This is a genomic window from Streptomyces sp. NPDC018045 (assembly GCF_044327445.1).
In the GTDB taxonomy this organism is placed as follows: Bacteria; Actinomycetota; Actinomycetes; order Streptomycetales; family Streptomycetaceae; genus Streptomyces.
In genome coordinates, this window is record NZ_JBIRFL010000004.1 from 1 (window position 1) to 110,044 (window position 110,044).

Here is a 110,044-nt window from a genome sequence, read left to right on the forward strand (position 1 = left end):
AGTTCGACCAGGACGACGACAAGCAGCGGCACGCGGTCGAGTGCGGGAGCAACCGCCTCAAGCGCCACCGGGCTGTAGCCACGAGGTGGGACAAGGTCGCGGTCCGCTACGAGGCGAGCGTGCTGGTCGCAGTCCGCAACGAGTGGCTGCGACCAGCACTTACACAACAGACCCTAGCGGCTGGCGGACTGCGGACTGCGGACTGCGGACTGCGGACGAGCAAACCAGTCACGGGGGGGGCGACGTGTCCTCCCCCGGGGATGACCGGATGTCGGTCGACGACGCCCGCCGGCACTGCGGCACGGCACCCTGGACAGCGCCGGCAACTACCAGGTAGGGCCGGACCGAATCGGCATCCGTGTTCGTCACCTGACCGGGACGGGGGAAGCGGGGGCACGTTCGGGTTAGGCGCGTTCTCTGCGGCCGAGGTTTCTCGTACGAGAAGCAGAGCTGACCCGAGGAGAGCGCATGAACCGCCCCCGACTCCGCCGCCTTGCAGCCCTCACCCTGACCAGCGCCCTGATGTCCGCCGTCGGCGCCGGAACCGCGCTGGCCGGTCCGGCGGTACCCGCCGGCGGCACGGAGCCTGCGCCACGTGCCGCGACCGTGACCACGCACCAGGCCGCGCTCGAATTCACCAGCGACGGCACCTTCGAGGGAACCGTCACCTGCCCGAACCGGCGCGCCCAGACCACCGGGGGCGGGTACGCCCTCAGGGAAGACGGGCACGCCTTCGAGTCACGGCCGGACGGTAACCGCAGTTGGCACGTCAAGGCGAGCGCGCCCGGTGTTGTCTACGTGCGCTGCCTGCTGGTCACATAAGGCCCTCCGCCACGACAGCAGCAACGCCGACACTGACACGGCTGCGCGGGACGCGACCGGGTAGCGCCCGCCCCTGGGGCGTTCGCTGCGGAGATTCGACTGCGTTCCGCACGAGGGCGGCGGTTCGATCCACCGCCAAGTACGGACTGCCGCTCAGCAACGGCCGGGAGTAGGCCCTGAATTCCGAGAGGCAACTTCCGAACCGACGCTTCGTTCCACGATCCGGATGACCAACGGGTGAAACCACCCGCCACCCTGGCGCATACAGGCCTGCCGACCCGATGGCTCGACCCGCCGGGCACGCCCACCGCCCTCCGCGACGAGCGGAAGATGGCTGACCGTGCCCGGGACGACTACGACGCGTAAGCCACCTGCCTATGACGGAAGCCGGGGGCGCGCCGTGGCAGCGCGTCGAGTTGGGCACGCGGGTGCGCGGAGCTGACCGCTACCCCAGGAGTACGATTCGGGCGTGCGCGAGGGTGTCCTCGGGGCCCCCTCCATGAGGGCCTCCTACCGGCCTGCCCGGCCGGGACGGGGCCGGGCAACGCATGCAGAGCCCACACCCTGCGTGAGCGGAGCAGCCCGTCAACGCCATCACATGTGCCCGTTTTGCCGGAACCCGCGAAAGTAAGCAAAACCCGCCACCTCGCCTGACGAACCCGCTGGCCACGACCTGTCGTCCCCGCGCGTGCGGGGTTGGTCCCTGTACGGTGATTGCAGAGCCTGCAATCACCGTGTCGTCCCCGCGCGTGCGGGGTTGGTCCCGGGCAAGGCGTGTTCCAAGGCGCCGCTGCGTAGAGGGCTCGTGCCCTCTACCCTCCAGGCCTTGTGTCACCTCCGGCGCCTCTGCATATCCTGAGGGCGTCACGCTGAGTAACTTACACAGTAAGTGACGCGCCGTCAGTAGAGTCGGCATTGGGTCAGCATCAGCACTGACGGAGGCCGCCATGCGCAACTAGGCCTTCCACCACCTCTGACCTGCCAAATTGCGGGTTATCGCCGAATTCTTCGAGCAGCCGAGGAGCCCACATGAAGATGCTCATCAACGTTCCCGAAACCGTTGTCGCCGACGCGCTGCGCGGTATGGCGGCTGCGCATCGGGAGTTGGTTGTGGATGTCGAGAACCGGGTGGTGGTGCGGCGGGACGCGCCGGTGGCTGGGAAGGTGGCGTTGGTTTCGGGTGGGGGGAGTGGGCACGAGCCGTTGCACGGGGGGTTCGTGGGGCCGGGGATGCTGGATGCCGCGTGTCCCGGGGAGGTGTTCACCTCGCCCGTGCCCGACCAGATGGTGCGGGCCGCCGCGGCGGTGGACAGCGGTGAGGGTGTGCTGTTCCTCGTGAAGAATTACACCGGTGACGTGCTCAACTTCCAGATGGCCGCCGAGCTGGCGGAGGACGAGGGGGTACGGGTCGCCAGCGTGCTGGTGAACGACGATGTGGCGGTGGCGGACTCGACGCACACGGCCGGGCGCCGGGGCACCGGGGCGACGCTGTTCGTCGAGAAGATCGCGGGGGCGGCGGCCGAGGAGGGCGCGTCGTTGGATCGGGTGGCGGAGCTGGCGCGCCAGGTTGTGGAGTCCTCGCGCAGCTTCGGCGTGGCGCTCAGCGCGTGCGCCACGCCGGCCAAGGGCGGGCCGATGTTCGACCTGCCGACCGGTGAGCTGGAGTTGGGTGTGGGCATTCACGGCGAGCCTGGGCGCGAGCGGCGGCCGATGATGACGGCACGCGAGATCGCGGACTACGCGGTGGACGCGGTGCTGGCCGACCTCGGCCCCCGGCAGCCGGTGCTGGCGCTGGTCAACGGCATGGGCGGCACACCGCTGCTGGAGCTGTACGGGTTCGGCGCCGAGGTGCACCGGGTGCTCGGTGAGCGGGGTGTGCCGGTCGCTCGTACGCTGGTCGGGAACTACGTCACCTCGCTCGACATGGCCGGCTGCTCGGTGACGCTGTGCCAGGCCGACGAGGAACTGCTGCGGCTGTGGGACGCACCGGTGCAGACGCCCGGACTGCGGTGGGGGCGCTGAGGCGTAGGGGTGGACGGGCTCCGCTGGGTGGGGGTGGGGTGGGGAGGCGGGTGACCGCGCCCGTCGGGCTACCGGTCGGGCTACCGGTCGGGCTGGGCGAATCCTCGGTCCGAAGGGGCGGAACTCCGGTCCGGGGGGACGGGCCTCCGGCCAGGGGCGGAACTCCGGTCAGGCGACGGGTCTCCGGTCCAGATGGACGGGCCTCCGTCCGGGCGGGCGGGCCACCGGTCATGCGTCGGGCCTCCCGTCCGGGCGGGCGAACCTCCGGTCCAGACGGGCGGGCCTCCGGTCGGGCGTCGGGCTCCCATTTTGATGTGGTGGGGTGTGCGGAGGCGTTCGGGGATGGGCTCGCGGGCGGCGCGTATGCGCGTGGAGACCGGTGACGGCGTACACACTGGTGGGGACGTTCACCCGCACAGGTGAAGGCTGTGCCGTGACGTCGCACGCGCACGTACGACCAGAGGAGCAGTTCGTGTCCGAAACGGCACTGGATGCCGGGTTCTTTCTGCGCTGGATGGCGGCGGCCGCCGCCTCCGTCGACCGGGAAGCCACCCGTCTCACCGACCTGGATTCCGCCATCGGCGACGCCGATCACGGCAGCAACCTCCAGCGCGGCTTCGCCGCCGTCGTCAAGACTCTCGAAGCCGAGCCGCCACAGACGCCCGGTGCCGTGCTGACGACGGCGGGACGGCAGTTGATCTCCACGGTGGGCGGTGCGTCGGGGCCGCTGTACGGGACGCTGTTGCGGCGTACGGGCAAGGCGCTCGGTGACGCCGACGACGTCACCGCCGACGAGCTGCGCGCGGCGCTGCGCACCGGGGTGGACGCCGTCGCCCAGTTGGGCGGGTCCGCGCCCGGTGACGCGACGATGCTCGACGCGCTGGACCCCGCCGTCGAGGCGCTGGCCACGTCCTTCGCGGCTGCCGCCGAGGCTGCCGGGCGGGGCGCGGAGGCCACCGTGCCGCTCCAGGCCCGCAAGGGCAGGGCGAGCTACCTCGGGGAACGCAGCATCGGCCACCAGGACCCGGGGGCGACCTCGTCGGCCCTGCTGTTCGCGGCGCTGGCGCAGACGGCGGATCAGGAGGCGACGAAGTGAGCGGCGCGGAGACCTCTGGCGCGGACGCCTCCGGCACGGAGACCTCGGGCACGGCCACCTCTTACGTGGGCATCGTGCTGGTGTCGCACAGCGGGCCGGTGGCCGAATCGGTGGCGCAACTGGCCGTGGGCCTGGCGGGCGGCAGCGCCGAGGCGCCGGTGGCGCCGGCCGGCGGCACCCCGGACGGCGGCCTCGGGACCAGTGCGGAGCTGATCACGGAAGCGGCGCGGGAGGTCGACCGGGGCGCGGGTGTCGCGGTCCTGGTGGACCTCGGGAGCGCCGTACTGACCGTCAAGTCGCTGCTGGCCGAGGGTGACGAACTGCCCGAGGGCACACGGCTGGTGGACGCGCCGTTCGTCGAGGGCGCGGTGGCCGCCGTGGTGACCGCTTCGACGGGCGCGGACCTGGACGCGGTCGCGGCGGCTGCCGGAGAGGCGTACTCGTATCGGAAGGATTGAGCGGCAGCGGCAGCGACAGCCGTGGCGGTAGCGACAGCCGTGGCGGTACGCGGGCTGGGGGCGGTGACGAGGCGGGGTAGCGGATTCGTTTCTGCCCCGTCTCCGAGTCGGCCCCGCCCCCGAACCGGCCCCGCCCGTGCCCCGCCCCTCCCGCGCCCCATGCGCCCGCATCACCCGCCCCGCCCGCGTCTCCCACACCACCCCCGCTCCCTCAGGGGAGTGTCGGCAGGAGCAGGGCCGCTACGAGGACGATTCCGGCCAGTACGAAGGCGACGTAATCGCCGATGTGTCCGGAGTGCAGGCGGCGTACGGGGGCTGCCCAGCGGGAGGGCTGGGCAGGGTCCCGCGGGCGGCGCACGGCCCACCAGGCAAGGCCGCAGGCCAGGGCGGCGGACAGCAGGCCGAGCCCCACGCCCGCCACGGACCAGTGCGGGCCGGGCGTCGGTACGGACGCGGCCGGGGGCGTGTGCAGGACGGCGGCCGCGTAACCCGCCCGGTCGAGGAAGGCGTCCGCGGCCCGGCCGACCGCCTCGTGCAGCGCCGGTACGAGGCCCACCGCCAGCGCGCCCGCCAGCAGCGCCACCGGGACCGCCAGCATGGTGTCCGGGATGCGGCTCAGCGGGCCCGCGGTCTCCGGTTCCTCGTCCTTGCCGCTGGTCTCGTCCGCGCGGGCCTCCGCCTGGCCGGCGGTGTCGGACCGGGCGCCCAGCCCCAGGAAGACCCGGGCGACGGCGCGCAGCACCGCTCCCCCGGTGACCGCCGACACCACCACGAACAGGGCCGCCTGCCAGCCCCCGGCCGCTTCCTCGGTGACCGCCTTGCCCAGTGCCGTACCGAAGGGCGGCAGTCCGGCCAGGGCCAGCCCGCCGACGGCGCAGACCACTCCCACCAGGGGCAGTTCCCGGCCACGGCCGTGGAGTTCGCGTTCGTCGACGCTGCGGAAACGGTCGAGCAGGATGCCCATGGCGGCGAACAGCGCGGCTTTGACGCCCGCGTGCCCGAGGACGTACAGCGCCGTACCGCTCGTGCCCGCGGGGGTCATGACGGCGAGGCCGATCAGGAACAGGCCGGTGTGCGCGACGGTGGAGAAGGCCAGCAGCCGCTTGAGGTGGCGCTGCTGCCAGCACATGAGCGCGCCGACGACGGCGGTGAGCGTGCCGAGGGTGAGCAGCACGCGGTGCGCGTCTGCCGTGGGGATGCCGCCGGGGCCCGCGAAGACCGTCCAGTAGACACGTGCCGTCCCGTAGACGCCCAGTTCGACCATGACGCCGGACAGCAGCATGCACACCGGGGTGGGCGCCACCGCGTGCGCGTCCGGGAGCCAGAAGTGGAAGGGGACCGCCGCGGCCTTGACGAGCAGGCCGGTCAGGACGAGGACGAAGGCGGTCAGGACGAGGAAGTCCGGCCCGTCGGAGGAGCCGCCGGAAGGGGTGCCGGAGGGACCGCCGGCGGTCCCGTCCGCGTGGGCCGCGAGCCGGCTGCCGATCTGGGCGAGGCCGAGTTCGCCGGTACGTCCGTACAGGAGGCCGACGCCGAGCAGCGTCGCGTAACCGCCGAGGGAGTTGACGACGCCGAAGGTGAGCGCGCCCTGGACGGCGCGTTTCTCCTCGACGCGGTAGCCGGTGAGCGCGTACGCGACGACGCCCATCAGCTCGAAGAAGACGAACGCGTTGAAGAGGTCGCCGGTGAGCGCGAAGCCGCACATGCCCGCCTGGAAGATCAGCACGAGGGCGGGGAAGGTGCCTGCCTGGCGGTGCGGCGGCTCGTCGAAATACCGCCAGGAGTACGCGAGGACGGCGACGACGAGCAGCGAGGTGACGGTGGCCAGGCCGACGCCGATCCGGTCTCCTACCAGGACGATGCCGACGCCCGCGCCGCCGTGCGGGCGTCGGCCGCCGAGCCATTCGACGGCTCGTCCGCCCGGTTCGTCCGCGGGTGTGCCACGCAGCAGGACGGACAGGGCGAGTACGGCCGTACCCGCCGCGAAGGCGGTGCCCGTGATCTCGGTGGCCCGGCGCGGCATCCAGCGGCCGGCCGCCACCAGGAACGCGGCGCCGAGCAGCGGGGTGGCCACGATCAGCGGGAGGGTGGCGGCGGGGCCGAGGGTCGCGGCCGCGGAGGGCAGGAGCGCGCCGGTCGGTGTCACCCGCGCAGCTCCGACAGTTCGTCCGGGTTCACGGTGCCGTGCCGTTTGCCCACCTGGACGACGAGGGCCAGCAGCAGCGCGGTGACCGTCGCGCCCACCACCACGTCGGTGAGCGTCAGGGCCTGGACGACCGGGTCGACGACCGGGCGCGTGCCGGGCTCCAGGTCGGAGAAGACCGGCGCGGTGCCGCCGTCCCGGTAGCCGATGGCGAGCAGCAGGACGTACGTGGACGCCTGGCAGACGGCGAGGCAGCCGACGGCGTGGATGAGGTTGCGGCTGGTGGTCAGCCCGTAACAGCCGATCAGGAAGATCCAGCCGGCGACGAGATACGGCAGCACGCTCATGTCGGCTCCTCTTCGGGTGAGGGTGGGGACGGGGCCGGGGGCGGAGGGGTGTCGTGGCGGGCGGTCCCGTGGGTTTCACGGCGGGCGCCTTCAGGGCGGGCGTCTTCAGGGCGGGCGTCTTCGGAGCGGATACCTTCGCAGCGGGCGTCCTCCGTGCCGGCGCCCCCGGAGCGGCCGTCCCCAGAGCGGCCACCCCCGCTGTCGGCACGCTCGTCCGCGTCCACGATCTCCACCGCCTGGTCGAGGAAGGAAGCCAGCAGCACCACGACCCCGCCGGCCACCTCCACCCCGATGGCCGCGTTGAGCAGCGGGACCGTGCCGCCCGAGGCGAGCGTGCCGAAGGTGCCGTACGGGAGGAAGTTGGTCAGGTAGGCGGTCCCGGCGACCAGGCCGGCGGCGCCCAGCAGGAGGTAGGCGGCCTCCCCCGCCGCGTCCGCCATCGCGTACAGGCCGACCGGTCTGATCCGTTCCAGCGCGCGGTAGTCGACGGCGATGTAGAGCAGGTGCAGGGCGGTGGCGACGACCACCCCGCCCTGGAAGCCGCCGCCGGGGCTGAGCTGGCCGTGTGCGACGACGTACAGGCCGATGAGCAGGGTGACGGGGAGCGCGATGAGCGCGTACCGGCGGACGGGCGGGGCGACGCGCGCCGGTTCGGGGCGTACCCGGTGCTCGTCGCGCGTCTGGCGGAGCAGGACGACGGTGCCGAGCGCCGCGCAGAAGAGGATCGATTCCTCGCCCAGGGTGTCGAACGCCCGCTGGTCGAAGTTGACCGCCGCGACGACGTTGGAGGTGTTCCGGGCGAGGGCCGCCGCGACGGCCCGTGCGCCGTACGGATGCCGGTCGCCGCCGAACTCCGGCAGCCCCAGGCTCGCGGCGAACAGCAGGGCAGCCAGCCCCAGACCGCCGACCACCAGCACCCCCATCCGCACCCGCCTGCTCACCGCCGCTCCCCCCGTCCCGAGCCATCGGCCTGGCCCTGCCCCGAACCACCGGACCCACCCTGCCCCGAACCACCAGCCGCGCCACGTCCCGCACCACCGGAGCCACCCGCGCCCACACCCCCGGCGTCCCGGCACCCCCCGCCCTCCTCCCCCTTGCGCCGTACCTTCCGTACGGAGAGCAGCAGCATCAGCGGGGTGAGGGCGGAGCCGACGGCGAGCTGGGACAGGGCGACGTCCGGTGCCTGGAGGATGGCGAAGAGGAGGGCGAGGCCGATGCCGAGGAGGGCCAGTACGGTCGACTGCCGGACCGGGTCGCGGGCCAGTACGGCGGCGGTCGCGGCCGCCGCCACCAGCGCGAGGGCCAGCACGATCAGCACGTCAGTCACCGGCCGCGCCGCCCTTCTCCCCGGTGGCGGGCCGGGCGGACAGCGCGCGCGTGGACACGATGTTGCCGCCGACCAACAGCGCTCCGATCGCCAGGAGCTTGACCATCGCCCGGCCCGGCCCCGTCGCGACGCACAGCGGCAGCACCACGAGGGGTACGGAGAGCGCGGCGAGCGGCGTCATGGCGCGGTCGAGGGCGCGGGCGATCCGGTCGCGCCCCGGCGGCTCGGCCAGTTCGTCGGCGAGCAGCCGGGCGTAGACGAGTGTTCCGGCGGGGCCGAGGACGGCGAGGACCAGGGCGAGGTCGACGTACGAGGGCCGCGCGAAGCCCTGCGCGAGGAGCAGCATGACCAGGCAGCCGGCCAGGGTCGCGAGGTTCTGCGCCATGACCCGGCGCCGTACGGGGCCGCTCGCCGCGCCCCACACGGTGGGCGCGAAGCCGACGGCGAGCAGGAGCGCGGCGGCGAGCAGCCAGCCGTTCACCGCGTCCGGCCTTCCTTCAGGTGCGTGCGGGCGGCGCCGTCGGCCGCGGCTCTGCGGGCCGCGCGGGCGGCGCACGCGCCGAGCAGGGCGGCGGCCGCGCCGACGAGGCACTCCAGCAGGTCCGGGCCGCTGATCAGTACCAGCCACAGTGCGGCCAGCCCGGCCCACCAGGCGGCCAGTTCGATGACCGCCGTCGCCCCGGAGGGCCTTCCCGCACCGGACATGCGCCCACCTCCGGCCTCGCCGGTACCCGGCCGTCAGGCTCTCATGCGGCACACCCTCGGCGGACAAACCGCGCCGAACGGACCATCCGGACGGTGCACCGCCCGTACGGAGCGCCCGCCTGCCGGGCCCGGGGCAGCGCGGCCGGACGCGTCAGGAGGGCAGCGCCCCGGCCGCCTCCGCCCCCTCGGCCACCGCCACCTCGGGGTCGCCCCCGGCGGCGGCCAGCACCACGTCCAGCAGCCCGGGGAAGCGCGCCTCCAGATCCTCGCGCCGCAGGTGCATCACCAGGCGACGGCCCTCCCGCCGCTGATGGAGCACGCCGCTCTCGCGCAATACGCGCCAGTGGTGACTGGCGGTCGACTTGGACACCTCGGGCAGCAGCTCGCCGCAGGAACGCTCGGCTCCATGGGCGAGCCGGTGCACGATGCGCAGCCGGATCGGGTGCGCGAACGCCTCCAGGACGTCCGCGATGCGCAGTTCGGCGCGGGCGGGGTGACTCAGTACGGCCATACCCCGAGCGTACGCGGACGGACCGACACGCGGCCCGGCTCCCCGCCCCCTCCCCGCCACCACCTCCCCCATTGCTACATTGCTACAGTTCTAGAACATACGAACTGACGCCTCGGCAGGTCGTACGGAACGACCTGCCCGTGCCCGTCTTCCGCAACCTCACGCATCCCGCGCATTCCCTGAAGGAGCACTCACATGACGGTCTACGAGGACAACTACTCCCTCGGCAAGCAGTTCCACGCCGCGCTCGCCACCGGCGACTGGGACGCGATCCGCTCGCTGCTGCACGAGGACGCGGTCTGGGAGCTGCCCGGCGACAACACCATCTCCGGCGCGGCACGCGGCGCGGACGCCGTCGTCGAGCGGGCCCGCAAGATCGCCGGGTACGGCCTGAACTTCGCCCTGCTGCACATCCTCGTCAGCCCCCGCAACATGGCGCTGTCCCTGCACAACACCGCGCAGCGCGGCGACCTGGTCCTGGACGAGCACCTGTCCACGGTGTGCACCGTGCGCGACGGGAAGATCGCCGCCATCGAGACCTACCTGTCCGACGTGGACGGCATGAACGCCTTCTTCGTCTGAGTCCCGGCCTCCGCCTCCGCTTCCGCCCGCGGCAGGACCAGCGCCGACGGATGGTGCAGGGTGATCTCGACGGGCACCAGCCGGGTGGCCGTCGCCAGCGGCTCGCCCGTCCCCGTGTTGCGGGCGAAACGCGGGTGGGCGCCGCCGCTGATCTGGAGGCGGATCCGGTGCCCGGCGGCGAAGGTGTGGGCGGTGGGGCTCATCGCCACCGCCACCTCCGCCGTCCCGGGCACGCCGGGATCCAGCCGCCGTATCCCGTCGCAGACGTTGACCGACCGCCCCCGTTCGTCGACGTCGCAGAGCCGGGCGAAGACATCGGCGTACCCGGTGTCCGTGGCGGCCCGCAGTTCCACTGTGACCGTGCCGAGGACGTCGACCGGCCCGGTGAGCGGCGGGGTGGTGAAGGTCAGGACGTCCTCGCGGGCCTCCAGAGAGGCGTTGTCCCGGGGGCCGGCCGCCCGGCCGAGCAGCGGCCCGCCGACGGAAGGCGTCGGATCGGCCGGGTCGTACCAAAAGGACAGCGGCGGTGCGGCCTTGGGCGCGCGGGGGCTCAGCGCACCGTCGCCGTCGAGGAACCAGCGGTGGTCCGGCGCCGCCGGAGGCCAGTCGGGCAGGTCGCGCCACTCCTGGCGGCCGCCCACGTGTACGCGCACCCTCGTCCCGCGCAGGCCGGACGGGTCGTCGCACAGGTGGGCCCGCAGCCAGGCGAGGGTTTCGGCGAAGACCTCCGGCCAGCCCCGCTGCATCGCGGAGTTGTGGGTCCAGGGGCCGACGAGCAGGGCGGTGTCGCACCCGGCGCGGCGCAGCCGGTCGTACTGCTGGAGCGTCTGGTCGAGGCACACGTCGTGCCAGCCGGTGATCAGGCTGGTCGGTACGGTCGCGCGCGCGGCCGCCGCGCCGACGTCCGCGCCCTGCCAGTGGGCGTCGTCCGGGTCGGGTCGGGCCATCGCCTCGTCCAGGAACGGCACCCGGCCGCCGAGGCCGGGCACGTACGTCTCGCCGAGCGGCAGCGTCCGGGTGGCCTTCCGGAGGTGGCGTCGCAGGCGCAGCGCGGCCCGCGCGAGGGACCGGGCGCCCCGGTCGCTGTACATCCGGCCGACGGCGGAGACCAGGGCGTTCTCCAGGGCGAACGGGCCGGAGGGGTAGAAGAATCCGTGCAGGTCGTGCACGCCGACCTGGACCACCATGGCGCGCAGTTCCGGCGGCGGGTCGGCCGCGAGGGCCCACTGGGCGTAGCCGAGGGCGCTGGGTCCCGTCGTGCCGAGGACACCGGTGAACCAGGGCTGCCGGCGCAGCCACTCGACGGTCGCCCGGCCGTCGGCGGCCTCGTGCTGCCACAGGGTGTAGTCACCACCGGATCCTCCGGTGCCGCGGCTGCTCTGCAGGATGACATGGAAGCCCTGTTCGGCGAAGAGGACGCCGAACATCGGCGCCCACGGGATGCCGCGGCCGTACGGCGAGCGGACCAGCAGGGTGGGGAAGTCGCCGTCGGCGCGGGGGAAGTAGTGGTCGGTGAGCAGGGGGCTGCCGTCGGCGGCGGGCACCACGAGTCCGGGTTCGTGGCCGACGTCGTGGCGCTTGGCGGGCATGCCGCGCAGGGTGCGCCGCACCGCCCGGGCCGAAAGGGGTGGCTTCTTCGCGGTGGGGTGGTGCGTCGCCGTCGTCACGGTGCCTCGATTCCTGTGCGGACCCGCTCTACTTTCCGTACGTTGTACGAGAATAGCGGATGATTGGATGGCGGCGGACAGCAGAGAGAGGTTGCCGTGACCCGTACAGGCACATCCGGCCGTACCGCCGGGGTCGATCCGGAGGCGCTCTGGACACCGGCCGAGCGCCCCCGGCGCGGCCGCCCCCCGGCACACAGCCGCGCCGAGATCACCGCCGCGGCCGTCGCCCTCGCCGACGCCGAAGGGCTCGGCGCCGTCACCATGCGCGCGGTCGCGGCCCGGATCGGGGCCGGCACGATGTCCCTCTACAGCTATGTCCCCGACAAGGAGACGCTGCTGGAGCTGATGATCGACCAGGCGAGCGGCGGCCACCGGCTGCCGGCCGGGCCGTCCGGCGACTGGCGCGCGGACCTGCGAGATTTCTTCCGCGAACAGCGCGCCCTCATGCGGCGCCACCCCTGGCTGCCCGCGGCGCTGCCCGCGCGGCGGACCTTCGGCCCGAACACCCTCGCCGCCCTGGAGTACGCGCTCGCCGTCCTCACGCCCACGGGGCTCGACGCCCGGGCGGCACTGGAGGTCTTCAGCCTGCTCTCCGGCTTCGTGGCGAGCCATGTCACCCACGAACTCGCCCAGGAGGACACGGCCGGCGCGACCGGCCGCGCCTTCCACGACGCGCAGGTCCGCTATCTGCGCTCCGCCGCCGTCACGGCCGGCCACCCGAAGATTTCCGAGGCCCTCACCGCCCCGGGTGCCGTCTCCTCCCCCGACGCGACCTTCGACCGGCTCCTCAACCGCATGATCGACGGGCTGACGGCCACCGGGTGACACCACCCGGCGACGGGGGGCGGCCCCCCGGCCCCCGGCCCGCGGCCCTGGCGGTGACGGCTCCGGCGGCCCTGGCAGCCCCCGGCGGCCCGGCGTCCCCGGCGGTGACGGCCCGGCGGCGAGGCTGCTCGGACGCGGCCGGACGCCGCCGCGAAAGCGCACTGCCCGGATAGGCCGCACCCCACCGGCACCGGACCTGATCGGCACGGCGCTACGATGCCCCCGCGAAGCGGCTCGCAGCGCTCCGCAGCCGGCCGAAACCCTCCGCGCGGAAAGGCAGTCGACCCCATGACGGCACACTCCACCTCCAGCGCGTCCGCCACGCCCCAGGGGCCGTGGCTCGGCCCCGGGGTCGTGGTCCTGACGGGCATTCAGGCGGCCGGGAAGTCCACCGTGGCGCAGGCGCTCGCCGAGCGGCTGACGCGGTCGGTGCACCTGCGCGGGGACACCTTCCGGCGCATGGTCGTCCGGGGGCGGGCGGAGATGACACCGGACGCCGGCGAGACGGCCCTCGCCCAACTGCGGCTGCGGCACCGGCTCACCGCCACCTGCGCCGACCAGTACGCCCAGGCCGGGTTCACCGTGATCGCCCAGGACATCCTGCTCGGCGAGCACCTGACCGAGATGGCCGAGCACATCAGGACCCGCCCGCTGGCGGTGGTCGTGCTGGCCCCGGACCCGTCGGCGGTCGAGCAGCGGGAGGCGGCCCGGCCCAAGTCGGCGTACGGGCCCGACTGGAGCGTGCGCGACCTGGACTCGGCGCTGCGCGAGCACACCCCGCCGATCGGGCTGTGGCTGGACACCACACACCAGACCGTCGGGCAGACCGTGGACGAGATCCTCGCCCGCGCCTGGACGGAAGGCGCCATCGCCTGAGCCGCCCCCGGCGCGGGGCGCCCGGCGCGGTGTCAGTACCCCTTCGGCGGCCGGGTCGGGTCGGCCTGCTGCACCCGCTCCGCGAAGTTCGAGCCGGACGCGTCGACGCCGTACCGGTCGCGGACGTAGCCGATCGTCGCGCTCATGCAGGCCACCACGTCGTACGGCGTCCGGGCGGTGCCGCACAGGTGGTACGCGGCGAAGGTCGGCGGGACGCACTGGGTGGCGCCGCGTGAGCAGTTGCGCGGGTGCCCGTCGGACATGACCGGGCCCCAGGCGTTGCCGTCGGTGGTGTTCACCCGCCAGCGCGGGTGGTTGTACGAGGACTCCCGCCGCGCGATGGTGACCAGCGCCGGTACGCCGTACCGGGGGTCCATGCCGGTCAGCTCGCAGGCCAGCCGGGCGTAGTCGGCCATGGCTTCCGCGCCCGCGGCGTCGTCGGGGTCGTGGTACTCCACCTCGGAAAGGTCCATCGGCCCCACTCCCCTCCGGCACCGCCGGCCCCCGGGAACACCGCGTCCCGTGCCGCTGCCGGGCCTGCCGTCATGGTGCCCGCACGCCGGAGGCGCGAACCGGCGGCGGGGCCCGGCCGCCGCCGTTCCCGTGGCGTACGGAGCCACCGGGGTCCCCGGTACGGGTGACCGTTCGGGACCCGTTCGGCTGGGATGCCGACGAGGCTCCGCCAACCGGGTGAAGTGCGCGAACGACGGCGCTCCGAGGTCACTAAGGTGCCCGCCATGACCACATCCCAGGCCACCACCGGCACCCCCCCGTACAGCAAGCTGGGCACGCTCATGATGATCGGCTGGAGCGGCGCGCACCCCGAGGACGGTCACGACGTACCCTTCCTGCTCACCTACTCCCTCGGAGACGGCAAGGACGGCCCGGAGGCCGGGTCGGAGGTCATGGGCACCATGCTCAGCCAGGCCGGGCTGCTGGTCGGCGGCGAACTCCAGGACGCCTCCCGCACCCCCTCCCTCCCGCTGACGCTGATCGTCGAGGCCGGGCGGGCGGTGCTGACGATGCCGATCTTCAGCGCGCAGTGCCCGGTGCCGCCGGAGTGGCTGGCGGCGGCGGACCACCGGGGCCAGGTGTACGGCATGTTCGCCACCCGTCCGTGGCCGGAGGCGAAGCCGGGCGGCCCGGTCAGCGAGGACATGCTGCGGGCCTTCGCGGGCGACGAGAGCGTGATCAAGAGTTCCGCGCACTGCCTCATCCCCGTACGCAGTCTCCAGGGCCGTTCTTCGTAGCGGCGCTCTCCGCGCCGGTCCCGCCGGGTACGGGCGCGCGGCATCCCGGATGCGGATCCGGCCGGACCCGGTGACCCTGGAAGGGTGGGGGCGTCAGTGGCGAGGAGGACGACTCATGTCCATGATGGACAAGCTCAAGCAGATGCTGAAGGGCCACGAGGACCAGGCCAACAAGGGCATCGACAAGGGCGGCGACATGCTCGACGAGAAGACCCAGGGCAAGTACAGCGGCCAGGTCGACACGGCCCAGGAGAAGCTCAGAGGCCAGTTCGGCAAGGATCAGGGCCAGGACCAGCCGCCACAGTCCTGATCGAGTGCCGTCCCGGGCCGGGCCCCGCCTGTCAGGGCACCGGCCCGGGACGTGTGTCACCCCCGGCGTTCGTCAAGATCTAGCGCAAGGCTTCACCCGTTCGAGGGATACGACCTTGCCTGATCGATTCTCCTCGTCCGCGTCCCGCTACGGTTTTTCCGCACCCCGGCCCCCGGTGCGATCAGCCAGAAGCCGCTCAGCGGCCCGCGCATCCGACGGGGGACGCCATGACCGAACGTACCGCCGACAGGGCCTTGCTCACGTACGCGGTCGGGGACCAGTTCGTCATCGCCCTCAGGGGTGAGCTCGACCTCGCGCTGGCGCTGGCCCTCCAGCCCACCCTCGGTGAGGCGCTGCCGCCCCGGCCCGGCACCGTCATCGTGAATCTGTGCCAGGTCACCTTCATGGACTGCAGCGGCCTGGCCCTGCTGTGCCGGCTCCGCGAGCGGGTGACCGGCCGCGGGGGCCGCCTGCTGCTGCTCCGGCCGCGCCCCGTGGTCCGCCGCCTGCTGCGCCTCGCGCCGCTCGACGAACGTTTCGTCGTGATCGAACGGCTGCTGCCCGCCCGCGCCCTCAACTGAGCGCCGGCGGGCGCCCGTCGGCGCCTCTAGAGGAAGCTGACGCCCTGCGCGAGCGGCAGGTCCGCCGAGTAGTTGACGGTCGTGGTGACCCGGCGCATGTACGAGCGCCAGGCGTCGGAGCCGGACTCCCGGCCGCCGCCGGTCTCCTTCTCCCCGCCGAACGCGCCGCCGATCTCCGCGCCCGACGTACCGATGTTGACGTTCGCGATGCCGCAGTCGGAGCCGTCGGCGGCGAGGAAACGCTCGGCCTCGCGCTGGTCCCCGGTGAAGATGCTGGACGACAGGCCCTGGGGCACACCGTTGTGCAGGGCGACGGCCTCCTCGAAGGTGCGGTAGGTCAGCACGTACAGGATGGGCGCGAAGGTCTCCGTGCGGACGACGGCGGTCTGCGCCGGCATCCGTACGACCGCCGGGCTCACATACGCGGCGTCCGGCGCCTGGCCGGCGAGGTGCGGCTCACCTCCGGTGAGCACGGTGCCGCCGTCGTCCCGCGCGGCGTCCAGCGCCTTGGCCATGGCCGCGTGAGCGGCCGGGCTGATCAGCGGTCCGACGAGGGTGGCGTCGTCGAGCGGGTTGCCGACCGGCAACTGGCGGTAGGCGTGCACGATCTTCTCCGTCAGGCGGTCCGCGACGTCCTCGTGCACGATCAGCCGGCGCAGGGTCGTACAGCGCTGGCCCGCCGTGCCCGCGGCGGAGAAGACGATGCCGCGCACCGCGAGGTCGAGGTCGGCGGAGGGGGTGACCACGGCCGCGTTGTTGCCGCCGAGTTCGAGCAGGCAGCGGCCGAAGCGGGCGGCCACCCGCGGGGCCACCTCGCGCCCCATCCGGACCGAGCCGGTCGCGCTGAGCAGCGCGATCCGCGGGTCGTCGACGAGCAGCGAGCCGGTCTCCCGGTCGCCGAGGAGCAGCCGGTGCAGCGCGGCCGGCGCCCCCGTGTCGGCGATCGCGCGGGCCAGCAGGGCGTCGCAGGCCAGGGCGGTCAGCGGGGTCCGTTCGGACGGCTTCCACACGACCGGGTCGCCGCAGACCAGCGCCACGGCGGTGTTCCAGGCCCAGACGGCGACGGGAAAGTTGAAGGCGGAGAGCACGCCGGTCACGCCGAGCGGGTGCCAGGTCTCCGCGAGGCGGTGGCCGGGGCGTTCGCAGGCCATGGTGCGCCCGTAGAGCTGCCGGGACAGCCCCACGGCGAAGTCGCAGACGTCGGTCATCTCCCGTACCTCGCCGAGCGCTTCGGAACGGATCTTGCCGGCTTCGACGGTGACCAGGTCGGCGAGCGCGTCCTGGTGCTCGGTGAGCAGCTCGCCGAATCGCTTGACCACCGCGCCCCGCCGCGGTGCGGGAACGGTACGCCACTCGCGGAACGCCGCCTCGGCCGCAGCCACGGCCTCGTCGGTCTCCTTCGCGGTGGCGGCGGGCAGCCGGTACAGGACACCGCCGGTGAGCGGCGTACGGGCGGTGATCCCGGTGCCCTCCGGGACGGTGGCGACGCCGCAGCGGCGCAGCCGGTCGGCGGCCAGGTCGCGGAGTTCGGCGGTGCTGGGGAGCTGGGTACGGGTGCTCACGGCGGGTGGCTCCTTCGGCGGGGGGGGCGAGGACGGTGGGAACGACGGGGACGGAGTGGAGCGGGACGTGGCGGTCAGGAGGGGCACAGGTTGCGGCGGGCGTCGTCCGCGCCCAGTGCGTCCAGCGCCCGCCGCAGCGAGGCGTCCTGCTGTGCGGCGTAGATCTGGAAGGGGTCGAGCACGGGGCGGCCGATGGCTTCGGCGAGCCGGTGTCCGTCGTAGTGCGTGCCGCTGCGGGCGGTGTCCCGGGTGCCGTGTCCGGTCAGGTTGGAGGTGAAGATCCCGGCGGCCGAGCGGGGCAGGAAGTCCTCGTAGACGATCGGGCGGGCGGTCAGCCAGCCGTGTTCCAGCAGACCGGCCAGGTCGGCGGGCGGGCGCCGGCCGTCGCGCGGGCGGGCGGCCGCCGGGGCGTACGTGAAGTAGCCCAGCCCTCCGGCGGCGAGGGCCCGTTCCGAGCGCGGGAAACCGGCCTCCCAGAGGGGGCGGGCCACGTCCTGCCGGGTGGCCGCGCCGTCTTCGGCGGCGAGCCGCCGGTCCGTCTCCGCGGTGAGCGCGTCGTAGCGGGCGCGGCCCGTACGGCTCAGTGCGATACCCCGTGCCTCGACCTCACCGAACCGCACCCGCAGCGCGCCGGTGGTCAGGCTGCCGTCCGGTTCGCGGAAGGTGCGGGGTTCGTCCAGCGCGCGGAAGGAGGTCTGCCGCAGCAGGACGCCGGGGCCGTCCCAGCGGGGTGGCCCCTGGATCTCGTCGATCATGGTGATGCCACGGTCCGCCATCCGCCGGTACAGCACGTCGATGTCCAGCACGCGGGGTGTGAGGTGGTTGATGTGGGTGCTGGTGACGCCGCCGATGTCGGCGGCGACGGCGGAGATCCGGGCGAGTTCGCGGTACCAGGCGCGGTCCACCGGTTCGGGGGACAGTTCGAAGGCGGCGACCGCCAGCGTGAGGAACCGTTCGGCCTGGTCCGGTACGAGGCCGTGCTCGCGTTCGGCGCGTTCGGCGAGCGCGAGCAGTTCGGGCGGGAAGAGGGTGCGGCCGGCCAGGAAGGTCTCCAGCCGGGCCTGGAGCCCGGCGTCGAAGAACCGGCGGTCGGCGGTGGTGAGCATCGAGGTGAAGACGCGGAAGGGGTTGCGGTCCAGCTCGTCCGGCTCGACGGGCCGGAAGGCGGTGGAGACCACCGGCACCGCGCTCGTGGCGGCGTCCCGCAGGTCGTAGAAGCCCACCGGGCGCATCCCCAGCGCGGCGAACACCTGGGCGGCCTGGCGCAGTTCTCCGGGGGTGCCGACGCGGATGGCGCCGTGCCGCTCCGCGGCGACCCGCCGAGCGTCCCGGCGGACGTCCGGGTCGCGGCGCGCGACCTCGTCGTTCACCTCGCCCGTCACCTCCAGGAGGGTGGTGTACGCGGGGACTTCGGCGCCGTACATGGCGGACAGCCGACGGGCGAAGGCGGCGCGCAGCCGCCAGGTGGGGATCATGCGGTCCTCCGAAGCGTTGCCGGGCGTCAGATGATGTGTGCCTCCGGGCGGGCACCGTCGTGCCGTGCGCTCCCCTCCTCCCCCGCACCGGCGGACGGTGCGTCGAACCGGGTGGCGGCCAGCGGGGCGACGTCGAGGAACGGCTCGCGGCGCAGGTAGAGATCGCGGACCAGTTCCCCCACGGCGGGCGCCTGGAGGAAGCCGTGGCCGGAGAAGCCGGTGGCGTACAGGAAGCGGGGGACGTCCGCGGCCTCGCCGATGAGAGCGTTGTTGTCGGGAGTGGTCTCGTAGAGGCCGGCCCAGCCGTGGCTGACCGGCATCGCCGCCAGGGCGGGCGCCCGGCGGCCGACGGCCGCGCGGAAGGGCTCCAGCCACTCCCGGCTGAACTCCCGGCCGAAGCCCGGCTCCTGGCGCGGATCCGACAGGCCCATCAGCAGTCCGCCCGCGCCGTCGTCGTGGAAGTAGGCGGTGGACGCGAAATCGAGGGTGAAGGGGATGCGGGGCGGCGGGGCGGCCAGCGGTCCGGTGAAGGCGATCTGGCGGCGCAGCGGGGTCACCGGCAGCCGTACCCCGGCCATCGCGCCGACCTCCGCCGACCAGGCGCCCGCGCAGCAGATGACCGCGCCGGTGTGTACGGTCCCGCGCGGGGTCCGTACCGCGTCGAGGGCGCCGCCGCGGGTGTCGATCGCGGTGACGGGGCAGTGCGTACGGATGACCGCGCCGTGCCGGGCGGCCGCGCGCAGGTAGCCGGCCACCGCCGCCCGCGGGCGCGCGTACCCGTCGGTCGGGCAGTGCGCGGCGGCGACGATGCCGTCCGGATCGAGGTACGGGCACAGCGCGGCGGCCGCGGCCGGGCCGATGATCCGGCTGGGCACCCCGAGCGCGTTCTGCGCCGCCACTCCTTCCTCGAACAGGGCGCGTTCGGTGGCGTCTCCGAGCAGGAAGAGGTAGCCCACGCTCGCGAAGCCGATGTCGGCGCCGGGCCGCTCGCCGAACGCGCGCCACGCCTCCAGGCTGCGCCGGCCGATGCGGATGTTGAGCGGGTCGGAGAACTGGGCGCGGACGCCGCCGATGGGTTTGCCCGAGGACCCGGCGGCGGGCCGGTCGCGCTCCAGCAGCAGTACGCCGCGCACCCCGGCCTCCGCCAGGTGGAACGCGATGCTCGCCCCGAGGACGCCACCGCCGACGATGACGACGTCGGCGCGTTCGGGGAGGGGGCCGGCCGCCGTGCCGCCGTGCGTGGCCGTACCGCGGTCCGTGGCCGTACGTCGCTCCATGCGGACGCCTTTCCGTCGGCTCGCTCGGTGCGCTGCGGGTGCCGCCCCGGGGCGGCGGACCCGCTGCCGGGTTCCGGTGCGGGTGGTGCCGTCGGTTCTGATGGTGACGGCCAGGGTCCGCCGCGTCCATGCGGCGTCCGCCCGGCGGGTCACTGGCTCAAGTCGTCCACGAGCGTCGGCGACGGGCGGGGGATCTCGCCGAAGTCCTCGTCGTCGCCCACGACGGTGAGGCGGTTGATGACGTTCTCCAGGGCCGCGGGAAGCGTGGGCGCGAGACCGCTGTGCCACTGGACGAGCAGCGCGTGCCGGGCGGCGTCCGGCAGCAGTCGCCCGGCGTCGAAGGCGACCGGAGCCGGCGGTTCCTCGTCCGGGTCGTGGGCGGCCTGCGTGCGCCAGTGGGCCGCGTCGCGGAACTCGCCGTGCCGGCGGTGGGAGAGGTACAGGCAGTAGGCGGCGGTACGGCTGCCGCCGCCGGCGCCGAACCGCCACCAGAAGTCGGCGGCCTCGGCGCGTCCCGTGATGTGCAGCAGGCAGCCGAAGACCAGGGCGCCTTCGGGGTCGAGCCGGTGGTCGTCGACCAGCCGGGCCAGGCTGTCCGCCGCCGCGGCGGCGTTGACCACCAGGGCGCAGGCCAGGTCGAGTTCGTGGGTGGCCTCGTCGTGGGCGCTCGGGTAGACGGTGGGCGCCGGGGCGTCCGGACGCGGCCCGGACGGGTACGCGGTCCCGGTGTCCTCGTAGGTGTCGCCGGCGAGCCGGTCGCGGGCCGCCACGGTGTCGTAGGAGCCGTAGGACTCGGCGAGCACGTCGGCGGCGGCTGCCAGCAGGGACTCGATGGTGTCCCGGCCGGCCTGGTGGGTGTGCGGCATGGGTCACTTACCCTTCGTGGGGCCCGGTTCGATGCCCAGTGCGGCGGCGATCCTGCGCTTGCCCCGGCTCGCGTGGGAGCGGACGGTGGCCTCGTCGACGCCGAGCAGGGCGGCTATCTGGCTGTCGGAGTACCCGACGACATGGCGCAGCACGATCACGTCGCACTGCCGCTCGGGCAGCCGCGCGATCGCCTCGTACAGGCCCAACTGGCTCTCCAGCAGGGCGAACTGTTGCCGGCACTCACGCAGCAGCGCGCGGGTGACGACGGCGAAGGCGGCGCTCTGGGTCAGGGCCGTGGCGCGCCGGTGCCGGCTGAGCCAGTCGACCACGGACTCCTTGAGGACGGCCCAGGCGTAGGAGTCCACCGAGGACTGTTTGAGCGCGTACGGCCAGCACAGCCGTAATCGCTGGTAGGCGGAGCCGGTCACCTCCAGGGCGGCGTCCTCGCTGCCGGTGTGCAGATAGGCGTAGGCCAGCCATTTGCGGTAGTGCGTCTCGTGGAACGCCTCGAAGGCGATGGCCAGCCGGCGGCCGGCCTGGCGCAGCGGATCACCGGCCGGGCTTCGCGGCCGGTCACGGGTCACGGCCGCCCCCGCCGGCCGGCGCCGGGCCCGCGGGCGGGGACGCACGGCGGCAGGGGGCTGTCCCGGTACGTGCTCACGTGGAGTCCTCGTTCCGTTCGCCGCGGTCCGGGCGGCCGGCAGGCCCCGGCATCAGCGGGAGGGCGGAGCCCTTGCTTCCAATGAACCGGAAAACCCGCCCCGTTGTGGCACCGTCCCCGAAGAAATCTCACCGGAAGCGATGATGTGATGATTTGAGGAGGGGCGCTCGGCCCCGGTACGCGCCGGTGGGTGACCGTGGACGCGGGGGTGGCGCTCCGGGGCCGGCCGGACCGGCAGCCGTACAGGGAAGGCGGACCGCGTGAGCGAACAGCACGGCGAACCGGTGGTGGACCTGCAACTCGACCGGGCCCACTCGGCGCGCATCTACGACTACTTCCTCGGCGGCAGGACCAACTTCCTCGCCGATCGCACGGCCGCCGCGCGGGTGCTCTCCGTCTTCCCGTCGGCGGCGGTCGCCGCGCGGGTCAACCGGGAGTTCATGCACCGCGCGACCCGCGCCCTGACGCGGGCGGGCCTGCGCCAGTTCCTGGACATCGGCACCGGCATCCCCACCTCGCCCAACCTGCACGAGATCGCCCAGGGCCTCGCCCCGGATGCCCGTGTGGTCTACACCGACAACGACCCGATCGTGCTGGCCCACGCCGCCGCGCTGCTGCGCAGCACCCCGCAGGGGCGCACCGCCTACCTCCAGGCGGACGTCACCGACCCGGCCGGCATCGTCACGGCGCCGCAGGTACGGGAGACCCTCGACCTCGGCCGCCCGGTCGCGCTGAGCCTGAACGCGCTGATGCACTTCGTGCCGGACGGCGGGCAGGACCGGGCGCACCGGGTCGTCGAGCACCTCAAGGCGGCCCTGCCCAGCGGCAGCACGCTGGCCATGACCCACGCCACCGCCGACTTCGCCCCCGCGGCGATGGCCCGCATCTCGGACATCTACGCGGCGGCGGGCACCTCCGTGGCCTTTCGGACGGAGGCGGAGTTCGCCCGCTTCTTCGACGGCTGGGAACTGCTGGAGCCCGGCATCACCCTGGCACACCACTGGCGGCCGGACGATCCGGGCGAGGCGGCACAGGTCTCGGACGCCGTGGCCGCCTCGTACGCCGCCGTGGCACGCCGGCCCTGACCGCCCGCGCGGGGGCGACGAGCGCACCGACACCGTGCCCCTGGAAGGACGGGACCGACCCCGCACGCACCCCCGTCCCGCCTACCTGCCGCCCCCCTGCTGGACCCGGAACGCGGGCGGTGGCTGCAGATCGTGGACGTGCGGCAGTTGGGAGAGCAGTTCCACCGTCAGGGCGGTGGTCGCGCCGAGGGCTTCGGGGATTTCCACGGCCTGCGCGGGGGGCTGTGCCGTGGCGGCGGCCGAGCCGGCCAGCAGGGCCGCGGCGGCAATTTTCTTGATCATGCCGTGCACAACGAGCGCCCCGGCGCACGGGTCACCCCGCCGCCCGCACCGGTGTGCGGACGGCGGGGCGCGGGCGGGGCCCGGCGGGCCACCGCCACGGGGTCAGGTGCTGCGGTCGCCCTTGTTCTTGAGCGAGTCCCGCATCCCCTGGACGTTGCTCTTGGCCTCGTCCATCGCGCCCTTGGCCTTGCCCTTGGCCTGGTCGGTGCGGCCCTCGGCCTTCGTCCGGTCGTCACCGGTGACCGCGCCCTTCATCTCCTTGGCCTTGCCCTTGACCTTGTCCACGGCGCTCTTGTCGCCCATGCCCTGCTCCCTCGGTCGGGTTGGTGGGACAGCACCACGCTGCCGCAGCCGGGCACCGGCCGCATCCGGAGGCGGCTACCGGTAGGGCGGGTCCCGCGCGGAGGGACGGGGCGGCCGGGGGCGCCGTTCACCCGTTCGCCCGTTCCGGATCGCAGCCCGCGCACGCGCCTCTTAGCGTCCGTACGGCGGAGCGTCCCGCCTGCGTCACCCGCGGCCGAAGGAGTTCGACATGCGCCGGCTCATCGCCGTACCGACCGCCCTGCTGGCCCTCGCCGTCGCCGCGTGCGGCGGCAGCGGACCGGGTGACACCGCGGCGTCGCCCGCCGCCTCCGGCTCCGCCCCGGGCGCGAGCCCCACGAAGAGCCTGAAGGGCGGCCCGTCCGGCGGCCCGGAGGGCGGCGGCAGCGCGAGTCCGTCGGAGCCGGACGGTACCGGCTCCGCCGTTCCCGGCCAGCCGCTGGACTGCGGGGCGCTGCCCGACGCCATGGGCGAGGGCCTGACCGCCCGGCTCTTCTCCGGGCCCGGCGCCGGACCGACCGCGGGCTGCGCCGAGGCCCGGAGCGTGATGGCGGAGTTCTTCCGCGAGGCGGACGCGAACCGGCCGGCGCTGACGGTACGGGGCTGGGAGTGCCAGTACGAGAACGGGCCCACCGGCACCTGGCTGAGCAGTTGCCGCAAGGACGGCGGCCGGCAGCAGATGCACACCGAGGAGGCGGACCGTTCCGCGCCGCCGGACGGCCCCGGCGGGCCCGAGATGCCGGAGGGGCCGGAGCTGCCCGGCGGGGGCGAGGAGTCGCAGACCTCGATCCGCCTCCCCCGGGCCCACGTGTGACGGCAGCCGCCGGGTCCGTACGGCCGTGCCCGTTACCGCGCCTGCTCGATGCCGGCGAACCAGGCGGGCCCGTCGTCCATGGCCATCTTGATCCGCGCCACCGCGAACTCCTCCAGCTCCGGCAGCGCGTCCAGCGCGAACCAGCCCACCTCCAGCGACTCGTCGTCGTTGACGACGGCCGCACCGCCGGCGGCGCGGCAGCGCAGCGAGATGTCCATGAACTGGCACAGGTCACCGTTGGGGTAGCGGACCCGCTGGAGCGCCTCGACGAGGATCACCCGCTCGGGGACCACGTGCACCGCCGTCTCCTCGTAGACCTCGCGGACCGCGGTCTCGGCGGGCTGCTCCCCCGGCTCCGGGATGCCGCCGATGATCGACCACATGCCGTTGTCCGCCCTGCGGCCGAGCAGGACCCGGCCGCGGTCGTCGAAGACCACGGCGCTCACGCCGGGGAGCCACAGGAGCTGGTGGCCGATACCGGCCCGGATGTCACGGATGAAGTCGGGTGTCGCCATACCGCGCACCCTAACGAGGACCGGGAGGCGGAAGCGCCAGCCACAGGGCACCGAACACCCTTGCGAACAGGAGTACGCGCCTCAGGTCCCGGCGGCCCGGCCCTTGTCGATCCCGCACCGGCCACGGATGCAGCGCACGGCGTTCTCGGCGTCGTCCACCGTGACCGTGAAGCTGCGGCCGTCGCCCAGCCGGAGCACCACGGCCTCACCGCGCCGCACCACGACGGCCGTGCCCTGCTCGGGGCGCCAGCGGTAGCCCCAGCCGCCCCAGTGGCGCGGGGTGACGCGCGGCGCGAAGTCCGCGCCGACGACATGGTCGAGGGGGATGCGGCGGCGGGGCAGGCCCATGTGGCCGCACCGCACCTCCAGGCAGTCCTTGTCGACCCGTACGGCCACGTGCACGAAGGCGAGGGTGCCGAAGAGCACCAGCAGACCGGCCAGGACGCAGCCGACCACCGACATCACCAGCGGCGCCGGGCCGGACGACCAGGCGCCGTCCACGGCCAGCTCGATACCCAAAGCGAGACAGGCCGCGCCGATGCCCGCCAGGAGCCACTGCGCACGGTTGGTGGCGCGCCCGTGCCACACCTCGGGGACGTCCGGGGCGTCGCGGTGACTGCCGGAGCCGCTGTGCTCGCCGGGGGCGGGTGCCCCCTCGTGGGGGTGGTCCCTCATGAGACGCAGCGTACGCGCCTTTGCCCGTCCTGGCAGCGTGTCGCGCAGGGGGCGAGGGCCCCGGAGCCGGTGCCGCCGGTGGCTAGACCCCGGCCTGCGCCGCGCCGGACAGGAGGCGTCCCTCGTCATAGGCGAGAGCGGCTTCGGGAAGGCGCCCGGGCCGGCCGCTGAGAAGGACGGTGACGGTTCCCGAGGGGTCCGCGGCGGGGGCCGGGTCCGCCCCGACGCGGCGCAGCGCCTGGGCGGCGACCGCTTCGGCGGAGCCGAGCAGGACGAGCGCGGGGGCGCCGGGCCGCTGGAGGGCGGCGCGGATGCGCTCGGCGACCAGCTCGTAGTGGGTGCAGCCGAGGACGACGGTCCGCACGTCACGCGGGGTGTTCGCGGCGGCGGCCGCCACGGCGGCGTCGATCGCGGCCTCGTCGGCGCTCTCCACCGCGTCGGCGAGGCCGGGGCAGGGCACGCCGGTGACCTCGACACCGGCCGCGAACTGCTCGATCAGGCCGCGCTGGTACGGGCTGCCGGTGGTGGCCGGGGTGGCCCAGATGGCGACCGGGCCGCCGGTGGCCGCGGCGGGCTTGATGGCCGGGACGGTGCCGATGACCGGCAGTCCGGGCTCCAGCTCGGCCCGCAGGACGGGCAGGGCGTGCACGGAGGCGGTGTTGCAGGCGACGATCAGGGCGTCCGGGCGGTGCGCCGCGGCGGCCCGCGCGGTGGCGAGCGCGTGCGCCGCGATGTCGTGCGGCGGGCGCGGGCCCCAGGGCATGCCGTCCGGGTCACAGGAGAGCACCAGGTCGGCGTCGGGCCGCAGCCGCCGTACCGCGGCGGCCGCCGCGAGCAGGCCGGTACCGGAGTCCATGAGCGCGATCTTCACCCGGACACTTTACGCCGGGCCGCCCGGTACTTGTCATACCGGCGACCGCCGGCCGCCGCGCCCGCGGTGCCGCCCGGCGGGTTCCGGCCACGGCGGGCGCCGGTGCGGCAGACTGCGGGCGTGGGAGCGATGGAGTGGATCGGCGCCGGGTCGCTCGCGGCCTGGGCATGGCTGGCGCTGGCGCAGGGCTTCTTCTGGCGTACGGACGTACGGCTGCCCGCCCGGAGCGACCCGGAGCGCTGGCCGCCGGTCACCGTCGTGGTCCCGGCGCGCGACGAGGCCGCGGTGCTGCCGGTGAGCCTGCCGTCCCTGCTGGCGCAGAGGTACCCGGGCCGGGCCGAGGTGGTCCTCGTCGACGACGGCAGTACGGACGGGACGGGCGGGCTGGCCCGGGAGCTGGCCGCCGGACAGGGCGGGCTGCCGCTGACGGTCACCGCGCCCGGCGTGCCGGAGCCGGGCTGGACGGGCAAGCTGTGGGCCCTGCGGCACGGCCTGGCACTCGTGCGGGAGCGCGGCGACGCGGAGTACGTGCTACTGACGGACGCGGACATCGCGCACGCCCCGGACAGCCTGCGCGAGCTGGTGGCCGCGGCGCGCTCGGCGGACCTGGACCTGGTGTCGCAGATGGCGCGGCTGCGGGTGGTGTCGTTCTGGGAGCGGATGGTCGTCCCGGCCTTCGTGTACTTCTTCGCGCAGCTCTATCCCTTCCGGTGGGTCAACCGGCCGGCGGCACGGACCGCCGCCGCGGCCGGCGGCTGTGTGCTGCTGCGGTGTGCGGTGGCCGAGCGCGCCGGGGTGCCCGACAGCATCCGGCACGCGGTGATCGACGACGTGACGCTGGGCAGGGCCGTGCAACGGGCCGGCGGCCGGATCTGGCTGGGGCTGGGCGACCGGGTGGAGAGCGTGCGCCCGTACGCGGGGCTGGGCCCGCTGTGGCGGATGGTCTCGCGCAGCGCGTACGCGCAGCTCCGGCACAGCCCGCTGCTGCTGGCGGGGACGGTGGCAGGGCTCGCGCTGGTCTATCTGGCGCCGCCCGCCGTGCTGGCGGTCGGTCTCGCGGGCGGCGGGGCGACGGCCGTGGTGCTGGGCGGCGCCGCGTGGGCGGTGATGGCCGGGACGTACCTGCCCATGCTGCGCCACTACCGCCAGCCGCTGCTGCTCGCCCCGCTGCTGCCGGGCACCGCGCTGCTCTACCTTCTGATGACGCTCGACTCCGCCGTCCAGCACCACCGGGGGCGGGGGGCCGCCTGGAAGGGCCGGACGTACGGAGCGCCCGGAGCGTCCTGAGCGGTGCTCATTTGCGGGCCGGGGTCCAGTTCAGGCCCCAGCCGTAGGCCTCGTCGACGGTGCGCTGCGGGCTGACGCCGGGCGCGGGCACCAGGTAGCGGGCCTCGCGCCGTACGACCAGTTCGCCGCCGGTGTTGGTGATCAGGGCGAGGGCGCAGACGTTCGACGCAACGGTGCACTCGTCGAGCGCGAAGTCGACGGGGGCGCCGTGCTGCGGCTGGAGGGTGACCGTCGCGTGCAGTCCGGCGAAGCTCGTGGCGCCCGCGTAGACGGTCACGAAGACCAGGATGCGCCGGATGCGGGCCTGGTGGTCCAGGTCGACCGTCAGGTTCTCACCCGCCGTGACGGCGCCGGTGCGGTCGTCCCGGTCGAGCTGGATGTACGGCGGCGTGTGCAGGGCGCCGAAGCTGCCGCCGATGGGGTGGACCACGCCCGCGCTGCCGTCGGTGAGTTCGTACAGCGCGCACAGGTCGAGGTCCAGGTCGCCGGACCGCGGCGGCAGCGCGCCGAGCGCCTTCATGGCCCTGCGGCCGAGTTTCCTGCCCGGGCGGGCGGCGGGTTCGCCGGCCTGCCGCCAGTTCAGGTTGACCCGTAGCGTGCCCGAGGTGCCGCCCTGCTTCGTCAGGGAGACGGCGGGCGCCTCCTTCGTGAGGGTGACCTTCGACCGGCTCACGGGAGGGGCGGGGGCCCCGGCGGGCGGAGCCGGCTGCGCGGCGGCCGGGGCCGGGGGCTCCTCCGCCACGCTGATGCCGAAGTCCGTGGCCAGTCCGGCCAGCCCGGTGGCGTACCCCTGCCCGACCGCCCGGAACTTCCAGGCGCCCTGACGCCGGTACAGCTCCCCGAGGACGAAGGCGGTCTCGTCGGTGGCGTCCTGGCTGTCGAAGCGGGCCAGTTCGGCGCCGCCGTCCGCGTCCAGCACCCGGATGCGCAGCCCGTCCACCCGGCCGAAGGCGCCCGCGTCGGCCGAGGCGGCGAGCACCACCTTCGCCACGGCGGGCTCCAGCCGGTCCAGGTCGACGGACAGGCTGTCGGTCACCGTGTCCCCGGCGGGCCGCTTGCCCTCGTGGCGGACGGCGCCCGAGGCGTGCGCGGGCTGGTTATAGAAGACGAAGTCGGCGTCGTCACGGACCTTCCCGGCCGCGGTCAGCAGCAGCGCCGACGCGTCCACGTCCGGGGTGCCGGGCCCGGTGCGCCATTCCAGTTCCAGCCGTACCGATGTGGCCGGTACCGCGACGTTGCTCCCCTTGGGCATCGGCATCGTGGCGCCCCTTCCTTGCTTCGCTTGCTTCGCTCGCTTCGCTCGCCGGGCTCCGGTGCGGCGCCCCTTCTGCACGGTGGCAGGTTCCAACCTACTTGCCGAAAAATGTCCGCCGTTCATCTGATGTGGACACGGCCTTTACACGATTCCTACGGGCGATCGCGACCGTTTTTGCCAAGTTCGCGCACATTGGAGATCAGGAGCTGCACGCGACACGTGAAACAACCCTCTTTTCAGGCTCCCCAACCGGCACATCGTGGGCTTAACTTAAGAGGTATGACCTCCCCCCGCTCTACCTACGGCGGCGGCTACTACGCTTCGCCGTCCTTCCCGGACACCCCGATCTACGACTCCCTCGTCGCCGAGCGCGGCACCCCGCAGATTGCCCCGATCCGCGTCGAGTTGCCCTATGACTCGGGCTCGTCGTACATGCCGGCCCTGCCGTCGGCGCTGCCCGCGCTCCCCGCCGCGCCCTCCCCGCCGCATCCCGGCCAGGGGTATCAGAGCGCCGCGGCCCAGCCGGTCGCCCCGCTGCAGAGCGCCCCGGCGCCGTACATCCCCCAGCAGACGGGACCGCGCGGCTACCCCGCCCAGCAGCAACAGCCCCAGCGCCCCGCCGGGAACGGCGGCACGGGATACGACGCGATGCGCCCGGCCGGACCGGTCGCCCCGCGCCCCGCGCCGTCCCCGTACGACGATCCGTACGGCGGCCGCCAGCAGTACCCCCGCGGGTACTGACCGGCTGATCCGTACGCGGGCGGAGGACCGGTCCCGCACGACCGGGCGGCACCGGTGACCGGGCCGCTGCGGGAGCCTGGCAGGATGAGGGCGTGCTGAACCCTTTCCTCCAGTCCATACACCGGTATCCGGTCAAATCCGTGGCGGGGTCGGACCCCGGCGAGGCGGTCGTGGAACCGTGGGGGCTCGCCGGGGACCGCCGCTGGATGCTCGTCGACGGCGAGCGCCGGTTCGTCACCCAGCGCGCCCGGCCCCGGCTGGCCGCCGTGACCGCCACGGAACTCCCGGGCGGCGCCCTGCGGCTGACGGCGCCGGACCTGCCGCCGCTGACCGTCGAGGTACCGGAGCCAGGGGCCACGGTCCCGGTCGAGGTGTGGCGGGACAAGGTCGAGGCGGTGCCCGTGTCCGGCACCGCCGCCGAGTGGTTCAGCACCTACCTGGGCGTAGCCGTGGAGCTGGTCCACCTGGACGAGCCGGCCCGGCGGCGCCCCACCGACCCGGCCTACGCGCGGCCGGGCGAGACCGTCAGCTTCGCCGACGGCTTCCCGCTGCTCCTCACCACCACCTCCTCGCTCAGCGCCCTCAACGCGCTCGTCGCCCAAGGGGCCCATGCCGACGAGGGCCCCCTGCCGATGGCCCGCTTCCGGCCGAACGTCGTGGTGGACGGCACCGCGCCCTGGGACGAGGACACCTGGCAGCGGATACGTATCGGCGAGGTCGTCTTCCGCGTGGTGAAGCCGTGCGGCCGGTGCGTGATCACCACCACCGGCCAGCGCACCGGGCGGCGCGGCAAGGAGCCGCTGCGCACCCTGGCCCGCCACCGCCGCATCGGTGACCAGCTCGTCTTCGGCCAGAACCTGATCCCGGAGAGCACCGGCACCCTCCGCGTCGGCGACCCCTTCGAGGTGCTCGCCCGCCGCCCGCCCGCCTGAGTCCCGCCCGCCCGCACGCCCGGGCCCCGCACGGCGGGCGCCTGACGCGCCGTCGGCACCGGCGCACACCTCCGGACGCGGAGCGCCCGGCCGCATTGCGGGCGCGTGTCCGGCTGCCTACAGTGAGCGCACGGCGATACCGACAGCGGGAGCCGTGGGGAGTGTCTAGGTGCCGATGCCGACCTGGGAACCGCCCGGAGACCATCTCATTCCGGTGCAGCACATGCGTCCCGGGGACCACGCCTTTGTGAGCTACGACGACGACGAGGTGCGCTGGGAGGTCATGACCGCCTTCGTACGGCTCGGACTCGCCCAGGGGGAGAAGGTCATGCTCTTCCCCGATCCGTGGCTCCCGGAGGCCGAGGTGCTGGCCCGGCTCGACTTCACCGGCCGCAGCACCGTCACGGCCCGCGAACGGGGCCAGTTGGTGCTGAGCAGCATGCGCGGACTGATCCGCCCGGACCTGCGGTTCACGCCCGAGCGGCAGCTCGGACGGCTGCACTCGGAGACGGCCCGGGCCGCCGCCGAGGGCTTCACCGGCCTGCGGGCCTTCATCGACATGCGGTGGGTGCCCGATCTGAACGCCGACGTACGGGTGATGATGCACCGTGAGACGCACGCGGACGCGCTGTTCGACGGCCGTCCGTACAGCGAGATCTGTGCCTACGACCGCCGCTGGTTCAGCCCCGAGGTGCTGCACGCGATGGACCGGGCGCACCCGCGCAGCCTGCTGGAACGGCTCGGCAGCCTGCGGTCGGTACGCGGCGGGGACGGCAGTGTGCACTTCGTCGGCGACGCGGACGCCACCGCCCGCCGCCCCTTCACCACCGCGCTGGAGCTGGCGCTGTCCGGCAGCGCCGGCGCCCGCCGGCTCACCGTCGACCTGACGCGGCTGCACCTGCTGTCGGTGAGCTGCGCCACCGCGCTGATCGTGCTGGCCGACCGGGCCAGCGGTCACGAGCTCGTCGAGGTCCGCTGCGACCGCGTACACGCCCGCACGCTGCACCGCCTCGGCGCGGGCGCGGTGCAGCGGCTGGCCATGACGGAGGTGATACGGCCGTGCTGACCCCGGAGCCGGCCACGTCCGAGGACGGGCCGGCCGACACACAGAACGCCACCTGTCTGCTGCGGCGCCGCTTCACCGCGCGGGTGCTGCCGCAGCTTCGGCTGCTGGTGGAGGAGTGCGCCCTGCGCGAGGGCCTGGCGGAACCACGGCGCGGGGAGTTCGTCCTGGCCGTGGACGAGATCGCGGGCAACGCCGTGGAGCACGCGGGCGGCTCGGGCCGGCTGCTGCTGCGCCGCATCGGTGACGAACTGGAGTGCCGTATCAGCGACTCGGGCCCCGGCTTCAGCGAAACGGTGATCCCCGAACTGCTGCCGGGGCTCGACGGAGCACACCACGGGCGCGGGCTGTGGCTCGCACGCCTGGTGGCGGACCGGTTCGCGGTCCGGCCGGGCGAGGCGGGGGCGGCCGGGGCCCGGGGGACCGAGGTCACCCTGGCGGTACGGGTGCAGTGACGCGCGTGGGCGCGTCGAAGGACGGAGGGGCGCGGCGGTGGATGCCCGGGCGCGGCGGCGCGCGTCGTACGGACGGGCGCCTCCGGCCGACCCGGGCGCCCGGGTCCGCCCCGTCAGCGCGGCCGGTCCTCCGGGGCCCGCAGCCACTCCTGCGCCCGGTCGCGGACGATCTGCTCGCCGTGCTGTTCGGCCGCGTCGTCGTGCTCGTACTCCAACTGGCCCACCACAGCGACCACCCCGTCGATACGCCCCGCCAGCCGCAGCGCCACCGGCACCTCGCTGCTGCGCCCCAGCCGCCCCGACAGCGTGACCACGCCCGCCCGTACGGACACGCCGAGCGCGCCGGGCTTGAGGCCGAGGGTGCGCACGAGGACCTCGGTGATCAGCTCCTCGCGGATCTCCTCGTCCGGGCGCAGGAAGACCTTCAGCAGATCGCTGCGGGTCACCAGCCCGCACAGCCGGCCCTCCGCGTCGACGACCGGCAGCCGGTCCAGCTTCCCGGTCACCATCAGCCGGGCGGCCTCGGTGACGGTCTGGTGGGGGCCGATCGTCACCGGCGGCGAGGTCATGAGCTGCCCGGCCCGCAGGCCGCGCTTCCTGGCCCGCGCCGCGCGGGCGCTGCCGGTCAGCCGGCGGCGGTTGTACCAGCGGTTCTGCAGCATGTCCTGGGCGGCCTGGCGGAACATCAGGTCCGTCTCGGAGATGACGCCCACGACCTTGCCGTCACCGTCGACGACGAGCAGCCCCGTCTTGCGGTGCCGGCTCAGCAGATGGACCACTTCCCGGAACGACGTGGTGTGCCGGGCCTTGACGACCTCGGTGTTCATGAGCCGGCCGACCTGTCGGTGCTCCATCGCGGGCCCTCCCTCACACGGGGATACACAGTGCCGGCCGCCGCCAGGGGTGGCTGAAGTCCGCGCACGCGGCGATACGGTGCGCGCCCCGCAGGTGCGGGAGCGCCGGGCGGCCCCGCGCCGTACGCGGCCCGGCCCCCGCGTCCACGTGGCGGCGCCGGGACCTTCGTCCTCCGTTCGCCCCGTCCGTGCATGACGCGCGCCGGACGAGGTACCTGCGGATACGAGAGGGGGCACGACGTGGTACGAGTCATCGCGGGACTGTGGCGCTGGCGGCGCAACCCGCTGCGCCGGACGACCGACCTCCTGGAGGCGTGGCTGGCGCTGGCCGCCGCCCTGCTGATCGTGCTGGGCGGCGGCTTCGCGGGCCTCGCCGCGGGCAGCGCCGCCCACGACGCGCTGCGGCGGTCCGTGCGGACGCAGGCACAGGAGCGGCACCAGGTGTGGGCGACGTCGGACCGGTCCGTCGCGCGGCCCTCCCCGGGCTCCGACCCGGAGGCCGCCGCCGGCCGTGCGACGCACCACCGGGTGAACGCCCGCTGGACCGCCCCGGACGGCAGCGAGCACAGCGGCCCGGTCGCCGCGCCGGGTGCCGTGAAGCCGGGTGAGCGGTTCCGGATCTGGACCGACGCGCGGGGCCGGGTGATGGCGCGGCCACTGGACGCGGGCACGGCCCGGGCCCACGCGGTGCTCGCCGGGCTCGGCGCGGCGGCCCTGACGGCAGCGGTGACCATGGGCGGGCGGCAGTTCGTGACGCGCCGGATGCTGGAGCGCCGGTACGCGCGCTGGGAGCGGGAGTGGGAGCGGGTGGACCAGGACTGGGGACGGGCCGGGGCGGGAAGCTGAACGGCGGACGCGGGCTGCGCGACGGTCCGCGGCACGGCCTCCGGGGAGGCCACCGGATTCTCGTACGGCGGGGCCGCCGGTGCCGTCCGCGAACTCCCGCACATACAGGCTGACCATGTCATCCGGCGCCCGCCGGGCGCGCTACGGTGGAGCGGCCAGCCTCCCGGCTGGGGTCCCGGGCGCACGTACGCGGACATACGCGGACGTACAACTGCCGGGCCGGTAACAGCCGCACGAGGTGGGGACACGACAGCGCCATGGCACAGGGCTCGGTCCAGGTGACGCACACGGGCACGTCGCGGTGGCGGCGCCGCACGGGCGAGTACGGCTCGCTGGCCGCGGCCCTGGAAGCCGCCGGGGACGGCGACGTGCTGACCGTCGGCGCCGGTACGTACCGCGAGAACCTCGTGCTGCTGCGCGCGGTGACGCTGCGGGGCCCCGAAGGCGCGCGCGGGTCGGTGCGGATCGCGCCCGCCGACGGTGTCGCGCTGACCGTGCGGGCCTCGGCGACGGTGCAGGACCTCCAGGTGGAGGGGCAGGACTCCACGGTGCCCGCGGTGCTGGTGGAGGACGGGGCCCCGGAGCTGGACGGGCTGCGGGTGGTGACGCGTTCGGCGTCCGGCATCGAGGTGCGCGGCGGCGCGCGCCCGACCGTACGCCGCTGCACGGTCGACAACCCGGGCGGTGTGGGCATCAGCGTGCTGGACGGCGCCGGCGGCATCTTCGAGGAGTGCGAGGTGGTGGCCGCCGGGCGGTCCGGGATCGCGGTGCGCGGCGGCGCGCACCCGCGGCTGGAGAACTGCCGGGTGCGCCACGCCTCCGGCGCCGGCCTGTCGGTCGAGGGCGAGGGCAGCGGCGTGGAGGCGGTCGGCTGCGAGCTGTACGAGATCAAGGGCACAGGGGTGCAGGTGGCCTCGCGGGCCGGCGGCCAGCTCACCGACTGCTCCGTGCACCGGACTTCCGCCGACGGCATCACCCTGGACACCGACGCGGTGCTCACCCTCGCCGACTGCGACATCCACGACATCCCGGAGAACGCCGTGGACCTGCGGTCCCGGTCGGTGCTGACGCTGACCCGCAGCACGGTGCGGCGCTTCGGCCGCAACGGGCTGTCCGTATGGGACCCGGGCACCCGGGTGGACGCCAACCAGTGCGAGATCCACGACAGTACGGGCGACTACCCGGCGGTGTGGGTCAGCGACGGCGCCACCGCCGTCCTGGACGCGACGCGGGTGCACGACGTGCCGGACGCGCTGTTCGTGCTGGACCGGGGCTCGCGCGCGGACGTGGTCGACTCCGACCTGTCCCAGGTGCGCAACACGGCGGTGTCGGTGAGCGACGGCGCGACCGTACAGCTCGACGACTGCCGCATCCGGGAGGCCGCGACCGGCGCCTGGTTCCGGGACCACGGCAGCGGCGGCACGCTCGCCAACTGCACCATCGACGCGGCCCAGACCGGTGTGATCGTGACCAAGGGCGCCGATCCCACCGTCGAGCGCTGTGTGGTCGCCTCCCCGGCCGAGGCGGGATTCTACGTCTCGGCGGAGGGGCGCGGCACGTTCACCGGCTGCCGGGTGACCGGCAGTTCGGGCTACGGCTTCCACATCATCGACGGCTGCCGTACGACGCTGACGCGCTGCCGCACCGAGCGGTGCGCCCGCGGCGGATACGAGTTCGCGGACAGCGGCGCGGCGCAGGGCGAGGGGTACCCGGGCGGGCCGACCGTACAGGACTGCACCAGCGACGAGAGCCGGGCGGCCGGGGAGCCGGCGGCACCGGCCCCGGCGGTGCGGGCGCCGGTGGGCGTACCGGCGACGCGGACGGCCGGGCTGCTCGGGGCCGTACCGACGCAGCCGGTCCAGCCGCCGCCCGCCCCGGAACCCGCGCAGGCTCCCGCGGTGAGCCGGCCCTCCGAGGAAGTGCTCGGCGAGCTGGACAAGCTGGTCGGCCTGGAGAGCGTCAAGCGCGAGGTCCGCAGTCTGATCAACATGATCGAGGTGGGGCGGCGACGGCAGGAGGCCGGGCTCAAGGCCGCCTCCGTCCGCCGGCACCTGGTCTTCACCGGCTCCCCCGGCACCGGCAAGACCACCGTCGCGCGGCTTTACGGCGAGATCCTGGCCGCGCTGGACGTGCTGGAGCGCGGGCATCTGGTGGAGGTGTCCCGGGTGGACCTGGTCGGCGAGCACATCGGCTCCACGGCGATCCGTACGCAGGAGGCGTTCGACCGGGCGCGCGGCGGGGTGCTGTTCATCGACGAGGCGTACGCGCTCTCGCCGGAGGACTCCGGGCGGGACTTCGGGCGCGAGGCGATCGACACGCTGGTGAAGCTGATGGAGGACCACCGTGAGGCGGTGGTGGTGATCGTGGCCGGGTACACCGCCGAGATGGAGCGCTTCCTCGCCGTCAACCCGGGTGTGGCGTCCCGGTTCTCCCGCACCATCACCTTCGGTGACTACGCGCCGGAGGACCTGCTGCGGATCGTCGAGCAGCAGGGTGAGGAGCATGAGTACCGGCTGGCCGAGGGGGCGGGCGAGGCGCTGCTGAAGTACTTCACTGCGCTCCCCAAGGGCCCTTCGTTCGGCAACGGGCGGACGGCCCGGCAGACGTTCGAGGCGATGGTCGAGCGGCACGCGGGCCGGGTCGCCCTGCTGGCCGACCCGGACACCGACGACCTCACACTGCTGTACGCGGAGGATCTGCCCGACCTGCCCTGACCCACCGTCAACTGCCTTCCGGGGGCTCCGCCGTATCGCGCTGGTGCGGCACGCAGGCCCCGAGCCGGGCGATCAGTGTGGCGCGGGCCTCCTCGAACACCGGGTCGGACTGGTAGTCGCCGTGCCCCAGGATCTGGGCGGGCAGCGGATGCTGGAGGGTCCGCCCGAAGGCGAGCGGGTCGCGCAGCGGGCCGAGGTCGATGTCGGGGCCGTCCTCGCAGGTGAGCCGCACGGGCCCGCCGATGGGGTCGGTCAGCCGCCACAGGTTGCGCCAGTCGTCCATCTCCCGGTGCAGGCCGGTCAGCGCCGCCGGCCCGAAGCAGGCCGGGAACCACCGCCCGTACAGCCGCTCCAGGGGCGAGCCGTAGGTGAGCAGGGCGACCCGGCTGCGGGTGACCAGGTCGAGCTGCCAGACGGCGGCCGCCGCCAGCACACTGCCCTGCGAGTGGCCGGAGAGGACCAGACGGCCGTCGTTGTTCTCCGTCCAGGTGGCCATCCGCCACGTCAGGTCGGGGACGGCGCGCTCGGCGTAGCAGGGCGGCGCGAACGGGTGCGCGGCGCGCGGCCAGAACGTACCGACGTCCCACAGGATGCCGATGGTCCGGCGGGTGGAGCGGTCGCGGTAGGCGCGCCAGCCCATGACGGCGAGCAGCAGGACACCGGCGCCCATCAGCCAGGAGCCGAGCGACTCCGCCGTCGCGGCGGCCGTGTGCACCAGCAGGGGCGCCCGCTCCGTGGCGCGGCCGGGCGCGCGGTCGGTGAGCCAGGCGCCGGCCACGGCGCCGGCGCCCAGCACGAGGGTGACCAGGCAGACGGCGCCGACCAGGACCGGGGCGGAGTCGGTGAGCCCGGCCCGGGCGATGGTGCCGGCGATGCGGCGCGTCCGCTGCTCGTCGGGCCGCTCCTGCTTGTCGTACAGGCCGGGGATGTCCGGTTCCACCTTGCGGCGCACCAGCAGCATCCGGACACCGGCCAGGACGGCGAAGGCCGCGACGACCACCAGGAGCACCGGGAGCACCGACGCCTGCCAGGACAGCAGGACGGGCGGTCCGGCGATCGGCGCGCCCGGCCGGCCGGGGGCCGAGCCGCCGTCCAGCCAGTCGCCCAGCCGCTGGGCCGCTCCCCCGGTGAGCACGCCGCCCAGCGCGCACCCCAGCAGGGCGACGGCCGCGCCGTGGAATCCGTTGAGCGCGGCGCGGCCGTCGCCGTGCCCGTGCCCGTGCCGTCGGGCGGCGTTCTGGAGGAAGCCCGCGGTGACGAGGAGGCCGAGGACCAGCAGGCCCTGGAAGACGGCGATGCCGCCGAAGGCGCCGCTGCCGGGCAGCCGGTCGCCGCTGACCCAGTCGGGCCGGGCCCAGGCCGTGTGGACGGCGGCCAGGACGAGCGCGCAGAGCGCGCCGAACGGCAGTGCCCTGACCAGGAAGCGGTCGCGGTGTTCATCCGGTTCGGCTTCGCAGCGCGCGGTGCGGCAGACGATCCATACGGTGAGCGCGGCCAGCAGCACGACCAGCGTGAGCAGGACCCGGCCGAGGACGGACAGCAGGCCGCCGCCGCCCGTACGCCGGTCGAAGTCCGCCCCGGCGACGAGCAGCGCGACGGCGATGGTCAGGAGCCCGGCCGCGGTGTGCGCGGCGCGCAGCCGGGCCACCACCCGGCGGCCGTACCAGAAGCCGCGGCGGGTCAGCGCGGGACGCTGGGCGGACGGGACGTCACGGGAGGTGCCGGGGCGCCGCGGCGGCGGCGAGGCGGACTCGTACGCGCTCCACGTACGGCGGGAGAGCCACCACAGGAAGCCGACGAGCAGCAGCGGCATCAGGGCGGCCAGCACGATACGGCGGCCGGGACCGCTCCAGGTGCCGCCCTGCTCGGGGCTCATGAAGCCCATCCAGGACTTGCCCGCGGCGCACGCGGCGCTGCCGGCGCACTGCCAGGCCGTCAGGTCCAGGGCCACTTCGCAGGCGGCGGCGACCAGCAGGACGGTGAGACTGAGGGCGAGGAGGCGGACGAGGATGTCGTACACGTAGTGGCCCCTGTGGTGGGAGGGGGCGGCGGGACGCATCCAGTGGGCGAGGTTGGCGACCATGAAGGGGAGCAGGATCAGCCACAGGGCGCGGGCTCCGTTGCCGGAGGTGAGGTTGCACCAGCAGTACGCCTCGCGGATCGGTTCGGCGCGGTAGTCGTCGGGGCGCTGCTCGGCGTCGGCGTCGACGGCCCTGCGGTACACGGCGGCGGTGTCGTCGCCGGTGACCAGGACGGTGCGCGGGTCGCCGAGCATCCTCTCCGGGGTCGTGCCGCCGACGCCGTGCACGAGGAGTTCCAGGGCGAGTTGCCGCTCGCCGGGTGGCGCGTCGCCGTCCGGGGTGGTGTCCGGCCCGTCCGGAGTGTCGCGGTGCGTACTGCTTGCGGTGTCCACTGGTCTTTCCCCCGATGCCGTACGTGCCGGTCGGCGCCGCACGGTACCCGGCCGCGCCCTCCGCTGTCATGTCATGCTCAACCGAACGCCCGCCGCTCCGGGCGCGCGCCTCGCGCCTGCCTTCTTCCCGGTTCCACGGACGCACACCCCACCCCGGCGGGGCGGATGCGCCCGGTGCCGCGTGCGAGGATGTGGACGCAACGGCAGCCGGGTGGAAGGGACAGGCCGGGGTGAGCGACAACCAGAACCTGCTCGCGGAGCAGCGGCGCGCTCTGATCCTCGACGAGGTCAGACGGCGCGGCGGCGTCCGCGTGAACGAGCTGACCCGCAGGCTCAACGTCTCGGACATGACGGTCCGGCGCGACCTGGACGCCCTCGCCCGGCAGGGCATGGTCGAGAAGGTGCACGGCGGCGCCGTGCCGGTCAGCGAGCCGAGCAGCCACGAGCCGGGCTTCGAGGCCAAGTCGGGGCTGGAGCTGAGCGCCAAGGAGGACATCGCCAAGACGGCGGCCCGGATGGCGGCGCCGGGCGGCGCCATCGCCCTGGCGGGCGGCACGACCGCGTTCGCGCTGGCCCAGCAGTTGCTGGAGGTGCCGGACCTGACGGTCGTCACCAACTCGGTACGGGTGGCCGACGTGTTCTACAACGCGCAGCGGGCGGCGGCCGGCGGCAGCCAGGCGCCCCGGGCGGGCGCGGCGACGGTGGTACTGACCGGCGGGGTCCGCACCCCCTCGGACACCCTGGTGGGTCCGGTGGCGGACGCCGCGATCCGCTCCCTCCACTTCGACGTGCTCTTCCTCGGCGTGCACGGCATATCGGTGGAGGCCGGGCTGTCCACGCCCAACCTCGCCGAGGCGGAGACCAACCGCCACTTCGTCCGCTCCGCCCGCCGGGTCGTGGTGGTGGCCGACCACACCAAGTGGGGCACGGTGGGTCTCAGTTCCTTCGCCTCCCTGGAGGACGTGGACGTCCTGGTGACCGACCGCGGACTGCCGGCGCGGGCGCGCGAGGAGATCGCGGAACTGCCCCCGGAACTGGTCGTCGCGGGCGAACCGGGCGACGGCGCCGACATCTGAGGGGCGGGCGGCCGGGGTGACGCCCCGGCTTCAGGGATGCCGCCCCTGCGGCCCCGGCGAGGGCCAGTGGCTCAGCCCGGCCAGGTGCCGGTCTCCAGGAAGCTCTCGATCGTCGCCGCGTACGGCGCGATGTCCAGGCCCTGCTCCGCCAGCCACCTGTCCGAGTAGTACTTGTCGAGGTAGCGGTCGCCCGGATCGCAGAGCAGGGTGACGACGGAGCCGGTGCGCCCCTCGGCGACCATCTCCGCGACGATCTTCAGCGCGCTCCACAGGCCGGTCCCCGTCGAGCCGCCCGCCTTGCGTCCGATGGCCCGCTCCAGGGCCCGTACGGCCGCCACGCTCGCCGCGTCCGGGACCTTCATCATCCGGTCGATGGCGCCGGGCACGAAGCTGGGCTCCATGCGCGGCCGCCCGATACCCTCGATGCGCGAGGCGGTGGCGCAGTCCGACTTCGCGTCGCCGGTCCGCCAGCCGTCGAAGAAGCAGGAGTTCTCCGGGTCGGGCACACAGATGCGGGTGTCGTACTGCATGTAGTGCACGTAACGGGCGATGGTCGCCGAGGTGCCGCCGGTGCCGGCCGTGGCGACGATCCAGGCCGGTTCGGGATACCGCTCCAGCCGTAGCTGCTGGTAGATCGACTCGGCGATGTTGTTGTTGCCCCGCCAGTCCGTCGCCCGTTCGGCGTAGGTGAACTGGTCCATGTAGTGCCCGCCGGACTCGGCGGCCAGCCGGGCGGAGACCGCGTAGACGGTCCGCGGGTCGTCGACGAGGTGGCAGGTGCCGCCGTGGAACTCGATCAGCCGGGTCTTCTCACGGCTGGTCGTGGCCGGCATCACCGCGATGAACGGGACCCCGATCAGCCCCGCGAAGTACGCCTCGGAGACCGCGGTGGAGCCGCTGGAGGACTCGATGACGGGCTTGCCCGGCCGGATCCAGCCGTTGCACAGCCCGTAGAGGAACAGCGAACGGGCCAGCCGGTGCTTGAGGCTGCCGGTGGGATGGGTCGACTCGTCCTTCAGGTACAGGTCGATGCCCCACTCCTCCGGCAGCGGGAAGCGCAGCACATGGGTGTCCGCCGTCCGGTTGGCGTCCGCCTGCACCTTGCGGACGGCTTCTTTGAGCCAGCTCCGGTAGTCCGGATCACTGCGGTCGATGTCCATGGTCGGCATCGGGCAGCCGCTCCCGGGCACCCGGTCCGCGGGGTCGTACGGTGACTGTGCGGTGCTCATCGGCGCGCTCCCCGACGTGGGTCCAGACCCGTGCGGAACGCCGGGCCGGTTCCGACTATAACCACCTGCCACACGCTTCTCACCTGCATAAACAACCCTTTGAGCAACCCCAAGCACCACCTGGGACCGGACCGGGGGCGAGCTTTGGCCAAGGGGTACTGGTGCACGCGGCACGACGCGGGCAGACTGCGCACCGAGGGGGCGGGTGGAGGCCGCACGCCCGACGTGTCGAGGAGGTGATCGCCATGGCGGAGCCCGAGTTCAACGCCACCGGGGTACGCATAGAGAGATGGCTGCTCCGGTCGCTCACCCGGGCGGGCCAAGTCGTGATACAGGACGGCAGACTGGCCCTGCTGACGAGTTACGGCACCGAGATCGACAGCGCGCCGGTGCAGGCCGTACAGGCGCACAAACCGCTGTTCGCGGCCCGTGACCGGGCGCTCGCGACCCTGAACGGACACCGTTACTCGCTGACGCTGGGCACCCCGGACCGCTTCCTGGATGCCGTACGCGCGGCGCGCTCCACTCGCGCTTGACAGGGTCTTTCGGGGGACGGTGCGGTTGCGGGAGCGCACTGGTGGGACGACCCTGGACTCGTATCACTGAGGGTTCACCAGCGGTGACACTGTGGTGGAAGGCGGCATCGCTGGATCCGATCTTCGCCCCCGTCGTACGAGGGCGCCCGACCTCATCAGGGAGTCGCGGTCGTGATCAGGCAGCCCAGCAGACACTGCACGGTGGAGCTCCAGGCCCTTCCGGCCCGGATCGGCCAGGTGCGCAGAATCGTATCGGCACAGCTCCGGTACTGGCGTCTCGACGCCTTGATAGACCCGGCGGCACTCGGCGTGACCGAGCTGCTGGCCAACGTGCACCAGCACGCCGTGCCCAGCAAGCAGTGCACCGTGGAACTGCTCGTCCTCCTGGACCAGCTCACGGTGTCGGTACGCGACCTGGATCCTCGGCTGCCCCGGGTGCGGACGGCCGCGACCCTCGACACCGAAGGCCGCGGACTGTCGCTGATCGCGGCCCTGAGCGAGAGCTGGGGGGTGCGCCCCGACGGCGGCGGCAAGATCGTCTGGTTCACGCTCCCCGCCCTCTCCCTCGCACCGGAGGAGTCGGTATGCCGCACGTCGGCGGGGCGCACGTCGTGCGCCCGTGGCCTGACAGCGCGCGAACCGGCGCTCACAGCGGCCGAACCACCCTTGCGCACACCGGTGGACAGCCGCCCACGGGTACGGGGCGCCGGGGTCGGCTGAAGGGACGTGCGGGCGTACGCCGAGCGGGCGCGCGGCCTTGAGCGTCCGCGCGCCCTTTTTCACACCGTTGCGCTCTTGCCTTCCGTACCGAACCGCTCGTCCAGCACGGAGAGCCGGCGCCAGTACTCCTCCTCGTCGATCTCCCCGGTCGCGAAGCGCCGGGCCAGCAGGTCGATGGGCGACGGACCGGCAGGCGCCGCCTGCGCGGCCCCGGCACCACGGAGGCCGCCGACCGGCCGCCGGCGGCCGCGCCGGACGGTACGCCGCAGCAAGGTGACCACGCCGAACACGACGGCCGCCCAGAACAGCGGGAAAAGAACGACCCAGGGCCCGGGGCCGCCACCGGCCCACGGGTGCGCCAGCTCGTACATGACAGATCAGCTCCTCGTCGACGGTTGCCGCGCGGGCCGGGGCCCGGAGGTGGACACCGGCTCGGCGCGGCCGCGAAGTTCGCCCTTCCGAGCCTGGCCCGCCGGGGTCCGCGGGTCGTCGTACGGCCGACGGCATCGTGGGTACTGCCGGGGTGGTACGGCGCGGGGGGCGGTAGGGCGCGTGGGGCAAGTAGGGCATGTGGGGCCGATCGGCCGGAGAGGGGCGGGCAGGGCCGGGTAAGGCCGGGGAGAGCCGGACGGAGCCGCGCCAGGCCGGGCATGACCTGGTTGATCTGCGGGATTTGCGGACCTGCGGATTCTGCGGGGCTGCGGGTTCCGCGCATCCACGGTTGATCTCTGTAACTACTGGTATGTACAGTCGCCCCATGACCACCTCCGAACGGCTCATCGAGAGCACCCGGCAGCTCCTCTGGGAGCGCGGCTTCACCGGCACCAGCCCGAAGGCGATCCTGCAGCACGCCGGCGTCGGCCAGGGCAGCATGTACCACCACTTCGCGGGCAAGTCCGACCTGGCACTCGCCGCCATCCGCCGCACCTCGGAGGCCATGCGGGCCACTGCCGACACCGCCCTCTCCGGGGAAGGCGGCGCGTACGACCGGGTGCGGGCCTACCTGCTGCGCGAGCGTGACGTGCTGCGCGGCTGTCCCGTGGGCCGGCTGACCATGGACCCGGACGTCATCGCCGATCCGGCGCTGCGGGCCCCCGTGTTCGAGACGCTCGACTGGCTGCGCGGCCGGATCGCCGGGATTCTCCGCGAGGGGCGGGAGCGCGGCGAGTTCGACGCGGAGCTGGACCCGGAAGGCACCGCCGCCGCTGTCGTCGCCACCGTGCAGGGCGGCTACGTGCTGGCCCGCGCCGCCGCATCAACCGCCCCCTTCGACACCGCCGTACGCGGAGTGCTGGCCCTGCTCGCGGCCCGCGCCACCGGCCCCACCCCCACCGCCTGACAGGCCGTCAGCACGCTCACCGGAAAGACCCCACCACCATGGAGATCACCCGTAGCCGCGCGGACAGTCAGGCCGGCCCGGCCGAGCGCTTCACCGGCACCGTGTGGCTCGACGAACTCGCGGCGCCGCCCGCACCGTCCCGGCTGCGCATGTTCAGCGTCCACTTCGCGCCCGGCGCCCGTACCGCTTGGCACCGCCACCCGCACGGCCAGGTCCTGCACGTCACCGAGGGCGCCGGCCTGGTGCAGCGCAGGGGCGGCCCGGTCGAGGAGATCAGGGCCGGGGACACGGTGTGGACCGGTCCGGACGAGTGGCACTGGCACGGCGCCGCGCCCGGCACGTTCATGACCCACCTCGCCGTGGTCGAGGCGGCGGACGACGGCACGACCGCCGACTGGGGCCGCCTCGTCGACGGAGCCACCCGGCCCGCGTGAACCAGCACCCCACCGTTTCCCACCCACTTGGAGCACCCGTGCACGCCCTGCAGTACGCCGTCACCCTCCCCGCCGACTACGACATGGAGATCATCCGCGACCGGGTCCGGACCCGGGGCCACCTCCTCGACGCCTACGAAGGGCTCGGGATGAAGGCGTACGGCATACGGGAGCGCGGGGTCGACGGTTCGCCCGTCAATCAATACGCGCCGTTCTACCTCTGGGCCGACGCCCTGGCGATGAACCGTTTCCTGCTCGGCGCCGGCTTCCGCGGCGTGATCCGGGACTTCGGCCGCCCCGAGGTGCGCCACTGGATGGGCGTCCACCACGAGCGGGGGCCGTCCGCCGGGGCGGTGCCGGGTTCTTTCGTCCGGCGTACGCAGACGCTTGCCGAGGGGACGGATCCGGCCACCGCCGTCGAGGAGGCGCTGGCCGGTCAGCGGCGGCTGGCCCGTACGGACGGAGTGCACACCACCGCGCTCGCGCTCGACCCCCGGCACTGGGAGCTGGTGCACTTCACCCTCTGGGAAGGCGCCGCGCCGGAGACGGACGGGGAGCGCTTCCAGGTGCTGCACCTGTCCGCGCCGCAGGCGGACCTGCTGCCGACCGGGGCGCAGTGGTGACCAGGCGCGCGGAACCCACCGTCCGTACGGTCTCGGGAGACGTCTCCCCCGCCGTACTGGGCCTCTGCGACGCCCACGACCACCTGTTCCTGCGCAGCCCGCGATTGCCCGGCCAGGAACTCGCCGACGCCGGCGCGGCAGCGGCCGAGCTACGGGCCTTCCGGGAGGCGGGCGGCGGCACGGTGGTCCAGTGGACGCCGTACGGGATGGGGCGGCACGCGGGCGAACTGCCGCGACTCGCCGAGGAGTCGGGCGTGCGGATCGTCGCGGCGACGGGTCTGCATCAGGCGGTCCATTACGCGCCGGAGGTGCTGGAGCGGGTGATGGGGAATCGCGGCGCTTCGGGCGGTGTGGGCAGCTCGGGTGGCGGTGCGGCAAGGGGCGCGGGGCTGCGGGACTTGGCGGAACTGCGGGATCTGGCGGGGCTGTTCGTGGCGGAGCTGACGGTAGGGATCGGCAGTTGGACCGGGAGCTGCGGGGAATTCGGTACGGGTGTGACCACCGGGAAGGGGGAGGTGAGCGACACGGGCACGACCGATGGGACGGGAGCTGCTGTCGAGGCCGCTGAGGTCACCGGGGCCGTGAAGACCGCCGGGACCGGCAAAGCCGCCGAGGCCGTCAAGGCCGCCGGGGCCATCAAGGCTCCCGAGACCGTTGAGGCCGTCAGGGCCGCCGGCGGTGCCGCCGGGTGCCCCCGGGCCGGGATGATCAAAGTCGCGGGCGGCTTCCACGGTCTGGACGCGCACGCCCGGTACACCATGGCCGCCGCGGCCGAGGCCCACCACGCCACCGGCGCCCCCATCGGCGTCCACCTGGAGCTGGGCACCGGCGCGCCGGACGTACTCGACCTGCTGTGCGGGACGTTGGAGGTGCCGCCGCAGCGGGTGATCCTGGGGCACCTCAACCGCTCCCCCGACCCGGTCACCCACCGGTCGGCCGCCGCTGCCGGGGCCTACCTGGCCTTCGACGGGCCGTCCCGCGCCCACCACGCCACCGACTGGCGGCTGCCGGAGGCGCTGGCCGCGCTCGCCGACGCCGGGTACGGGGACCGGCTGCTGCTCGGCGGGGACACCACGACGGCGGCCGCCCGGTCGGTCGACGGCGGACCCGGCATGCCCCACCTGCTGCGCCACCTGCGTCCGCGGCTCGAAGTCACTCTCGGCGAGACGCTGGTGCGCGACATCTTCACGGCGAACCCGGCCCGGGCGTTCGCGGTCGCATGGGAGCCGGAGCCGGTGCCGGTGCCGGTGCCGGGCGTCTGACGCCGATCGCGGACGGTCGTTGTCAGTGGGGCGGGTGACAATGGCGGCAGCGTGACCGTCGGCCACCGGAGGCACCATGCGACACCTGGGCATCCTCGCGCACAGCACCGAAGGGGCGGCGCTCTGCTTCCGGGCCTTCTGCCAGGAGGCGTCCGCCGAGCTGGGGGCGTACGACCACCCGGACGTGACCCTGGACTGCATCAGCATGGCGCGGAGCATGCCCGCCTGGGATGCCGGTGAGCACCACACGATCCGGGCGACGCTCGCCGGGAGCGTGGCGCGCCTCGCCCGCGCCGGGGCGGATTACTTCGTCTGCCCGGACAACACCGCCCATATGGCACTCGAACTCCCCGGCGCGGAGCTGCCGCTGCCCGGCCTGCACATCGCCGAGGTCGTCGCCGAACGCGCCGCCCGGGACGGGTACGGCCGCGTCGGCGTCCTGGGGACCGCGTACACGATGGACGGCCCGCTCTACAGGAACGCGCTGGGCTCCCGCGGTATCGCGGCCGGCGTGCCGGACGAGGACGACCGCCGTACCGTCCACCGGATCATCTTCGACGAGTTGGTGAACGGCGTGTTCACCGAGCCCTCGCGCCGGGAGTACATACGCGTCATCGAGCGGCTGGCGGCCCGCGGCTGTGCCGCGGTCGCCCTCGTGTGCACGGAGATTCCGCTCCTGGTGTCCCCGGAGGTATCGCCGCTGCCGACGCTGGACTCGACACGGCTGCTGGCACACGCGGCCTTCGAGACCGCCGTCGGCCGACGGGCCGCGCCGCGGTGGCGCGGGGGCCCGGTCGGGAGCTGACGCTGCGCCACGCCGGGCTGGCCGGGGACCTGTTCGGGGCCGAACTGGCGTGCGGGGCGGCTCGGCGGGCCGGGGGCGGCCGGGTCGCGGGGCGGCACTGCGCGTCACGGAGCGGCACGTGGCCGGGCGCAGGGTGGCAAAGCGACCGGGCGGCGGCCGGAACGCCGGGCGGCGCCGCGGCCGGGGCGGCGGCCCCTCACGGAGCGGCACGTGGCCGGTTCGCGGGTCGGCACGCGGTCCGGTCGCGTGCCGACGTGGCCGTTCAGCCAGCTCCGGGTGCCTGCTCCGCTGCCTCCAGGATCACCAGCGGGTCGTCCAGCACCGGCTGCCACGCCAGCTCGGCCGCGCCGACCAGGCTGTTGTGGTCGAGCGTGCACGGCAGTATCGGTACGCCGCCGCTGCGTCCCCACAGGCTGCGCTCGGCGACCACGGACCGCAGCCGTTCCGGGTCCGCGCCCAGGAGTTCGCGGTGCAGGCCGCCGAGGATGATGCGGTCGGGGTTGAGGATGTTGACGAGCCCGGCGATCCCGAGGCCCAGCCGGTCGATCAGCAGGTCGGCGGCGGCCCGTACGGACGGGTCCTGGTACTCCTCGCGGAGCAGGTCGGTGGCCTGCCGCAGCAGCGAGCCCTCGGGGCCCGGTTCGCGGCCCGCGGCGCCGAGGAAGGCGAGCGGGTCCGCCTCGACGTCCAGGCAGCCGCGGCTGCCGCAGTGGCAGGACGCGCCCTCCGGGTGGACGGTCAGGTGGCCGACCTCCAGGGCCAGGCCCGAACTGCCGCTGTGCAACCGGCCGTCCAGGACCAGCGCGCCGCCGACGCCCCGGTGCCCGGAGGCGATGCACAGCAGGTCGCGAGCGCCGCGCCCGGCGCCGTGCCGGTGTTCGGCCAGCGCGGCGAGGTTGACATCGTTGCCCGTGAAGCCGACCGCGGCGGTGACCCCGGGGATGCCGGCCTCGGCGAGGGCGCGCCGGAAGAGGCGGCGTACGGGGGCGCCCGTGGGCCAGGCCAGGTGCAGCGGGTTGAGCGCCTCGCCGTCGGGTTCGGCGACGGCGGACGGGATGGCGAGCGCCGCGCCGAGGCAGCGCCGCCCGGTCCGTTCGAGCAGCCCGGAGCCGGCCGCCACCGCTTCGGCCAGCACATGCGCCGGGTCGGCGGGGATCGTGCCGCAGCCGCTCACGGTGGCCACGATCCGCCCGCCGAGGCCGACCAGCGCGACACGGAAGCCGTCGGCGTGGATCTGCCCGGCGAGCACGACGGGACCGTTCTCGTCGATGAACAGCCGGTGCGACGGGCGGCCTTGGGACCCCGCCGAGGAGGTCGGGCGGGAGTCGACGATGATCAGCCCGAGCGCTTCCAGCTCCGCCGCCACCGCGCCCGCGGTCGCCCGGGTCACGCCGAGTTCCGAGGTCAGGACGGCGCGGGTGGGTGCGCGCCCGGTGTGTACGAGCTCCAGTGCGGGTCCGAGAGCGCTGCGGCCCCGTTCCAGCCTGGTTGTCCGAGTGTGGGTCACGCCCCCATTCTTGCTTTGTGCCGACGGTAAACAAAATACGGGCCTCCCTTCCGGGAAACACGCGGCGCCCGGGCCCCGCACACTCGCGGCGGACGCGGCACGCGTCCCGTGACGCACCCCGGGACGCATCCCCTACGGCGGGCGGGGCGGCGCGTAACCGTGGCGTCGCGGTACGGGTACCGCACGGCGCGTACCGGACCGTACGCGGGAGTCGATACGCGGATGGCGGGTACCCGACCTGCCGGAAGGGCCCGTATGCGGACCATGATTGACTACTTGGTCACGGATTCGGCCAGGGCATCCGGCCGGAGAGCGCCGGCGCGCGGGACGCGCACGCCGGCACCACCCGGCCACCCCGACACCTGGGGGCCGCATGAACGTCACGGCTCGGCTGCGCGGGCTCGCGCGGCTGATGTTCGGCAATCCGGTATCGCTCGTCTACCTGGCGCTGGTGGTCGCGGCGGTGCTCTTCGCCGTGGTCGACCTGGCCTTCGTGCAGCATGAGGACGCCTCCTTCTCCGGCGTCTGGGCGGCGCTGCTCACCGCTCCCACGGTCTTCCCGCTGTGGCTCGCCGGTGACGCGCTGTGGGGCGACGCCGGGTCGCCCCAGTGGTACCTGATCCTGACTTTGGCCATTGCCGCGCTGGTCAACGCGCTGCTGCTCGGGCTGATCCACCGCGCGCTGCGCGGGCGGCCGGGTGCGCGAAGGGCCGTTGTCAGTGGCAACTGGCACACTCAGCGGCATGGAGACCACTGACTTCATCGATACGCTGGCGCGGGACGGCCAACTGCTCGCCGATGCCGCCGAGAAGGCCGGGGCGGACGCCCCGGTCCCCACCTGTCCGGAGTGGCGGGTGCGCGACCTGCTCGTCCACACGGGCCAGGTGCACCGCTGGGCCGCGAAGTTCGTGGCAACGGCCGCCCAGGAGAAGGTGGCGCCGCCCGAGGGCCCGCAGCCACCCGACGAGGCGCTGGCCGACTGGCTGCGCGAGGGCTGCCGGGAGCTGGTGGCGACGCTGCGCGCGGCGCCGGCGGACCTGTCCTGCTGGACCTTCCTGCCCGCACCCTCCGCGCTGGGCTTCTGGGCGCGGCGCCAGGCCCACGAGACGGCGATCCACCGCGCCGACGCCGAGGCCGCCCTCGGCACGGGCATCACCCCCTCAGCGCCCGCCTTCGCCGTGGACGGCATCGACGAGCTGCTCATCGGCCTGGTCCCGCGCGGGCTCGAAGCGCTGCGGACGGACACGCCGCGCACGCTGCACATACGGACCACCGGCGAGGCCATCGGGGCCTGGACGGTGCATCTGTCGGACGCGCCACTGCGCGTGGAACGCACGGAGGGCGTCCCGGCCACGGAGGTTCCCGCGTCGGACTGCCTGATCGAGGGACCGGCGCCCGAGCTGTATCTGGCCCTGTGGAACCGCCGCCCGCTGGACGACCTCACGGTGGCCGGCGACACCGCGACGGCCCGGCTGTGGCGGGAACGGTTCATCATCTGACGCGTCAGGAGGCATCACCCGAACGGCGAACCAGCCGAAGAACCGGGCAACCGGAAAACCGGGCAACCGGAAAACCGGGCGACCGGGCGACCGGGCGACCGGGCGACCGGGCGACCGGGACCACCCAACCGGCCATCCGGCCATCCGGCCATCCAGCCATCCGCCAAACCCAGGCCACCGCATGACAGGCTGTCACCATGTCTCCGAGCCGCCCTCAGGCCGAACGTGACGCGATGACCGTCGAGATCGGCTTCGCCCTGCTGACCGGAGCGTTCGTGGCCGCTCTCGCCTTCGGCGTGGTCATGAGCCCCTTGCTGTTCCTCCACCCGGACCGGAACGGTACGGGGATGGTCCTGACGGCGGCCGGTTGCGCTGCGGGGGTCGCGTTCGTCTGGCGAGTGGTGCGGGTCCTGCGCCGCTTCACCGGTCGGCGCTCCGGATGAGCTCACGCCCGCCGGGGAGCGCTCCCCGGCGGGCGGCTACCCGAGCCAACCCGGGCGTACGAGCCCGGACTCGTACGCCAGCACCACCAGTTGGGCCCGGTCGCGCGCGCCCAGCTTGACCATCGTGCGGCTGACGTGCGTCTTGGCGGTCAGCGGGCTGACGACCAGCCGGCGGGCGATCTCCTCGTTCGACATCCCGATGCCGACGAGCGCCATCACCTCCCGCTCGCGCTCGGTGAGCGCGGCCAGGGTGCCGTTCGCGGCCGGTTCCTTGGAGCGGGCGGCGAACTCGGCGATCAATCGGCGGGTGACACCCGGCGAGAGCAGCGCGTCGCCCTCGACCACGGCGCGTACGGCCCGCACGAGTTCCTCCGGCTCGGTGTCCTTGACCAGGAAGCCGGAGGCGCCGCAGCGGATCGCCTCGAAGACGTACTCGTCCAGCTCGAAGGTGGTGAGCATGACGACCTTCACGGCGGACAGCCGGGGATCCTCGGTGATCTGGCGGGTGGCGGCGAGCCCGTCCAGCACCGGCATCCGGATGTCCATCAGGACGGCGTCGGGGCGCCGGTCACGGATGGCGACCAGTGCTTCCTCGCCGTCCGACGCCTCCCCGACCACCTCGATGTCGGGCTGCGCGTCCAGCAGGGCCCGGAAGCCGGCGCGGACCAGAAGCTGGTCGTCGGCGAGCAGTACCCGGATCACGGCTCCTCCTCGTTGGCATGGGGAATCACCGTATCCGCAGCGTGCGCGCCGCCGGGCTGTTGCGGCTCCGGTGGCCCGACGGGTGTCGCGGGGCGCAGCGGGAGGCGGGCACGCACCCGGAAGCCACCGTCCGGGCGCGGTCCCGCCTCGGTGGTGCCGCCCAGTGCGGCGGCGCGTTCGCGCATACCGGCCAGGCCGTTGCCGCCCCCGGTGACGTCCCCGGCGCGCCCGGCGGCGGTCGCCGGGCCGTCGTCGTCCACCGTGATCTCCAGCGCGTCGGGCTGATGGCCGAACCGGACCCGGGCGGTGCGGGACCCGGAGTGCCGTATGACGTTGGTCAGCGCCTCCTGGACGATCCGGAAGGCGGCGAGGTCGGCGCCCGGGGCCAGGCGGGCCGGTGTGCCGCGTACGGTGACCTCGACCGTCAGGCCGGCGCCCTTGGCCTGCTCGCACAGTTCGGACAGCCGGTCCAGGCCGGGCGCCGGGGTGCGCGGGGCGTCACCCGGTGTCCGCAGCGTGTCCAGGACCTGCCGGACCTCACCGAGTGCCTCCTTGCTGGCGGCCTTGATGGTGGTCAGGGCGGTGCGGGCCTGTTCGGGGTCGTCGTCCAGGAGGGTGAGGCCGACACCCGCCTGGACGTTGATGACGGAGATGCTGTGCGCGAGCACATCGTGCAGTTCACGGGCGATCCGCAGCCGTTCCTCGTCGGCCCGCCGCCGCTCGGCGGCCATCCGTTCGGCACGTACCCGCGCGAACTGCTCACGGCGTACCCGCGCCAGCTCGGAGACCGCCACGACCGCCACGACGAGAACCGTGATGAAGAGCTGCTCCCCCCAGGGCGCGGGCCCGTCGCCCGGCGGCGGCAGCCGGCGGTGGAGCCAGTGGCCGACCAGGAGGTGGCTCACCCAGACCAGACCGACGGCGGACCAGGCGGCGGTACGGTGCCCGGCGACGACGGCCGCGAAGCAGCCGACGGCGATGACGAGCAGGACCGGGCCGTACGGGTAGCCGGCGGCGAGGTAGGCGGCGGACGTGACCGCCGTACCGAGGGCGACGGTACGCGGGTGGCGGTGCCGCAGGAGCAGCAGGGCCACGCCCGCGGACATCAGCAGGTAGGCGAGCGGGTCGAGGTCGGCGCGGCCGGGCTGCCCCCTCGCGGCGAACCGGGTGCCGACGAACACGAACACGGCGAACCCGGCCGTCGAGATCCAGGGCAGCCGCCCGCCGGAGCGGCCCACGGGGCCGCCGCCGTCCACCGGCAGCCGCCCGTCCGGGCGCGGGCCGTGGCAGAGCCGCGCCCACCGCGGCCGTCCTTGGTCCATGCCGCCACGCTAGACCGGCACACCGTGCGGGGCGTCGGCCCGGCGTGGTGATCAGCCGTACTCCCTGGGGAGTAGCTGCCGAGCGACGGATTCACCCACACCGCTACGCCCACACCGCTCGCCACCGGGGCACCACTCCCCGCCGGGCACCGCTCGTCCCACCAGGGCGCCACCCCGCCGAGGCATCGCCGCCCGCCAAGGCACCGCCGCACGCCGGAACTGTGGAACCAGAGCCCCCAAGCCCGAAACGCACCGGAACCGCCGCGAACCCCCGGCCCTTAGCCCCAGCAGCTCGGCCCCAGCCCCGCCCCAGAGGCCCGCTACCGCCCTGCCCCCTACTCCCTATCCCTACTCCCGGTCCAACGCCCCCACCGCCCGCCGCGCCATCGGATGCGTACGGACGATCTCCGCCAGGGTCGTCGTGCCCCGGACGATCTTCGCGAAGGCGTGCCAGGCCGGGCGGAAGCCGGTCAGGGCCGCGTGGACCAGACCGGGGCGGCGGGAGAAGAGGGTGAGCATACGGCGGCCGACGCCCATCTCCACGCCGAGCCCGGCCTTGATCGCGAAGGCGTAGTTCAGGGCCTGGCGGCGGGCGTCCACCGCGTCGTGCGCCTCCGAGACGCGGACCGCCCACTCCCCCGCGAGCCGCCCGGAGCGCAGGGCGAAGGAGATGCCCTCCCGGGTCCACGGCTCCAGCAGTCCGGCGGCGTCGCCGCACACCAGGACGCGGCCACGGGAGAGCGGGGAGTCCTCGGCACGGCAGCGGGTCAGGTGGCCGGAGGAGATGCTCGGCTCGAAGCCCGCGAGGCCGAGGCGGCCGATGAAGTCGTCCAGATAGCGCTTGGTCGCGCCGCCCTCGCCGCGCGCGGAGATCACGCCGACGGTGAGGGTGTCGCCCTTGGGGAAGACCCAGCCGTAGCTGCCCGGGATGGGGCCCCAGTCCACGAGCACCCGCCCGGCCCAGTCCTCGGCGACCGTCGGCGGTACCGGGATCTCGGCCTCCAGGCCCAGGTCGACCTGGTCCATCTTCACGCCGACATGCGCGCCTATCCGGCTGGCGCTGCCGTCCGCGCCGACCACCGCGCGGGCCAGCACCACCTCGCCGTCGCCCAGCACCACGGCGACGGTCCGCCGGTCCGGCACCGCGGAGCCGTGCTGCTCGACCCGGGAGACCGTGACGCCCGTACGCAGCTCGGCGCCGGCGTCCTGGGCCGTCTTGACCAGTCCGGCGTCGAACTCGGGGCGGTTGATGAGCCCGAACAGCATGTTCTTGGAGCGGCGGGTGCGGGTCAGCTTCCCGTTGAGCGAGAAGGTGACCGCGTGCACCCGGTCGCGCAGCGGCAGCTCGAAGCCGGGTGGCAGCGCGTCGCGGGACGGTCCGATGATGCCGCCGCCGCAGGTCTTGTACCGGGGGAGTTCGGCCTTCTCCAGGAGCAGCACCCGGCGTCCCGTACACGCCGCGGCGTAGGCGGCCGAGGCTCCGGCGGGCCCCGCGCCCACCACCACGACGTCCCACACCTGCTGGTTTCCCTCGGCTGCGCTGTCGCTGCTCACCTGTGCTTCTGCTCCCGTTCGATGCCTTGCTGCGCGTACCGCCCGCATCCTACGGCGCGCCCTCGGACGCCCTTCCTGTGGGAAGATCGGCCCCAGAATCGCCCGTACGTACGGTTGGTCCGGTGCGGTAGACCGGACGGACCCGCACTGACCCACGTGTACAACGCCGCGCCCACAAGGAGCGTTCCATGCCTGACAGCCCGCTCGCGCAAACCGTCGCCTCGCTGCAGTCCCGGGCCAGGACCGAGCTGGCCGAGCTGGTGGCCTTCAAGTCGGTCGCCGATCCGGCGCAGTTCCCCAGGAGTGAGTGCGAGGCCGCCGCCGAGTGGGTGGCGGGCGCGCTGCGGTCCGAGGGCTTCACGGACGTCGCGCTGCTGGACACCCCGGACGGCACCCAGTCGGTGTACGGCTTCCTGCCGGGGCCGGCCGGCGCGCCGACCGTGCTGCTGTACGCGCACTACGACGTGCAGCCGCCGCTGGACGAGGCCGCCTGGATATCGCCGCCGTTCGAGCTGACCGAGCGGGACGGCCGGTGGTACGGGCGCGGCGCCGCCGACTGCAAGGGCGGTCTGATCATGCACCTGACGGCGCTGCGGGCGCTCAAGGAGCACGGCGGTGTCCCGGTCAACGTCAAGGTGATCGTGGAGGGCTCGGAGGAGCAGGGCACCGGCGGCCTGGAGCAGTACGCCGAGGCCCACCCCGAGCTGCTGACCGCCGACACCATCGTCATCGGTGACACGGGAAACTTCCGCGTCGGCCTGCCGACCGTCACGGCGACCCTGCGCGGGATGACTCTGGTCCGGGTCCAGGTGGACACCCTGGAGGGCAATCTGCACTCCGGTCAGTTCGGCGGGGCGGCGCCGGACGCGCTGGCGGCGCTGATCCGCATCCTGGACTCGCTGCGCGCGGAGGACGGCTCGACGGTCGTCGACGGCCTGGAGCCGGACGCGCGCTGGGAGGGCCTGCAGTACCCGGAGGAGGAGTTCCGCAAGGACGCCAAGGTGCTGGACGGCGTCGGCCTGACCGGCGGCGGTACGGTCGCCGACCGCATCTGGGCCCGCCCGGCCGTCACCGTCCTCGGCATCGACTGCCCGCCGGTGGTCGGCGCCACGCCGTCCGTGCAGGCGGGCGCCCGGGCGCTGGTGAGCCTGCGGATCCCGCCGGGCACGGACGCCGTCAAGGCGTCCGAGCTGCTCGCCGCGCACCTGGAGAAGGCCGCCCCGTGGGGCGCGCGGGTCACCGTCGAGCAGATCGGGCAGGGCCAGCCGTTCCGCGCGGACACCGGCAGCCCGGCGTACGCGTCGATGGCGGAGGCGATGCGCGAGGCGTATGACGGCACCGAGATGCAGACGTCCGGTATGGGTGGGTCGATCCCCCTGTGCAACACGCTGGCCGGGCTCTACCCGCAGGCCGAGATCCTGCTCATCGGCCTCAGCGAGCCCGAGGCGCAGATCCACGCGGTCAACGAGAGCGTCTCGCCGGAGGAGCTGGAGCGCCTCTCGCTGGCCGAGGCACTCTTCCTCCAGCGGTACGCCCGCCAGTACGAGGCCGCCGGGAGCTGAGTCCGCGGAGGACCGGTGACGGCCGGCGTTCTCCAGCGGTACGCCCGCGCGTACGGGGCCACCGGAGCTGAGCCGCGCGGAGGACCGGTGACGGCCGCTCCGGAGGCTCTCCCGCCGCTTCCGGACCCACCGGACCCACCGGACCCGCCGCCCCGTCTCCGGGCCCCCGCCTCCGGACCCGCCGCCCCGTCTCCGGACTCGCCGCCCCGGCCCGCCGGGACCGGCTGCTCATCCCACAGGGACGCCCGCCTCCAGATTGAGCGGGCGTCCCTGTTCGCGTGCGCGCAGGGCCCAGCGCAGCCGGTTCCAGCGCACCGGGGGCAGCATGTCCGCCGCCTCGTCCTCGGTGGCGAACCGCCAGTCCCGCAGTTCGGGCCCGGGCAACAGCAGGTCGCGGATCTGCTCGCCCGCCAGTTTCCCGCCGTCGAAGAGCATCCGCAGCCCGCCGAAGCCGGGCGGCTCGGGCGGTTCCCAGTCCAGCACCAGCAGCCGTGGCGCGCTGTGCAGCCGGATGCCCAGTTCCTCGGTCACCTCGCGCAGCCCCGCACGGGCCGGCGGCTCGCCCGGCTCGACGACACCGCCGGGGAACTCCCACCCCGGCTTGTACGTCGGGTCCACCAGCAGTACCCGGTCGGCGTCGTCGAAGAGCAGCACACCGGCCGCCAGGGTCTCCGCCGTGGGCTCCGGGGTCTGCACGATGTCGCAGGCCCCGGCGCCGGTGCGGACCGCTTCCGCGACCCGCTCGGCGGTCTCCCGGGGCGTCAGCCGGGCCGTGTCGATGACGTGCGCGTCCTGCTTGAGCCAGCCGAGCGCGTCGTCGTACGACTCCAGGTGCGCCAGGCTCCGCTGCCGTGCGGCCACGTCGCGGTCCGGGCGCCCGGTACGGCCGGTGAGGCCGGCACGCTCGCGGAGGATCGTTTCCTCCGCGTGCAGCAGGATGTGGCGTACGGGCACCCGGCGCGAGGCGAGGCCGCCGAATATCTCGTCGCGGTACTCCTGGCGCAGCAGTGGCATGGGTGTGATGAGCGGCCCCGGCACCTCGTTGAGCAGGGCGGCGGCCGTGTCCACCACGAGCCGGCGCCAGGACGGCAGGTCCTGGTAGTCACCGATCTGCTCCAGCCGCGCGGCGGGCAGCATCAGCCGCAGCTCGCCGCCGACCAGTTCGGGGTCGTAGAGCGTGCTTCCGGGAAGCAGGTCCAGCAGGTGCCGGGCCGCGGTGGACTTTCCCGCACCGGACGCGCCGTTCAGCCAGACGATCACATTGCCCCCTTGTCCCTAGACCCCTGTGAGTTGCCCGTAACACCCTGCCACGGAAACTTTTGCGGGGCCGGGGCTATCCGCGTGCTGCCATGGACGTGGCCTTTTCCACCTTCGGCGCGATACCGGAAGGTTTGAAGACCCCCTTGTACGCGCTGATCGCGGCCACCGCGGCGACGAGGATGCCGGTCACCACGTCCTTTCCGGCGAAGTCCCCGGCGAAGTACGCGCTCCCCAGTCCCACCAGCACCGAGAACACCACCTGTACCAGAGTTCTGGTGGCGTGGGACCATTGCGGCTGATTCACGACGGAGATGAGTACCGGCGACACGAATCCGATGATCAGCGCCCACATCTGAGCATTCGTCATGACGCTCCCCTTCCCGCTCGGGATGTAGCCGGAGCGTCGCTTCCCCGGCCACACCCGGCAAGGGGCCGCGCGCTGGATTTCCCGCGCGCACGGGGGCGCGGCCCGGCCGTCACCCCTTGTTGGCGCCCAGGGTCAGGCCCGCGATGAAGTGCCGTTGCAGGAGCAGGAAGACGACGATCGTGGGCAGCGCTACGAGTACCGAACCCGCCGCCAGCAGGTTGTAGTCCGTGAAGAACTGGCCGCGCAGGTTGTTCAGGGCCGAGGTGACCGGGAGTTTGTCGCCGTCGGAGAGGAAGACCAGGCCCCACAGGAAGTCGTTGTACATCCAGGTGAATTGCAGGGTGCCCAGAGCGGCGAGGGCGGGCCGGCACAGCGGCAGGGTCACCTGCCGGTAACGCGTCCACACCCCGGCTCCGTCGACGACCGCGGCCTCCAGGATTTCCCGCGGCAGGGTCCGCATGAAATTCGCCAGCACGAAGACGCAGAAGCCGAGCTGGAAGGCGATCTGCACGGCGAGCACCGCCCAGAGCGAGTCATAGAGCGTCAGGGAGTCGGACATCCAGTACGGCAGCGGCACCTTGGTGAAGAGCGCGTAGAGCGGTGTGACGATGACCTGTTGCGGCAGCAGGTTGCCGGCCGTGAAGAACATCAGCACGAGCAGCGAGCCGCGCAGCCGCAGCCGTGCCACGGCGAAGGCGGTGAAGGACGCGAGGAAGAGCGTGATCAGGACACCCGGCACCGCGATCAGGAGCGTGTTCAGGAAATACCGGGCCATGCCGGAATCGGTGAACGCCTGCCGGTAATAGTCGAAGGAGAGCCGGCTCGGCAGGGAGAAGTACCCGTCCCTGGCAGTCTCCTCGTACGGGCGCAGCGACGCGTAGAGGGCCAGCAGCAGGGGCGCGAGAAAGGCGAGCGAGACGGCGAGCAGGAAGGCGTGCACCCCCCAGCGGCCACGGCGGCGGCCGGGTGCGCCGCCCGCCGGGCCGGCAGGGCGCACCGGGCGCGCGGTCCGTACGGCGGGCACGGTCATCGGCGCTGTTCCCCCCTCAGTTCCTGGACGAGGTAGGTGATGATGAAGCCGAGGGAGACCAGCAGCAGGACGACGGCGATGGCCGAGCCGAAGCCGATCCGGCTCGCCTCGCCGATGATGTTGTCGGTCACCAGGACGGAGAGCAGTTCCAGCCCGTTGCGGCCCTTGTTGACGGCGTAGACGATGTCGAAGGCGCGCAGGGCCTCGATGACGGTGATGACGCCGACGATGACGTTCACCGGGCGCAGGGCCGGCAGCACGACCCGGAAGAACGCCTGCCGTCCGGTGGCCCCGTCGATGGCCGCGGCCTCCTTGAGCGTGGGGTCGACGGACTTCAGCCCGGCGAGGTAGAGGATCATCACGTATCCGGTGTGCCGCCAGCAGGCGGCGAGCAGGATCATCCAGATGTTGAGGTCCGGGTCGCCGAGCCAGTCGACCGGGTCCTGCCCGGCGCCCAGCACGGCGTTCAGGGCGCCCTGGTCCCGGGAGAGGATCAGTTGGGCGATGAAGCCGACGACGGCGAGCGAGAGCACCACCGGCATGTACAGGGTGGACTGGTAGAACCGGCTGAACCGCACCCCGCGGTCGATGAGCGCGGCGAGCAGCAGGCCGAACGGCGTGGCGAGCAGGCCGAGGGCGGCCAGCCACAGGAGGTTGTTGCGGACCGCCGGCCAGAACTGCGGGTAGTCGGCGAAGAGGTGCTCGTAGTTGCCCAGACCGGCCCATTCGATGGCGCCGACGCCGTCCCAGTCGGTGAAGGACAGTCCGATGGAGGCCAGCGTCGGGCCCCACACCAGGACGAGGTCGAGCAGGATCGGCAGGCCCAGCAGGGCGCACAGGACGGCGATGTCCCGGCGGGTGTGGCGCCGTGGGCCCCGGCGCCGGACGCGGCGCACCACGGTCTCGGGCATGCTCACCGGCCCCCCAGTCGGTCGTGCGGTCTCACGGTCGGTGGTGGTCACGGCGTCAGTCCGCGGCGAATATCTGTTTCTTCTGCCGTTCGATGCCGTTCACCAGACCGTCGATGTCACCGGGGTCGCCGATGAACTGCTGGATCGCCTGGATCAGTACCGTCGAGGCGAAATCGGGGCGGGTGTCGCGGTCCATGAACTGTGATATCTGCCGGGCGCCGGACACCAGCCGGACGGCCTTCTTCTGCAGGGCGTCGTACGTCCGGGTGCCGGCCCCGCTGTTGACCGCGACGTTGTTCGGGTCGCGCTTCAGATAGATCAGCTCGGCCTCGGGCGTGGCGAGGAATGTCAGCAGGTCCCGGGCGGCCTCCCGGTTCCGTGCCTTCTTCGCCATCAGGAAGCCGTCCACCGGCGCCTCGACCGCTTCCTTCCCGAATGCCGGATCGATCTCGGGGAACGGAAAGAAGTCCAGGTCCGCGCGGTTCTCGGCGCTGAACTGCTGGCCGGGGTGCGGCAGCCCGAGCACCGTCATACCGGACTCCGCGCGCTGGAGGGACTGCGCGGCCTCCTGCCACGTCCGGCCGTTCGCGCCCTTCTGGTGGTACGGCAGCAGGCTCCGCCACAGGTCGAAGACCTGTCGTACCTGCGGGCTGGTCCAGGATTTCTCCCCGCGCAGCAGGGCGATGTGGAAGTCGTAACCGTTGGCCCGCATGTCGAGGTAGTCGAAGGTGCCCATGGCGGGCCAGCCTTCCTTGTCACCGAAGGCGAATGGGGTGAGGCCGTCCTTCTGCATCTGCCGGGCGAGAGCACGGTATTGATCGAAGTTCTCCGGGATCTCGTAACCCCGCGTCCGGAAAACGCTCTTCCGGTGGAAGACCGCCCACGGGTAGTAGTAGTACGGCACGAAGTACTGCTTGCCGTCCTCGCCCGTTGACTGTTTCTTCACCGCGTCGGAGAACCCGTCGAACTTCCTCCAGAGATCACTGATGTCGGCGAGCAGGCCCTTTCGTGCGAAGTACTGCATCCGGTAACCGGCGAACCATGTGAAGACGTCATCGGGCGTGCCCTGGAGGTAACGGTTGATGTTCTCCTGGAAGTTCTCGTGGTTGACGGTGTTGACCTTCACCGTCTTCCTCGACTTCTTCTCGTACGCCGCGACGGCGTCGGCGTACGCGCGTTTCGGCACCGCGTCGGAGGCGTTGGAGCCCAGGGAGACGCCGTCGCCGGGCCCGTCGCCGCAGGCGGTGAGCAGCGACGGCAGCGCGACCGCCCCCGCACCGGCGGCCATGCCCCGCAGCAGGGACCGCCGGGGCACCCCGCGTGCCGTCCGGTGCGTACCCCCGCCTGGGCCGTCACCCCGTATCTGGACCATGTCTGCTCCCCCTCCTCGGCGATGGAACCGAACAGAACCGAACGCGAGTGCTGGGATCTCACTCCCAATGAGGGCCTCAGTCAAGGCTTTTGGCGGCCCGTTCCCCGGTCTTCACCGTTTACCTTCCAACACAGTCCAACAAGCCTTACCGTAAACACTCGCAATTGACTGGTACATGACTCACTGCACTCTCCGAGAACGGAGGACGCGAATCATGCGCCCGCACACCCCCCTCACCACCCGGCGTGCCCGGCGAAGAGTCGTCGCGGCACTGTCCGCGGCGTTCCTGTGCGCGGCAGGGATGACGGCCCTGCCCGCCACGGCCCGTACGGGCGACGCCACCGACACCCCACCGGACGCCCCGCCCGCCGCGAAGACCTCCGCCGGAGCAGCCGCGTCCGCCACCCCGCGACTGCCCGACGGCCTGGCCAGGACGCCTCCGATGGGCTTCAACAACTGGAACTCCACCCACTGCGGAGCCGACTTCAACGAGGCGATGATCAAGGGAATCGCCGACATCTTCGTCGCGAAGGGCCTCAAGGCCGCCGGTTACGAGTACGTGAACCTCGACGACTGCTGGGCCCAGAAGGAGCGCGACGCGAACGGCAAACTGGTCCCGGACACCACCCGCTTCCCCAACGGCATCAAGGCCCTGGCCGACTACGTCCACTCCAAGGGGCTGAAGTTCGGCATCTACACCAGCGCCGGCACCAGGACGTGTGCCCAGGCGATGCCCGGCGCGCTGGGCCATGAGTACTCCGACGCCCAGCAGTTCGCCGACTGGGGAGTGGACTACCTGAAATACGACAACTGCAACAACCAGGGAGTGGACGCCAAGAAGCGCTACATCACCATGCGCGACGCCCTGAAGGCGACGGGCCGCCCCATCGTCTACAGCATTTGCGAGTGGGGCGAGAACAAGCCGTGGGAGTGGGCGGCGGACGTCGGGCACCTGTGGCGCACCACCGGTGACATCAGCGACGTGTGGGACAGCATGGTCTCGATCTTCAAGGTGAACGCGCCGCTGGCCCCGTACGCCGGTCCCGGCCACTGGAACGACCCGGACATGCTGGAGGTCGGCAACGGCGGCATGACGGACACCGAGTACCGCAGCCACTTCTCCCTGTGGTCGATGATGGCCGCGCCGCTGCTGATCGGCACCGACCTGCGCAAGGCCTCCCAGGCGACGTTCGACATCCTCGACAACAAGGAGGTCATCGCGCTCGACCAGGACCCGCTGGGCAAGCAGGCCCAGGTGCTGAAGTCCGAGGGCGGCCGCTGGGTGCTGAGCAAGCCGCTGGCCAACGGCGACCGGGCGGTGGCCCTGTTCAACGAGACCGACCGGCCGCAGCGCATCGGTACGACGGCCAAGGAGGCGGGCCTTCCGCAGGCGAGCGGCTACCGGCTGCGCGACCTGTGGAAGCACGAGGACACCCACACCGCCGGGGAGATCGCCGGGACCGTACCGGCGCACGGCACGCTGGTCTACCGCGTCTCCGCCGACCGCCAGTGGCCGCAGTACCCGCCGGCCCTCGACAGCGGCGCGGACGGCGTCGACCCGGTCGAGGTCGGCTCGGAGGCCCGGATCGCCACCCTCACCCGCAACCTGGGCCGGACGCCCGCCCGGGACGTCGAGGTCGAACTCAAGGGCCCGCAGGGCTGGCGCGTCGAGCCTGTTACACCCACCGGGACGCACGTGCTGCCCCCGGGCAAGGAACTGGCCACCGCGTGGAAGATCTCACCCCTCGCGGGGACCAAACCCGGCCCGTACGAACTGACCTTCACCACCGACTACCGCTCGCCGCGCGGGCAGCGGGTCACCCAGACGCTGGCGGTCCCGGTCCACGCCGTCCAGGCGCCGCCCGCCGGCACCTCGTACGCCAGCGACCTGACGTGGGTCACCGCCACCAACGGGTACGGACCGGTGGAACGGGACCGCAGCGTGGGCGGTCCCCAGGCGGGTGACGGGACGCCGATCAGCATCGGCGGCGTGCCGTTCGCCAAGGGGCTGGGCGCCCACGCGCCCAGCGAGATCACGTACTACACGGGCGGACAGTGCGCGTCGTTCGCCGCGCAGGTCGGCGTCGACGACGAGACGGCCGACCAGGGGACGGTCACCTTCGAGGTGTGGGCCGACGGTCAGCGGGTGGCCGAGAGCGGCAAGCTGACCGGCAAGGACCCGGCGAAGGCCGTCAGCGCCGCGGTCTCCGGGGCGAACACCGTACGACTGGTCGTACAGGACGCCGGTGACGGCTTCTTCTACGACCACGCCGACTGGGCCGACGCCAAGTTCACCTGCTGACGCGGCCGGTCACCGCACGGCACACCGCCGGGCGGGCCGCACGGCTCGCCCGGCTCCCGGCGTCCGGACGGGTCCGGTTCCGGACCCGGTCAGCAGGTCGGCAGACCGGGGACCGGCGCGTCGTTCCGGCCGCCCTTGACGTAGACGACGCTGACGTACACACCGCTGTTGCCGCTGTCGTCGTCCGTCTTCGCCCACCAGGTGTTCGTCCACCTGCCGTACGTCTCCCGGCGGCCCAGGTTCGCCTGGCAGTAGAAGTAGTTGGTGCCCGCGTTCAGGGTGCCCACGTGCTGGAAGGAACCGGTGTACGAGGCGGCGGCGCGCCACACCCGGCAGTTGACCTTGCCGCCGCCGATCGGCGCGCACGAGCTGGGCTCCGGGGCGCCGCCGGTACCACCGGGGGCGCCGCCACCGCCCGAGGCGGCGGACCCGCCGCCGGACGCGGAACCGCCGGTGCCGCCCTGCCCGCCGTCGCCCCCGCCACCCGTGCCGCCGGTCGCCGCGCTCCCGGCACCGTTCTTGCCGGTGTCACCGCCGCCACCGGGCCCGGGCTTCCCGGACGCGGCGCCCTTCGACGGCTCGCCCGGGGTGGCGGGCGCCGCGCCGCGCTCCCCGCCGTCCTTCCCCGTCGCCTTGCCCCCTGGCCCGGCTCCCCCGGCCCTCTCGGGGGCCTTCTCGGGCGTGCCCGACGCGCCCGCCCGCGCGGCCTGTTCCTCCGAGGGCGCGGCGGGCGGCCGGCCCGCGACCGTGCTGCCGGAGTCCCGGTCCACCAGCGCGTACGTCACCCCGCCGCCCGCCAGCAGGACGGCGGCCACCGCGGCGGCGGCGAGCACGGTGGTACGGCGGCGGCCCGCCGGAGGCGTGGTGCCCGCGGGCGCCACGGTGCCGGTCTCCCGGCCCCCGAGTCCCTCCGCGGGCACCGGGCCGGTGGGGGCTTGGCCACTGACCGGGCCGGTGGGGGCCTGACCGCTGACCGGGCCCGTGGGTGCCTGGCCGCCCATCGGCCCGGTGGGGGCCTGCCCGGAGGCCGGTCCCGTGCCCGCGGGTGCCACTGCCCCGCCGGTCTCCGGGCCGTAGGGGGCGGGCGGGGGCGCCCAGACATCCGCAGCGGTCGGCGTCCGCGGCGTACCCGTACCCGGGCCCGTGTCCACACCCGGGCCCGTAGCCGTACCGGCGCCCGCGCCCGGGCCCCTGCCGGTACCCGTGATCAACCGCACCGTGTCGCGCCCGTCGGCCACCGCCGTCAGCAGGGCCCGCGCCTCGGCGGCGCTCGGCCGGGCGGCCGGGTCCTTGGCCATCAGCGCGTGCAGCACGGGCGTCAGCGGACCGGCCCGGCGCGGTTCGGGCAGCGGTTCGGAGACGATCGCCGTCAGGGTCGACCACACCGACGTACGGCGGAACGGCACGCCGCCGCCCTCCACGGCCGCGTACAGCGTCATGCCCAGCGACCAGATGTCCGAGGCGGGCGACGGCGGCTGCCCCTGGGCGCGCTCGGGCGGCAGATAGTCGAGCGAGCCGACGAGTTCGCCGCTGCGGGTGAGGTGGGTGGTCGCCCCGTCGTCGGGCGCCTCGATGCTGGCGATGCCGAAGTCGGTGAGCACCACGCGGCCCACCCCGGCGTCCGGGCGGCCCGCACGCTGCTCCCAGCGCTCCAGCAGGACGTTGCCGGGTTTGACGTCCCGGTGCAGCACGCCCACCTGGTGGGCGGCGTCCAGCGCGTCCATCACCTTGGCCCCGATGGCGGCGATCTCGCGCGGGTCCATGGCACCGCCCCGGCCGAGCGCGTCGTCCAGCGACGGGCCGTCGACCAGCTCCATGACGATGACCGGGCGCCCGCCCTCGTCGAGCACGTCGTGCACGGTGACCACGCCGGAGTGCCGGATGCGGGCCGCGGCCCGTGCTTCGCGCTGCATCCGGGTCCGCAGGTCGGCCAGTTCGGGCGCGGACGCGTCGGTATAGGCACGCAGCACCTTCACGGCGACTTCCCGGCCCAGCACCTCGTCCACCGCCCGGCAGACGACGCCCATGCCGCCGCGCCCGATCTGCCCGGTGACCCGGTACCGCCCGCCGAGCAGCCGCCCGGTCAACTCCCCTGCGGCGCCACCCCCTTCACGCGCCCCGCCGCCACCCTCGCCGCTGCCCTCATCCCCCGGTCCACCCACACCATTCATGCCGCTCGCCCCGTTCGCCCCACTCGTCCCCTGTCATGGTCGGCACCAGCCTAGAGGGACCTGAGGCGTCGTACGTCCTCTCAGGCCGTGGGGGCGAAAGCATCGAGACGGGACTGTTGCGCGGCGGCGGCCGCGGCGCCCACCACGCCGGCATCCGTCCCCATCTGCGCCGGTACGACCGTGATGTCACGGACGAAGGAGAGCGTGGCGTAGTCGCCCAGGGCGCGACGCAGGGGGACGAAGAGGAGGTCGCCGGCGCCCGCCACGCCGCCGCCGATCACCACGATCTCGATCTCGACGAGGGCGGCGGTGGCCGCGATACCGGCGGCCAGGGCCTGGGCGGCCCGCTCGAACGAGTGACGGGCCACCGGGTCACCCGCGCGGGCCGCGGCGGCCACGGCGGCGGCGCTGGTGTCGCCGTCGGGTCCCGGGCGCCAGCCGTTATCGAGGGCGCGGCGGGCGATGTTGGGGCCGCTGGCGATGCGTTCGACGCAGCCGCGGGCACCGCACGGGCAGGGGTCGCCGTCGAGGTCCACGCTGATGTGGCCGATGTGGCCGGCGTTTCCGGTGGGGCCGGGGTGCACCTTGCCCCCCAGGACGAGGCCGCCGCCGACGCCCGTGGAGACCACCATGCACAGGGCGTTCGCGTAACCGCGGGCGGCACCCTGCCAGTGTTCGGCGGCGGTCATGGCCACGCCGTCACCCACCAGCACGACGGGGTGCGCGCCGACCAGGTCCCGCACCTCGGCGACGACCGGGAAGTCCCGCCAGCCGGGGATGTTGACCGGGCTGACCGTGCCGCGCCGGGCGTCCACCGGGCCCGCGCTGCCGATGCCGACGGCGGCCACCCTGGCCCACTCGGGGCGTGCGGTCAGCTCGCCCACCACCTCGGCCAGCGCGCGCAGCACGGTGGCGCCGTCCCGGTCGGCGGGCGTGGGCCGGGTGGTGCGGACGAGCAGCCTGCCGTGCTCGTCCACCAGCGCGCCGGCGATCTTGGTGCCGCCGATGTCCAGCGCTGCGCTCAGGTCCGTCTGCATCGGTGTCGAATCTCCTGGTGGGCGCCTGGGCCGGGGGGCGTGGGCCCGGCACGGGAACGCCAGTCTCGTGCTAATTGACAACGTTGTCCAGAGGTTATGCTCGACGCCGGACCGCGCGCCGTCGCGCGGTACCGCCGGACGGTCCCGCCCGGCCGGCCCCACACACCGGCCACCGGACACCGCCACAGCCATCATCGGCGTGCCGGAGGGGGAACCGCCACACCCGTCCCGTCCGTCTCTCCAGCAACAGCCGGAGCGAGCAGTGGAGCCACGGCCCCACCCGGGCCGCCCGGCCACCGCGCCCCGCCGGCCCCACCGCCGCCGACAGAATCAGGACCACGCACCGTGACCGACACCGCCCGGGGCACATCCCGCCGCTACGGCAGCCGGCCCACGATGAAGGACGTCGCGGCCCGGGCCGGCGTCGGCCTGAAGACGGTCTCCCGGGTGGTCAACGGCGAACCGGGCGTCACACCCGAGACCGAGCGCCGCGTCCAGGACGCCATCACCGCGCTCGGCTTCCGCCGCAACGACTCCGCCCGCATCCTGCGCAAGGGCCGCACCGCCAGCATCGGCCTGGTCCTGGAGGACCTCGCCGACCCCTTCTACGGGCCGCTCAGCCGCGCCGTCGAGGAGGTCGCCCGGGACCACGGCGCACTGCTGATCAACGGGTCCAGCGCGGAGGACCCGGCGCGCGAGCAGGAGCTGGTGCTCGCCCTGTGCGCGCGCCGGGTGGACGGCCTGGTGATCATTCCGGCCGCCGACGATCACCGCTATCTGGAGCCGGAGATCGCGGCGGGCGTGGCCACCGTCTTCGTGGACCGCCCGGCGGGCCGGATCGAGGCGGACACGGTGCTCTCCGACAGCTTCGGCGGTGCCCGCGACGCGGTGGCGCACCTGATCGCGCACGGCCACCGCCGGATCGGCTTCATCGGCGACCAGCCGCGCATCCACACCGCCGGGGAGCGGCTGCGCGGCTACCGCGCGGCGATGGCCGGGGCCGGGCTGGCCGTCGACGAATCGTGGGTCTCCCTCGGATCGACCGCACCCGACCGGGTACGGTTCGCGGCCACCGCCATGCTGGACGGGCCGCGGCCGGTCACGGCGCTGTTCGCGGGCAACAACCGGGTGACGGTCACGGCGGTGCGGGTGCTCGCCGAACGCCCGCGCCCGGTCGCCCTGGTGGGCTTCGACGACTTCGAGCTGGCCGACCTGGTGTCCCCCGCGATCACGGTCGTGGCGCAGGACGCCGCGCGGCTCGGCCGCACCGCCGCCACGATGCTCTTCCGCCGCCTCGACGGCGCCGGGATCCCGCCGCAGCGCCAGGAGATCCCCACCCGCCTCATCCCCCGCGGCTCGGGCGAACTGCCGCCGCCGGCGGACGGCTGAGCGCCCGCGTCCACCCCCGCGCCGCGGCCCCGAAGCGGCGCACGAACACGTCGTACGTGCCGTTGGTGTCCCCCGGCACCGAATCCGGCAGTTCCCAGCCGAAGACCACGCTCCGGCCGTCCCGGCTCAGCGCGTGCGGGGCGGCGTGGTTCAGCCGGCCGTGACCGTGTACCGCTCGCCGGTGCGCAGGCCGTGCAGGTTGAGCAGGGCGAGCAGGGCGAGCAGGGCGAGCAGGGCGAGCAGGGCGAGCAGGGCGAGCCTGCCGTCGTGGTGGTCCAGCACGCGCCGCCCGTCGTCGCCGGCCGCCGTGGGGAAGCCGCGTTCCCGGCCCACCTGTCGCGTGCGCCGGATGCGCAGGTCATGCACGGAGCCGTACGGGCCGGGCATGTCGGAACCGGGCGCCCGGTATCCGCTCGACCCGTCCGGTGCGCAGGTCCTTGACGGCCGCCACATGGGTGCCGTCGCCCCCCGCCGCCCAGCTCGGGGCGCCCGTCCAGAAGGCGACGTAGCGGCCGCCCGCGCTGATCGGGGCGAGGTGCGACGGGCCGTCCAGCTCGCCGCCGTCCGCCGCCGTGCTCTCCCGGGTGCCGTGGGCGCGGCCCCGTCACCGGCCCACGCCACCTCCCCCGATGACAGCGTCCCCACCGCGACGGCCGCCCCCGGCCCCGCACGCACCCGCTTCGCCGTCTCCCCCCTCCGCCACCCCGCCCGTACGGGGTACGCGCATACGAACGCGCCCGGAGGGACGGCGGCGATCAGCCGTTGTGCGTACGGCGTCCGACGGGCGCGAGGCGTCCGCGCCCCGCCGGCCGGCCCGGCTACCGGCCGGTCTGACGGCTCGTCAGGACCACGAGTCGCTGGGTCGCCCGGGACATCGCGACATAGCGGTCCACCGCTCCCCGGACGCCGTCGCCGAAGTTCTCCGGGTCGACGAGGACGACCAGGTCGAACTCCAGGCCCTTCGACAGCCCCGGTGTCAGCGACCGGACGCGGGACGTCGCCCGGAAGGTGGGATCGCCGATGACGCAGGCGATTCCGTCGTCGTGCGCGGTGAGCCAGGCGTCGAGGATCGCGTCCCGGTCCGTGGCGGGGCCGTGGACGACGGGGATGCCGCTGCTGCGGATGGAGGCCGGCACGTTGGCGTCCGGGAGCGCGGCGCGGATCACCGGCGCGGCCTGCGCCATGACCTCTTCGGGCGTGCGGTAGTTGATGCCCAGGGAGGCCACGTCGATCCGGTCGAGCCCGATCCGTTCGAGCCGTTCCCGCCAGGACTCGGTGAAACCGTCCCGGGCCTGGGCGCGGTCCCCGACGATGGTGAAGCTGCGGGACGGGCAGCGCGACAGCAGCATCTGCCACTCCGCGTCGGTCAGTTCCTGCGCCTCGTCCACGACGATGTGCGCGAACGGTCCGGCGAGCAGGTCCGGTGCGGCGGTGGTCAGTTCGGCTTCGTCGACCAGGCTGACCCGGGCGTCCTGGCCGCGCAACATCGTCACCAGGCCCTCGCCGTCGTCGAGGTCGGCGCCGGAGTCGGAGGCGGCGTCGATCAGGTTGTCGACGACCTGCGTCATGCGCTCGCGCTGGGCGGCGAGTACGGCCGCGTGCCGGCGCTTGTTCCGGGCCGCCTCCGGGTCGCCGAGGCGCTGCCGTGCCGCGTCCAGAAGCGGCAGGTCGGACACCGTCCAGTCCTGGGGCGCGTCCTTGCGCTGGAGCCTGCGCACCTCGTCGGTGCTGAGCCAGGGGGCGCACAGCCGCAGGTAGGCGGGGACCGTCCACAGGTCGGAGACCAGGTCGGCGGCTTCGAGCAGCGGCCACGCGCGGTGCAGGGTGGTGACCAGTTCCTCGTCGTACCGCAGCGCCCGCCGCACGTCGTGGGCCGGTACGTCGTCGTCGAGCTTGCCCAGCAGGATCGCGACGAGTTCGTCCCAGATCTGCTCGCGCGCCTCGTTGTGCGGGGTGCCGGGGCCCGGTGCGTCGAACGCCTCGGCCCAGTCGTCGGCACTCAGCCGGACGTCACCCCAGTCGGTCGAGACCGTCATCCCCCTGGCGGGCGGTTCCTCGTAGATGCCGACGGCCTTCTCGATGGCCTTCACCATGTCCGCCGACGCCTTCAGGCGGGCCACCTCCGGGTCGCTCTCGTCCGCCGCCGCGGCGCCCTCGGCGACGAGGTCCCGCAGGGTGCAGGTCCGCACGCCCTCCTCCCCGAGGCTGGGGAGGACGTCGGCGACGTACGCCAGGTGGGGCTGGTGCGGCCCGACGAAGAGCACGCCGCCGCGGCGGCGCCCGAGGCGGGGCTCGGAGTAGAGGAGGTAGGCGGCGCGGTGCAGGGCGACGACGGTCTTTCCGGTGCCCGGCCCGCCGTCGACGACGAGGGCGCCGCGGGACCCCGCCCGGATGATGGCGTCCTGATCGGCCTGGATGGTGCCGAGTACGTCGCGCATCCGTGCCGACCGGTTGGCGCCCAGGCCGGCGATGAAGGCGGAGTGGTCGTCGAGCGCGGCGTGCCCTTCGAGCCCGTCGGCGGTGAACACCTCGTCCCAGTAGTCGCTGATCCGGCCGCGGGTCCAGCGGTACCTGCGGCGGCTCGTCAGGCCCATGGGGTCGGCGTGGGTGGCTCCGAAGAACGGCTCGGCCGCGGGGGACCGCCAGTCGACCAGCAGCCGGCGGCCCGCGCTGTCGGTGAGGCCGAGCCGTCCGACGTACACCGGCTCGGGGCCGTCCGCGCCGACCATCCGGCCGAGGCACAGGTCCAGGCCATAGCGGCGCAGGGCGCGCAGGCGTCCGGTCAGCCGGTGCACCTCCGCGTCGCGGTCCATCGCCTGCCGGCCGGTGCCGCCGGGCGCCTTGAGTGCGGCGTCGAGGCGGTCGGACAGGTCGGTGACCGTCTGTTCGAGGCTCTCCGCGATGGCCGCGAAGTGCCGTTCGTCGGCCGCCGTCAGCTCGGGGTCCGCCTTGGCGGCCAGCCGGCCGGAAAGGTCGAACACACTGGTGGTCAGGGAATGCATGGTGTCAGCTCCGATCCCGGGCCGCACCCGCGGCGCTCTGCCGTACATACGCCCGCGCCTCGGCACCGGATGCCCGCGACCGCGGCGCGGGTTCCCCCGCGGCCTCGTCGTCACCGCACACCTCATGGACCGACAACACCGCACGCACTTCGCAGATCTCCCGTTTCCGCAGGTTCTGGCCTCGGCGAGCGATTGTGCGGCACGACCGGGGCCTTGCCGCAAGCCCCCCGGTGCGCTATAAGTTGAGAGTGGCAAGGAGTGGGTGACTCCTTGCCTTTGTCGTTTCCCGCGCTTGTTTCCCGCGCTTGTTTCCCGCACATGTCCCGCGGCCGCCGTGTTCGGTTCGGACGCGGGCGGCCTGGTGCCCGGGACACCGAAGCGGCGTACGACGGGGTCGTACGCCGCTGGTGAGGCCCGCCGCGGCGGTCAGCCGGCCGGGGCCGGGCGGCCCGCCAGGCCGTCGAGGTCGGCGCGGGTGAGTCCGGTCAGGCGGGCGACCTCGGCGATGTCGACGGCGCCGCAGTCGAGTCCGCGCAGCAGGTATCCGCTCAGCGCCTTGGCGGTCGCCGGCTCGTCCATCACGGCGCCGCCCGCCTTGGAGACATAGGCGGCCAGCCGGGCCGCGGCCTGCTCCAGGCCCTCGCGGTAGAAGGTGTAGACGGCGGCGTAGCGGGTGGGCAGGTGGGCGGGGTGCATGTCCCAGCCCTGGTAGTACGCCCGGGCCAGCGAGCGGCGCACCAGGCCGTGGTGCAGCCGCCAGGCGTCGTGGACCTGGGTGGTCGCGCCGACCGGGAGGACGTTGGTCGAGCCGTCGGAGAGGCGGACGCCGGTGCCCGCCGCGGCGACCTGCATCACGGCCTTGGCGTGGTCGGCCACCGGGTGGTCCAGCGCCTGGTGGGCGGCGCTGACGCCGCAGGAGGCGCTGTAGTCGAAGGTGCCGTAGTGCAGGGAGGTGGCGCGGCCCTCGGCGGCCTCGATCATGCGGGCGACGGTGGCGCGGCCGTCGGCGCCCAGGATGGACTGGGTGGTCTCGATCTGGATCTCGAACCCGATCCGGCCCGACGGGAGGCCGTGCGTCTTCTCGAACGCCTCCAGCAGACGCACCATCGCGGTGACCTGTTCGGCGTAGCTGACCTTGGGCAGGGTCAGCACCAGGCCGTCCGGGAGGCCGCCGGCCGCCATCAGGCCGGTCAGGAAGATGTCGAGGGTGCGGATGCCGCGGTCGCGGACGGCGGCCTCCATGCACTTCATGCGGATGCCCGTGCAGGGCGCGGCGGTGCCGTCCCGGTGGGCGGCCGCGACGAGGGCGGCGGCGCGGGCGGCGGCCGCGTCCTCCTCGGCGTCCGGGCGCGGTCCGTAGCCGTCCTCGAAGTCGATGCGCAGGTCCTCGACGGGCTCGCGCTCCAGCTTGGCCCGCACCCGCTCGTACACCGGCTCGGCGAGGTCGGCCGGGATGCCCAGGACGCCGGCGAACGCCTCGGCGTCCGGCGCGTGCTCGTCGAGCGCGGCGAGGGCGGCGTCGCCCCATGCGCGGACGGTACCGGCGGTGACGACGTCGCCGGGGACGTAGACGGTGTGGACCGGCTGGCGGGTGCCGGGGTCGCCCGGGTAGCGCCGCGCGAGGTCCGCGTCGGCCTCCGCGAGGGCGGCTCCGATCTCCTCGCGTACGGTGTCCGCGAGACTCGTCGCCACCGTCTCGTGCTGCCCCATCCGACACCCTCCCAGTGCTCGCGCCCGTCCCACGGGCTCCACCTCTTCGCTTTTCCGTTGTACGGAATCAACAATCCGTAGAGCGAAGCTATCCGGGCCGAGTTCGCAGGTCAACACCCCCCGGGGCCGGATCGGCAGGGCGGCCGCATGGGGAGCGTTCCCCACGGCGTGCGCCGCGCGCCCGCGCGCCGGACACCCCGTTTCACCCCTTTCGGTGGTTCTCCCGCCTTCACCGGTGGGACCGGAACGCCCGTGCGTAGCATCACCGGCGCGGTGCGGGCGGCCCGGCCGCCCGCACGAGGCGTGGGGGACTGTATGCCGGAGGAGTTCGGGGACGCGCTGCGGCGGCTGCGGCGGGAGAAGGAGGTCTCCCTCCGGACCCTGGCGCAGTTGGTGCACTACAGCAAGGGCTATCTCAGCAAGATCGAGAACGGCGAGAAGCCGCCGACCGGGGACGTCGCCCGCCGCTGCGACGCCGCCCTGGCCGCGGACGGCGCGCTCACCCGGCTGCTGTCCGCCCGTACGCCCGGGGACCGCTGCCCGTACCCGGGCCTGGCCGCCTACACCACCGAGGACGCCCCCTGGTTCTTCGGCCGGGAACGGGCCACCGCCGCGCTGGTCGGCCGCCTCGCCGAACGCCTGGCGGCCGCGGGCCCGTTGATCGTCGCGGCCCCGTCCGGCGCCGGCAAGTCCTCGCTGCTCCGGGCCGGCCTGCTGCCCGCCCTGCGCGCCGGCGCGCTGCCCGGCTCCCGGGACTGGGCGGTGCGCGTCCTGACGCCCGGCGCGCGTCCGCTCACCGAACTGGCCACGGCGCTGGCGGGGCCGGCGGCGGCACCCTCCGGACCGGCGGATCCCGCCACGGCCGACACCGCGGCCGCCGCCGAGGAACTGGCCGACGCGCCCGAACGGTGTCCCGCCGCCGTCCGCGCCGCCCTCGGCACCAGCCCGCGCCTGGTCCTCGTCGTCGACCAGTTCGAGGAGGTCTTCACCGTCTGCGAGGACCCCCGGGAGCGGCGGGCGTTCGTGGCGGCGCTGTGCGCGGCCGCCCGGGAGGCCCCGTGCGCCGTGGTCCTGTGCGTGCGCGCCGACTTCTACGGCGCGTGCCTGGACCACCCCCCGCTCGCCCCGGCCCTGTCCGCCGGGATCTTCGCGCTGCGGCCCATGTCCGTACCCGAGGTGCGGGCGGCGATCACCCGGCCCGCGCGGGAGGCCGGACTGGAGCTGGAGCCGGGCCTCGAAGAGCTGCTCCTGTCCGACCTGGGCATCCACGAGGACGACGGTCCGGTGGCCGGCGGGGCGCTGCCCCTGCTGGCCCACGCCCTGCTCGCCACCTGGCAGCAGCGCACCGGCCGCACCCTCACCGTCGCCGGGTACCGCCTCACCGGCGGCCTGCACGGCGCGGTCGCCACCACCGCCGAGCGGGTGCACGCCACACTGGACCCGGCCGAGCGGCGGGCGGCGCGGCAGGTGCTGCTGCGGCTGGTGCAGGTCGGCGAGATCGCGGGCGAGACGCGCCGCCGCGTCCCGCGCGAACGCCTGCTGGAACACCTGCCGGACCCGGAGAAGACCACCGCCGTCATCGGCGTCTTCGTGCGCGCCCGCCTGCTGACCCTGGACGCGGACACCGTGGAGATCACCCATGAGGCGCTGCTGCGGGCCTGGCCGCGACTGCGCGGCTGGATCCGGGCCGACCGGGCGGGGCTCGTCGTCCACCAGCGGCTCTCGGAGGCGGCCGGGGCGTGGAAGCGGGAGGGCCGGGAGGCGGCGGGGCTGTACCGGGGCACGCGGCTGGCGGTGGCCCGCGAATGGGCCGGACAGCAGGGGGAGGACGCCGGGCTCAGCCCGCTGGAGGAGGAGTTCCTGCACGCGTCGCTGACGCGCGAGGCGGCCGCGGCCCGCGCCGAGCGCCGCCGGGTGCGCCGCCGCCGCAGGCTCGCGGGCACCCTGGCCGTGCTGCTCGTCCTGGCCGTGTGCGCGGGCGTGCTGGCGGTCCAGCAGTGGCGTGCGGCGGAGTCCGGCCGCCTCGACGCGTACGCCGGCGAACTGGCCGCCCGCTCGGGCCAGGTGGCCGCCGGACAGCCCGAGGCGGCCATACTGCTCGCCGCCGAGGCGTACCGGCTCCGCCCGTCCCCCGCCTCCCGCAGCGCCCTGCTCAGCACCCAGGCGCGGCCGTTCGCCGGTCGCCTGACGGGCCATCAGGGCCCGGTCAACGCCGCCGCGTTCAGCCCGGACGGGCGGCTGCTGGCCGGCGGTTCCTCGGACGGCACGGTACGCCTCTGGGACCCGCACGCCCGCCGCCCACTGGGCCCCGCGATCCGGGCGGGCGGGGCGCGGATCCGCGGTGTGGCCTTCAGCCCGGACGGCCGGCTGCTCGCGGCGGGCGCCTCGGACGGCTCGGTACGGGTACGGGGCGCCGGCCACCGGGCCCCGGTCACCACCGTGCCCGGTGCGGGGCCGGGTGGGGAGGTGGCCTTCGCGCCGGCCGGTTCGGGCGTACGGACGGGCCCGGCGGGCGCGGCCCGTGGACAGCTCCTCGCCGCCACCGGCCCCGGCGGCAGCGTGACCCTGTGGGACGCGCCCGGGATGCGGCGGGCGGCCCGCCTGCCCGGCCGGGGAGGCGGCGCGAGCGGCAAGGTGGCGTTCAGCCCGGACGGCCGCCTGCTGGCCCGCGGCGACGGCAACGGCCGGGTCCGGGTGTGGCGGCTGCCGCCGTCCCTGACCGCGGCCGCGCCCGGCAGTGCCCTGTCCGACGCCGACCGCCCCGCCTCCCCCACCGTCCTGGCCGACCGCTCCGGGCACGGCACCGGGGTCGTGGCCGTGGCCTTCAGCCCGGACAGCGCGACACTGGCCGTCGGCGGCACGGACCGCACGGTGACGCTGTACGACACCCGCGGCATGACCGTCACGGGACGGCTCACCGGCCACAACGACGACGTCAACGCGCTGGCGTTCAGCCCCGACGGCGACACCCTCGCGTCCGCCTCCGGCGACGGCTCGGCGCGCCTGTGGGAGGTCGCCACCCGCCGTACCGTCGCCGCCTTCACCGGGCACAGCGACTATGTGCTCGCCGTCGCCTTCTCCCCCGACGGCCGTACGGTGGCCACCGGAAGCTTCGACCGGACCCTCACCCTGTGGGACCCGTCCGGCGCGGCGCTGACCGCCCGCCCGGTGTCCGGCCGGTCCGCCGTCGCCTTCGCACCCGGCGGGCGGCGGCTGGCCGCCGCGAGTACGGACGGCTCGGTCCAGCGGTGGGACGTACGGTCCCGCGCCCAGCTCGGGCCGCCGCTGCGCGGCCACCACGGCCCCGTGCGGGGGCTGGCCTACAGCCGCGACGGCCGCACCTTCGCCACGGCCGGCGCCGACGGGACCGTACGGCTGTGGGACGCGGCGACCGGCGCCCGCGAGCGCGTCCTGACCGGGGCGCGGGGGGCGGTGTTCGCGGTCGCGTTCGCGCCCGGCGGGCGGCGGCTGGCGGGGGCGAGCGAAGACGGCACGGTACGGCTCTGGGACCTCGCGGGCGGCGGCTCGGCCGTCCTGACCGAGCACGACGACTTCGTCAACGGCGTGGCGTTCAGCCCCGACGGGCGGCTGCTGGCCAGCGCGAGCGACGACTGCACGGTCCGGCTGTGGGACGCCGCCACCCGCCGCCCGGTCGCCGTCCTGCGCGGGCACACGGGCGCGGTGTGGGCGGTGGCCTTCAGCGCGGACGGGCGGCTGCTCGCCTCGGCGGGCAACGACCGGACGGTGCGCCTGTGGGACCTCCGGCGGCACCGCGCCGCCGGTGTGCTGCGCGGCCACACGGGGTCGGTGCGCGGCATCGCCTTCGCCCCGCGCGGGCGGCAGTTGGCCACGGCCGGCTTCGACAGCACCGTACGCCTGTGGGACACGGCCGCCCGTACGCAGGTCGCGACGCTCACCGGGCACACCGACGTGGTGTGGTCGGTGTCCTACGCGCCGGACGGCAGGACGCTCGCGAGCACCGGCGCGGACGGCTCCGTACGCCTGTGGGACCTGGACGCGCGCCGGGTGGCCGGGCGCGTCTGCCCCCTGGTCGGCCGGACCGGGCCCGCGCGCTGGCACGAGCTGCTGCCCGATGTCCCCTACGACCCGCTCTGCGACCACTGACACCGGGATGTCCCGGGCGTGCGGCGGTTTTAATCCGTGGCGCTCCCGATCATGCCGGGTGACACTCTCCCGCATGACATGGATCGCACCCGAGGTGGACCGCCGTACCGCGCCGTACGTGGCGGACGAACGCACGATGCTGCAAGGCTGGCTGGACCGGCACCGCGACACCTTGCTGGCCAAGTGCGCCGGGCTCACCCCCGAGCAGCTCGCGCGGGCCGGCGCGGAACCGTCGAACCTGACGCTGCTCGGCCTGGTCCGGCACATGGCGGACGTGGAGCGCTCCTGGTTCCGGCAGCGCGTCGCGGGCCAGCGGATCGGGAGCCTCTACTTCACCGAGGAGCAGCCGGACGCGGACTTCGAGGCGCTCGACACCGCCGGCGCCGAGGAGGCGCTGGCGGCGCTGCGCGCCGAGTGCGCCGCCGCCGACCGGGCCGTGGCGCACCGCGGCCTGGACGACACGTTCACGATGGCGGACGGCCGGACCATCAGCCTCCGGTGGGTGTACGTCCACATGATCGAGGAGTACGCGCGGCACAACGGGCACGCCGATCTGCTGCGGGAGCGGATCGACGGGAGGACGGGCGAGTAGGCGGCCGGCCCGGGCAGGACGGCGGGTCAGCCGGCGGCGGGCCGCTCACCCTCCGGGGCGCGGTCGACGACGAGCAGCGCGGCGTCGTCCCCCAGCTCCCCGCCCGTGTGCCGGACCAGGTCCGCGCGGAGCCCGTCCACCAGGTCGTCCAGCGGCGCGGCGGCCCGTTCGCCGACCCGCTCGGCGAACGGCGGAAAGCGCCCCGCCGCGTCCCGCGCCTCGGTGAAGCCGTCGGTGAGCAGCACCAGCCGCTCCCCCGCCCGGAACGGCAGCGTCTGGACCGTGTGCCCGGCCCCCACCAGATCGGCCATGCCGATGGGGGCGCCGGGCCGCTCCGGCGGGCAGGCGAGGACCCGTCCACCGGAGACCAGCAGCGGTTCGGGATGCCCGCAGTGGACCACCCGGGCCACCGGCTCGGCGGGGATCTCCACCAGCAGGGCGGTGGCGAACCGTTCGGGCGTCTCCGCGCCCGGCAGCCGCGCGATGTGCCGCCGCGCGTCGTTCTCCAGCCGCCGGGCCACCTCCGTCAACCGCTCCTCCTCGTACGCCGCTTCGCGGAAGGAGCGCAGCAGCAGTGCCGACGCCTCCACCGCGAGCATCCCCTTGGCCCGCACGTCGCCGATGAGCAGACGGGCGCCGTACGGGCTGCGTACCGCGTCGTAGAGGTCCCCGCCGCTGCGGGGCGCGGTCCGTGCCGGAAGGTAGGTGCCGCGCAGGCGCAGGTCCCCGATCCGGCCGGGGAGCGGCCGCAGCAGGATTCGCTGCGCGGTCGCGGCCGAGGTGTCGGCGCGATCCAGCTCCCGCCGTCGCCGCCGCCGTACCGCGCCGGTGACGAGGGCCGCCGGCCCGGCGGCCAGTACGGCGCACACCGCGGCCTCGGACACCGGCCCGGCCGTGCGCGGCAGGGGGTCCGGCGCGCCGGTCGACACGGTCACGACGGCCAGGACGAACAGGGCGAAGGCGAGGACGAACAGCGCGCGCGGCAGCAGTGCCGCGAACCGGCGCCGCGCGGTCCCGGCGGGGTGCTCAGCGCGGTTCGGTGACTGCTGGCGCATGGGCGTCTTCCCTGGCGGCGATGGTGGGTCCGGTGGCGGCGGTACGGCTGCGCGCGGGGCGCGCCGTGCGGGGCCGCCCGCCCGCCACGTCGTGCAGGGCCTGGTCGAGGAGGATCAGGAGGCGGCACTCGGCCACCCGGGCGTCCAGGCTGTCGTGCCGGTCGCCGCACCGTTCGGCCAGCTCCCGCCACACCCGGCGGGTCGCGGGCAGGACGGGGTGCGGGCTGCCGCCGCGGCAGCCGCGGACGCACAGCGCCAGGCAGGTCAGCAGCCGGGCGCAGCCGGCCCGGAACTCCCGGTCCCAGGCGTCCGTCCGCGCCGCTCCGCCCGCGCCGTCCGGTGCCCCGGCGGGGCGTTCCGCGGCGAGGTCGTCGAGCGCCGCGACGACCGCTTCCGCGTCGTGCGCCACCCGCTCCAGGCTGTCCAGGATCTGGCGGTCCAGGTGCCAGACGGTGTTCCGGTTCCGGGCACGCACGTTCCAGCGCAGGCTCTCGTGTGCCTGGCCGAGGGCGCTGCGGGCCCGGGCGGCGGTGTCCGTCACACGGGCTCGCCACCGCGGGTCGAGGACGTCGTCGGGGTGGCGTGCCGCGCGTACCGCGGCGGCCGCGCCGTCCAGGACACCGGCCAGGTCGTCCCGCAGGCGGTCAAGGGCAACCTCCGCGGCGCGCAGCCGCAGCGGCGGGGGCAGCAGGGCGTTGAAGAGGACCGCGACGGCGATGCCCACCCCGATCTCCAGCAGATGCGGCAGGATCTGTCCCGCGTGGCTCGGTCCGAGCAGGAGGACGAACACCGCGGTGATCGGTACGTGCAGTCCGTGCGCGCCGAACCGTTGGTGGCCGGCGGCCAGCAGGGACAGCAGCAGGACGGCGCTCATGCTCAGCCAGGTCGGCCCGACGAGGACCGCCGCGGGCAGTGCGATCAGGGCGCCGAGCGTGCACCCGGCCGCGTACTGGAGCCCCGCCGTGCACGAGCGGAACACCGTCGGGTGGACGACCAGCAGCGCGGCGACGACCGCCGGTCCGGGCTGCGGCGCCTCCCATACGCTGCGGCACAGTTGCCAGGCCAGGGCCGCCGCCACGCCGGCCCGTACGGCGACCAGCCACCGGACGGCCCAGGGCCCGTCGCGGATTCGCGCCAGCCCCACGACCGCGTGCGCGGCACGCGTCCGGCGCCCGGGCGGCGCTGCGCGTTCCTCCCACATGTGCACCCCTTCCCTCCGCGCTCCGGCATCGTCCTCGGCGGCCTTCGGTGCCGGCCGCCAAAACCTTGTCTTCTCCGGTACGGCCGCCGGGTATGCGGGCCTTGGCGGCAAAATGTGGATATCGCGAAAAATAGGGCCGCCGGACTGCGCCGGGCGGCAGGAAGTCCCGTCCGTCCGGGACGAAAGTCCCGGCGCTCACCCCGCCCACGGGGCACCGGGAAAGCAGCAGGCCGGTGAAGCGGCATTCCACGGCGGCGACCTCCGATTCCCCCCTCCCACCGCGCATAAATGGACGGATCATGCGACTGATCGATTACCAGGTGCTGCGGGGCCTGGTCCACGAACACCAGCGCCTCCCCCAGGACGGCGGCCCCGTATCCGTACGCCTCGGCGACGTGTCGTACACCCTGGGCGTCCACACCGGCCACCGGGACCCCGCGGCCGCCCTCCGCGAAGCCCGCCGTCTGCTGCGTGCCCACGACTCCGCGTACCGTCGGGCGGCCTGAGGACGCGCGTCGGCCCGCCTCCTGCCGTGGCACAGGAGGCGGGCCGATGGGCGGGCCGGGCCCCGGCCGCTGCCCCGCGATTCCCCCTCAATTCACCATTCCTCGGTTTCTTCCCCTCGGCCCGGCTCCCTCAGTTCGTCTCCAGCATCTTCTCGCGCAGGCCCGCGAGAATGCGGGTCAGGAGCCGGGACACCTGCATCTGGGAGATGCCGAGGATTTTGCCGATCTCCGTCTGGCTGAGTTCGGCGCCGAACCGCAGACGCAGAATCCGCCGGTCCCGCTCCTCCAGATTCTCCAGCAGTGGTTTGAGCGCCTGCACGTTCTCCGCCTTTTCCAGGCCGGGGTCCTCGCTCCCCAGATAGGCGGCGAGCATGCCGCCCGCGGAATGCGCGTCGGCGTCCTCCGGCGGGGCGTCGAGGGAATCGGCGGAGTACCCGTTTCCGGCGTACAGCCCCTCGATGACGTCTTCCTGGTCCATGTCCAGATGCTGGGCCAGTTCCGCGGTGGTGGGCGCGCGGTTGAGTTCGTGCGCGAGTTTCTCCCGCGCCCTGGCCAGGTCGATACGGAGTTCCTGGAGCCGGCGCGGCACGTGGACCGCCCAGCTCGTGTCACGGAAGTACCGTTTGATCTCCCCGACGATGTACGGCACGGCGAAGGCGCTGAACGGCGTTCCGCGCGCGAGGTCGAACCGGTCGATCGCCTTGATCAGCCCGATGGTGCCCACCTGGACCATGTCCTCGGTCTCCTCGGCACGGCTGCGGAACCTGCGCACCGCGTAGTGCACCAGGGACAGGTTCATCTCGATCAGGCAGTCGCGGGCGTACCGGTGGGCGGGATCGTCCTCGGGCAGCCCGGCCAGCCGCTCGAAGAAGAGCCGGGACATCTCGCGGGCGTCCTGCGGGGTGACGGCCCCGGCGTCCGCCGGCCGGGGCAGCCCGGCCGGTCCGGTCGCGGGTCTCTCCCGTACGGATGCGAGGTCGGCCATCAGGCGGCCACCTGCCCGTCGGCGGCGGCCGAGCGCGGGTGGCGCACGCGGAACCACACCCACTTCCCGGAGCGGGTCCGGTCGAAGCCCCAGCCGTCCGCGAGCGCCCCCAGGACCTCCAGTCCCCGGCCGTCCTCGGACAGCGTCCCGTCCTCGGCGCCGGTGGTCATCGGCACCGTGCGGGCCGTGTCCCGGACCGCCGCGAAGAGGCTGCCGTCCTCCTCCCCGATCAGCATCAGCGGGATGTCGGGCGCGGTGGAGTGCCGTACGGCGTTGGCCACCACCTCGGACAGGCAGGTCTGCCCGTCGCCGAGCACGTAGCGGTCGGGGTCCAGGACGGCGCGGACCGATTCCCGGGCCAGGCGGGGCGCCCGGAGGCTGGTCGGCAGGCGCATCCGCAGAGCGCGGACGCGGGCGTCGGGCGGGGCTTGGGGCAGGGGCATGGCGGGGTCTTCCCTTCGGTTCCGCGGTCGGGTGCCGGCACCCTCGGTGTTGCCCGCCGGGCCGCCCGGAACCCGGGCCTTGGGTCCCCGCGTGCGGGACGTAGGCCCCGGCCCCGGAACAGGCCCAGGGCCCGTACGCGGATGCGTACGGGCCCTGGGCTCGTCACTGGCGCGGCACGGTCCCGCCGTGCCCGGCGGGTCAGCCCTTGCGGGCCTTGACCTCGTCGGTGAGGGCCGGGACGATCTCGAACAGGTCGCCGACCACGCCGTAGTCGACCAGGTCGAAGATCGGCGCCTCGGCGTCCTTGTTGATGGCGACGATCGTCTTGGAGGTCTGCATGCCGGCGCGGTGCTGGATCGCGCCGGAGATGCCCGCCGCGATGTAGAGCTGCGGCGAGACGGACTTGCCGGTCTGGCCGACCTGGTTGGTGTGCGGGTACCAGCCCGCATCCACCGCGGCGCGCGAGGCGCCGACGGCCGCGCCGAGCGAGTCGGCGAGCGCCTCGATGACCGGGAAGTTCTCGGCGCCGTTGACGCCGCGGCCGCCGGAGACCACGATCGCGGCCTCGGTCAGGTCCGGACGGCCGGTGGACTCGCGCGGGGTGCGCGAGACGACCTTGGTGCCCTTGGAGGCGTCGGCGACGGTCACCGCGAGCTGCTCGACCGTACCGGCGGCCGGCGCGGCCTCCGGGGCGGCGGAGTTGGGCTTGACGGTGATGACCGGGGTGCCCTTGGTGATGCGGGACTTGGTGGTGTACGAGGCCGCGAAGACGGACTGCGTGGCCACCGGGCCCTCGTCGCCGGCCTCCAGGTCGACGGCGTCGGTGATGATGCCGGAGCCGATGCGGACCGCGAGGCGGGCGCCGATCTCCTTGCCCTCGGTGGAGGACGGCAGCAGCACGGCGGACGGGGAGACGGCCTCGTACGCGGCCTGGAGCGCGTCGACCTTCGGAGCGACCAGGTAGTCGGCGAACTCCGGGGCGTCGGCGGTCAGGACCTTGACCGCGCCGTGCTCGGCGAGCGTGGTGGCGGCGGTGTCGGCGCCGGGGCCGAGGTGCACGGCGACCGGCTCGCCGATGCGGCGGGCGAGGGCGAGCAGTTCGAGGGTGGGCTTGCGGACGGCGCCGTCCACGTGGTCGACGTAGACAAGGACTTCAGCCATGGGGATGCTCTCCTGCGGGAAAAGTGAGGGCGGTGGTGAGGGGTGCCGGGGCTCAGATGAACTTCTGGCCCGCGAGGAACTCGGCGAGCTGCTTGCCGCCCTCGCCCTCGTCCTTGACGATCGTGCCCGCGGTACGGGCGGGGCGCTCGGCCGCCTCGTCGACCTTGGTCCAGGCGCCCTCCAGGCCGACCTCGTCCGCCTCGATGTCCAGGGCGTCCAGGTCCAGCGACTCCACCGGCTTCTTCTTGGCGGCCATGATGCCCTTGAAGGACGGGTAACGGGCCTCGCCGGACTGGTCGGTGACCGACACGACGGCCGGCAGCGACGCCTCAAGCTGCTCGGTGGCGGTGTCGCCGTCGCGGCGGCCCTTGACGGTCCCTCCCTCGACGGAGACCTCGGAGAGCTGGGTCACCTGCGGCACGCCCAGGCGCTCGGCGAGCAGCGCGGGCAGCACGCCCATGGTGCCGTCGGTGGAGGCCATGCCGCAGACGACCAGGTCGTAGCCGGTCTTCTCGATGGCCTTGGCGAGCACGAGGGAGGTGCCGAGCGCGTCGGTGCCGTGCAGGTCGTCGTCCTCGACGTGCACGCCCTTGTCGGCGCCCATCGACAGGGCCTTGCGCAGCGCGTCGTTGGCGTCCTCGGGGCCGACGGTCAGGACCGTGATCTCCGCGTCGCCGTCGGCCGCTTCCTTGATCTGCAGGGCTTGCTCGACCGCGTACTCGTCGAGCTCCGAGAGCAGGCCGTCCACGTCGTCACGGTCGACGGTCAGGTCCTCGGCGAAGTGCCGGTCGCCGGTGGCGTCGGGCACGTACTTCACACAGACAACGATCCTCAGGCTCACGCCGGCTCTCCTACCTGCTTCGTCTCTTCCGAACTGCCTTGTGCTGGCAGCATAGGCGCCTGTTGGGGCGGCTTCCGGTCGGACGGGTTCCCCGCGCCGACCGAAATATTACTCGCCAGTACACCCACCCCATTCCCCGGAAGCAAGGCCGTTGAACTGTGACGTTGCCAACGGGCACGGAAGGGGTGAGCGAGACCCGCGCACGGAACCGGTCAGGCGCGCGGAGCGTTGAGACAGCCGCGCGGTGGCGGCTCAGTCGCGCAGGGCGTTGAAGCGGCCCTCGTGGTAGAGGAGCGGGCGGCTGCGGCCCGCCGTACCGGCATAGCCCTCCGGGTCGCCCTCGACGACCTGGCCGAGCACGATCCGGTGGTCGCCGGCCGGCACCCGGGCCACCACCTCGCAGACCAGCCAGGCCAGCACGCCGTCCAGCAGCGGCACCCCGTGCGGGCCGGGGCGCCAGGAGGTCGGCGCGGCGAACCGGTCGGCGCCGCTGCGCGCGAAGGTGGCGGCCAGCTCCTGCTGGTGCTCGCCCAGTATGTGGACGCCGATGTGCCCGGCCTCGGAGACCACGGGCCAACTGGAGGAGCCGGTGCTGATGCCGAAGGACAGCAGCGGCGGATCGGCGGCCACCGAGGTCACGGAGGTGGCGGTGAAGCCGACGGGGCGGGTGCCGGGCGCGGTGACCACGGCAACGCCGGCGGCGTGCTGCCGGAAGACGGAGCGCAGGAGGTCGGGGGTGGCGGAACGGGGCGTACCGAGGCCGGCCGGTGCCGTCATGGAGATGTCCTTCTGCCGTGGTGTGCGGGCCAAAGCGGCGCCGTCGCCGGCGCGGCCGAAGTCGTCGCTGCTCACGCGCCGGGACAGCGCACGCCGACGGTGCGCCGAAGGTCCGCGTACGCGCGTCCGTGAAGGAGGAAGCCTGACCGCATGACGTCACCCTGACGACGCGTGTGCCGGGCAGTCAAGTGACGCCGGGGTTCTGGGAGATCAATCACGGACGGCGTCCCCCAGGGCGGCGATGACATCGGCCTTGCGCGGCTGTCCGGCGGCCCGGCGCACCACCGCGCCGTCCCCGTCGAGCACCAGCACCGTGGGCGTGCGCTCGATCCGGAGCGCCCGCACCAGGTCCAGGTGCGCCTCCGCGTCGATCTCCACGTGTGCCACCCCGGCCACCATGCCCGCCACCTCGGCCAGGGTGCGCCGGGTGGCCCGGCAGGGCTGGCAGAAGGCGCTGGAGAACTGGACGAGCGTGGCCCGCTCTCCCAGTCCGGCGCCCACCTCGGCGGCGCCCAGCCGCGTCCCCACGTCCTGCCCTCGCACCCGTCGCCCTCCCTCGCGGCGGTGCGCGGCGCGCCGGGATGCCCGCTGTCACGGGCGCGGCGGCGCGCACCATCGGTCCTGTCGTCGACGGGTGCAGCGTCCCGGGGACCGCGTTCATTCCCGCCGCGTACGGGCGGCAGGTGTAGCTTCCGGAGCGGGGGGCAACCGCACGGTGTGACCACCACGTGACGAGAATCTCCCGGCGGCGGGGTGCCGTACGGTAGCCCCTGGGCCGCCGATCGGGCACGATCTCCCGAAAGCCGCATACTTACGGCTGCGTAACTTCTTCGCCGGGAGAACCCTCCCCAGGCACAGAAAAGGGGTCCCCGACATGGCAGAGCTCGTCTACCCGCCCGTCATCGGCGCCGCCCGCGCGGCATTCAAGGCGCTCGACCTGAAGTTCGACATCGCCGGGGCCGACCACATCCCCCGGCGCGGCGGCGCGGTGCTGGTGAGCAACCACATCGGATACCTGGACTTCATCTTCTGCGGCCTGGCCGCGCGGCCCGCCAAGCGTCTGGTGCGCTTCATGGCCAAGGAGTCGGTCTTCCGGCACAAGGTGTCGGGTCCGCTGATGCGGGCGATGAAGCACATCCCGGTGGACCGCACACAGGGCGTGCACGCCTACAAGCACGCGCTGAGCGCGCTGCGCGGCGGCGAGATCATCGGAGTCTTCCCGGAGGCGACGATCTCGGAGTCCTTCACGCTGAAGACGTTCAAGTCGGGCGCGGCCCGGCTGGCGCAGGAGGCGGGGGTGCCGCTGCTGCCGATGGCGCTGTGGGGCACCCAGCGGCTGTGGACCAAGGGGCACAAGCGGGACCTGGGCCGCAACCACTTCCCCATCACCATCCGGATCGGTGAGCCGGTCGAGGCCCCGCCGGAGGAGCAGACGGAGAAGATCACCGACCGGCTGCGGTCCCGCGTGCAGGACCTGCTGGAGGCGGCGCAGCGCGCGTACCCGGTCCGCCCCAAGGGCCCGGAAGACACCTGGTGGGTCCCGGCCCACCTCGGCGGCACGGCTCCCGCACCGGGCGCGACCGCCTGAGAGGCGGCTGCCCGGCCGGTGCGCCGCGGGATCATGCCCGCCGGCGCGGTTCGGGCATCTTCAGGGCGGTCGGCAGGAGCTGCCACAGGTGCGTGCGGTCGACGGCCTTCCGGAGGCAGTGCAGCACGGCGGGATGCGGCTCGGCGAAGAGCAACGGATAGTCCACTTCCCCCAGCTCCGGCCGGACGGACCAGGCCAACTGCTCCCGGTCGAGGCGGAACCGCGCGTCGACGCCGGGTTTGTTCCCTCGCGGGTCCTGCCGCGCCCAGCGCCGCTCCCCCGGCAGCTTGAGCGCGATCAGACCGTGCGCGGTGTCCAGCTTCTGGTAGCACAGCGCGGCCGGGATGCCTTCGGCGCGCAGCAGGGCCGTCAGGGCGTGTGCTTTGGCGAAGCAGATGCCGGTGCGCTGCTCCAGGACGTCGGAGGCGCGCCAGGTGACCCGCGGGTCCCCGTGGTCGGCGCTGTGCGGGATCGTGTCGCGGACGTACGTGAACGCCGCCTCGGCGTATGAGTATGCGTCCGGGGCCGTGGAGCGCAGCCGCCGAGCGGCGTCGCGCACGACGGCGTGCTCGTGGTCGATCACGTCATCAGCGGCGAGGTAGGCGGACGTGTCGGGCTCGTACTGGCGCAGCTCCATAGACTGTGAAGATAGTGATGCGCCCGACCGGAAGCAAATGATTTTCCGGTCGGGCGCATAGTCATTCAGCCGAGGGTCGAGGGCGGGGCCGGATCAGCGGCCCATCTCCTCGCGCAGGGCGATCACCAGGCCGTCCACGTCCTCCTCCGTCGTGTCGAAGGAGCACATCCAGCGGACATCGCCCGCCGCCTCGTCCCAGAAGTAGAAGCGGTAGCGCTTCTGGAGACGCTCGGTGACGTCGTGCGGCAGCCGGGCGAAGACGGCGTTGGCCTGGACGGGGTAGAGAATCTCCACGCCGTCGACCTCGCGGACGCCGGCGGCGAGCCGCTGGGCCATGCCGTTGGCGTGCCGGGCGTTGCGCAGCCACAGGTCGCGTGCGAGCAGCGCCTCCAATTGCACGGATATGAAGCGCATCTTGGAAGCGAGCTGCATGGACATCTTGCGTACGTGCTTCATCAGCCGCACCGCGTCCGGGTTGACGACCACCACGGCCTCGCCGAACAGCGCCCCGTTCTTGGTGCCGCCGAAGGAGAGCACGTCCACGCCGACCGCGTTCGTGAACGCCCGCATCGGCACGTCCAGTGACGCCGCCGCGTTGGCGATCCGCGCCCCGTCCAGGTGCACCAGCATGTCGCGCTCGTGGGCGTGCTCGCAGATGGCCCGCACCTCGTCGGGGGTGTAGACCGTGCCCAGCTCGGTGTTCTGGGTGATCGAGACGACCTGCGGCATGGCGCGGTGCTCGTCGTCCCAGCCGTACGCCTCGCGGTCGATCAGCTCGGGGGTGAGCTTGCCGTCCTCGGTCGGTACGGTCAGCAGCTTCAGGCCGGCGACGCGCTCGGGGGCACCGCCCTCGTCCACATGGATGTGCGCGCTGTCGGCGCAGATCACCGCACCCCAGCGGTCGGTCATCGCCTGGAGGGCGACGACGTTGGCGCCGGTGCCGTTGAAGACCGGGAACGCCTCGGCGGTCTGCCCGAAGTGGCTGCGGATGGTCCGCTGCAGGTGCTCGGTGTACTCGTCCTCGCCGTAGGCGACCTGGTGGCCGCCGTTGGCGAGGGCGAGGGCCGCCAGGACCTCCGGGTGGGCGCCCGCGTAGTTGTCACTGGCGAAGCCGCGCACCGTCAGGTCGTGGCGCCGCCGGGCGTCGGTCTGCCGTTCGGTCACGCTTCGGGGGTCAGCCACAGACGCTGTCCATTCACTTCCTGGGCGGGCCGCTGCCAGACGCCGCTGACGGCCTGGGCCAGGTCCTTGACGTCCGTGAAGCCCGCGAACTTGGCATTCGGGCGCTCGGCGCGCATCTGGTCGTTGACGAGCGCCTTGACCACCAGGATGGCAGCCGCCGCCTTCGGGCCTTCCTCGCCCCCGGCCTTGCGGAAGGCGTCGCCGAGGGCCAGCGTCCATGCCTCGGCCGCCGCCTTGGACGCGGCGTACGCGGCGTTCCCGGCGGTCGGCTTGCTCGCGCCCGCCGCGCTGACCAGCAGGAACCGGCCGTTGCCGGACCGCTCCAGCGGGCCTTGGAAGGCGAGCGAGGTGTGCTGGACCGTTCGGATGAGCAGCTTCTCCAGCAGGTCCCAGTCCGCGAGGTCGGTCTCCGCGAAGGACGCGGAGCCGCGCCAGCCGCCGACCAGGTGCACCAGGCCGTCGACGCGGCCGAACTCCTTCTCCGTACGGCCCGCCCAGGCGCGGGTGGCGTCCAGGTCCAGCAGGTCCACGGTGTCGCCGGTGACGGTGGCGCCACCGTGCGCGTACCGCGCGGCGTCCACGGCCTCCGCCAGCCGCGCGGCGTCCGCGTCGGAGGCGACCACGGTCGCCCCCGCCTCGGCGAGCCGCAGCAGCGTCGCGCGCCCCGCGGGGCCCGCCGCCCCGGCCACCGCGATGACCGCGCCTTCCAGTGGTCCCTGGCCGTTCGTCGCAGTACTCATGATCCTCGTCTCCTCGTGCTCCGGCGTGCCGTGTGTACCGCCGGCGCTCACACCGCCGCCAGTACGTCGCTGCCGGCCGTGATGCCCTTGGTGGAGGCAATCACGCCGCGCAGTTTCTTGGCGAGGGCCTCGTAGAACATGCTGAGCGGAAACTCGTCCGGCAGGACGTCGTCGACCAGCTTGCGCGGCGGCTTGTCGAGGTCGAGGGCGTCGGGGCCCTTGGCCCATACGGAGCCGGGGTGCGGGGCGAGGTAGGTCGAGACGAGGTCGTAGGCGGCGAACCAGTGGACCAGCTTGGGGCGGTCGATGCCGTCCCGGTAGAGCTTCTCGATCTCACCGCAGAGCTGGTTGGTGACCCGCGGGGCCCGCTCCCAGTCGATATGGAGGGTGTTGTCCGTCCAGCGTACGACGTCGTGCTGGTGGAGGTAGGCGAACAGGAGCTGGCCGCCGAGGCCGTCGTAGTTGCGCACCCGGTCACCGGTGACCGGGAAGCGGAACATCCGGTCGAAGATGACGGCGTACTGCACGTCGCGGGCCTGGCGGAAGCCTTCGGCCTCCAGCTTGACGGCCTCCTTGAAGGCGGTCAGGTCGCAGCGCAGCTCCTCCAGGCCGTACATCCAGAACGGCTGGCGCTGCTTGATCATGAAGGGGTCGAACGGCAGGTCGCCGTGGCTGTGGGTGCGGTCGTGGACCATGTCCCAGAGCACGAACGCCTGCTGGCAGCGGTCCTGGTCGGCGAGCATCGCGCGGATGTCGTCGGGCAGTTCGACGCCCAGCGTCTCGACGGCGGCCTCGCTGACCCGGCGGAAGCGGGCGGCCTCGCGGTCGCAGAAGATGCCGCCCCAGGTGAAGCGCTCGGGCGCCTCGCGCACGGCGATGGTCTCCGGGAAGAGGACGGCGGAGTGGGTGTCGTAGCCGGCGGTGAAGTCCTCGAAGGTGATGCCGCAGAACAGCGGGTTGTCGTAGCGGGTGCGCTCCAGCTCCGCCAGCCACTCGGGCCAGACCATGCGCAGCACGACCGCCTCGAAGTTGCGGTCCGGGTTGCCGTTCTGTGTGTACATCGGGAAGAGGACCAGGTGCTGGAGGCCGTCGACGCGCCGGCGTGCGGGCTGGAAGGCCAGCAGCGAGTCGAGGAAGTCGGGCACGGCGAAGCCGCCGTCGGCCCAGCGGCGCAGGTCCGCCACGAGCGCCTGGTGGTAGGCGGCGTCGTGCGGGAGCAGCGGCGCCAGCGCCTCGATGGCCGATATGGCGCGCTCGACCTCGCGCCGGACGGTGCCGGCGGCGGGCGCGCCCGCCGCGTCGAAGTCGATCGAGCCGTCCTTGGACTGCCACGGGCGGATGGTCTCGATGGCGTCCTTGAGCACCGGCCAGGCCGGGTGCGCGACCACACGCTCTGCGGTCTCGACGCCCCCTGGGGCACCCACAGGCGAAAGAATTTCCGTCATGACTACCCTCCGGCAGGAGATCCTGTTGTGCGGACACGGTATCCAGGGCTCCTCCGCCACCTCAAGGGCCTCAGAGAAAATTCTTCCGGTAAACCTCCGTGGTCACCAACCTTTTTCCTGCCCACCGAAGAGGAGACGGAAGTTTCTGTCAACCAGGTGGGCGCCTGCCGCGCATCCTCCAGTGCGTACCCCGGAACGGCCGCCTCCTACGGCACAGCACGGCGGCCCGTCGGGCGCCCGGGTGCCGGTGCGCCCGGCGGCGCCCGGGGGCGGCCGGCGGGCCCCGGCGGGCGGGCGGTTCCGGCCGATTCCCGGCCGTCCGTCGAGCCGCTCCGGTACGACCCCGTCACGTACGGCTCCCGGTGCGCGGCCGGCGGCCGGGCCCGCCAACTGGGCCGGAAGGACGTCCGGCCGCCCGGTGCCGCCTCCGCCGCCCGCATGTACCGCTTGACCGGTTCCTGTCACTACGGCCCGCCACACGGGCCGTCCGGCCACCGCGCACCCGCCTCCCGGCCCGTCGCGTCAGCGCATGGAGGACTCGCCCACGCACGGGTGAGCCGCATTCCGGACGGACGCCCCGGACGGAGGGGGCGCGGCACCCCGACGCGCGCCCCCTGCCGGGGAACCGGCCGCCACGAGCACCCGGAACACCCCGGAATCCAAGGGTCCGGCGGGCGCGGCCACGGACCTGACAAGTCCCCGTTCCGGCCACGTCGGAGCGCTGTCCGACATCGGTTCCGGCGTTCCGGGCGCCCGTTAGGCTGTGCGCCGTTTCGAGAGAGCAGCCGGTGGGCCCGTACTCGGCACAGGACCGGCAGCCGTGGCCCACGGCCGGTACCGGTCTCCGGCCGCCGGTCTCCGGTCTGCCGGCACCCCGACAGAAACGAGGCAGCCTTGTCCTTTCTCACCATCGGACACCGCGGGATGATGGGCGTCGAGCCGGAGAACACCCTGCGCTCGTTCGTCCGCGCCGAACGCGAAGGTCTCGACGTCATCGAGCTGGACCTGCACCTGAGCAAGGACGGCGCGCTCGTGGTCATGCACGACGCGGACGTGGACCGCACGACCGACGGGACGGGGCCGATCGCCGACCGCACGCTGGCCGAGCTGCGCGAACTGGACGCCGGCGACGGCGAGCGGATCCCGGTGTTCGAGGAGATCGTGGACGCGGTGCGGGCGCCGCTTCAGGCAGAGATCAAGGACGCGGCCGCCGCCCGGGCGCTCGCCGACGTGCTGCGCGCCCGCGATCTGACGTCCCGGGTCGAGGTGATCTCCTTCCACGACGAGGCGCTGGCCACCGTCGCCCGGCTGCTGCCCGGCGTACGGACCGCGCTGGTCGCCGAGGAGTACGGCCTCGACGTGGTGGACCACGCCCTGGCCGTGGGCGCCTCGGCGCTCTCCCTCGACATCCGCCGGCTCACCCTGGAGCTGGTCGAACGGGCGCACACCGCGGGGCTGCGCGTGCTCGGCTGGACCGTCAACACCCACGACCAGCTCCGGCTCAGCCGCGGGCTGGGGCTGGACGGCGTGGTGACCGACTTCCCGGAGATCCGGCGGTCGGTGCGGTTCACGGCCTGAGGCGCGGGCGGGCGCAGCGGAGGGACGGCCGGGCCGCCGCGGGACGGCGGCCCGGCCCGTCGCCCTAGTCGAGCGGCTTGACCAGCAGCTCGAACTCCAGATCGTCGCGCTGCGGGATGCCGAACCGCTCGTCGCCGTACGGGAACGGGAACATCTGGCCGGTACGCCGGTAGCCGCGCCGCTCGTACCAGGCGATCAGGTCGTCCCGCTGGCGGATGACGGTCATCCGCATCTCGGCCGCGTCCCACTCGGCGCGCGCGGTGCGCTCCGCCTCGGCCATGACGACCTTGCCGAAGCCGCCGCCCTGGAGGGCCGGCCGGACCGCGAACATGCCGAAGTACACATGGTCGCCGCGGTGTTCGAGCTGGCAGCAGGCGATGACCTCGCCCGCGCTCTCGGCGAGCAGCAGTCGGCTGCCGGCGTCGCGCACCACGGCGGTGACGCCCTCCGGGTCGGTGCGCTGCCCCTCCAGCAGGTCCGCCTCGGTGGTCCAGCCGGCCCGGCTCGCGTCGCCGCGGTAGGCGGACTCGATCAGCTCGACGACCGCCGGGACGTCGGCCTCGGTGGCGGTTCTGTAGGTCGGTTCGACGGTCGTCATGCGCGGGAGCCCTTCCGGTGGCGTACGGCGCGGCGGTACGGGCGCCGGCGCCGGGGCACCGCGCGGTACGGCCGTACCGGAGGCTAACAAGAGGCACCGGACCACCGCCCGCCCGCCCGGTGTACCGCCCTTCGGCGGGCGGGTTCCGGAGACCCGCACCCGTGATCCGCGGTGCCCGGAGGCGTAGGGTCCGCAGCATGGTGCATGTACTGAGCAGCAGGGTGCTGGTGCGGCCGTCCGACCCCGAGCGGTCGCGGGAGTTCTACGGCCGCGCGCTGGGCCTGGAGATCTACCGCGAATTCGGTACGGGCCCGGAGCGCGGCACGGTCTACTTCCTCGGCGGTGGCTTCCTGGAGGTCTCCGGCCGCTCCCCCGAGCCCCCTACGGCCACCCTCCAACTGTGGCTCCAGGTGGCCGACGCCGCCGCCGCGCACGAGGAACTGGCGGCCCGCGGAGTGGAGATCCTGCGTCCTCCGGTGCGGGAGCCGTGGGGCCTGGTCGAGATGTGGATCGCGGACCCGGACGGCCACCGGATCGTGCTGACCGAGGTCCCGGCGGACCACCCGCTGCGGTACCGGCCCGGCATCTGACCGTCCCGGCGCCCCGCCCCGGCCTCACGGCCCCCTGCCGGGGGCGGGGCCATGCCCCCCCGTCTGCGCCCGTGCGCTCCCGATTCCGGGTTTCCGGCGGGCGTCCGCGCCCCTCCCGCGGGGCACGATGCCGCTGTACCGGGCCGCACGACGCCACGCCGTGCGCGTCGCCCGCGTGCGACCGCCGTACGGGCTCTCGGGGAGGACGCCGTGCACGGACCGCCATGGGTCGGATGGCTGCTGGTGCTGCTGTGTGCCGGAGCAGGCGCGTACTGCCTGTCGAGCGTGCGGCGCGGTACGGCCGCGCAGCGGCGGGAGGCGCGCGGTGAGGCGCTGATGGGGCTGGGCATGGCGGCGATGGCGGTGCCCGCCTCGGCCGTGGCCCAGCCGTCCTGGACGCCCTGGGTGTACGCGGCCGTCTTCGGCACGGCGGGCCTGTGGGCACTGCTGCGGAGGCATCCGCACCACGCGGTGGGCGCGGCGGCGATGGTCTACATGTCCCTCGCGATGCTGCCGGGCCCCGGCGGCGGGCCGGGCGGCGGCGCTCACGCGGCGCACGCGGGGTCCATGGAACAGATGGGGTCGACGGGTCCGGGCGGGCTGCCGGTGTTCACGGCGCTGCTGCTGACGTACTACGCCGTGTACGTCGTCGCGGCCGGTGTCCGGCTGGCACCGGCGGCCCTTCCCGGTACGGCGGCCCCTGGTGCGGCGGACGACGGTGCGGCGGTCCCGGCACGAGCCACCTGGCCGGAGGTGGTGGGCGCGTGCCGGGTGGCCATGGGCATCGGCATGTTCGCGATGCTGCTGACCCTGTGAGCGGTGCCGCGCAGGGCGGCCGCCCCGGGCCCGCCGTTCACCTCGGACGGTGGTGGTATACGTCACTTCCGACGCGGGTTCGTACCTCGCGGTAGCCGCGCGCTCATAGGCTGACGTCCATGATGGTCCCCTTCGCGCTGATGACGCTCGGCGCGCTGGCTGCGGCGATGGCGCCGCGCCTGATGGCCCGCGCCGACTGGCCCGACCGCGAACCGGTGCTCGCCCTGTGGGTGTGGCAGTGCGTGGTCGCCGCCGTACTGCTGTGCTGTGTCCTGGCGATGTCGCTCTGCGGCGCCGCCGCGTGGGAAGCCGTGCGCAGCCACCTCTTCGGCCATGCGCCGCGCGTCGTCGTCGAGGCGTACGCGCTCAAGGCGTACGGACCGTGGTCCGGCGTGCTCGCTGCGGTCCTGGCGTGCGGCGGCGCGTGGACGGCCGTCATGCTCACCCGCGAGGTGCGCGGCGCCCGGACCCGGCGCCGGCAGCGGCGTACCGACCTGCTGCGGCGCTCCCCGCTGCTGCCCGGCGAGGAGCCGTCCGGCGACCGGCTCGTGGTCCTCGAAGGCGACCGCCCCGAGGCGTGGTGGCTGCACGGCGCCACACCCCAACTGGTCGTCACCACCGCGGCGTTGCGGCGCCTGAAGGGCCGTCAGCTCGATGCGCTGATCGCCCATGAGCAGGGGCACGCGCGGGCCCGCCACGACGTGCTGCTGTACTGCGCCTCCGCCCTCGCGGCCGGATTCCCGCAGGTACCGGTCTTCGCCGCGTTCCGCGACCAGGTCCACCGGCTGGTCGAACTGGCCGCCGACGACGTGGCCTCGCGCCGCTTCGGGCGGCTGACGATCGCCCTGGCGCTGGTCGAACTCAACGAGGACCGCGGGGTGTTCGGCCCCTGCCCCGACCAGTGCGCGCAGGTCCCGCACCGGGTGCACCGGCTGCTGGCCCCGGCCCCGCGCTTCACCCCCGGCCGCCGGCTGCGGATGACGGCGGTCGCGGCGCTCGTCCCGGCGGTGCCGGTTCTGGTGGCGTTCATGCCGGGGCTGAGCGCGCTGACGTACTGAGGGGACGGCGCACGGGGCGGTAACGGGGTACACAGGCGTACGAACACACCCCCGTACGGAGCCCGCCTGGCCCTGCCCCGTGCTCCTCCGCGAAGATTTCCCCATGCTCCCCAGGCCGTCGTCTTCGCCCCGCCGCTCCGTCCGCCTCGCCCTCCTTCTGTTCCTCCCCTTCGCCGCCCTGCTCACCCTCGTGGCCGCGCGCTGGAGCCCGCTCCTCGGCTGGGACCGGGCCGTCGCCACGTCCCTGCACCGCACGGCGGTCACGGCTCCCGGCCTGACCACCGCCAACAAGATCTTCTCGGACTGGGTGTGGGACCCCTGGACCCTGCGCGCCCTGCTGGCCGTCGCGGTCGTCGTGCTCCTGCGCCGTGGGCAGTGGCCGCTCGGCTGCTGGGTGGCGGTCACGGCGGCCGTGGGGACGGCGTTGCAGCAGGTGCTGAAGGCCCTCGTCGGCCGCCACCGCCCGGAGTGGCCGGACCCCGTCGACTCCGCGCACTACGCGGCCTTCCCGTCCGGTCACGCGATGACGGCGGCGGTGGCGGGCGGCCTGGCCCTGTGGCTGCTGCGGCTGTACGGGGCGCGCCGGCGGTGGCTGTGGGCCGCCGCCGTGCCGGTCACCGCGTCCGTGGTGGGCGTCGGCCTCACCCGCGTCTACCTGGGGGTGCACTGGGCCACGGACGTGCTCGGCGGCTGGCTGCTGGGCGGCGCCCTGGTGGCGGCCGCGGCCGCCGCGTACGCCCGGCGGTACGGGACGCGCCGGTGACGGCGGGCCGCCGCGCACGTCAGGATGGCCCTATGACGATCAAGGGTGTGCTCTTCGACTTCTCCGGGACGCTGCTGCGCATCGAATCGCCGGAGAGCTGGCTGCGGGCGGTGCTCACCGAGACCGGGACGGACATCGCGGAGGAGGAGGTGGTCCGCCTCGCGGCGGAGCTGAGCCGGGCCGGCGCGCTGCCCGGCGGTTCCTCACCGGAGCGGCTGCCGCCGGAGCTGGCCGCGCTCTGGGAGGTCCGGGACCGCAGCGCCGGCCGGCACCGCGAGCTCTACACCGCGCTGGCCCGGCAGGTGCCGCTGCCCGACAGCGCGCTGTACGACGCGCTGTACGACCGCCACATGACGCCTGCCGCGTGGGCCCCGTACCCGGACGCCGCCGAGGTCCTGGGCGAGCTGCGACGGCGCGGCATCCGCACCGGTGTGGTCAGCAACATCGGCTGGGACCTGCGACCGGTGCTCCGCGCACACGGCCTCGACCGCTTCGTCGACAGCCACGTCCTGTCGTACGAGCACGGCATCCAGAAGCCGGATCCGCGCCTGTTCGAGATCGCGTGCGAGGAGCTGGGGACGGCCCCCGCGGACGTCCTCATGGTCGGCGACGACCGGACGGCCGACGGCGGCGCGACGGCACTGGGCTGCGGCTATCTGCCCGTGGACCACGTACCGGTGACCGAACGCCCGAACGGCCTCCGCCCCGCCCTGGCCCTGGTCGGCTGATGCCCCGCCACACCCGGCCGCCCAGCCGACCGGGCTCGCGGCGCGCCCCACCGCCGCCGCCCCGGGCCCGACGTCGACCACGCCGGGCCCGGCCACCTCACGGACGCAGCACCTCCGTATGGATGGCCAGCTTGAGCTGGGCATGCGTGATCGCGGCCGGCACCTTGGCGTCCCCGGCACCGCGCGCGGAGATCTTCAGCCCGACCGGCGTCCCCCGGTGCACGAACATCTGCCACAGGTACGTCTTGTACTGACCGCCCCCGGTCTTCCACGTGTCCGTGGTCCCGGTCGAGTCGTAGCCGGACCCGAGCGGATCACGCACGAACCGCGCCCGGTACTCGTTCGGCCGGTCGTCCGCCTCCCAGAACACCATCGCGGACAGCAGCCCCCAGCCCTCGTGACTGGGCCAGATCAGCCCGGACCGCGCGTCGGGGAACGAGGACGGCGTGCCGCCCCCGTTGGCCGGGTCGTGCATCTTCCACGGATCGTACGACTCGTCCCCCGCCCCGTACGGAAAGCGCACCAGGTGGTACCCGTCGCTGTCGTACGAGATCTGCTGCGTCCCGGCCCCGTGCTTCGTCGCGTCCCAGAGCAGTGAGCACACCACTACGGACATACGCGTCCCTCCCCCAACTCCCGGCAGTCGGGGCCCCGTCGGCCCCGTACGGTCCATTGCGCCACAGGTGCCGCCCGCGCGGTAGACGGCGGACGGACACCGGACGGGCGGCGGGGTGGCGGGGTGGCGGGTCGGCGGGTCAGCAGATGCCGACTGTGGCCAGGGCGTGGCGTTGGGCTGGGGAGGCCTCGGTGGGGAAGAACACGTAGCAGATGCCTCCGGTCCCGCTGACGACCTTGCCCTCGGCGTTCTTGCGCTTGGTCCGGAGCAGGATGTTTTCGAACTGGCGGCGCTGGTAGACGCGGCGGACAGCGGCGTTGGTCGGTGAGTTGGGGTCGTTGGCGATCACGTCGCCGGACTGCGTGAAGCCGATGACGGTCATCAGGTGGCCGGCCGTGCCGTAGCCCGCGCCGGTCAGTTCGGGGGCCAGGAAGGACTGCGAGGTGATCACCGGGATGCCCGCCCGGACCAGGGTCTCGGCGTCGGTGAGGGTGCGCAGCCGGGTGACGACGGCCTCCATGTCCCGGTAGGTGGCCGCGTACGCGGTGTTGAAGGGCCAGTTGCCGCAGCCGTCGTACTGGTAGTCGAAGGTGTGGCGGGCGGCGTGGCAGACCTGGGGGTCGGCGTAGGCGGGGTTGACCCAGGCCAGGTCGTCGGCGGTGGGCCTGCGGCCCCAGTACTCGATGATCATCTGCGCGGAGGTGGGGCTGCACCACGCCTCGCCCCCGTTGTCGTACTCCGGGTACTGCCCCTTGTGGATCTCCTGCGAGTACCGCGGCACTACCAGCTCACGGCCGGTCGCGACGCCCGGCTCGGAGGCCGGCACATCGAAGCGGTCCGGGATGTCGGAGCCCATGAGGCCCAGGCGCCACACCGTGGGGGTCAGGGTGGTGCCGGGCCTGCGGTAGAGCGTGACGCGCAGCTCGTACGAGGCCAGCCGCAGGCCGCTCGCCGGATCGTCGATCGCGAAGGTGTCGGTGGAGATGCTGCTCCGGCCGTCCTTCTGGCCGTCCACGGAGGTACGGCGGATGTCACCGTCCCCGGCGGCCCAGCGGCCCATCACGTACCACGGCGTCCGTACGCCGTCGCCGTACGTGCCGCGCAGCTCGACGGCGATCCAGGTGCCGGCGGGTGTCCGGGCGTTCCAGGAGACGACGGCTTCGGTGGACGGCACCTTGAGCGTGCGGGCCGGGGAGGTCCAGACGGCGTACTCCCAGGTGGCGGTCGTGCCGGTGTGCGGATCACGGTGGTCGGCGGTGCCGGCCGGGCGGTCGATCTCCACGCCCGGGCGGCGCCCGTTGACGACGCGGGTGCCGTTCGCGACGCCCTGGTTCCAGTCGGCTGCGGTGTGCCAGGCTCGGTAGTCCACGAGACGCTTCGCCTTCGGTGCGGCGGACGGTGCGGAAGGGGAGGCGGCGAGCGCCAGGGGGGTGGCCGCGCCCGCCGCGACGGCGAGGGCGGCGGCCAGGACGGTACGCCGGGGCGTGGGTCTGCTCATGGTGGAATCCCCCAGTCGGAAGCGAAGGATTGAGCCAGGAGAACGGTGGAGCTCAACTATTGCCCCGCCCGCGCCTTTCGGCCAGCCGTTCGTCGCGCGTCGCGGCAGGGATCAGCAATTTGCGGCAGCCGGGGCGCGCGGCGGACGCTGCGGGGCCCGGGAGACAGGGGCCCGCGGGCCTCTGAGCGCCCCCTGAGGGTCCGCGGGCCCGCACCCGGCGTACCGGTAATCTTGCCGCGTCCCACCGGTCACAGCAGAACAGGCAGCAGCGTGAGTCAAGAGCCGATTCGGCCGTTCCCGTCCGGGCCGGACGGCCTGGACGACCCGGACGCGCCCGGCATCCCGGAGGGCCTGAGCGGCCTCGCCCGCCGGCTGCGCGCACTGCCTCCGTCCTGCGGCCCGGTCCGGCTGATCGGGGTGGACGGCCACGCCGGATCCGGCAAGAGCACCTTCGCGCGGCATCTGGCCGCGGCGCTCGGCGGCGCCCCGGTCATCCGCCTGGACGACATTGCGACACACGATGAACTGTTCGACTGGATGGAGCGGTTCCGCTCCGAGGTCCTGGCACCGCTGTCCCGGGGGGAGGCCGCGCGCTATGGGGTGTACGACTGGGTGCGCGGGGAGTTCACCGCCCGCCGGGAGTCGGCACCGGCGCACGCCGTCGTCGTGGAGGGCGTCGGCGCGGGCCGCCGCGCCCTGCGCCCGTATCTGGCGTGCCTGTTGTGGATGGATCTGACGGCAGGTCACTCCTGGGCCAGGGGACGGCTGCGGGACGGTCCGGCCCAGGCCGCGTTCTGGGATGACTGGATCCCGGCGGAGCGTGCCCATTTCGCGGCGGACCCCTCACGTCCGCACGCCGGTCTGCTGGTACGGGCGTGCGCCGAGGGTTATGAGGTACTGCCGGGGCCTGCTGAGCCGTGCGGTACCCCCTGAACCATCACCGTACGTGACGAACCACAGGCGGTACGCAGATCGTCGCCCTGCGCGTACCGCCGACTGCCTCAACTCGGCTTGACCTGGGGGGCGTACAGGTCTTACGTTCTCAATGTGCGGTTCTGACGGACCGCCCGCAGACGCGAAGCCCCCGGTTGTTCCCCCGTGATCGGGGGCTTCGTTCTGTGCCCGGGCGCTCAGCGCGCGCCGCGCACCGTCCGCCCCCTCACCCTATGTCACCGCCCCCTTCGCGCCGCGGAGCCTCACCTTCCCCCGTACCGCACTCTTCGGCCTGCACCGATACCGCAGGTACGATGCGAGTCCGTGCCACCGAAGGACGCATGTCGAACAGCCCGGAGCGACCGACAACTGCCGCCCGGGGGTTGACGGTTCGATCGAACACGCTGCGGCCTGGCACTCGCCCGGCGGCACACCACGGGGGACGTTTTGTGGGGGACGTGATGGATTTCGGCACCCAGGGCACACACGCCCCGGCCGAACTCGCCTGGCTGCGCGCGGTGGACGCCTACACGGTGGGCGCCTACCCGCAGGCCGAGGAGGAGTTCCGGGCCGCGGTGCGGATGGACCCGACGATGGCCGACGGCTGGCTCGGCCTGCACGCGCTGCGTGCGGACACCTCGACCGCGCTGCTGCACATGCACCGGCACCGCGACCGCTTCGGGGAACAGCGGGCCCGGCACCGACGCACACTCAATTCCTGGTACTGGCTGGGCTGGTGGGTGCAGCCGGTGCTGGAGACCGGCCGCGACCTGCTGCTGGCGTACGCCTCGCACTGGCTCGACGGCCGCCATGTCGCCGAGCTGGACCAGGCCCTGGCGGGCTGCCCGCCGGTGGACACCGACCCGCAGGTGCGCTTCCTGCACGCCTGCCGCGCCTACCTCGTCAAGGACTGGGACCAGCTCGTACGGCACACCGAACCGCTGCTCGACGACCCGCTGCTGGGCATCGAGGCCGGGCTGTTCGGCGGCATGGCACGGGTGCGCCAGGAGATGTACGGGCAGGCCGAGCCGCTGCTGGCGGCCGCCCTGATGCGCTGCCGCAGTGAGCAGCCGCAGCGCAAGGAGCTGCGCTACTGGCTCGCCCGCGCCCACGAGGGCACCGGCCGCAGCGCAGCAGCACTGCCGCTGTACCGCTCGGTGCACCGGGTCGACCCGGCGTTCATGGACACCTCGGCGCGGCTCGCGGCCATAGCCGAGGGGGACGGCCTGGAGGAGGGCACGGACTTCGCGGCCGTCTCCGCCGGCTTCGGCCAGGAGGCGGGCGGCGACCTCGACCCGCTCTCCCCGCTCGATCCGGTGGACGGGCGGGAGCTGCTGGCCACGACGGAGCCGGAGGGCCCGGACAGTGATCTGGCGGGCGGTTCGCCGGGGGACGCGGGCCCGGCCGTACGGGAGAAGACCGCGCTCGGCGGTCCGCGCGGCACGGACCAACTGCCGGCCGGCCCGTCCGATCCGGTGCTGCTGGAGAAGGCGCTCGCCGAGCTGGAGCGGATGGTCGGGCTGGAGCCGGTGAAGCGTCAGGTCAGGGCGTTGTCGGCGCAGTTGCGGATGGCGCGGCTGCGGGCGGGCCAGGGGCTTCCGGTGCAGCCGCCGAAACGACACTTCGTCTTCTCCGGCCCCTCCGGCACCGGCAAGACCACCGTCGCCCGGATACTCGGCCGGGTGTTCTACGCGCTCGGCCTGCTCGGCGGCGACCATCTCGTCGAGGCGCAACGGGCCGACCTGGTGGGCGAGTTCCTGGGGCAGACCGCCGTGAAGGCGAACGAGCTGATCGACTCGGCGCTGGGCGGGGTGCTGTTCGTGGACGAGGCGTACAGCCTGTCGAACTCCGCGTACAGCAAGGGCGACGCGTACGGCGACGAGGCCCTCCAGGTCCTCCTCAAGCGGGCCGAGGACAACCGCGACCGGCTCGTCGTCATCCTCGCCGGCTATCCGGAGGGCATGGACCGCCTGCTGGCCGCCAACCCCGGACTGTCCTCGCGCTTCACCTCGCGCGTCGACTTCCCGAGCTACCGGCCGCTGGAGCTGACCGCCATCGGCGAGGTGCTGGCGGCCGAGAACGGCGACCACTGGGACGAGGAGTCGCTGGAGGAGCTGCGCAGCATCAGCGCGCACGTCGTCGGCCAGGGCTGGATCGACGAGCTGGGCAACGGCCGGTTCCTGCGCACGCTGTACGAGAAGAGCTGCGCCTACCGCGACCTGCGGCTGTCCACCTGGTCCGGCGCACCGTCCCGCGACGACCTGGCCACCCTGCGGCTGCCGGACCTGATGCAGGCGTACGGCGAGGTCCTCTCCGGCCGCGGCCCGGCCACCGGTCCGGGCCCGGAGGCACCGCCGCCGCTCTGACGCCGCCACTCCGGCGACGCCGGGACGCCCGGCACCGCGGGCGCCCCGGGGGACGTGCCTTCCGGAACCCGGCGAGCCGGCCGGGAGGCGCGCCCTAAGCGTCGAACCCCGCCAGCATGGCCCGGACGGCGTAGTGGAAGCGCGCCGCGTCGTCGGCTCCGTGGCCGTCCCGCCCGGCCTGCGCGAGCAAGGGAAAGCGGTCGGCGTCCAACTGCGCAAGGTACGCCGTTGAGCCGGGCGCGCCTTCCTCGTTCACCCGTGCGGTGGCCGCCTCCACGGCGGTGTGCCCGACGACGAACACGGTGAGCGCGTTCAGCACGTCCAGCGCGCGGCCGAGCGGGAAGCCCGCGTCCCGCAGCATCCGCAGGCCGCCTTCCACGGCGTCCAGGGTCTGCGGGGTCACCGCGGGCCGGCTCATCGCCAGCGGCAGGACACCGGGGTGGCGCAGCAGGATGCGCCGGAGGGACGCGGCGTACTCCTCCAGCGCGGGCCGCCAGCGTCCGCCGCCGGCGGCGAGCGGCGCCGCCCGCTCGAACACCCGCTCCACCAGGCCGTCCAGCAAGGCGTTCTTGTTCGGGACGTAGTGGTAGAGCGTCATGGCCTCGACGCCGAGTTCGGCGCCGAGGCGGCGCATCGAGAGGGCGGCGAGCCCGTCGCGGTCGACCAGGGCGAGTGCCGCGTCCAGCACCCGCTCCCGGGTCAGGCCCGCCCGTTCGCCGCGCGCCCGCTTCTGCCCCTTGGTCATGCCCGCCCTCCTTGACTTTCTTACGACGTAAGGCAATGCTACCGGCCAACACGACTCTTACGGCGTAAGAACAGGAAGGCGGCGGGATGGACAGCACCCTCACCGAACGCAACAAGCACGTCGTCACCGGCCTGTTGACGGCGGTCAACGCCCGGCGGACGGCGGACCTGCCGACGTACCTGGCCCCGGACGTCATCGACCACAACAAGATCATTCACGGTGAACCGGACGCGCCGGGAGCCGCTTTCGACGGCTTTCGGCAGCAGCTCGACGCCTTCGACGAGGCACGCATGGAGCCGCGCGAACTGATCGCCGAGGGCGACCGCGTGGTGGCCCGGCTGCTCGTCACCGGCGTGCACACCGGCGCGCACCCCCGGATGCCCCGGCCCACGCACCGGCGCTTCGCGGTGGAGCAGATATGGATCTTCACCGTACGGGCCGGGCGGATCACCGAGATCCGCGCGGTCAGCGACCGGCTGGGCATGTTCGCGCAGCTCGGCTGGGACTGGCCCGATACGGCGTGAGCCCGCGCACCGGCGCGGGCCCACCACTCCGGCACGGGCGGATCACCCCGCCAGTGCCCGGTCCTCCCGGGCCGCCCCCGGCTCGGCGCGCGGGCCGGAGAGGCGGTCGCCGGGCCCCTCGGGGACGCGGGCCCCCTGCGCGCCGCCGAGCTGCGGCACGGCCGGCAGCTCCTGCCGGTGCGCCGGGTCGCGCACCTCCCCCACCAGCTTCTCCAGCACGTCCTCCAGCGCGACCAGCCCCAGCACCCGCCCGGCCGGGTCGGCGACGGCGGCCAGGTGGGAGGCGGACCGGCGCATGGCGGTCAGGGCGTCGTCCAGGGGGAGTTCGGCGCGCAGCGTCGTCATCGGGTGCCAGATGTGCTGCGGCACCGCGCGGTCGCCCTCCTCCAGGTCCAGTACGTCCTTGACGTGCAGGTAGCCCATGTAGGCGCCGCCGGGCGCGGACACCGGGAAGCGGGAGTAGCCGGTCTTGACGGTCAGCTCCTCGACCTGGCGCGGCGTGACGGCCGGGTCGACCGTGACCAGCCCGGCCGGGTCCAGCAGCACGTCGGTGACCGGGCGGCTGCCCAGCTCCAGCGCGTCGGAGAGGCGCTCCTGCTCGGCGGGGCCCAGCAGGCCCGCCTGCTTGGAGTCCTCGACGAGGTCGGTGAGCTGCTCACTCGTGAAGACCGCCTCGACCTCGTCCTTCGGCTCGACGCCGAACAGCCGCAGCACGCCGCGCGCGCACGCGCCGAGCAGGGCGGTGACCGGGCGGCACAGCCGGGCGAAGGCGACCAGGCCGGGGCTGAACCACAGCGCGGTCTTCTCCGGCGCGGCCATCGCCAGGTTCTTCGGCACCATCTCGCCGATGACCAGGTGGAGGAAGACCACCGCGGCCAGGGCGATGACGTAGCCGAGGGGGTGGATGAGCGGTTCGGGCAGGTGCGCCGCGTGGAAGAGGGGCTCCAGGAGGCGGGCGACGGTCGGTTCCGCGACCGCGCCGAGCGTCAGGGAGCAGACGGTGATGCCGAACTGCGCCGCCGCCATCATCTGCGGGAGGTTCTCCAGGCCGTGCAGCACCTTGCGGGCCCGCTTGGAGCCCGCGGTGGCCAGCGGTTCGATCTGGCTGCGGCGCACCGAGACCAGGGCGAACTCGGCGCCCACGAAGAAGCCGTTGACCAGCACCAGGAAGGCGGCGAAGAGGAGTTGCAGGAAACTCACCGGGCCACCTCCGCGGGCAGCGGGGCGGGCGCCGCGACGCCCGCGGTCCGTATGATCCGGACGCGCTCGGCACGGTGGTGGGACACCAGCCGCACCCGCATCCGCCAGCCGTCGAGCTCGGCGGTGTCGCCGGGGGCGGGCACCCGGCCGAGTACGTGGGCCAGCAGGCCCGCCACGGTCTCGTACGGGCCGTCCGGCGTGTCGAGGCCGATCCGCCGCAGGGTGTCCACCCGGCAGCCGCCGTCCGCGTCCCAGGCCGGGCGGCCGTCCTCGGGCGGCGCCTGGGCCAGCTCGGGCAGGTCGATCCGGTCGTGCTCGTCACGGACCTCGCCGACCAGTTCCTCGACGATGTCCTCCAGGGTGACCACGCCCGCCGTACCGCCGTACTCGTCGACCACGACGGCTATCGGCTGCTCGCTGCGCAGCCGCTCCAGCAGCGGCTGCACCGGCAGCGTCGCCGGGACCAGGAGCGGCGGTACGGCGATCCGCCCCGCGGGGGTGCGCAGCCGCTCGTGCTCGGGCACCGCGAGGGCGTCCTTGAGGTGCACCATGCCCACCACCTCGTCGAGCCGGGTGTGGTAGACGGGAAAGCGGGACAGGCCGGTGGCGCGGGTGAGGTTGAGGACGTCCTCGGCGGTCGCGGACGCCTGCAGGGCGCTGACCCGGACCCGCGGGGTCATCACGTTCTCGGCGGTCAGCCCGCCGAGGGAGAGGGTGCGGACGAACAGGTCGGCGGTGTCCTGCTCGATCACCCCGGCGCGGGCCGAGTGGTGGGCGAGCGAGACCAGTTCGCCGGGGGTGCGGGCGGAGGCCAGCTCGTCGGTCGGCTCCACGCCCAGGGCCCGTACGAGCCGGTTGGCGACGGTGTTCAGCAGGGAGATCACCGGGCGGAAGAACCGCGAGAAGGCGCCCTGCGGGCCCGCGACGAAGCGGGCGACCCGAAGCGGCCTGGAGACCGCCCAGTTCTTGGGCACCAGCTCGCCGAGGACCATCTGCACGGCGGAGACCAGCAGCATCCCGACGACGACGGCGATGCCGGGTACGGCGCCGGCCGGCAGCCCGGTGGCGGTCAGCGGCGCGGACAGCAGGCGGGCCAGGGCGGGCTCGGCGAGCATGCCGACCACCAGGGAGGTGAGGGTGATGCCGAGCTGGGTGCCGGAGAGCTGGAAGGAGAGTTCGCGCAGCGCGCCGACGACGGTGCGGGCGCGCCGGTCCCCTGCGGAAGCGGCCCGTTCGGCCTCCGCCTTCTCCACGGTGACCAGGCCGAACTCGGCGGCGACGAAGAAGCCGTTGGCGAGGATCAGGACGAGTGCCGCGGCGAGCAGCAAAAGTGTGGCGGTCATGCCGCCGCCTCCGTGAACGGGAACTCCCGCGGATGCGGGGGTTCCGGTGGAGGGGCGGCACAAGTACTACCGGACGATCCGTCCATTGCTGGAGGGAGTCACTCCTCAGGTCGCAGGTGGCCCGCTGGCGGGGCGGGGCGCGGGGCGCGCCCCGGGCACCAGAGTAATCAGCGGGGCCGGGATGCGGGCAGGGTCACCGGGCCGGGTGGTCCGGGGTGCCGTGGTTCTCGGCGAGCGCCCGCAGCGTGCGGGCGTCGCGGATGGCCTGGTCGCGCGCGATGCCGGGCTGGATGCCCATCGCGGGCAGGCTGGTGCCGTCGGCCAGGTCGAGGTGGACCCAGGGGTCGCCCTGGCGCAGGTTGACCCGCAGTACCTGGGCCCAGGCCAGCTCGCGCTTGGTGGTGAGGTTGACGACCGTGACGCCGTCCTGCCGGGCGACGACCTTGGGCCGGGCGAGCAGCAGCAGGACGCCGAGGATGACCAGACCGGTGCACACGAAGCTGACCCGCTCGCCGCCGCCCAGGTTCGGCAGCAGCACGGCGATCACCGTCAGCACGGCGAGCTGGGCGATGCCGACGCCGTACAGGACGGCACGGGTGCGGCCCGGCCGGAAGGTCACCGGGAGGGCGGGCAGGGGCGCGGATGCGGGCGCGGACACGTCGCTGGGCTCTTTCGTACGGGCCGTCGGCGCGGGCCGGCGGCGGGTGTGGCCGCCGCCCGTCGGCGGCGGCCGGGCCGCTCTCTCAGAGGCGGCAGGCGTGGATGCCGGTGGTCAGGATGGCGCGGGCGCCCAGCTCGTACAGCTCGTCCATGATGCGCTGGGCGTCCTTGGAGGGGACCATCGAGCGGACCGCGACCCAGCCCTCGTGGTGCAGCGGGGAGACGGTCGGCGACTCCAGGCCAGGGGTGAGGGCGACGGCCTTCTCGACGTGCTCCACGCGGATGTCGTAGTCCATCATCACGTAGCGCCGGGCGACCAGGACGCCCTGCATGCGGCGGAGGAACTGGCGGACCTTCGGATCGTCCTCGGGGGCGCCCTTGCCGCGGATGACGACCGCCTCGGACTTCAGGATCGGCTCGCCGATGATCTCCAGCCCGGCGTTGCGCAGGGTGGTGCCGGTCTCCACGACATCGGCGATGATCTCGGCGACGCCGAGCTGGATGGCGGTCTCCACGGCGCCGTCCAGGTGGACGACGGCGGCGTTCACACCGTTGTCGGCGAGGTGCTGCTTGACCAGGCCGGAGAAGGACGTGGCGACCGTCATGCCGCCGAAGTCGGTGACCTCCTGGGCCGTGCCCGGGCGGGTGGCGTAGCGGAAGGTCGAGCCGGCGAAACCGAGCTGCATGATCTCCTCGGCCTGCGCGCCGGAGTCGAGCAGCAGGTCGCGGCCGGTGATGCCGATGTCCAGCTTGCCGGAGCCGACGTACACCGCGATGTCGCGCGGGCGCAGGAAGAAGAACTCGACCTCGTTCTCCGCGTCGACCAGGACCAGTTCCCTGCGGTCCTTGCGCTGGCGGTAGCCGGCCTCATGGAGCATCGCCGACGCAGGCTCGGACAGTGAACCCTTGTTCGGGACGGCGATGCGCAGCATGAGAACGACTTCCTTCGTGCGGGAGGTGGTGACAGGGGATCGGGGTGGAGCGGTCGTGCGGCGGAGGGCCGGGCGACGGCTCAGAGATGGGCGTAGACGTCGTCGAGGGAGATGCCCTTGGCGACCATCATCACCTGAAGGTGGTACAGGAGCTGGGAGATCTCCTCGGCGGCGGCCTCGTCGGACTCGTACTCCGCGGCCATCCAGACCTCGGCGGCCTCCTCGACGACCTTCTTGCCGATCGCATGGACGCCGGACTGGACCAGCTCGGCGGTGCGGGAGGTGGCGGGGTCGCCGGTGGCGGCCTTCTGCTGGAGCTCGGTGAAGAGCTCCTCGAACGTCTTCTTGGACATGATGTGACCCACCCTACGCGGTCGCCCCGCCCCGCTCAGCGCCAGGGCTCGGCGACGGTGCGCAGCGTCGCGGCGGTGGCGACGGCCGCGGTCACCGCCTCGTGGCCCTTGTCCTCGGTGGAGCCGAAGATGCCGGCCCGGTCCAGGGCCTGCTCCTCGGTGTCGCAGGTCAGCACGCCGAACCCGATCGGTACGCCGGTGTCGACGCTGACCTGCGTCAGGCCCTGGGTGACGCCCTGGCACACGTAGTCGAAGTGCGGCGTGCCGCCGCGGATGACGACGCCGAGGGCCACGATCGCGTCGTAGCCGCGGCCCGCCAGGACCTTGGCGACCACCGGCAGCTCGAAGCTGCCGGGCACGCGCAGCAGCGTCGGCTCGTCGATGCCCAGCTCGGACAGGGCCCGCAGGGCGCCGTCCACGAGGCCGTCCATCACCTTCTCGTGCCACTGGGCGGCGATCACGGCCACCCGCAGGTCGCCACAGTTCTTCACGGACAGTTCGGGTGCGCCCTTGCCGCTCACGTCTCTCCTCGTGGTCCGGTGCTCGTGTACGTACGTGGTGGGGCGGCCGGGGTCCGGCCGCGGTCCTACTGGTTGCCGCAGGCCGACGCGCGGTCTGCGTCGAGCCAGGGCAGGTCGTGCCCCATCCGGTCCCGCTTGGTGCGCAGGTACCGCAGGTTGTGCTCGCCCGCCTGTACGGGCATCGGCTCCCGGCCGAGGACCTTGAGCCCGTGCCGGACCAGCGCCTCGGTCTTCTCCGGGTTGTTGGTCATCAGCCGCAGCGACCGCACGCCGAGGTCGGCCAGCACCTGGGCGCCGGCGCCGTAGTCGCGGGCGTCGGCGGGCAGCCCCAGCTCCAGGTTGGCGTCGAGGGTGTCGCGGCCGCGCTCCTGGAGCTCGTACGCCCGCAGCTTGGACAGCAGCCCGATGCCGCGCCCCTCGTGGCCGCGCAGGTAGATCACCACACCGCGGCCGGCCTCCGAGATCCGCCGCAGCGACTCCTCCAGTTGGGGGCCGCAGTCGCAGCGCAGCGAGTGGAAGATGTCGCCGGTCAGGCACTCGGAGTGGACCCGTACGAGGACGTCCTCGCCGTCGCCGATGTCACCGGCGACCAGCGCGATGTGCTCGACGCCGTCGACGGTGGAGCGGTAGCCGTACGCGGTGAACTCGCCGTGGCGGGTGGGCAGCCGGGTGGTCGCCTCGCGCCGGACGGTCGGCTCCGAGCTGCGGCGGTAGGCGATCAGGTCCTCGATGGAGATGATCGACAGGCCGTGCTTGCGGGCGAACGGCACCAGCTCGGGCAGCCGCAGCATCGTGCCGTCCTCACCGGCGATCTCGACGATCGCGGCGGCGGGCCGCAGCCCCGCGAGCCGGGCGAGGTCCACGCCGGCCTCGGTGTGGCCGTTGCGGACCAGCACCCCGCCGTCGCGGGCACGCAGCGGGAAGATGTGGCCGGGGCGCACGAAGTCGGCGGGCGCGGCCTCGCCGGAGGCGAGCAGGCGCAGGGTGGTGGCGCGGTCGGCGGCGGAGATGCCGGTGCTGACGCCGTGCGCGGCGGTGGCGTCGACGGAGACGGTGAACGCGGTGCGCATCGACTCGGTGTTGTGCTCGACCATCTGCGGCAGCGCGAGGCGGTCCAGTTCGGCGCCCTCCATGGGGGCGCAGATCAGGCCGCGGCACTCGCTCATCATGAAGGCGAGGATCTCGGGGGTGACCCGTTCGGCGGCGACGACGAGGTCGCCCTCGTTCTCCCGGTTCTCGTCGTCCACGACCACGACCGGCCGCCCTGCGGCGATGTCGGTGATGGCCTGCTCGACGGGGTCGAGGGCCAGAACGGCGTCGCGGCCGCCGGTGTCCTCGGGGTCGTACCAGCTCTGCAGTGCGGTCATGCCGCCGCTCCTTCCAGGACGGGCTGCGGATTCGTACGGGAACGCAGCCACCAGTCGCGCATGCCCCACAGGACGAGGCCGAGGTAGACGACATAGACGAGGCCGGAGAAGGCCAGGCCGCTGCTGAAGGCGAGGGGGACACCCACGATGTCGACGAGCAGCCAGGCGAACCAGAACTCGACCAGGCCGCGGGCCTGGGCGACCATCGCCGCCAGGGTGCCGACGAAGATGTAGGCGTCGGGCCAGGGGTTCCAGGAGAGCTGCGGCAGCAGGGCGAACAGCGAGCCGACGGCGACGGTGCCGGCCGCCGTGCCGGCGAGCAGCAGTGCGCGCTCGCGCCAGGTGGCGAAGCGCACGGCGATGGAGCCGTCCTGGGCCCGCTGCCGGCCGCGCCGCCACTGCCGCCAGCCCCACAGCGCCACGCCGATGACGAGCAGTTGCTTGCCGACGCCGCCGCTGAGGTGGGCGTAGGCGTACGCGGAGACCAGGATCAGGCCGGAGAGGAACTGGGCGGGCCAGGTCCATATGGAGCGCCGCCAGCCGAAGGCGAGGGCGGCCAGGCCGATGCTGTTGCCGATCATGTCGGACCAGATGACCTGCTGGCCGAAGGCGGTGAACGCCGGGCCGTTCAGCCAGCCGAGGACGTTCACCGCAGGCTCTCTTCCACGGCCGCGGCGGCCGCCGCGGTGCCCTGCCCCTGGCCCAGCAGCCGCTCCACGTACTTCGCCAGCACGTCGACCTCCAGGTTGACCGGGTCGCCGGGCTGCTTGATGCCGAGGGTGGTCAGGGCAAGGGTGGTGGGGATGAGGCTGATGGTGAAGAAGTCGTCGGCCGCGTCGACGACGGTGAGGCTGACGCCGTCGACGGTGATGGACCCTTTCTCCACCACATAGCGGGCGAGCCGGGCGGGCAGCGCGATCTTGACGATCTCCCAGTGCTCCCCGGGTGTCCGCGAGACGATCGTGCCGGTGCCGTCCACATGGCCCTGGACGAGGTGGCCGCCGAGGCGCCCGCCGAGGGCCATCGGGCGTTCGAGGTTGACGCGGGAGCCGACGGTGAGCACGCCCAGGCCGGTGCGACTGAGCGTCTCGGCCATCACGTCGGCGGTGAAGGTCCCCTCGCCGGTGTCCACGACGGTCAGGCAGACGCCGTTGACGGCGATCGAGTCGCCGTGCCCGGCGCCCTCGGTGACGAGCGGGCCGCGCAAGGTGAACCGGGAGCTGTCGCCGAGGTTCTCGACGGCGGCGACCTCACCCAGTTCTTCGACGATTCCGGTGAACACGTCAGCTCTCCTCGTTCAGGGTGTGGCGGGCGGGGGTGGCGGTGATGCGCAGATCGGGCCCGAGCCGGACGGTGTCGGTCACATCGAGGCGCAACGCCTGGCCGATCGTGCCGATTCCGGCGTCGCCGAGGGCGGCGGGACCGGCGCCGAGCAGTACGGGCGCGAGGTAGCCGACGACCTTGTCGACGGCGTGCGCGGCGAGGAAGGCGCCGGCCAGGGTCGGGCCGCCCTCCAGGAGCACCGACCGCACGTCGCGCGCGTACAGGGCGTCGAGCAGCGTGGGCAGATGCACCCCGGAGCCGCCCTCGGTGCGCGGCAGCCGCAGGATCGGGGCGAGACCTTCGAGATGGCGGGCGTCGGCGTCCTCGGCGACCGCGATCAGGGTGGGCGCGGTGCCGTCCAGGACCCGGGCGCCGGGCTTGACCACGGCGGCGGCGGTGTCGATCACGACCCGCATCGGCTGGCTGACCTCGGCGTCGGCCAGGCCCGCGACACGCGCGCCGAGGTGCGGGTCGTCGGCGCGGGCGGTGCCGGAACCGACGATCACCGCGTCGGCCCGGGCGCGCAGCCGGTGGACGTCGGCGCGGGACTCGGCCGAGGTGATCCAGCGGCTGGTGCCGTCGGCGGCGGCGATCCGGCCGTC

General features: G+C 73.8%; 109 protein-coding genes and 1 pseudogene (1 of these 110 cut by a window edge). 46 read left to right on the forward strand and 64 right to left on the reverse strand.

Annotated features, from left to right (window positions below):
- Positions 1 to 468 precede the first annotated feature (468 nt).
- The 4 genes from ACH4EB_RS10820 (at position 469) to ACH4EB_RS10835 (ending at position 4,398) form a co-directional block, all read left to right on the forward strand.
- Positions 469 to 822: a hypothetical protein gene (locus ACH4EB_RS10820; RefSeq protein WP_398347074.1), complete on the forward strand. Its 354-nt coding sequence runs from the start codon at positions 469 to 471 to the stop codon at positions 820 to 822.
- Positions 823 to 1,851: 1,029 nt separating this feature from the next.
- The gene (dhaK, locus tag ACH4EB_RS10825) at positions 1,852 to 2,844 is read left to right on the forward strand and encodes a dihydroxyacetone kinase subunit DhaK (RefSeq protein ID WP_398347075.1); all 993 of its coding nucleotides are present in this window, start codon (positions 1,852 to 1,854) and stop codon (positions 2,842 to 2,844) included.
- A gap of 514 nt (positions 2,845 to 3,358) precedes the next feature.
- Positions 3,359 to 3,940: a dihydroxyacetone kinase subunit DhaL gene (gene dhaL, locus ACH4EB_RS10830; protein WP_398347600.1), complete on the forward strand. Its 582-nt coding sequence runs from the start codon at positions 3,359 to 3,361 to the stop codon at positions 3,938 to 3,940.
- 65 nt (positions 3,941 to 4,005) lie between these two features.
- Positions 4,006 to 4,398 carry a PTS-dependent dihydroxyacetone kinase phosphotransferase subunit DhaM gene (locus ACH4EB_RS10835; RefSeq protein WP_398347601.1) on the forward strand — a complete coding sequence of 131 codons (393 nt, stop codon included), beginning with the start codon at positions 4,006 to 4,008 and terminating at the stop codon, positions 4,396 to 4,398.
- 211 nt (positions 4,399 to 4,609) lie between these two features.
- On the opposite strand, the gene ACH4EB_RS10840 is transcribed toward ACH4EB_RS10835, so the two are convergent.
- The 7 genes and pseudogenes from ACH4EB_RS10840 to ACH4EB_RS10870 form a co-directional block, all read right to left on the reverse strand.
- Positions 4,610 to 6,544, reverse strand: a complete 1,935-nt coding sequence (locus ACH4EB_RS10840) for a complex I subunit 5 family protein (protein ID WP_398347076.1) — start codon at positions 6,542 to 6,544, stop codon at positions 4,610 to 4,612.
- Entirely contained in the window at positions 6,541 to 6,888 is a 348-nt protein-coding gene (locus ACH4EB_RS10845) for a sodium:proton antiporter (protein ID WP_398347077.1), read from the reverse strand. Before ACH4EB_RS10845 ends, ACH4EB_RS10840 begins: the two co-directional genes overlap by 4 nt.
- Positions 6,889 to 7,088: 200 nt before the next feature.
- Positions 7,089 to 7,829, reverse strand: a pseudogene (gene mbhE / locus ACH4EB_RS10850) (hydrogen gas-evolving membrane-bound hydrogenase subunit E); the annotation flags it as partial.
- Entirely contained in the window at positions 7,826 to 8,215 is a 390-nt protein-coding gene (locus ACH4EB_RS10855; RefSeq protein WP_398347078.1) for a Na(+)/H(+) antiporter subunit B, read from the reverse strand. The gene ACH4EB_RS10855 and the pseudogene mbhE, both read right to left, overlap by 4 nt.
- Positions 8,208 to 8,696 (reverse strand): MrpF/PhaF family protein, encoded by a 489-nt coding sequence (locus ACH4EB_RS10860; RefSeq protein ID WP_398347079.1) that lies wholly within the window; start codon positions 8,694 to 8,696, stop codon positions 8,208 to 8,210. Before ACH4EB_RS10860 ends, ACH4EB_RS10855 begins: the two co-directional genes overlap by 8 nt.
- Positions 8,693 to 8,920, reverse strand: a complete 228-nt coding sequence (locus ACH4EB_RS10865; RefSeq protein ID WP_398347080.1) for a hypothetical protein — start codon at positions 8,918 to 8,920, stop codon at positions 8,693 to 8,695. Before ACH4EB_RS10865 ends, ACH4EB_RS10860 begins: the two co-directional genes overlap by 4 nt.
- Positions 8,921 to 9,071: 151 nt before the next feature.
- Positions 9,072 to 9,431 (reverse strand): ArsR/SmtB family transcription factor, encoded by a 360-nt coding sequence (locus ACH4EB_RS10870; RefSeq protein ID WP_398347081.1) that lies wholly within the window; start codon positions 9,429 to 9,431, stop codon positions 9,072 to 9,074.
- A gap of 195 nt (positions 9,432 to 9,626) precedes the next feature.
- Between ACH4EB_RS10870 and ACH4EB_RS10875 the strand changes: the two genes are divergently transcribed.
- Entirely contained in the window at positions 9,627 to 10,013 is a 387-nt protein-coding gene (locus ACH4EB_RS10875; protein ID WP_398347082.1) for a nuclear transport factor 2 family protein, read from the forward strand.
- Here ACH4EB_RS10875 and ACH4EB_RS10880 read toward each other — a convergent pair.
- Positions 9,971 to 11,680 carry a CocE/NonD family hydrolase gene (locus tag ACH4EB_RS10880; protein WP_398347083.1) on the reverse strand — a complete coding sequence of 570 codons (1,710 nt, stop codon included), beginning with the start codon at positions 11,678 to 11,680 and terminating at the stop codon, positions 9,971 to 9,973. The genes ACH4EB_RS10875 and ACH4EB_RS10880 overlap by 43 nt on opposite strands.
- A gap of 96 nt (positions 11,681 to 11,776) precedes the next feature.
- On the opposite strand from ACH4EB_RS10880, the gene ACH4EB_RS10885 reads away from it, so the two are divergent.
- Both ACH4EB_RS10885 and ACH4EB_RS10890 read left to right on the forward strand, forming a co-directional pair.
- Positions 11,777 to 12,505, forward strand: coding sequence for a TetR/AcrR family transcriptional regulator (locus ACH4EB_RS10885; RefSeq protein WP_398347084.1), 729 nt, complete (start codon positions 11,777 to 11,779; stop codon positions 12,503 to 12,505).
- Between the two features lie 288 nt (positions 12,506 to 12,793).
- Entirely contained in the window at positions 12,794 to 13,381 is a 588-nt protein-coding gene (locus ACH4EB_RS10890; RefSeq protein WP_398347085.1) for an AAA family ATPase, read from the forward strand.
- Positions 13,382 to 13,413: 32 nt separating this feature from the next.
- Here the strand turns inward: ACH4EB_RS10890 and ACH4EB_RS10895 are convergent, their stop codons facing one another.
- Entirely contained in the window at positions 13,414 to 13,854 is a 441-nt protein-coding gene (locus tag ACH4EB_RS10895) for a hypothetical protein (RefSeq protein WP_398347086.1), read from the reverse strand.
- A 264-nt stretch (positions 13,855 to 14,118) separates the two neighbouring features.
- On the opposite strand from ACH4EB_RS10895, the gene ACH4EB_RS10900 reads away from it, so the two are divergent.
- From ACH4EB_RS10900 to ACH4EB_RS10910, 3 genes are all read left to right on the forward strand, one after another.
- Positions 14,119 to 14,631 (forward strand): DUF5949 family protein, encoded by a 513-nt coding sequence (locus ACH4EB_RS10900; RefSeq protein ID WP_398347087.1) that lies wholly within the window; start codon positions 14,119 to 14,121, stop codon positions 14,629 to 14,631.
- A gap of 115 nt (positions 14,632 to 14,746) precedes the next feature.
- Positions 14,747 to 14,941: an antitoxin gene (locus ACH4EB_RS10905; protein WP_398347088.1), complete on the forward strand. Its 195-nt coding sequence runs from the start codon at positions 14,747 to 14,749 to the stop codon at positions 14,939 to 14,941.
- 227 nt (positions 14,942 to 15,168) lie between these two features.
- Positions 15,169 to 15,522, forward strand: coding sequence for an anti-sigma factor antagonist (locus ACH4EB_RS10910; protein ID WP_398347089.1), 354 nt, complete (start codon positions 15,169 to 15,171; stop codon positions 15,520 to 15,522).
- Between the two features lie 26 nt (positions 15,523 to 15,548).
- Here ACH4EB_RS10910 and ACH4EB_RS10915 read toward each other — a convergent pair whose 3' ends face one another.
- The 5 genes from ACH4EB_RS10915 to ACH4EB_RS10935 all read right to left on the reverse strand — a co-directional run bounded on the left by ACH4EB_RS10915 (position 15,549) and on the right by ACH4EB_RS10935 (position 21,287).
- The gene (locus ACH4EB_RS10915) at positions 15,549 to 17,084 is read right to left on the reverse strand and encodes an aldehyde dehydrogenase family protein (RefSeq protein WP_398347090.1); all 1,536 of its coding nucleotides are present in this window, start codon (positions 17,082 to 17,084) and stop codon (positions 15,549 to 15,551) included.
- A 74-nt stretch (positions 17,085 to 17,158) separates the two neighbouring features.
- Complete coding sequence (locus tag ACH4EB_RS10920) at positions 17,159 to 18,559, reverse strand: 2-oxoadipate dioxygenase/decarboxylase family protein (protein WP_398347091.1); 1,401 nt, start codon at positions 18,557 to 18,559, stop codon at positions 17,159 to 17,161.
- A gap of 26 nt (positions 18,560 to 18,585) precedes the next feature.
- Complete coding sequence (locus tag ACH4EB_RS10925) at positions 18,586 to 19,836, reverse strand: NAD(P)/FAD-dependent oxidoreductase (RefSeq protein ID WP_398347092.1); 1,251 nt, start codon at positions 19,834 to 19,836, stop codon at positions 18,586 to 18,588.
- 149 nt (positions 19,837 to 19,985) lie between these two features.
- Positions 19,986 to 20,702, reverse strand: coding sequence for a hypothetical protein (locus ACH4EB_RS10930; RefSeq protein ID WP_398347093.1), 717 nt, complete (start codon positions 20,700 to 20,702; stop codon positions 19,986 to 19,988).
- A gap of 3 nt (positions 20,703 to 20,705) precedes the next feature.
- The gene (locus ACH4EB_RS10935; protein ID WP_398347094.1) at positions 20,706 to 21,287 is read right to left on the reverse strand and encodes an RNA polymerase sigma factor; all 582 of its coding nucleotides are present in this window, start codon (positions 21,285 to 21,287) and stop codon (positions 20,706 to 20,708) included.
- A 337-nt stretch (positions 21,288 to 21,624) separates the two neighbouring features.
- Here ACH4EB_RS10935 and ACH4EB_RS10940 point away from each other — a divergent pair, with 337 nt between their 5' ends.
- Entirely contained in the window at positions 21,625 to 22,449 is an 825-nt protein-coding gene (locus ACH4EB_RS10940) for an SAM-dependent methyltransferase (protein ID WP_398347095.1), read from the forward strand.
- An 81-nt stretch (positions 22,450 to 22,530) separates the two neighbouring features.
- Here ACH4EB_RS10940 and ACH4EB_RS10945 read toward each other — a convergent pair whose 3' ends face one another.
- Both ACH4EB_RS10945 and ACH4EB_RS10950 read right to left on the reverse strand, forming a co-directional pair.
- Positions 22,531 to 22,731, reverse strand: coding sequence for a hypothetical protein (locus tag ACH4EB_RS10945; protein WP_398347096.1), 201 nt, complete (start codon positions 22,729 to 22,731; stop codon positions 22,531 to 22,533).
- 102 nt (positions 22,732 to 22,833) lie between these two features.
- The gene (locus tag ACH4EB_RS10950) at positions 22,834 to 23,034 is read right to left on the reverse strand and encodes a CsbD family protein (RefSeq protein WP_398347097.1); all 201 of its coding nucleotides are present in this window, start codon (positions 23,032 to 23,034) and stop codon (positions 22,834 to 22,836) included.
- 229 nt (positions 23,035 to 23,263) lie between these two features.
- Between ACH4EB_RS10950 and ACH4EB_RS10955 the strand changes: the two genes are divergently transcribed.
- Positions 23,264 to 23,866, forward strand: a complete 603-nt coding sequence (locus ACH4EB_RS10955) for a hypothetical protein (RefSeq protein WP_398347099.1) — start codon at positions 23,264 to 23,266, stop codon at positions 23,864 to 23,866.
- Positions 23,867 to 23,898: 32 nt separating this feature from the next.
- Here the strand turns inward: ACH4EB_RS10955 and ACH4EB_RS10960 are convergent, their stop codons facing one another.
- The 3 genes from ACH4EB_RS10960 to ACH4EB_RS10970 form a co-directional block, all read right to left on the reverse strand.
- Entirely contained in the window at positions 23,899 to 24,381 is a 483-nt protein-coding gene (locus tag ACH4EB_RS10960; RefSeq protein WP_398347100.1) for an NUDIX hydrolase, read from the reverse strand.
- An 81-nt stretch (positions 24,382 to 24,462) separates the two neighbouring features.
- On the reverse strand, positions 24,463 to 25,056 hold the full coding sequence (locus tag ACH4EB_RS10965) for a hypothetical protein (RefSeq protein WP_398347101.1): 594 nt from the start codon (positions 25,054 to 25,056) through the stop codon (positions 24,463 to 24,465).
- An 82-nt stretch (positions 25,057 to 25,138) separates the two neighbouring features.
- Positions 25,139 to 25,927: a glutamate racemase gene (locus tag ACH4EB_RS10970; protein ID WP_398347102.1), complete on the reverse strand. Its 789-nt coding sequence runs from the start codon at positions 25,925 to 25,927 to the stop codon at positions 25,139 to 25,141.
- A 129-nt stretch (positions 25,928 to 26,056) separates the two neighbouring features.
- Here ACH4EB_RS10970 and ACH4EB_RS10975 point away from each other — a divergent pair, with 129 nt between their 5' ends.
- A complete protein-coding gene (locus ACH4EB_RS10975; protein ID WP_398347602.1) occupies positions 26,057 to 27,214 on the forward strand; it encodes a glycosyltransferase in 1,158 nt (385 codons plus the stop codon).
- Between the two features lie 7 nt (positions 27,215 to 27,221).
- Here the strand turns inward: ACH4EB_RS10975 and ACH4EB_RS10980 are convergent, their stop codons facing one another.
- Positions 27,222 to 28,472 (reverse strand): TerD family protein, encoded by a 1,251-nt coding sequence (locus ACH4EB_RS10980; RefSeq protein ID WP_398347103.1) that lies wholly within the window; start codon positions 28,470 to 28,472, stop codon positions 27,222 to 27,224.
- Between the two features lie 276 nt (positions 28,473 to 28,748).
- Between ACH4EB_RS10980 and ACH4EB_RS10985 the strand changes: the two genes are divergently transcribed.
- From ACH4EB_RS10985 to ACH4EB_RS11000, 4 genes are all read left to right on the forward strand, one after another.
- The gene (locus ACH4EB_RS10985; RefSeq protein WP_398347105.1) at positions 28,749 to 29,210 is read left to right on the forward strand and encodes a DUF6643 family protein; all 462 of its coding nucleotides are present in this window, start codon (positions 28,749 to 28,751) and stop codon (positions 29,208 to 29,210) included.
- 92 nt (positions 29,211 to 29,302) lie between these two features.
- Positions 29,303 to 30,142 (forward strand): MOSC domain-containing protein, encoded by an 840-nt coding sequence (locus ACH4EB_RS10990; protein ID WP_398347106.1) that lies wholly within the window; start codon positions 29,303 to 29,305, stop codon positions 30,140 to 30,142.
- A 247-nt stretch (positions 30,143 to 30,389) separates the two neighbouring features.
- On the forward strand, positions 30,390 to 31,208 hold the full coding sequence (locus ACH4EB_RS10995) for an MEDS domain-containing protein (RefSeq protein WP_398347107.1): 819 nt from the start codon (positions 30,390 to 30,392) through the stop codon (positions 31,206 to 31,208).
- Positions 31,202 to 31,660, forward strand: coding sequence for an ATP-binding protein (locus tag ACH4EB_RS11000; protein WP_398347108.1), 459 nt, complete (start codon positions 31,202 to 31,204; stop codon positions 31,658 to 31,660). The genes ACH4EB_RS10995 and ACH4EB_RS11000 overlap by 7 nt, the downstream gene beginning before the upstream one ends.
- 113 nt (positions 31,661 to 31,773) lie before the next feature.
- On the opposite strand, the gene ACH4EB_RS11005 is transcribed toward ACH4EB_RS11000, so the two are convergent.
- Positions 31,774 to 32,514: a CBS domain-containing protein gene (locus tag ACH4EB_RS11005; protein WP_398347109.1), complete on the reverse strand. Its 741-nt coding sequence runs from the start codon at positions 32,512 to 32,514 to the stop codon at positions 31,774 to 31,776.
- A gap of 240 nt (positions 32,515 to 32,754) precedes the next feature.
- Between ACH4EB_RS11005 and ACH4EB_RS11010 the strand changes: the two genes are divergently transcribed.
- Together ACH4EB_RS11010 and ACH4EB_RS11015 are read left to right on the forward strand one after the other, a co-directional pair.
- Complete coding sequence (locus ACH4EB_RS11010) at positions 32,755 to 33,360, forward strand: hypothetical protein (protein WP_398347110.1); 606 nt, start codon at positions 32,755 to 32,757, stop codon at positions 33,358 to 33,360.
- A gap of 257 nt (positions 33,361 to 33,617) precedes the next feature.
- Entirely contained in the window at positions 33,618 to 36,074 is a 2,457-nt protein-coding gene (locus ACH4EB_RS11015; RefSeq protein WP_398347111.1) for a right-handed parallel beta-helix repeat-containing protein, read from the forward strand.
- A 7-nt stretch (positions 36,075 to 36,081) separates the two neighbouring features.
- Here ACH4EB_RS11015 and ACH4EB_RS11020 read toward each other — a convergent pair whose 3' ends face one another.
- Positions 36,082 to 38,487, reverse strand: coding sequence for a hypothetical protein (locus ACH4EB_RS11020; protein WP_398347112.1), 2,406 nt, complete (start codon positions 38,485 to 38,487; stop codon positions 36,082 to 36,084).
- Positions 38,488 to 38,717: 230 nt separating this feature from the next.
- Here ACH4EB_RS11020 and ACH4EB_RS11025 point away from each other — a divergent pair, with 230 nt between their 5' ends.
- Positions 38,718 to 39,563 carry a DeoR/GlpR family DNA-binding transcription regulator gene (locus tag ACH4EB_RS11025; RefSeq protein WP_398347113.1) on the forward strand — a complete coding sequence of 282 codons (846 nt, stop codon included), beginning with the start codon at positions 38,718 to 38,720 and terminating at the stop codon, positions 39,561 to 39,563.
- A 71-nt stretch (positions 39,564 to 39,634) separates the two neighbouring features.
- Here the strand turns inward: ACH4EB_RS11025 and ACH4EB_RS11030 are convergent, their stop codons facing one another.
- Positions 39,635 to 40,732, reverse strand: coding sequence for a PLP-dependent cysteine synthase family protein (locus ACH4EB_RS11030; protein ID WP_398347603.1), 1,098 nt, complete (start codon positions 40,730 to 40,732; stop codon positions 39,635 to 39,637).
- Positions 40,733 to 41,037: 305 nt separating this feature from the next.
- Between ACH4EB_RS11030 and ACH4EB_RS11035 the strand changes: the two genes are divergently transcribed.
- Together ACH4EB_RS11035 and ACH4EB_RS11040 are read left to right on the forward strand one after the other, a co-directional pair.
- Positions 41,038 to 41,328: a hypothetical protein gene (locus ACH4EB_RS11035; protein ID WP_398347114.1), complete on the forward strand. Its 291-nt coding sequence runs from the start codon at positions 41,038 to 41,040 to the stop codon at positions 41,326 to 41,328.
- Positions 41,329 to 41,499: 171 nt separating this feature from the next.
- Positions 41,500 to 42,048, forward strand: coding sequence for an ATP-binding protein (locus ACH4EB_RS11040; protein WP_398347115.1), 549 nt, complete (start codon positions 41,500 to 41,502; stop codon positions 42,046 to 42,048).
- Between the two features lie 59 nt (positions 42,049 to 42,107).
- Here the strand turns inward: ACH4EB_RS11040 and ACH4EB_RS11045 are convergent, their stop codons facing one another.
- Entirely contained in the window at positions 42,108 to 42,419 is a 312-nt protein-coding gene (locus tag ACH4EB_RS11045; RefSeq protein ID WP_398347116.1) for an SHOCT domain-containing protein, read from the reverse strand.
- Between the two features lie 386 nt (positions 42,420 to 42,805).
- Here ACH4EB_RS11045 and ACH4EB_RS11050 point away from each other — a divergent pair, with 386 nt between their 5' ends.
- The 5 genes from ACH4EB_RS11050 (at position 42,806) to ACH4EB_RS11070 (ending at position 46,511) form a co-directional block, all read left to right on the forward strand.
- Positions 42,806 to 43,387, forward strand: coding sequence for a TetR/AcrR family transcriptional regulator (locus tag ACH4EB_RS11050; protein ID WP_398347117.1), 582 nt, complete (start codon positions 42,806 to 42,808; stop codon positions 43,385 to 43,387).
- Between the two features lie 38 nt (positions 43,388 to 43,425).
- Positions 43,426 to 43,821: a cupin domain-containing protein gene (locus ACH4EB_RS11055; protein WP_398347118.1), complete on the forward strand. Its 396-nt coding sequence runs from the start codon at positions 43,426 to 43,428 to the stop codon at positions 43,819 to 43,821.
- Positions 43,822 to 43,859: 38 nt separating this feature from the next.
- On the forward strand, positions 43,860 to 44,444 hold the full coding sequence (locus tag ACH4EB_RS11060) for a DUF4865 family protein (RefSeq protein ID WP_398347119.1): 585 nt from the start codon (positions 43,860 to 43,862) through the stop codon (positions 44,442 to 44,444).
- Complete coding sequence (locus ACH4EB_RS11065; RefSeq protein WP_398347120.1) at positions 44,441 to 45,706, forward strand: phosphotriesterase; 1,266 nt, start codon at positions 44,441 to 44,443, stop codon at positions 45,704 to 45,706. The genes ACH4EB_RS11060 and ACH4EB_RS11065 overlap by 4 nt, the downstream gene beginning before the upstream one ends.
- Positions 45,707 to 45,782: 76 nt before the next feature.
- Positions 45,783 to 46,511, forward strand: a complete 729-nt coding sequence (locus tag ACH4EB_RS11070; RefSeq protein ID WP_398347121.1) for an aspartate/glutamate racemase family protein — start codon at positions 45,783 to 45,785, stop codon at positions 46,509 to 46,511.
- Positions 46,512 to 46,773: 262 nt separating this feature from the next.
- Here the strand turns inward: ACH4EB_RS11070 and ACH4EB_RS11075 are convergent, their stop codons facing one another.
- Positions 46,774 to 48,018: an ROK family protein gene (locus ACH4EB_RS11075; protein ID WP_398347122.1), complete on the reverse strand. Its 1,245-nt coding sequence runs from the start codon at positions 48,016 to 48,018 to the stop codon at positions 46,774 to 46,776.
- Between the two features lie 373 nt (positions 48,019 to 48,391).
- On the opposite strand from ACH4EB_RS11075, the gene ACH4EB_RS11080 reads away from it, so the two are divergent.
- The 3 genes from ACH4EB_RS11080 (at position 48,392) to ACH4EB_RS11090 (ending at position 49,960) form a co-directional block, all read left to right on the forward strand.
- Complete coding sequence (locus ACH4EB_RS11080) at positions 48,392 to 48,775, forward strand: SCO4225 family membrane protein (protein WP_398347124.1); 384 nt, start codon at positions 48,392 to 48,394, stop codon at positions 48,773 to 48,775.
- Positions 48,762 to 49,517: a maleylpyruvate isomerase family mycothiol-dependent enzyme gene (locus tag ACH4EB_RS11085; protein ID WP_398347125.1), complete on the forward strand. Its 756-nt coding sequence runs from the start codon at positions 48,762 to 48,764 to the stop codon at positions 49,515 to 49,517. The genes ACH4EB_RS11080 and ACH4EB_RS11085 overlap by 14 nt, the downstream gene beginning before the upstream one ends.
- 197 nt (positions 49,518 to 49,714) lie before the next feature.
- Positions 49,715 to 49,960, forward strand: a complete 246-nt coding sequence (locus ACH4EB_RS11090) for a DUF6332 family protein (protein ID WP_398347126.1) — start codon at positions 49,715 to 49,717, stop codon at positions 49,958 to 49,960.
- A 36-nt stretch (positions 49,961 to 49,996) separates the two neighbouring features.
- Here the strand turns inward: ACH4EB_RS11090 and ACH4EB_RS11095 are convergent, their stop codons facing one another.
- The 3 genes from ACH4EB_RS11095 to ACH4EB_RS11105 form a co-directional block, all read right to left on the reverse strand.
- Positions 49,997 to 50,662, reverse strand: coding sequence for a response regulator (locus ACH4EB_RS11095; RefSeq protein ID WP_398347127.1), 666 nt, complete (start codon positions 50,660 to 50,662; stop codon positions 49,997 to 49,999).
- Positions 50,659 to 51,984 carry a sensor histidine kinase gene (locus ACH4EB_RS11100; protein ID WP_398347128.1) on the reverse strand — a complete coding sequence of 442 codons (1,326 nt, stop codon included), beginning with the start codon at positions 51,982 to 51,984 and terminating at the stop codon, positions 50,659 to 50,661. Before ACH4EB_RS11100 ends, ACH4EB_RS11095 begins: the two co-directional genes overlap by 4 nt.
- A gap of 348 nt (positions 51,985 to 52,332) precedes the next feature.
- Positions 52,333 to 53,538, reverse strand: a complete 1,206-nt coding sequence (locus tag ACH4EB_RS11105) for a geranylgeranyl reductase family protein (protein WP_398347129.1) — start codon at positions 53,536 to 53,538, stop codon at positions 52,333 to 52,335.
- 188 nt (positions 53,539 to 53,726) lie between these two features.
- Here ACH4EB_RS11105 and ACH4EB_RS11110 point away from each other — a divergent pair, with 188 nt between their 5' ends.
- Complete coding sequence (locus ACH4EB_RS11110; protein WP_398347130.1) at positions 53,727 to 55,100, forward strand: dipeptidase; 1,374 nt, start codon at positions 53,727 to 53,729, stop codon at positions 55,098 to 55,100.
- 228 nt (positions 55,101 to 55,328) lie between these two features.
- On the opposite strand, the gene ACH4EB_RS11115 is transcribed toward ACH4EB_RS11110, so the two are convergent.
- The 5 genes from ACH4EB_RS11115 to ACH4EB_RS11135 all read right to left on the reverse strand — a co-directional run bounded on the left by ACH4EB_RS11115 (position 55,329) and on the right by ACH4EB_RS11135 (position 60,040).
- The gene (locus ACH4EB_RS11115) at positions 55,329 to 56,360 is read right to left on the reverse strand and encodes an NUDIX domain-containing protein (protein ID WP_398347131.1); all 1,032 of its coding nucleotides are present in this window, start codon (positions 56,358 to 56,360) and stop codon (positions 55,329 to 55,331) included.
- Positions 56,361 to 56,433: 73 nt separating this feature from the next.
- The gene (locus ACH4EB_RS11120) at positions 56,434 to 56,727 is read right to left on the reverse strand and encodes a hypothetical protein (RefSeq protein WP_398347132.1); all 294 of its coding nucleotides are present in this window, start codon (positions 56,725 to 56,727) and stop codon (positions 56,434 to 56,436) included.
- 109 nt (positions 56,728 to 56,836) lie between these two features.
- Positions 56,837 to 57,757, reverse strand: a complete 921-nt coding sequence (locus ACH4EB_RS11125) for a carbohydrate ABC transporter permease (RefSeq protein WP_398347133.1) — start codon at positions 57,755 to 57,757, stop codon at positions 56,837 to 56,839.
- On the reverse strand, positions 57,754 to 58,668 hold the full coding sequence (locus ACH4EB_RS11130) for a carbohydrate ABC transporter permease (protein ID WP_398347134.1): 915 nt from the start codon (positions 58,666 to 58,668) through the stop codon (positions 57,754 to 57,756). Before ACH4EB_RS11130 ends, ACH4EB_RS11125 begins: the two co-directional genes overlap by 4 nt.
- A 55-nt stretch (positions 58,669 to 58,723) precedes the next feature.
- A complete protein-coding gene (locus ACH4EB_RS11135; protein ID WP_398347135.1) occupies positions 58,724 to 60,040 on the reverse strand; it encodes an ABC transporter substrate-binding protein in 1,317 nt (438 codons plus the stop codon).
- A gap of 214 nt (positions 60,041 to 60,254) precedes the next feature.
- Between ACH4EB_RS11135 and ACH4EB_RS11140 the strand changes: the two genes are divergently transcribed.
- Positions 60,255 to 62,342, forward strand: coding sequence for an NPCBM/NEW2 domain-containing protein (locus ACH4EB_RS11140; protein ID WP_398347136.1), 2,088 nt, complete (start codon positions 60,255 to 60,257; stop codon positions 62,340 to 62,342).
- 89 nt (positions 62,343 to 62,431) lie between these two features.
- Here ACH4EB_RS11140 and ACH4EB_RS11145 read toward each other — a convergent pair whose 3' ends face one another.
- Together ACH4EB_RS11145 and ACH4EB_RS11150 are read right to left on the reverse strand one after the other, a co-directional pair.
- Complete coding sequence (locus tag ACH4EB_RS11145) at positions 62,432 to 64,513, reverse strand: protein kinase (protein WP_398347137.1); 2,082 nt, start codon at positions 64,511 to 64,513, stop codon at positions 62,432 to 62,434.
- A gap of 80 nt (positions 64,514 to 64,593) precedes the next feature.
- Positions 64,594 to 65,550 carry an ROK family protein gene (locus ACH4EB_RS11150; RefSeq protein WP_398347138.1) on the reverse strand — a complete coding sequence of 319 codons (957 nt, stop codon included), beginning with the start codon at positions 65,548 to 65,550 and terminating at the stop codon, positions 64,594 to 64,596.
- 345 nt (positions 65,551 to 65,895) lie between these two features.
- Here ACH4EB_RS11150 and ACH4EB_RS11155 point away from each other — a divergent pair, with 345 nt between their 5' ends.
- Positions 65,896 to 66,939, forward strand: coding sequence for a LacI family DNA-binding transcriptional regulator (locus tag ACH4EB_RS11155; protein ID WP_398347139.1), 1,044 nt, complete (start codon positions 65,896 to 65,898; stop codon positions 66,937 to 66,939).
- A 150-nt stretch (positions 66,940 to 67,089) separates the two neighbouring features.
- Here the strand turns inward: ACH4EB_RS11155 and ACH4EB_RS11160 are convergent, their stop codons facing one another.
- The 3 genes from ACH4EB_RS11160 to ACH4EB_RS11170 form a co-directional block, all read right to left on the reverse strand.
- Entirely contained in the window at positions 67,090 to 67,326 is a 237-nt protein-coding gene (locus tag ACH4EB_RS11160) for a hypothetical protein (protein WP_398347141.1), read from the reverse strand.
- 431 nt (positions 67,327 to 67,757) lie between these two features.
- A complete protein-coding gene (gene helR, locus ACH4EB_RS11165; RefSeq protein WP_398347142.1) occupies positions 67,758 to 69,941 on the reverse strand; it encodes an RNA polymerase recycling motor ATPase HelR in 2,184 nt (727 codons plus the stop codon).
- A 426-nt stretch (positions 69,942 to 70,367) separates the two neighbouring features.
- Entirely contained in the window at positions 70,368 to 71,651 is a 1,284-nt protein-coding gene (locus ACH4EB_RS11170; protein ID WP_398347143.1) for a DUF6986 family protein, read from the reverse strand.
- Positions 71,652 to 71,903: 252 nt separating this feature from the next.
- Here ACH4EB_RS11170 and ACH4EB_RS11175 point away from each other — a divergent pair, with 252 nt between their 5' ends.
- Both ACH4EB_RS11175 and ACH4EB_RS11180 read left to right on the forward strand, forming a co-directional pair.
- Entirely contained in the window at positions 71,904 to 75,776 is a 3,873-nt protein-coding gene (locus tag ACH4EB_RS11175; RefSeq protein WP_398347144.1) for a helix-turn-helix domain-containing protein, read from the forward strand.
- Between the two features lie 73 nt (positions 75,777 to 75,849).
- Positions 75,850 to 76,368 (forward strand): DinB family protein, encoded by a 519-nt coding sequence (locus ACH4EB_RS11180; protein WP_398347146.1) that lies wholly within the window; start codon positions 75,850 to 75,852, stop codon positions 76,366 to 76,368.
- Positions 76,369 to 76,394: 26 nt separating this feature from the next.
- Here ACH4EB_RS11180 and ACH4EB_RS11185 read toward each other — a convergent pair whose 3' ends face one another.
- Complete coding sequence (locus ACH4EB_RS11185; protein WP_398347147.1) at positions 76,395 to 77,423, reverse strand: PP2C family protein-serine/threonine phosphatase; 1,029 nt, start codon at positions 77,421 to 77,423, stop codon at positions 76,395 to 76,397.
- Complete coding sequence (locus tag ACH4EB_RS11190) at positions 77,395 to 78,624, reverse strand: aromatic acid exporter family protein (RefSeq protein ID WP_398347148.1); 1,230 nt, start codon at positions 78,622 to 78,624, stop codon at positions 77,395 to 77,397. Before ACH4EB_RS11190 ends, ACH4EB_RS11185 begins: the two co-directional genes overlap by 29 nt.
- 299 nt (positions 78,625 to 78,923) lie before the next feature.
- On the opposite strand from ACH4EB_RS11190, the gene ACH4EB_RS11195 reads away from it, so the two are divergent.
- Positions 78,924 to 79,130 (forward strand): DUF5133 domain-containing protein, encoded by a 207-nt coding sequence (locus tag ACH4EB_RS11195; protein ID WP_398347149.1) that lies wholly within the window; start codon positions 78,924 to 78,926, stop codon positions 79,128 to 79,130.
- 130 nt (positions 79,131 to 79,260) lie between these two features.
- Here ACH4EB_RS11195 and ACH4EB_RS11200 read toward each other — a convergent pair whose 3' ends face one another.
- From ACH4EB_RS11200 to ACH4EB_RS11225, 6 genes are all read right to left on the reverse strand, one after another.
- Positions 79,261 to 80,115 (reverse strand): RNA polymerase sigma factor SigF, encoded by an 855-nt coding sequence (locus tag ACH4EB_RS11200; RefSeq protein ID WP_398347150.1) that lies wholly within the window; start codon positions 80,113 to 80,115, stop codon positions 79,261 to 79,263.
- Positions 80,115 to 80,558, reverse strand: coding sequence for an ATP-binding protein (locus tag ACH4EB_RS11205; protein WP_398347151.1), 444 nt, complete (start codon positions 80,556 to 80,558; stop codon positions 80,115 to 80,117). Before ACH4EB_RS11205 ends, ACH4EB_RS11200 begins: the two co-directional genes overlap by 1 nt.
- A gap of 199 nt (positions 80,559 to 80,757) precedes the next feature.
- Positions 80,758 to 81,720, reverse strand: coding sequence for an electron transfer flavoprotein subunit alpha/FixB family protein (locus ACH4EB_RS11210; RefSeq protein ID WP_398347152.1), 963 nt, complete (start codon positions 81,718 to 81,720; stop codon positions 80,758 to 80,760).
- 52 nt (positions 81,721 to 81,772) lie between these two features.
- Entirely contained in the window at positions 81,773 to 82,561 is a 789-nt protein-coding gene (locus tag ACH4EB_RS11215) for an electron transfer flavoprotein subunit beta/FixA family protein (RefSeq protein WP_398347153.1), read from the reverse strand.
- Between the two features lie 252 nt (positions 82,562 to 82,813).
- Positions 82,814 to 83,338, reverse strand: coding sequence for a flavin reductase family protein (locus ACH4EB_RS11220; RefSeq protein WP_398347604.1), 525 nt, complete (start codon positions 83,336 to 83,338; stop codon positions 82,814 to 82,816).
- A 210-nt stretch (positions 83,339 to 83,548) separates the two neighbouring features.
- Positions 83,549 to 83,881, reverse strand: a complete 333-nt coding sequence (locus ACH4EB_RS11225; protein ID WP_398347154.1) for a thioredoxin family protein — start codon at positions 83,879 to 83,881, stop codon at positions 83,549 to 83,551.
- A 331-nt stretch (positions 83,882 to 84,212) separates the two neighbouring features.
- On the opposite strand from ACH4EB_RS11225, the gene ACH4EB_RS11230 reads away from it, so the two are divergent.
- Positions 84,213 to 84,926: a lysophospholipid acyltransferase family protein gene (locus tag ACH4EB_RS11230; protein ID WP_398347155.1), complete on the forward strand. Its 714-nt coding sequence runs from the start codon at positions 84,213 to 84,215 to the stop codon at positions 84,924 to 84,926.
- A gap of 31 nt (positions 84,927 to 84,957) precedes the next feature.
- Here the strand turns inward: ACH4EB_RS11230 and ACH4EB_RS11235 are convergent, their stop codons facing one another.
- From ACH4EB_RS11235 to ACH4EB_RS11250, 4 genes are all read right to left on the reverse strand, one after another.
- The gene (locus ACH4EB_RS11235; RefSeq protein ID WP_398347156.1) at positions 84,958 to 85,563 is read right to left on the reverse strand and encodes a transglutaminase family protein; all 606 of its coding nucleotides are present in this window, start codon (positions 85,561 to 85,563) and stop codon (positions 84,958 to 84,960) included.
- 93 nt (positions 85,564 to 85,656) lie between these two features.
- A complete protein-coding gene (locus ACH4EB_RS11240) occupies positions 85,657 to 86,745 on the reverse strand; it encodes a threonine aldolase family protein (protein WP_398347157.1) in 1,089 nt (362 codons plus the stop codon).
- The gene (locus ACH4EB_RS11245) at positions 86,724 to 87,485 is read right to left on the reverse strand and encodes an SDR family NAD(P)-dependent oxidoreductase (RefSeq protein ID WP_398347159.1); all 762 of its coding nucleotides are present in this window, start codon (positions 87,483 to 87,485) and stop codon (positions 86,724 to 86,726) included. Before ACH4EB_RS11245 ends, ACH4EB_RS11240 begins: the two co-directional genes overlap by 22 nt.
- 47 nt (positions 87,486 to 87,532) lie before the next feature.
- Positions 87,533 to 88,930, reverse strand: coding sequence for a DUF6421 family protein (locus tag ACH4EB_RS11250; protein WP_398347161.1), 1,398 nt, complete (start codon positions 88,928 to 88,930; stop codon positions 87,533 to 87,535).
- An 894-nt stretch (positions 88,931 to 89,824) separates the two neighbouring features.
- Here ACH4EB_RS11250 and ACH4EB_RS11255 point away from each other — a divergent pair.
- Entirely contained in the window at positions 89,825 to 90,508 is a 684-nt protein-coding gene (locus ACH4EB_RS11255; RefSeq protein WP_398347162.1) for a glycerophosphodiester phosphodiesterase, read from the forward strand.
- Positions 90,509 to 90,572: 64 nt separating this feature from the next.
- On the opposite strand, the gene ACH4EB_RS11260 is transcribed toward ACH4EB_RS11255, so the two are convergent.
- A complete protein-coding gene (locus ACH4EB_RS11260) occupies positions 90,573 to 91,106 on the reverse strand; it encodes a GNAT family N-acetyltransferase (protein WP_398347163.1) in 534 nt (177 codons plus the stop codon).
- A gap of 197 nt (positions 91,107 to 91,303) precedes the next feature.
- On the opposite strand from ACH4EB_RS11260, the gene ACH4EB_RS11265 reads away from it, so the two are divergent.
- From ACH4EB_RS11265 to ACH4EB_RS11285, 5 genes are all read left to right on the forward strand, one after another.
- The gene (locus tag ACH4EB_RS11265; protein ID WP_398347164.1) at positions 91,304 to 91,696 is read left to right on the forward strand and encodes a VOC family protein; all 393 of its coding nucleotides are present in this window, start codon (positions 91,304 to 91,306) and stop codon (positions 91,694 to 91,696) included.
- A 210-nt stretch (positions 91,697 to 91,906) separates the two neighbouring features.
- Positions 91,907 to 92,512 (forward strand): DUF5134 domain-containing protein, encoded by a 606-nt coding sequence (locus ACH4EB_RS11270; protein WP_398347165.1) that lies wholly within the window; start codon positions 91,907 to 91,909, stop codon positions 92,510 to 92,512.
- Between the two features lie 119 nt (positions 92,513 to 92,631).
- Positions 92,632 to 93,570, forward strand: coding sequence for a M56 family metallopeptidase (locus ACH4EB_RS11275; RefSeq protein ID WP_398347166.1), 939 nt, complete (start codon positions 92,632 to 92,634; stop codon positions 93,568 to 93,570).
- Between the two features lie 103 nt (positions 93,571 to 93,673).
- Positions 93,674 to 94,333: a phosphatase PAP2 family protein gene (locus ACH4EB_RS11280; RefSeq protein ID WP_398347167.1), complete on the forward strand. Its 660-nt coding sequence runs from the start codon at positions 93,674 to 93,676 to the stop codon at positions 94,331 to 94,333.
- A 32-nt stretch (positions 94,334 to 94,365) separates the two neighbouring features.
- Positions 94,366 to 95,061, forward strand: a complete 696-nt coding sequence (locus ACH4EB_RS11285) for an HAD family hydrolase (protein WP_398347168.1) — start codon at positions 94,366 to 94,368, stop codon at positions 95,059 to 95,061.
- Between the two features lie 97 nt (positions 95,062 to 95,158).
- On the opposite strand, the gene ACH4EB_RS11290 is transcribed toward ACH4EB_RS11285, so the two are convergent.
- The gene (locus tag ACH4EB_RS11290) at positions 95,159 to 95,677 is read right to left on the reverse strand and encodes a hypothetical protein (protein ID WP_398347169.1); all 519 of its coding nucleotides are present in this window, start codon (positions 95,675 to 95,677) and stop codon (positions 95,159 to 95,161) included.
- A 139-nt stretch (positions 95,678 to 95,816) separates the two neighbouring features.
- Positions 95,817 to 97,175, reverse strand: a complete 1,359-nt coding sequence (locus ACH4EB_RS11295; RefSeq protein WP_398347170.1) for a peptidase C39 family protein — start codon at positions 97,173 to 97,175, stop codon at positions 95,817 to 95,819.
- Positions 97,176 to 97,490: 315 nt separating this feature from the next.
- Here ACH4EB_RS11295 and ACH4EB_RS11300 point away from each other — a divergent pair, with 315 nt between their 5' ends.
- Both ACH4EB_RS11300 and ACH4EB_RS11305 read left to right on the forward strand, forming a co-directional pair.
- Positions 97,491 to 98,108 (forward strand): uridine kinase, encoded by a 618-nt coding sequence (locus ACH4EB_RS11300; protein ID WP_398347605.1) that lies wholly within the window; start codon positions 97,491 to 97,493, stop codon positions 98,106 to 98,108.
- Positions 98,109 to 98,569: 461 nt separating this feature from the next.
- The gene (locus ACH4EB_RS11305; protein WP_398347171.1) at positions 98,570 to 100,474 is read left to right on the forward strand and encodes an AAA family ATPase; all 1,905 of its coding nucleotides are present in this window, start codon (positions 98,570 to 98,572) and stop codon (positions 100,472 to 100,474) included.
- 94 nt (positions 100,475 to 100,568) lie between these two features.
- Here ACH4EB_RS11305 and ACH4EB_RS11310 read toward each other — a convergent pair whose 3' ends face one another.
- Entirely contained in the window at positions 100,569 to 101,219 is a 651-nt protein-coding gene (locus ACH4EB_RS11310; protein WP_398347172.1) for a TetR/AcrR family transcriptional regulator C-terminal domain-containing protein, read from the reverse strand.
- A gap of 86 nt (positions 101,220 to 101,305) precedes the next feature.
- On the opposite strand from ACH4EB_RS11310, the gene ACH4EB_RS11315 reads away from it, so the two are divergent.
- The gene (locus tag ACH4EB_RS11315; RefSeq protein ID WP_398347173.1) at positions 101,306 to 101,743 is read left to right on the forward strand and encodes an ester cyclase; all 438 of its coding nucleotides are present in this window, start codon (positions 101,306 to 101,308) and stop codon (positions 101,741 to 101,743) included.
- A 42-nt stretch (positions 101,744 to 101,785) separates the two neighbouring features.
- On the opposite strand, the gene ACH4EB_RS11320 is transcribed toward ACH4EB_RS11315, so the two are convergent.
- The 10 genes from ACH4EB_RS11320 to ribD form a co-directional block, all read right to left on the reverse strand.
- Entirely contained in the window at positions 101,786 to 102,943 is a 1,158-nt protein-coding gene (locus tag ACH4EB_RS11320) for a hemolysin family protein (RefSeq protein ID WP_398347174.1), read from the reverse strand.
- Positions 102,940 to 104,286 (reverse strand): hemolysin family protein, encoded by a 1,347-nt coding sequence (locus tag ACH4EB_RS11325; RefSeq protein ID WP_398347175.1) that lies wholly within the window; start codon positions 104,284 to 104,286, stop codon positions 102,940 to 102,942. The genes ACH4EB_RS11320 and ACH4EB_RS11325 overlap by 4 nt, the downstream gene beginning before the upstream one ends.
- Before the next feature lie 193 nt (positions 104,287 to 104,479).
- Positions 104,480 to 104,944, reverse strand: a complete 465-nt coding sequence (locus tag ACH4EB_RS11330; protein WP_398347176.1) for a PH domain-containing protein — start codon at positions 104,942 to 104,944, stop codon at positions 104,480 to 104,482.
- Between the two features lie 85 nt (positions 104,945 to 105,029).
- Positions 105,030 to 105,878, reverse strand: a complete 849-nt coding sequence (gene hisG, locus ACH4EB_RS11335; protein WP_398347177.1) for an ATP phosphoribosyltransferase — start codon at positions 105,876 to 105,878, stop codon at positions 105,030 to 105,032.
- Positions 105,879 to 105,958: 80 nt separating this feature from the next.
- A complete protein-coding gene (locus ACH4EB_RS11340) occupies positions 105,959 to 106,231 on the reverse strand; it encodes a phosphoribosyl-ATP diphosphatase (protein ID WP_398347178.1) in 273 nt (90 codons plus the stop codon).
- 35 nt (positions 106,232 to 106,266) lie between these two features.
- Positions 106,267 to 106,752: a 6,7-dimethyl-8-ribityllumazine synthase gene (gene ribH / locus ACH4EB_RS11345; RefSeq protein WP_003986918.1), complete on the reverse strand. Its 486-nt coding sequence runs from the start codon at positions 106,750 to 106,752 to the stop codon at positions 106,267 to 106,269.
- A gap of 65 nt (positions 106,753 to 106,817) precedes the next feature.
- A complete protein-coding gene (locus ACH4EB_RS11350) occupies positions 106,818 to 108,119 on the reverse strand; it encodes a bifunctional 3,4-dihydroxy-2-butanone-4-phosphate synthase/GTP cyclohydrolase II (protein ID WP_398347180.1) in 1,302 nt (433 codons plus the stop codon).
- The gene (locus ACH4EB_RS11355; RefSeq protein WP_398347181.1) at positions 108,116 to 108,769 is read right to left on the reverse strand and encodes a nicotinamide riboside transporter PnuC; all 654 of its coding nucleotides are present in this window, start codon (positions 108,767 to 108,769) and stop codon (positions 108,116 to 108,118) included. The genes ACH4EB_RS11350 and ACH4EB_RS11355 overlap by 4 nt, the downstream gene beginning before the upstream one ends.
- The gene (locus ACH4EB_RS11360) at positions 108,766 to 109,401 is read right to left on the reverse strand and encodes a riboflavin synthase (protein WP_398347182.1); all 636 of its coding nucleotides are present in this window, start codon (positions 109,399 to 109,401) and stop codon (positions 108,766 to 108,768) included. Before ACH4EB_RS11360 ends, ACH4EB_RS11355 begins: the two co-directional genes overlap by 4 nt.
- 1 nt (position 109,402) lies before the next feature.
- Positions 109,403 to 110,044 carry the 3' portion of a bifunctional diaminohydroxyphosphoribosylaminopyrimidine deaminase/5-amino-6-(5-phosphoribosylamino)uracil reductase RibD gene (gene ribD / locus ACH4EB_RS11365; RefSeq protein WP_398347606.1) on the reverse strand. Its footprint extends 453 nt past the window's final position, so the window shows 642 of its 1,095 coding nt (coding positions 454-1,095); its start codon lies beyond the right edge, outside the window; the stop codon is at positions 109,403 to 109,405.

Bases quoted from the DNA above. Each gene is read 5' to 3' on its own strand.
- ACH4EB_RS10820 (WP_398347074.1), top strand. From the start codon at position 469: ATGAACCGCCCCCGACTCCGCCGCCTTGCAGCCCTCACCCTGACCAGC.
- dhaK (WP_398347075.1), top strand. From the start codon at position 1,852: ATGAAGATGCTCATCAACGTTCCCGAAACCGTTGTCGCCGACGCGCTG.
- dhaL (WP_398347600.1), top strand. From the start codon at position 3,359: ATGGCGGCGGCCGCCGCCTCCGTCGACCGGGAAGCCACCCGTCTCACC.
- ACH4EB_RS10845 (WP_398347077.1), bottom strand. From the start codon at position 6,888: ATGAGCGTGCTGCCGTATCTCGTCGCCGGCTGGATCTTCCTGATCGGC.
- ACH4EB_RS10865 (WP_398347080.1), bottom strand. From the start codon at position 8,920: ATGTCCGGTGCGGGAAGGCCCTCCGGGGCGACGGCGGTCATCGAACTG.
- ACH4EB_RS10870 (WP_398347081.1), bottom strand. From the start codon at position 9,431: ATGGCCGTACTGAGTCACCCCGCCCGCGCCGAACTGCGCATCGCGGAC.
- ACH4EB_RS10875 (WP_398347082.1), top strand. From the start codon at position 9,627: ATGACGGTCTACGAGGACAACTACTCCCTCGGCAAGCAGTTCCACGCC.
- ACH4EB_RS10890 (WP_398347085.1), top strand. From the start codon at position 12,794: ATGACGGCACACTCCACCTCCAGCGCGTCCGCCACGCCCCAGGGGCCG.
- ACH4EB_RS10895 (WP_398347086.1), bottom strand. From the start codon at position 13,854: ATGGACCTTTCCGAGGTGGAGTACCACGACCCCGACGACGCCGCGGGC.
- ACH4EB_RS10900 (WP_398347087.1), top strand. From the start codon at position 14,119: ATGACCACATCCCAGGCCACCACCGGCACCCCCCCGTACAGCAAGCTG.
- ACH4EB_RS10905 (WP_398347088.1), top strand. From the start codon at position 14,747: ATGTCCATGATGGACAAGCTCAAGCAGATGCTGAAGGGCCACGAGGAC.
- ACH4EB_RS10910 (WP_398347089.1), top strand. From the start codon at position 15,169: ATGACCGAACGTACCGCCGACAGGGCCTTGCTCACGTACGCGGTCGGG.
- ACH4EB_RS10920 (WP_398347091.1), bottom strand. From the start codon at position 18,559: ATGATCCCCACCTGGCGGCTGCGCGCCGCCTTCGCCCGTCGGCTGTCC.
- ACH4EB_RS10925 (WP_398347092.1), bottom strand. From the start codon at position 19,836: ATGGAGCGACGTACGGCCACGGACCGCGGTACGGCCACGCACGGCGGC.
- ACH4EB_RS10930 (WP_398347093.1), bottom strand. From the start codon at position 20,702: ATGCCGCACACCCACCAGGCCGGCCGGGACACCATCGAGTCCCTGCTG.
- ACH4EB_RS10945 (WP_398347096.1), bottom strand. From the start codon at position 22,731: ATGATCAAGAAAATTGCCGCCGCGGCCCTGCTGGCCGGCTCGGCCGCC.
- ACH4EB_RS10950 (WP_398347097.1), bottom strand. From the start codon at position 23,034: ATGGGCGACAAGAGCGCCGTGGACAAGGTCAAGGGCAAGGCCAAGGAG.
- ACH4EB_RS10955 (WP_398347099.1), top strand. From the start codon at position 23,264: ATGCGCCGGCTCATCGCCGTACCGACCGCCCTGCTGGCCCTCGCCGTC.
- ACH4EB_RS10960 (WP_398347100.1), bottom strand. From the start codon at position 24,381: ATGGCGACACCCGACTTCATCCGTGACATCCGGGCCGGTATCGGCCAC.
- ACH4EB_RS10965 (WP_398347101.1), bottom strand. From the start codon at position 25,056: ATGAGGGACCACCCCCACGAGGGGGCACCCGCCCCCGGCGAGCACAGC.
- ACH4EB_RS10975 (WP_398347602.1), top strand. From the start codon at position 26,057: ATGGAGTGGATCGGCGCCGGGTCGCTCGCGGCCTGGGCATGGCTGGCG.
- ACH4EB_RS10980 (WP_398347103.1), bottom strand. From the start codon at position 28,472: ATGCCGATGCCCAAGGGGAGCAACGTCGCGGTACCGGCCACATCGGTA.
- ACH4EB_RS10985 (WP_398347105.1), top strand. From the start codon at position 28,749: ATGACCTCCCCCCGCTCTACCTACGGCGGCGGCTACTACGCTTCGCCG.
- ACH4EB_RS11005 (WP_398347109.1), bottom strand. From the start codon at position 32,514: ATGGAGCACCGACAGGTCGGCCGGCTCATGAACACCGAGGTCGTCAAG.
- ACH4EB_RS11015 (WP_398347111.1), top strand. From the start codon at position 33,618: ATGGCACAGGGCTCGGTCCAGGTGACGCACACGGGCACGTCGCGGTGG.
- ACH4EB_RS11030 (WP_398347603.1), bottom strand. From the start codon at position 40,732: ATGCCGACCATGGACATCGACCGCAGTGATCCGGACTACCGGAGCTGG.
- ACH4EB_RS11035 (WP_398347114.1), top strand. From the start codon at position 41,038: ATGGCGGAGCCCGAGTTCAACGCCACCGGGGTACGCATAGAGAGATGG.
- ACH4EB_RS11045 (WP_398347116.1), bottom strand. From the start codon at position 42,419: ATGTACGAGCTGGCGCACCCGTGGGCCGGTGGCGGCCCCGGGCCCTGG.
- ACH4EB_RS11050 (WP_398347117.1), top strand. From the start codon at position 42,806: ATGACCACCTCCGAACGGCTCATCGAGAGCACCCGGCAGCTCCTCTGG.
- ACH4EB_RS11055 (WP_398347118.1), top strand. From the start codon at position 43,426: ATGGAGATCACCCGTAGCCGCGCGGACAGTCAGGCCGGCCCGGCCGAG.
- ACH4EB_RS11070 (WP_398347121.1), top strand. From the start codon at position 45,783: ATGCGACACCTGGGCATCCTCGCGCACAGCACCGAAGGGGCGGCGCTC.
- ACH4EB_RS11080 (WP_398347124.1), top strand. From the start codon at position 48,392: ATGAACGTCACGGCTCGGCTGCGCGGGCTCGCGCGGCTGATGTTCGGC.
- ACH4EB_RS11085 (WP_398347125.1), top strand. From the start codon at position 48,762: ATGGAGACCACTGACTTCATCGATACGCTGGCGCGGGACGGCCAACTG.
- ACH4EB_RS11090 (WP_398347126.1), top strand. From the start codon at position 49,715: ATGTCTCCGAGCCGCCCTCAGGCCGAACGTGACGCGATGACCGTCGAG.
- ACH4EB_RS11100 (WP_398347128.1), bottom strand. From the start codon at position 51,984: ATGGACCAAGGACGGCCGCGGTGGGCGCGGCTCTGCCACGGCCCGCGC.
- ACH4EB_RS11110 (WP_398347130.1), top strand. From the start codon at position 53,727: ATGCCTGACAGCCCGCTCGCGCAAACCGTCGCCTCGCTGCAGTCCCGG.
- ACH4EB_RS11120 (WP_398347132.1), bottom strand. From the start codon at position 56,727: ATGACGAATGCTCAGATGTGGGCGCTGATCATCGGATTCGTGTCGCCG.
- ACH4EB_RS11125 (WP_398347133.1), bottom strand. From the start codon at position 57,757: ATGACCGTGCCCGCCGTACGGACCGCGCGCCCGGTGCGCCCTGCCGGC.
- ACH4EB_RS11130 (WP_398347134.1), bottom strand. From the start codon at position 58,668: ATGCCCGAGACCGTGGTGCGCCGCGTCCGGCGCCGGGGCCCACGGCGC.
- ACH4EB_RS11135 (WP_398347135.1), bottom strand. From the start codon at position 60,040: ATGGTCCAGATACGGGGTGACGGCCCAGGCGGGGGTACGCACCGGACG.
- ACH4EB_RS11140 (WP_398347136.1), top strand. From the start codon at position 60,255: ATGCGCCCGCACACCCCCCTCACCACCCGGCGTGCCCGGCGAAGAGTC.
- ACH4EB_RS11145 (WP_398347137.1), bottom strand. From the start codon at position 64,513: ATGAATGGTGTGGGTGGACCGGGGGATGAGGGCAGCGGCGAGGGTGGC.
- ACH4EB_RS11150 (WP_398347138.1), bottom strand. From the start codon at position 65,550: ATGCAGACGGACCTGAGCGCAGCGCTGGACATCGGCGGCACCAAGATC.
- ACH4EB_RS11160 (WP_398347141.1), bottom strand. From the start codon at position 67,326: ATGCCCGGCCCGTACGGCTCCGTGCATGACCTGCGCATCCGGCGCACG.
- helR (WP_398347142.1), bottom strand. From the start codon at position 69,941: ATGCATTCCCTGACCACCAGTGTGTTCGACCTTTCCGGCCGGCTGGCC.
- ACH4EB_RS11170 (WP_398347143.1), bottom strand. From the start codon at position 71,651: ATGGGGCAGCACGAGACGGTGGCGACGAGTCTCGCGGACACCGTACGC.
- ACH4EB_RS11180 (WP_398347146.1), top strand. From the start codon at position 75,850: ATGACATGGATCGCACCCGAGGTGGACCGCCGTACCGCGCCGTACGTG.
- ACH4EB_RS11185 (WP_398347147.1), bottom strand. From the start codon at position 77,423: ATGCGCCAGCAGTCACCGAACCGCGCTGAGCACCCCGCCGGGACCGCG.
- ACH4EB_RS11190 (WP_398347148.1), bottom strand. From the start codon at position 78,624: ATGTGGGAGGAACGCGCAGCGCCGCCCGGGCGCCGGACGCGTGCCGCG.
- ACH4EB_RS11195 (WP_398347149.1), top strand. From the start codon at position 78,924: ATGCGACTGATCGATTACCAGGTGCTGCGGGGCCTGGTCCACGAACAC.
- ACH4EB_RS11200 (WP_398347150.1), bottom strand. From the start codon at position 80,115: ATGGCCGACCTCGCATCCGTACGGGAGAGACCCGCGACCGGACCGGCC.
- ACH4EB_RS11205 (WP_398347151.1), bottom strand. From the start codon at position 80,558: ATGCCCCTGCCCCAAGCCCCGCCCGACGCCCGCGTCCGCGCTCTGCGG.
- ACH4EB_RS11210 (WP_398347152.1), bottom strand. From the start codon at position 81,720: ATGGCTGAAGTCCTTGTCTACGTCGACCACGTGGACGGCGCCGTCCGC.
- ACH4EB_RS11220 (WP_398347604.1), bottom strand. From the start codon at position 83,338: ATGACGGCACCGGCCGGCCTCGGTACGCCCCGTTCCGCCACCCCCGAC.
- ACH4EB_RS11230 (WP_398347155.1), top strand. From the start codon at position 84,213: ATGGCAGAGCTCGTCTACCCGCCCGTCATCGGCGCCGCCCGCGCGGCA.
- ACH4EB_RS11235 (WP_398347156.1), bottom strand. From the start codon at position 85,563: ATGGAGCTGCGCCAGTACGAGCCCGACACGTCCGCCTACCTCGCCGCT.
- ACH4EB_RS11245 (WP_398347159.1), bottom strand. From the start codon at position 87,485: ATGAGTACTGCGACGAACGGCCAGGGACCACTGGAAGGCGCGGTCATC.
- ACH4EB_RS11250 (WP_398347161.1), bottom strand. From the start codon at position 88,930: ATGACGGAAATTCTTTCGCCTGTGGGTGCCCCAGGGGGCGTCGAGACC.
- ACH4EB_RS11260 (WP_398347163.1), bottom strand. From the start codon at position 91,106: ATGACGACCGTCGAACCGACCTACAGAACCGCCACCGAGGCCGACGTC.
- ACH4EB_RS11265 (WP_398347164.1), top strand. From the start codon at position 91,304: ATGGTGCATGTACTGAGCAGCAGGGTGCTGGTGCGGCCGTCCGACCCC.
- ACH4EB_RS11275 (WP_398347166.1), top strand. From the start codon at position 92,632: ATGATGGTCCCCTTCGCGCTGATGACGCTCGGCGCGCTGGCTGCGGCG.
- ACH4EB_RS11280 (WP_398347167.1), top strand. From the start codon at position 93,674: ATGCTCCCCAGGCCGTCGTCTTCGCCCCGCCGCTCCGTCCGCCTCGCC.
- ACH4EB_RS11285 (WP_398347168.1), top strand. From the start codon at position 94,366: ATGACGATCAAGGGTGTGCTCTTCGACTTCTCCGGGACGCTGCTGCGC.
- ACH4EB_RS11290 (WP_398347169.1), bottom strand. From the start codon at position 95,677: ATGTCCGTAGTGGTGTGCTCACTGCTCTGGGACGCGACGAAGCACGGG.
- ACH4EB_RS11295 (WP_398347170.1), bottom strand. From the start codon at position 97,175: ATGAGCAGACCCACGCCCCGGCGTACCGTCCTGGCCGCCGCCCTCGCC.
- ACH4EB_RS11305 (WP_398347171.1), top strand. From the start codon at position 98,570: ATGGATTTCGGCACCCAGGGCACACACGCCCCGGCCGAACTCGCCTGG.
- ACH4EB_RS11310 (WP_398347172.1), bottom strand. From the start codon at position 101,219: ATGACCAAGGGGCAGAAGCGGGCGCGCGGCGAACGGGCGGGCCTGACC.
- ACH4EB_RS11315 (WP_398347173.1), top strand. From the start codon at position 101,306: ATGGACAGCACCCTCACCGAACGCAACAAGCACGTCGTCACCGGCCTG.
- ACH4EB_RS11325 (WP_398347175.1), bottom strand. From the start codon at position 104,286: ATGACCGCCACACTTTTGCTGCTCGCCGCGGCACTCGTCCTGATCCTC.
- hisG (WP_398347177.1), bottom strand. From the start codon at position 105,878: ATGCTGCGCATCGCCGTCCCGAACAAGGGTTCACTGTCCGAGCCTGCG.
- ACH4EB_RS11340 (WP_398347178.1), bottom strand. From the start codon at position 106,231: ATGTCCAAGAAGACGTTCGAGGAGCTCTTCACCGAGCTCCAGCAGAAG.
- ACH4EB_RS11350 (WP_398347180.1), bottom strand. From the start codon at position 108,119: ATGACCGCACTGCAGAGCTGGTACGACCCCGAGGACACCGGCGGCCGC.